The sequence below is a fragment of the Luedemannella flava genome (assembly GCF_039528515.1).
GTDB classification, from domain to species: domain Bacteria; phylum Actinomycetota; class Actinomycetes; order Mycobacteriales; family Micromonosporaceae; genus Luedemannella; species Luedemannella flava.
This window is the reverse complement of the sequence record NZ_BAAALT010000028.1, coordinates 1-96,059: the sequence shown is the minus strand read 5'-3', so window position 1 is coordinate 96,059 and position 96,059 is coordinate 1. Positions and strand designations below refer to the sequence as shown.

92 protein-coding genes and 1 pseudogene are annotated in these 96,059 nt (G+C 71.9%); 58 read left to right on the top strand and 35 right to left on the bottom strand.

The features are described 5' to 3' along the window. The 12 genes from ABD211_RS06095 to ABD211_RS06040 form a co-directional block, all read left to right on the top strand. Positions 1-474: carbohydrate-binding protein (locus ABD211_RS06095; protein WP_344127085.1), on the top strand; the 474-nt coding region annotated here is incomplete at its 5' end. 148 nt (positions 475-622) lie between these two features. Further along, on the top strand, positions 623-3,592 hold the full coding sequence (uvrA, locus tag ABD211_RS06090) for an excinuclease ABC subunit UvrA (protein ID WP_344127083.1): 2,970 nt from the start codon (positions 623-625) through the stop codon (positions 3,590-3,592). A 144-nt stretch (positions 3,593-3,736) separates the two neighbouring features. Then, positions 3,737-4,213: a Rieske (2Fe-2S) protein gene (locus ABD211_RS06085; protein ID WP_344127081.1), complete on the top strand. Its 477-nt coding sequence runs from the start codon at positions 3,737-3,739 to the stop codon at positions 4,211-4,213. Between the two features lie 52 nt (positions 4,214-4,265). Further along, complete coding sequence (gene uvrC / locus ABD211_RS06080) at positions 4,266-6,296, top strand: excinuclease ABC subunit UvrC (protein ID WP_344127079.1); 2,031 nt, start codon at positions 4,266-4,268, stop codon at positions 6,294-6,296. Between the two features lie 52 nt (positions 6,297-6,348). Next, positions 6,349-7,266 (top strand): RNase adapter RapZ, encoded by a 918-nt coding sequence (gene rapZ, locus ABD211_RS06075; protein ID WP_425560361.1) that lies wholly within the window; start codon positions 6,349-6,351, stop codon positions 7,264-7,266. A gap of 61 nt (positions 7,267-7,327) precedes the next feature. Further along, the gene (locus ABD211_RS06070; protein WP_344127077.1) at positions 7,328-8,353 is read left to right on the top strand and encodes a gluconeogenesis factor YvcK family protein; all 1,026 of its coding nucleotides are present in this window, start codon (positions 7,328-7,330) and stop codon (positions 8,351-8,353) included. 7 nt (positions 8,354-8,360) lie between these two features. Further along, entirely contained in the window at positions 8,361-9,341 is a 981-nt protein-coding gene (gene whiA / locus ABD211_RS06065) for a DNA-binding protein WhiA (RefSeq protein ID WP_344082772.1), read from the top strand. Positions 9,342-9,535: 194 nt separating this feature from the next. Continuing rightward, positions 9,536-10,540, top strand: coding sequence for a type I glyceraldehyde-3-phosphate dehydrogenase (gap, locus tag ABD211_RS06060; RefSeq protein ID WP_344127075.1), 1,005 nt, complete (start codon positions 9,536-9,538; stop codon positions 10,538-10,540). A 55-nt stretch (positions 10,541-10,595) separates the two neighbouring features. After that, complete coding sequence (locus ABD211_RS06055) at positions 10,596-11,792, top strand: phosphoglycerate kinase (protein ID WP_344127073.1); 1,197 nt, start codon at positions 10,596-10,598, stop codon at positions 11,790-11,792. Next, positions 11,792-12,583, top strand: a complete 792-nt coding sequence (gene tpiA, locus ABD211_RS06050; RefSeq protein ID WP_344127071.1) for a triose-phosphate isomerase — start codon at positions 11,792-11,794, stop codon at positions 12,581-12,583. Before ABD211_RS06055 ends, tpiA begins: the two co-directional genes overlap by 1 nt. Positions 12,584-12,718: 135 nt before the next feature. Next, the gene (secG, locus tag ABD211_RS06045; protein ID WP_344127069.1) at positions 12,719-12,973 is read left to right on the top strand and encodes a preprotein translocase subunit SecG; all 255 of its coding nucleotides are present in this window, start codon (positions 12,719-12,721) and stop codon (positions 12,971-12,973) included. A 200-nt stretch (positions 12,974-13,173) separates the two neighbouring features. Continuing rightward, positions 13,174-13,527, top strand: coding sequence for an RNA polymerase-binding protein RbpA (locus tag ABD211_RS06040; protein WP_344127067.1), 354 nt, complete (start codon positions 13,174-13,176; stop codon positions 13,525-13,527). 31 nt (positions 13,528-13,558) lie between these two features. Here the strand turns inward: ABD211_RS06040 and pgl are convergent, their stop codons facing one another. The 6 genes from pgl to tkt form a co-directional block, all read right to left on the bottom strand. Next, positions 13,559-14,329 (bottom strand): 6-phosphogluconolactonase, encoded by a 771-nt coding sequence (gene pgl, locus ABD211_RS06035; protein WP_344127065.1) that lies wholly within the window; start codon positions 14,327-14,329, stop codon positions 13,559-13,561. 2 nt (positions 14,330-14,331) lie between these two features. Next, complete coding sequence (locus ABD211_RS06030) at positions 14,332-15,330, bottom strand: glucose-6-phosphate dehydrogenase assembly protein OpcA (RefSeq protein WP_344127063.1); 999 nt, start codon at positions 15,328-15,330, stop codon at positions 14,332-14,334. 28 nt (positions 15,331-15,358) lie between these two features. Then, positions 15,359-16,903, bottom strand: a complete 1,545-nt coding sequence (gene zwf, locus ABD211_RS06025) for a glucose-6-phosphate dehydrogenase (RefSeq protein ID WP_344127061.1) — start codon at positions 16,901-16,903, stop codon at positions 15,359-15,361. 80 nt (positions 16,904-16,983) lie between these two features. Next, positions 16,984-18,624 carry a glucose-6-phosphate isomerase gene (locus ABD211_RS06020; RefSeq protein WP_344127059.1) on the bottom strand — a complete coding sequence of 547 codons (1,641 nt, stop codon included), beginning with the start codon at positions 18,622-18,624 and terminating at the stop codon, positions 16,984-16,986. Then, entirely contained in the window at positions 18,621-19,724 is a 1,104-nt protein-coding gene (tal, locus tag ABD211_RS06015; protein WP_344127057.1) for a transaldolase, read from the bottom strand. Before tal ends, ABD211_RS06020 begins: the two co-directional genes overlap by 4 nt. 15 nt (positions 19,725-19,739) lie before the next feature. Continuing rightward, a complete protein-coding gene (gene tkt, locus ABD211_RS06010) occupies positions 19,740-21,929 on the bottom strand; it encodes a transketolase (RefSeq protein WP_425560360.1) in 2,190 nt (729 codons plus the stop codon). 218 nt (positions 21,930-22,147) lie between these two features. Between tkt and ABD211_RS06005 the strand changes: the two genes are divergently transcribed. The 6 genes and pseudogenes from ABD211_RS06005 (at position 22,148) to ABD211_RS05980 (ending at position 27,184) form a co-directional block, all read left to right on the top strand. After that, positions 22,148-23,122, top strand: coding sequence for a heme o synthase (locus ABD211_RS06005; protein WP_425560359.1), 975 nt, complete (start codon positions 22,148-22,150; stop codon positions 23,120-23,122). 189 nt (positions 23,123-23,311) lie between these two features. Next, the gene (locus ABD211_RS06000; protein WP_344127053.1) at positions 23,312-23,647 is read left to right on the top strand and encodes a hypothetical protein; all 336 of its coding nucleotides are present in this window, start codon (positions 23,312-23,314) and stop codon (positions 23,645-23,647) included. Between the two features lie 122 nt (positions 23,648-23,769). Beyond that, positions 23,770-24,621, top strand: coding sequence for an ATP-grasp domain-containing protein (locus ABD211_RS05995; protein WP_344127097.1), 852 nt, complete (start codon positions 23,770-23,772; stop codon positions 24,619-24,621). A gap of 748 nt (positions 24,622-25,369) precedes the next feature. Continuing rightward, positions 25,370-25,531: pseudogene (locus ABD211_RS05990) on the top strand (sigma factor); the annotation flags it as partial. Between the two features lie 11 nt (positions 25,532-25,542). Continuing rightward, on the top strand, positions 25,543-25,923 hold the full coding sequence (locus ABD211_RS05985) for an RNA polymerase sigma factor (RefSeq protein ID WP_344127051.1): 381 nt from the start codon (positions 25,543-25,545) through the stop codon (positions 25,921-25,923). Continuing rightward, complete coding sequence (locus ABD211_RS05980) at positions 25,916-27,184, top strand: beta propeller repeat protein (RefSeq protein WP_344127049.1); 1,269 nt, start codon at positions 25,916-25,918, stop codon at positions 27,182-27,184. Before ABD211_RS05985 ends, ABD211_RS05980 begins: the two co-directional genes overlap by 8 nt. 48 nt (positions 27,185-27,232) lie before the next feature. On the opposite strand, the gene ABD211_RS05975 is transcribed toward ABD211_RS05980, so the two are convergent. After that, a complete protein-coding gene (locus ABD211_RS05975; protein ID WP_344127047.1) occupies positions 27,233-28,177 on the bottom strand; it encodes a COX15/CtaA family protein in 945 nt (314 codons plus the stop codon). Between the two features lie 100 nt (positions 28,178-28,277). Between ABD211_RS05975 and ABD211_RS05970 the strand changes: the two genes are divergently transcribed. The 10 genes from ABD211_RS05970 to ABD211_RS05925 all read left to right on the top strand — a co-directional run bounded on the left by ABD211_RS05970 (position 28,278) and on the right by ABD211_RS05925 (position 37,046). Continuing rightward, the gene (locus ABD211_RS05970; protein WP_425560358.1) at positions 28,278-29,012 is read left to right on the top strand and encodes a helix-turn-helix transcriptional regulator; all 735 of its coding nucleotides are present in this window, start codon (positions 28,278-28,280) and stop codon (positions 29,010-29,012) included. Next, positions 29,009-30,421, top strand: a complete 1,413-nt coding sequence (gene sufB / locus ABD211_RS05965; protein WP_344127045.1) for a Fe-S cluster assembly protein SufB — start codon at positions 29,009-29,011, stop codon at positions 30,419-30,421. The genes ABD211_RS05970 and sufB overlap by 4 nt, the downstream gene beginning before the upstream one ends. Positions 30,422-30,437: 16 nt before the next feature. After that, complete coding sequence (gene sufD / locus ABD211_RS05960; RefSeq protein ID WP_344127043.1) at positions 30,438-31,637, top strand: Fe-S cluster assembly protein SufD; 1,200 nt, start codon at positions 30,438-30,440, stop codon at positions 31,635-31,637. After that, entirely contained in the window at positions 31,634-31,978 is a 345-nt protein-coding gene (locus ABD211_RS05955) for a non-heme iron oxygenase ferredoxin subunit (protein ID WP_344127041.1), read from the top strand. The genes sufD and ABD211_RS05955 overlap by 4 nt, the downstream gene beginning before the upstream one ends. Then, positions 31,975-32,748: a Fe-S cluster assembly ATPase SufC gene (gene sufC, locus ABD211_RS05950; protein ID WP_344127039.1), complete on the top strand. Its 774-nt coding sequence runs from the start codon at positions 31,975-31,977 to the stop codon at positions 32,746-32,748. Before ABD211_RS05955 ends, sufC begins: the two co-directional genes overlap by 4 nt. A 17-nt stretch (positions 32,749-32,765) precedes the next feature. Continuing rightward, positions 32,766-34,076 carry a cysteine desulfurase gene (locus tag ABD211_RS05945; protein ID WP_344127037.1) on the top strand — a complete coding sequence of 437 codons (1,311 nt, stop codon included), beginning with the start codon at positions 32,766-32,768 and terminating at the stop codon, positions 34,074-34,076. Further along, on the top strand, positions 34,076-34,549 hold the full coding sequence (gene sufU, locus ABD211_RS05940) for a Fe-S cluster assembly sulfur transfer protein SufU (protein ID WP_344127035.1): 474 nt from the start codon (positions 34,076-34,078) through the stop codon (positions 34,547-34,549). The genes ABD211_RS05945 and sufU overlap by 1 nt, the downstream gene beginning before the upstream one ends. Next, positions 34,546-34,902 (top strand): metal-sulfur cluster assembly factor, encoded by a 357-nt coding sequence (locus tag ABD211_RS05935; RefSeq protein ID WP_344127033.1) that lies wholly within the window; start codon positions 34,546-34,548, stop codon positions 34,900-34,902. The genes sufU and ABD211_RS05935 overlap by 4 nt, the downstream gene beginning before the upstream one ends. A 305-nt stretch (positions 34,903-35,207) precedes the next feature. Continuing rightward, positions 35,208-36,908: an NAD-binding protein gene (locus tag ABD211_RS05930; protein ID WP_344127031.1), complete on the top strand. Its 1,701-nt coding sequence runs from the start codon at positions 35,208-35,210 to the stop codon at positions 36,906-36,908. 18 nt (positions 36,909-36,926) lie between these two features. Next, the gene (locus ABD211_RS05925) at positions 36,927-37,046 is read left to right on the top strand and encodes a helix-turn-helix domain-containing protein (protein ID WP_344127029.1); all 120 of its coding nucleotides are present in this window, start codon (positions 36,927-36,929) and stop codon (positions 37,044-37,046) included. Between the two features lie 7 nt (positions 37,047-37,053). Here the strand turns inward: ABD211_RS05925 and ABD211_RS05920 are convergent, their stop codons facing one another. Together ABD211_RS05920 and rnhA are read right to left on the bottom strand one after the other, a co-directional pair. Continuing rightward, positions 37,054-37,242: a hypothetical protein gene (locus ABD211_RS05920; protein WP_344127027.1), complete on the bottom strand. Its 189-nt coding sequence runs from the start codon at positions 37,240-37,242 to the stop codon at positions 37,054-37,056. 16 nt (positions 37,243-37,258) lie between these two features. After that, positions 37,259-37,717: a ribonuclease HI gene (rnhA, locus tag ABD211_RS05915; RefSeq protein WP_344127025.1), complete on the bottom strand. Its 459-nt coding sequence runs from the start codon at positions 37,715-37,717 to the stop codon at positions 37,259-37,261. 64 nt (positions 37,718-37,781) lie between these two features. Between rnhA and ABD211_RS05910 the strand changes: the two genes are divergently transcribed. Together ABD211_RS05910 and ABD211_RS05905 are read left to right on the top strand one after the other, a co-directional pair. Next, positions 37,782-38,606: an HAD family hydrolase gene (locus ABD211_RS05910; RefSeq protein ID WP_344127023.1), complete on the top strand. Its 825-nt coding sequence runs from the start codon at positions 37,782-37,784 to the stop codon at positions 38,604-38,606. A 43-nt stretch (positions 38,607-38,649) separates the two neighbouring features. Continuing rightward, positions 38,650-39,279, top strand: coding sequence for a LysE family transporter (locus ABD211_RS05905; protein WP_344127021.1), 630 nt, complete (start codon positions 38,650-38,652; stop codon positions 39,277-39,279). Between the two features lie 18 nt (positions 39,280-39,297). On the opposite strand, the gene ABD211_RS05900 is transcribed toward ABD211_RS05905, so the two are convergent. Further along, positions 39,298-39,705, bottom strand: a complete 408-nt coding sequence (locus ABD211_RS05900; RefSeq protein ID WP_344127019.1) for a hypothetical protein — start codon at positions 39,703-39,705, stop codon at positions 39,298-39,300. 188 nt (positions 39,706-39,893) lie between these two features. Between ABD211_RS05900 and ABD211_RS05895 the strand changes: the two genes are divergently transcribed. Together ABD211_RS05895 and ABD211_RS05890 are read left to right on the top strand one after the other, a co-directional pair. Continuing rightward, the gene (locus tag ABD211_RS05895; RefSeq protein WP_344127018.1) at positions 39,894-40,577 is read left to right on the top strand and encodes a cysteine hydrolase family protein; all 684 of its coding nucleotides are present in this window, start codon (positions 39,894-39,896) and stop codon (positions 40,575-40,577) included. 15 nt (positions 40,578-40,592) lie between these two features. Further along, the gene (locus ABD211_RS05890) at positions 40,593-42,203 is read left to right on the top strand and encodes a SulP family inorganic anion transporter (RefSeq protein WP_344127016.1); all 1,611 of its coding nucleotides are present in this window, start codon (positions 40,593-40,595) and stop codon (positions 42,201-42,203) included. Positions 42,204-42,245: 42 nt separating this feature from the next. Here the strand turns inward: ABD211_RS05890 and ABD211_RS05885 are convergent, their stop codons facing one another. Continuing rightward, positions 42,246-42,935 (bottom strand): DNA alkylation repair protein, encoded by a 690-nt coding sequence (locus ABD211_RS05885; protein ID WP_344127014.1) that lies wholly within the window; start codon positions 42,933-42,935, stop codon positions 42,246-42,248. 41 nt (positions 42,936-42,976) lie between these two features. Here ABD211_RS05885 and ABD211_RS05880 point away from each other — a divergent pair, with 41 nt between their 5' ends. From ABD211_RS05880 to ABD211_RS05870, 3 genes are all read left to right on the top strand, one after another. Then, the gene (locus tag ABD211_RS05880; protein WP_344127012.1) at positions 42,977-44,011 is read left to right on the top strand and encodes an aminotransferase class V-fold PLP-dependent enzyme; all 1,035 of its coding nucleotides are present in this window, start codon (positions 42,977-42,979) and stop codon (positions 44,009-44,011) included. Then, a complete protein-coding gene (locus ABD211_RS05875; RefSeq protein ID WP_344127010.1) occupies positions 44,008-44,649 on the top strand; it encodes an acVLRF1 family peptidyl-tRNA hydrolase in 642 nt (213 codons plus the stop codon). Before ABD211_RS05880 ends, ABD211_RS05875 begins: the two co-directional genes overlap by 4 nt. An 89-nt stretch (positions 44,650-44,738) precedes the next feature. Continuing rightward, the gene (locus tag ABD211_RS05870) at positions 44,739-45,701 is read left to right on the top strand and encodes a hypothetical protein (RefSeq protein WP_344127007.1); all 963 of its coding nucleotides are present in this window, start codon (positions 44,739-44,741) and stop codon (positions 45,699-45,701) included. A gap of 70 nt (positions 45,702-45,771) precedes the next feature. Here ABD211_RS05870 and ypfJ read toward each other — a convergent pair whose 3' ends face one another. Continuing rightward, on the bottom strand, positions 45,772-46,665 hold the full coding sequence (ypfJ, locus tag ABD211_RS05865; RefSeq protein WP_344127005.1) for a KPN_02809 family neutral zinc metallopeptidase: 894 nt from the start codon (positions 46,663-46,665) through the stop codon (positions 45,772-45,774). Between the two features lie 254 nt (positions 46,666-46,919). Between ypfJ and ABD211_RS05860 the strand changes: the two genes are divergently transcribed. After that, a complete protein-coding gene (locus ABD211_RS05860; RefSeq protein WP_344127003.1) occupies positions 46,920-48,539 on the top strand; it encodes an ABC-F family ATP-binding cassette domain-containing protein in 1,620 nt (539 codons plus the stop codon). Here ABD211_RS05860 and ABD211_RS05855 read toward each other — a convergent pair whose 3' ends face one another. After that, entirely contained in the window at positions 48,540-49,910 is a 1,371-nt protein-coding gene (locus ABD211_RS05855) for a hypothetical protein (RefSeq protein ID WP_344127001.1), read from the bottom strand. Between the two features lie 170 nt (positions 49,911-50,080). Between ABD211_RS05855 and ABD211_RS05850 the strand changes: the two genes are divergently transcribed. The 3 genes from ABD211_RS05850 to ABD211_RS05840 all read left to right on the top strand — a co-directional run bounded on the left by ABD211_RS05850 (position 50,081) and on the right by ABD211_RS05840 (position 53,211). Continuing rightward, the gene (locus ABD211_RS05850; protein ID WP_344082835.1) at positions 50,081-50,311 is read left to right on the top strand and encodes a helix-turn-helix domain-containing protein; all 231 of its coding nucleotides are present in this window, start codon (positions 50,081-50,083) and stop codon (positions 50,309-50,311) included. Between the two features lie 51 nt (positions 50,312-50,362). Then, complete coding sequence (locus ABD211_RS05845) at positions 50,363-51,133, top strand: enoyl-CoA hydratase/isomerase family protein (RefSeq protein ID WP_344126999.1); 771 nt, start codon at positions 50,363-50,365, stop codon at positions 51,131-51,133. Positions 51,134-51,267: 134 nt separating this feature from the next. After that, positions 51,268-53,211 (top strand): ABC transporter ATP-binding protein, encoded by a 1,944-nt coding sequence (locus ABD211_RS05840; RefSeq protein WP_425560362.1) that lies wholly within the window; start codon positions 51,268-51,270, stop codon positions 53,209-53,211. Between the two features lie 82 nt (positions 53,212-53,293). On the opposite strand, the gene ABD211_RS05835 is transcribed toward ABD211_RS05840, so the two are convergent. After that, positions 53,294-53,548 (bottom strand): hypothetical protein, encoded by a 255-nt coding sequence (locus ABD211_RS05835; RefSeq protein ID WP_344126997.1) that lies wholly within the window; start codon positions 53,546-53,548, stop codon positions 53,294-53,296. A gap of 20 nt (positions 53,549-53,568) precedes the next feature. On the opposite strand from ABD211_RS05835, the gene ABD211_RS05830 reads away from it, so the two are divergent. Continuing rightward, entirely contained in the window at positions 53,569-54,888 is a 1,320-nt protein-coding gene (locus tag ABD211_RS05830; RefSeq protein WP_344126995.1) for a trypsin-like serine protease, read from the top strand. A gap of 10 nt (positions 54,889-54,898) precedes the next feature. Further along, entirely contained in the window at positions 54,899-55,480 is a 582-nt protein-coding gene (locus ABD211_RS05825; protein ID WP_344126993.1) for a hypothetical protein, read from the top strand. Here ABD211_RS05825 and ABD211_RS05820 read toward each other — a convergent pair. The 4 genes from ABD211_RS05820 to ABD211_RS05805 form a co-directional block, all read right to left on the bottom strand. Continuing rightward, positions 55,446-55,907 carry an SCO6045 C-terminal-like domain-containing protein gene (locus ABD211_RS05820; RefSeq protein ID WP_344126991.1) on the bottom strand — a complete coding sequence of 154 codons (462 nt, stop codon included), beginning with the start codon at positions 55,905-55,907 and terminating at the stop codon, positions 55,446-55,448. The genes ABD211_RS05825 and ABD211_RS05820 overlap by 35 nt on opposite strands. Positions 55,908-56,055: 148 nt before the next feature. Beyond that, positions 56,056-56,880 carry an MbnB/TglH/ChrH family RiPP precursor modification enzyme gene (locus ABD211_RS05815; protein WP_344127091.1) on the bottom strand — a complete coding sequence of 275 codons (825 nt, stop codon included), beginning with the start codon at positions 56,878-56,880 and terminating at the stop codon, positions 56,056-56,058. Next, on the bottom strand, positions 56,880-57,848 hold the full coding sequence (locus ABD211_RS05810; RefSeq protein ID WP_344126989.1) for a TIGR04222 domain-containing membrane protein: 969 nt from the start codon (positions 57,846-57,848) through the stop codon (positions 56,880-56,882). Before ABD211_RS05810 ends, ABD211_RS05815 begins: the two co-directional genes overlap by 1 nt. A gap of 27 nt (positions 57,849-57,875) precedes the next feature. Then, entirely contained in the window at positions 57,876-58,394 is a 519-nt protein-coding gene (locus ABD211_RS05805; RefSeq protein WP_344126987.1) for a GNAT family N-acetyltransferase, read from the bottom strand. 976 nt (positions 58,395-59,370) lie between these two features. Here ABD211_RS05805 and ABD211_RS05800 point away from each other — a divergent pair. The 5 genes from ABD211_RS05800 to ABD211_RS05780 are packed head-to-tail and all read left to right on the top strand — an operon-like array spanning position 59,371 to position 63,001. Next, on the top strand, positions 59,371-59,907 hold the full coding sequence (locus ABD211_RS05800) for an NUDIX domain-containing protein (RefSeq protein WP_344126985.1): 537 nt from the start codon (positions 59,371-59,373) through the stop codon (positions 59,905-59,907). A gap of 34 nt (positions 59,908-59,941) precedes the next feature. Then, positions 59,942-60,757: an inositol monophosphatase family protein gene (locus ABD211_RS05795; RefSeq protein ID WP_344126983.1), complete on the top strand. Its 816-nt coding sequence runs from the start codon at positions 59,942-59,944 to the stop codon at positions 60,755-60,757. A gap of 15 nt (positions 60,758-60,772) precedes the next feature. Continuing rightward, a complete protein-coding gene (locus ABD211_RS05790) occupies positions 60,773-61,711 on the top strand; it encodes an SDR family NAD(P)-dependent oxidoreductase (RefSeq protein WP_344126981.1) in 939 nt (312 codons plus the stop codon). Then, positions 61,701-62,468 carry an inositol monophosphatase family protein gene (locus tag ABD211_RS05785; RefSeq protein ID WP_425560357.1) on the top strand — a complete coding sequence of 256 codons (768 nt, stop codon included), beginning with the start codon at positions 61,701-61,703 and terminating at the stop codon, positions 62,466-62,468. Before ABD211_RS05790 ends, ABD211_RS05785 begins: the two co-directional genes overlap by 11 nt. 53 nt (positions 62,469-62,521) lie before the next feature. Then, positions 62,522-63,001 carry a hypothetical protein gene (locus ABD211_RS05780; protein WP_344126977.1) on the top strand — a complete coding sequence of 160 codons (480 nt, stop codon included), beginning with the start codon at positions 62,522-62,524 and terminating at the stop codon, positions 62,999-63,001. On the opposite strand, the gene ABD211_RS05775 is transcribed toward ABD211_RS05780, so the two are convergent. Next, positions 62,991-63,731 (bottom strand): GNAT family N-acetyltransferase, encoded by a 741-nt coding sequence (locus tag ABD211_RS05775; RefSeq protein ID WP_344126975.1) that lies wholly within the window; start codon positions 63,729-63,731, stop codon positions 62,991-62,993. The genes ABD211_RS05780 and ABD211_RS05775 overlap by 11 nt on opposite strands. 216 nt (positions 63,732-63,947) lie before the next feature. Here ABD211_RS05775 and ABD211_RS05770 point away from each other — a divergent pair, with 216 nt between their 5' ends. After that, positions 63,948-64,169 (top strand): S1 RNA-binding domain-containing protein, encoded by a 222-nt coding sequence (locus ABD211_RS05770; RefSeq protein ID WP_344126973.1) that lies wholly within the window; start codon positions 63,948-63,950, stop codon positions 64,167-64,169. A gap of 55 nt (positions 64,170-64,224) precedes the next feature. On the opposite strand, the gene ABD211_RS05765 is transcribed toward ABD211_RS05770, so the two are convergent. Genes ABD211_RS05765 through ABD211_RS05750 form a run of 4 tightly spaced genes read right to left on the bottom strand, consistent with a single transcriptional unit; the run spans position 64,225 to position 66,550 of the window. Beyond that, positions 64,225-64,620 carry a type II toxin-antitoxin system VapC family toxin gene (locus ABD211_RS05765; RefSeq protein ID WP_344126971.1) on the bottom strand — a complete coding sequence of 132 codons (396 nt, stop codon included), beginning with the start codon at positions 64,618-64,620 and terminating at the stop codon, positions 64,225-64,227. Next, complete coding sequence (locus ABD211_RS05760; RefSeq protein WP_344126969.1) at positions 64,617-64,889, bottom strand: type II toxin-antitoxin system VapB family antitoxin; 273 nt, start codon at positions 64,887-64,889, stop codon at positions 64,617-64,619. The genes ABD211_RS05765 and ABD211_RS05760 overlap by 4 nt, the downstream gene beginning before the upstream one ends. Before the next feature lie 40 nt (positions 64,890-64,929). Then, the gene (locus ABD211_RS05755; RefSeq protein WP_344126967.1) at positions 64,930-65,499 is read right to left on the bottom strand and encodes a TetR/AcrR family transcriptional regulator; all 570 of its coding nucleotides are present in this window, start codon (positions 65,497-65,499) and stop codon (positions 64,930-64,932) included. A gap of 52 nt (positions 65,500-65,551) precedes the next feature. Continuing rightward, positions 65,552-66,550 carry a SpoIIE family protein phosphatase gene (locus tag ABD211_RS05750; RefSeq protein WP_344126965.1) on the bottom strand — a complete coding sequence of 333 codons (999 nt, stop codon included), beginning with the start codon at positions 66,548-66,550 and terminating at the stop codon, positions 65,552-65,554. 294 nt (positions 66,551-66,844) lie between these two features. Here ABD211_RS05750 and ABD211_RS05745 point away from each other — a divergent pair, with 294 nt between their 5' ends. Then, positions 66,845-67,786, top strand: coding sequence for a serine protein kinase RIO (locus ABD211_RS05745; RefSeq protein WP_344126963.1), 942 nt, complete (start codon positions 66,845-66,847; stop codon positions 67,784-67,786). Positions 67,787-67,926: 140 nt separating this feature from the next. Beyond that, positions 67,927-68,916 (top strand): LacI family DNA-binding transcriptional regulator, encoded by a 990-nt coding sequence (locus ABD211_RS05740; protein ID WP_344126961.1) that lies wholly within the window; start codon positions 67,927-67,929, stop codon positions 68,914-68,916. Here the strand turns inward: ABD211_RS05740 and bglS are convergent. The 7 genes from bglS to ABD211_RS05705 all read right to left on the bottom strand — a co-directional run bounded on the left by bglS (position 68,897) and on the right by ABD211_RS05705 (position 80,028). Beyond that, positions 68,897-69,682, bottom strand: coding sequence for a beta-glucanase (gene bglS, locus ABD211_RS05735; RefSeq protein WP_344126959.1), 786 nt, complete (start codon positions 69,680-69,682; stop codon positions 68,897-68,899). The genes ABD211_RS05740 and bglS overlap by 20 nt on opposite strands. Positions 69,683-70,414: 732 nt before the next feature. Then, positions 70,415-73,150, bottom strand: coding sequence for an aconitate hydratase AcnA (gene acnA, locus ABD211_RS05730; protein ID WP_344126957.1), 2,736 nt, complete (start codon positions 73,148-73,150; stop codon positions 70,415-70,417). Positions 73,151-73,245: 95 nt separating this feature from the next. Continuing rightward, positions 73,246-74,295 carry a glucose 1-dehydrogenase gene (locus tag ABD211_RS05725; protein WP_344126955.1) on the bottom strand — a complete coding sequence of 350 codons (1,050 nt, stop codon included), beginning with the start codon at positions 74,293-74,295 and terminating at the stop codon, positions 73,246-73,248. Between the two features lie 30 nt (positions 74,296-74,325). Further along, complete coding sequence (locus ABD211_RS05720; protein WP_344126953.1) at positions 74,326-76,293, bottom strand: DUF2207 family protein; 1,968 nt, start codon at positions 76,291-76,293, stop codon at positions 74,326-74,328. Between the two features lie 15 nt (positions 76,294-76,308). After that, positions 76,309-76,890 (bottom strand): LemA family protein, encoded by a 582-nt coding sequence (locus ABD211_RS05715; RefSeq protein ID WP_344126951.1) that lies wholly within the window; start codon positions 76,888-76,890, stop codon positions 76,309-76,311. Positions 76,891-76,999: 109 nt separating this feature from the next. Continuing rightward, positions 77,000-78,421, bottom strand: coding sequence for a DUF2207 family protein (locus ABD211_RS05710; protein WP_344126949.1), 1,422 nt, complete (start codon positions 78,419-78,421; stop codon positions 77,000-77,002). A 116-nt stretch (positions 78,422-78,537) separates the two neighbouring features. Beyond that, entirely contained in the window at positions 78,538-80,028 is a 1,491-nt protein-coding gene (locus tag ABD211_RS05705) for an aminopeptidase P family protein (protein ID WP_344126947.1), read from the bottom strand. 55 nt (positions 80,029-80,083) lie between these two features. Here ABD211_RS05705 and asnB point away from each other — a divergent pair, with 55 nt between their 5' ends. From asnB to ABD211_RS05690, 3 genes are all read left to right on the top strand, one after another. After that, entirely contained in the window at positions 80,084-82,030 is a 1,947-nt protein-coding gene (gene asnB / locus ABD211_RS05700) for an asparagine synthase (glutamine-hydrolyzing) (protein ID WP_344126945.1), read from the top strand. Between the two features lie 50 nt (positions 82,031-82,080). Then, a complete protein-coding gene (locus tag ABD211_RS05695) occupies positions 82,081-82,632 on the top strand; it encodes a Uma2 family endonuclease (protein ID WP_344126943.1) in 552 nt (183 codons plus the stop codon). Positions 82,633-83,385: 753 nt separating this feature from the next. After that, positions 83,386-83,919, top strand: coding sequence for a shikimate kinase (locus ABD211_RS05690; protein ID WP_344126941.1), 534 nt, complete (start codon positions 83,386-83,388; stop codon positions 83,917-83,919). Here ABD211_RS05690 and ABD211_RS05685 read toward each other — a convergent pair whose 3' ends face one another. Together ABD211_RS05685 and ABD211_RS05680 are read right to left on the bottom strand one after the other, a co-directional pair. Beyond that, entirely contained in the window at positions 83,920-86,556 is a 2,637-nt protein-coding gene (locus tag ABD211_RS05685; RefSeq protein ID WP_344126940.1) for a bifunctional diguanylate cyclase/phosphodiesterase, read from the bottom strand. Further along, complete coding sequence (locus tag ABD211_RS05680) at positions 86,553-87,752, bottom strand: FIST signal transduction protein (RefSeq protein ID WP_344126937.1); 1,200 nt, start codon at positions 87,750-87,752, stop codon at positions 86,553-86,555. Before ABD211_RS05680 ends, ABD211_RS05685 begins: the two co-directional genes overlap by 4 nt. Positions 87,753-87,902: 150 nt before the next feature. Between ABD211_RS05680 and ABD211_RS05675 the strand changes: the two genes are divergently transcribed. After that, positions 87,903-88,340, top strand: coding sequence for a nitroreductase family deazaflavin-dependent oxidoreductase (locus ABD211_RS05675; RefSeq protein WP_344126935.1), 438 nt, complete (start codon positions 87,903-87,905; stop codon positions 88,338-88,340). Here the strand turns inward: ABD211_RS05675 and ABD211_RS05670 are convergent. The 3 genes from ABD211_RS05670 to ABD211_RS05660 are packed head-to-tail and all read right to left on the bottom strand — an operon-like array spanning position 88,333 to position 89,762. Next, entirely contained in the window at positions 88,333-89,160 is an 828-nt protein-coding gene (locus tag ABD211_RS05670; RefSeq protein ID WP_344126933.1) for an MBL fold metallo-hydrolase, read from the bottom strand. The two genes, ABD211_RS05675 and ABD211_RS05670, sit on opposite strands and share 8 nt — an antisense overlap. A gap of 4 nt (positions 89,161-89,164) precedes the next feature. Next, positions 89,165-89,548, bottom strand: a complete 384-nt coding sequence (locus ABD211_RS05665; RefSeq protein ID WP_344126931.1) for a thioesterase family protein — start codon at positions 89,546-89,548, stop codon at positions 89,165-89,167. Positions 89,549-89,558: 10 nt separating this feature from the next. Beyond that, positions 89,559-89,762, bottom strand: coding sequence for a hypothetical protein (locus tag ABD211_RS05660; protein WP_344126929.1), 204 nt, complete (start codon positions 89,760-89,762; stop codon positions 89,559-89,561). Positions 89,763-90,151: 389 nt separating this feature from the next. Between ABD211_RS05660 and ABD211_RS05655 the strand changes: the two genes are divergently transcribed. The 5 genes from ABD211_RS05655 (at position 90,152) to fabI (ending at position 95,071) form a co-directional block, all read left to right on the top strand. Then, a complete protein-coding gene (locus ABD211_RS05655; RefSeq protein WP_344127089.1) occupies positions 90,152-91,204 on the top strand; it encodes an AAA family ATPase in 1,053 nt (350 codons plus the stop codon). Between the two features lie 5 nt (positions 91,205-91,209). Next, positions 91,210-92,160 carry a DUF58 domain-containing protein gene (locus ABD211_RS05650; RefSeq protein WP_425560356.1) on the top strand — a complete coding sequence of 317 codons (951 nt, stop codon included), beginning with the start codon at positions 91,210-91,212 and terminating at the stop codon, positions 92,158-92,160. Further along, positions 92,157-93,110, top strand: a complete 954-nt coding sequence (locus ABD211_RS05645) for a VWA domain-containing protein (RefSeq protein ID WP_344126925.1) — start codon at positions 92,157-92,159, stop codon at positions 93,108-93,110. The genes ABD211_RS05650 and ABD211_RS05645 overlap by 4 nt, the downstream gene beginning before the upstream one ends. 460 nt (positions 93,111-93,570) lie before the next feature. Further along, entirely contained in the window at positions 93,571-94,275 is a 705-nt protein-coding gene (gene fabG / locus ABD211_RS05640; RefSeq protein WP_344126923.1) for a 3-oxoacyl-ACP reductase FabG, read from the top strand. A gap of 28 nt (positions 94,276-94,303) precedes the next feature. Beyond that, entirely contained in the window at positions 94,304-95,071 is a 768-nt protein-coding gene (gene fabI / locus ABD211_RS05635) for an enoyl-ACP reductase FabI (protein ID WP_344126921.1), read from the top strand. The last annotated feature ends 988 nt before the right edge of the window (positions 95,072-96,059 follow it).

The following is a 96,059-nucleotide window of genomic DNA, read 5'->3' as shown; positions in this document are numbered from 1 at the left end:
GGCGCGGCGGCGCGGCCACCGGTGGTCCGGGCCTCCGCGGAATCGGCCCTGCCGGCCCCGGAGCAGGTGGTCGTGGAGGCCGAGGCGGCCGCGAACATGCTCGGCGGCGGGGCGCAGCGGATGCGCCGGCCGGGCATCTTCAACGGCGGCGGGGTGACCGGCCTGGGTCGCTCGGCGCCCGGGCAGCCCGAGGGTTGGCTGACGTTCACCGGCATCCCCGCGGCGCGACCGGGCCAGTACGCGGTGACGGTGTACTACCTGACGCCCGACGGGCTGGCCGGCTACGACGTGTGGGCGAGCGTGCGGGTGGACGGGCGGCGGGCGATCCCGCTCGGGGTGTTCCCGCCGGCCCGGCAGGTGCGTTCGAAGATCGTGTGGGTGACGCTGCGTCAGGGTTACAACACGCTGCGGTTCGGCAACCCGTACGGGCCGGCGCCCGTGATCGACCGGATCCTGGTCCGCCCGAACGGGTGATGCAGGCCTCTGACGAGGCGACGGAACGGGAATGTCATAGGGCAGGGCTAGAGTTGCCCGCGGCGGCGTCGGTGCCCGCGCGGGTGTGTTTGATCGCAGGTCAGCGACGTCGGGATCCGTTCCTCGTAACTACGAGTGAGGCCTAGACGTGACCGACCGTCTGATTGTCCGTGGCGCGCGCGAGCACAACCTCCGTGACGTGAACCTCGACCTGCCCCGGGACGCGATGATCGTGTTCACCGGGCTCTCCGGGTCGGGCAAGTCGAGCCTCGCGTTCGACACGATCTTCGCGGAGGGGCAGCGGCGGTACGTCGAGTCGCTGTCGTCGTACGCGCGGCAGTTCCTCGGTCAGATGGACAAACCGGACGTCGACTTCATCGAGGGCCTGTCCCCGGCGGTCTCCATCGACCAGAAGGCGACCTCGCGCAACCCGCGCTCGACGGTCGGCACGATCACCGAGGTCTACGACTACCTGCGCCTGCTGTTCGCCCGCGCCGGCGAGCCGCACTGCCCGGTCTGCGGCGCCGCGATCAGCAAGCAGACCCCGCAGCAGATCGTCGACCGGGTGCTCGCCATGCCCGAGGGCACCCGCTTCCAGGTCCTCGCCCCGGTCGTGCGCGGCCGCAAGGGCGAGTACCTCGACCTGTTCGGCGAACTGCAGACCAAGGGCTTCGCCCGGGCGCGCGTCGACGGCGTGGTGCATCCGCTGGCCGAGCCGCCGAAGCTGAAGAAGCAGGAGAAGCACACCATCGAGGTGGTCGTCGACCGCCTCGCGGTGAAGGAGTCCGCCAAGCAGCGCCTCACCGACTCGGTGGAGACGGCGCTCGGCCTGGCCGGCGGCATCGTGATCCTCGACTTCGTCGACCTGCCGGAGGACGACGAGAACCGCGAGCGCAAGTTCAGCGAGCACCTGGCCTGCCCCAACGAGCACCCGCTCGCGATCGAGGACCTGGAGCCCCGGTCGTTCTCCTTCAACGCGCCCTACGGCGCGTGCCCCGAGTGCACCGGCCTCGGCACGAAGAAGGAGGTCGACCCCGACCTGCTCATCCCCGACGACGAGAAGACCCTGCGCGAGGGCGCGATCCAGCCGTGGGCCGGCGGGCACACGCTCGACTACTTCCTGCGCCTGCTGGAGGCGCTCGGCCAGGCCGAGGGCTTCGACCTGGACACCCCGTGGCGCAAGCTGCCCCAGCGGGCCCAGAAGGAGATCCTGCACGGCAGCGACGACCAGGTCCACGTGCGCTACCGCAACAAGTACGGGCGCGAGCGGTCCTACTACACGGGCTTCGAGGGCGTCGTGCAGTGGATCGAGCGCCGGCACTCCGACACGGAGTCGGACTGGTCGCGCGACAAGTACGAGGGGTACATGCGCGACGTGCCGTGCCCGGCCTGCGCCGGCGCCCGGCTCAAGCCCGAGGTGCTCGCGGTGACCCTGGGCGGCCGGAGCATCGCCGACGTGTGCGCGTTGTCCGTGGGGGAGTGCGCCGACTTCGTCGGGCAGCTGGTCCTCAACGACCGGCAGCGGATGATCGCCGAGCGGGTACTCAAGGAGATCAACGCCCGGCTGCGGTTTCTCGTCGACGTCGGCCTGGACTACCTGTCGCTCGACCGGGCCGCCGGCACGCTGTCGGGCGGCGAGGCGCAGCGCATCCGCCTGGCGACCCAGATCGGCTCCGGCCTGGTCGGCGTCCTGTACGTGCTGGACGAGCCCAGCATCGGCCTGCACCAGCGCGACAACCACCGGCTGATCGAGACCCTGGTACGGCTCAAGAGCCTCGGCAACACCCTGATCGTGGTCGAGCACGACGAGGACACCATCCGCACCGCCGACTGGATCGTGGACATCGGCCCGGGCGCGGGCGAGCACGGCGGCCGCATCGTGCACAGCGGCCCGGTGAACGAGATCTACGACAGCAAGGAGTCGATCACCGGCGCGTACCTGTCGGGCCGTAGGGAGATCCCGGTGCCCGGGGCGCGGCGGATCCAGACGCCGGGGCGCGAGCTGGCCGTCATCGGCGCGCGCGAGCACAACCTGCGCAACCTGACGGTCACGTTCCCGTTGGGCCAGCTCATCGCGGTCACCGGCGTGTCCGGGTCGGGCAAGTCCACGCTGGTCAACGACATCCTGCACGCGGTGCTGGCCAACCAGATCAACGGCGCCCGCATGGTCCCCGGCCGGCACACGCGGGTGACCGGTCTGGAGCACCTCGACAAGGTCGTCGGCGTCGACCAGTCGCCGATCGGGCGCACGCCGCGGTCGAACCCCGCGACGTACACCGGGGTGTTCGACAACATCCGCAAGCTGTTCGCGGAGACGACCGAGGCGAAGGTCCGGGGCTACGGTCCGGGGCGGTTCTCGTTCAACGTCAAGGGCGGCCGGTGCGAGAACTGCGCGGGCGACGGCACGATCAAGATCGAGATGAACTTCCTCCCGGACGTGTACGTTCCGTGCGAGGTCTGCAAGGGCGCCCGCTACAACCGCGAGACTCTTGAGGTGCACTACAAGGGCCGCACCATCGCCGAGGTGCTGGACATGCCGATCGAGGAGGCCTCGACCTTCTTCGAGGCGATCCCGGCGATCCACCGCCACCTCAAGACGCTCGTCGACGTGGGCCTGGGCTATGTCCGCCTCGGCCAGCCCGCGCCGACCCTGTCCGGCGGCGAGGCCCAGCGGGTCAAGCTCGCCAGCGAGCTGCAGAAGCGCTCCACCGGCCGCACGGTGTACGTGCTGGACGAGCCCACCACGGGCCTGCACTTCGAGGACATCCGCAAGCTGCTGCTCGTGCTGGACGGCCTGGTCGACAAGGGCAACACGGTGATCGTGATCGAGCACAACCTGGACGTCATCAAGACCGCCGACTGGATCATCGACATGGGCCCGGAGGGCGGCCACAAGGGCGGCACGGTCGTCGCGGTCGGCACCCCGGAGGAGATCGCCGAGACCCCGGAGAGCTACACCGGCCAGTGGCTGCGGCACGTGCTCAAGCTCGACGGCGCCCCGGCCGGCGCGACCAAGGCGGTGAGCCGGGCGGCCAAGGCCAACGGCGCGCCCGCGAAGAAGGCGGCACCTCGGAGATCCGTCAAAGCTGCGGCAAAGTCCGCTGGGAAGTCCGCATAGCGATCGACCTGCATAGATAGAAAGGTGCCGACGAGCAGGGCCCCTCGATCGCGATAGTGTCTGCACGAGACTCGCCCGGACGGTGAACCGGGTGCCGCGCGCGCCCGTTCCTCATCGTCGTAGCGACGTACGAGGGAGGCTCGGATGAACGATCAGGATGGACGGGGCGCCGCCGGCGCGAGTCGGCGGGCGGTGCTCGCCGGAAGTGGGGTCGTCTGCGCCGCGCTGCTGCTCGGCGCGTGCGGCGGCGACGAGGAGACACCGCCCGCCAGCACGGGTAACGGTGGCGGTGGGGGTGACACGCCGACGTCGGCGGCCCCGGGCGCGGGCTCGTCGGGGACGGTCCTGGCCAAGGAGGCCGACGTGCCCAAGGCCGGCGGGATCGTGGTGGGCACGACGCTCGTGGTCAAGCTCGCCGACGGCACCGTCAAGGCGTACGACGCGCACTGCCCGCACATGGGCACGCTCGTCAAGGCGCCGGTCGGCGGCAAGTCGGAGTGCCCGAACCACCACTCGTTCTTCGCGATCAACGATGGCGCGCGGCTGAGCGGCCCCGCCGAGACCGGTCTCCGGGACATCCCGGTGAAGGTCGAGAACGGCAACGTCGTCGCGACCACCTGACAAGGCGTGACGCCCGCCGGTTGTGACATACCGGCGGGCTAGCCTTGCAAGCGTGCGAGGGTCCTCAGCTTCCTACCGGCCGGCGCCGGGGACGATTCCCGAGTCGCCGGGGGTCTACCGGTTCCGCGCCGCCCCGGGTCCCGGCGAGGCCGTCGGCCGGGTGATCTACGTCGGCAAGGCGCGCAGCCTGCGCCAGCGGCTCAACTCGTACTTCGCCGACCCCTGGACGCTGCACCCGCGCACCCAGCAGATGGTGACCACGGCCGCGTCGGTCGACTGGGTCACGGTCGCCACCGAGGTCGAGGCCCTCCAGTTGGAGTACGCCTGGATCAAGGAGTACGACCCGCGGTTCAACGTCCGCTACCGCGACGACAAGTCGTACCCGTTCCTCGCCGTGACGCTCGACGAGGCGTTTCCGCGGCTGCTGGTCATGCGTGGCGCCAAGCGCAAGGGCGTGCGCTACTTCGGGCCGTACTCGCACGCCTGGGCGATCCGGGAAACGCTGGACCTGCTGATGCGGGTGTTCCCCGCGCGCACCTGCTCGGCCGGGGTGTTCAAGCGGCACGGCCAGATCGGGCGGCCCTGCCTGCTCGGCGACATCGGCAAGTGTTCGGCCCCCTGCGTCGGCCGGGTCAGCGCCGAGGAGCACCGGTCGATTGTGGACGACTTCTGCGACTTCATGGCCGGCCGCACCGACCGCATGGAGCGCCACCTGGAGCGCGAGATGCTCGCCGCCTCGGAGGAGCTGGAGTTCGAGCGCGCCGCCCGGCTGCGCGACGACCTGGCCGCCCTGCGCCGGGCGATGGAGAAGCAGTCCGTGGTCTTCGGCGACGGCACGGACGCCGACGTGATGGCGTTCGCCGACGACGAGCTGCAGGCCGCGGTCCAGGTCTTCCACGTGCGTACGGGCCGGGTGCGCGGCCAGCGCGGCTGGGTCGTGGAGAAGACCGAGGACGTGACCCCCGGCGACCTGGTGCACCAGTTCTGCTCCCAGATCTACGGCGCCGAGGACGTCGACATCCCGCGCGAGGTGCTCGTCCCCGAGCTGCCGACCGACGGCGACGCGCTCGCCGACTGGCTGTCCGCCAAGCGCGGCAGCCGCGTGCAGCTGCGGGTGCCGCAGCGCGGCGACAAGAAGGCCCTCATGGAGACGGTGGCGCGCAACGCGGCCGAGGCCCTCGTGCAGCACAAGCTGCGCCGCGCCGGCGACCTGACGGCCCGCAGCCAGGCCCTGGAGGAGCTGGCCGACGCGCTGGAGCTGCCGGCCGCGCCGCTGCGCATCGAGTGCTACGACGTGTCCCAGATCCAGGGCACCGACGTGGTGGCCAGCATGGTCGTCTTCGAGGACGGCCTCGCCCGCAAGAGTGAATACCGGCGCTTCGCGGTCCGCGGCGGGACCGACGACACGGCCGCCATGAACGAGGTGCTGCACCGCCGCTTCGCCCGCTACCTGCAGGCCGCCGAGAACGCGGACCCCGACCGTCCCGGGATCGACCCCACCACCGGTCGCCCGGCCAAGTTCGCGTACCCGCCGCAGCTCGTCGTCGTCGACGGCGGCCAGCCGCAGGTGCAGGCGGCCGCCCGGGCGCTGGACGAGCTCGGCATCGTCGACGTGGCGCTGTGCGGGCTGGCCAAGCGGATGGAGGAGGTATGGCTGCCCGACAACGACTTCCCGGTCATCCTGCCGCGCTCGTCCGAGGCGCTCTACCTGCTGCAGCGCGTCCGCGACGAGGCACACCGGTTCGCCATCACGTTCCACCGTGAGCGGCGCTCCAAGCGCATGACGGCGTCCGCCCTCGACAGCGTGGCCGGCCTGGGCGAGATCCGGCGTAAGGCCCTGTTGCGGCACTTCGGTTCGCTCAAGCGCCTGGCCGCCGCCACAGTGGAGGAGATCACCGAGGTGCCTGGGATCGGCCCGCGTACGGCGGCGGCGGTGCTGGCCATCCTGGCGGGTGACGAGCCGCCGCGCGGCGCGATCGAGGAGCAGGCCGGGTCGACCGGACAGGTTACGGTCGGGGATCCGTCGGCGTCCGTACCGGACAAAACTGACACCGCCCGCGACCAGGACGCCCCCGGGACGTAGATTTGGCCATCGCGGCCCGGCTTCGGGTCGATGGCATCGGGCAGGGGGTTGCGTGACGGAGGGGTCGGCGGGCGCCGAGACCGCGGCGGAGGCCGCGAAGGAGCCGGGCGTCGGGACTGAGCTGGTGATCATCACCGGCGTGTCCGGTGGCGGGCGCAGCACGGTGGCCCGCGCCATGGAGAACGTCGGCTTCTACGTGGTCGACAACCTGCCGCCCGCGCTCATGCTGGACATGGCCACGCTGGCGCAGCGGGCCGGTGGCGTCGTCCGCCGCACGGCCATGGTGCTCGACGTGCGCTCCCGCGCGTTCTCCACCGACATCACGGGCGCGATCCAGGCGCTGCGCGAGCGCGGGTTCGAGCCGCACGTGCTGTTCGTCGACGCCGACGACGAGGTGCTCATCCGCCGGTTCGAGAACGTACGGCGCCCGCACCCCCTGCAGGGCGACGGTCGGCTCTCCGACGGCATCGCGGCCGAGCGCGCGCTGCTCGCCGGTGCCCGCGAGTCCGCCGACGTGATCATCGACACCACCCACCTCAACGTCAACCAGCTGCGCGCCCGCGCCGAGGAGCTGTTCGCGGGCGAGGACTCCCGTCGGCTGCGGGTCACCGTCCTGTCCTTCGGCTTCAAGTACGGCCTGCCGCCCGACGCCGACTTCGTGGTGGACGCCCGGTTCCTACCGAATCCGTACTGGGTGCCCGAGCTGCGCGAGCACACGGGCCGGGAGGCCGAGGTCAGCCGGTACGTGCTCGGCCAGCGCGGCGCCGGCACGTTCGTGGAGACGTTCGTCCGCCTGATCAACGCGACCGCGCCCGGCTTCGAGCGCGAGGGCAAGCGCTACGTGACCGTGGCGGTCGGCTGCACGGGCGGCAAGCACCGCAGCGTGGCGATCTCCGAGGAGCTGGCCCGCCGCCTGCGCGAGACCCGCCTGTCCGCCCACGCCCAGCACCGCGACCTGGGGCGCGAATGAGCGGGCGAATCGTCAGCTCAGTTGACACAGGTCGGCGCTGGAGCGCGGCGGAGGCGTCGACATGACGTCCCCCACGAGGGTCGTTGCGTTCGGTGGCGGCCACGGGCTCGCCTCGATCCTGCGCGGGCTGCGCCTGCTGCGGGACCCGCTGCACCTCGACATCACCGCGGTCGTGACGGTGGGCGACAACGGCGGGTCCAGCGGCCGGCTGCGCGCCGAACGCGGCGGGCTCCCGCCTGGTGACCTGCGCCAGGCGCTCGCCGCGCTCGTCGACCCCGAGGACGAGATCGGTGTGGCGGCGGCCGACATGCTGCAGTACCGGTTCGGCGGGGCGGCCCCGCTGGCCGGGCACGCCATGGGCAACCTGCTGCTGTGCGGGCTCATCGAGCACTACGGCGACCCGGTGGCGGCACTGGACCTGGCGGCGACGCTCATGCGCGCCGGCGGCCGGGTGCTGCCCATGTCGCGTACGCCCGTGGACATCGAGGCCACCGTGCGTGGCGCCGATCCGGGCCGGCCCGCCGACGTGCTGGCGGTGCGCGGCCAGCACGCCGTCGCCGTCACCCCCGGCGAGGTGCTCTCGTTGCGGCTCGCCCCGCAGCGGCCCGAGGCCTGCGCGGAGGCCGTCGCCGCCGTGCACGCGGCCGACTGGCTGTTGTTCGGCCCCGGCTCCTGGTACACGAGCGTGATCCCGCACCTGCTCGTGCCGAAGCTCGCCGACGCGATCCTGTCGAGCCCCGCCCGGCGGTTGGTGACGCTCAATCTCGTGGCCGAGGGGGAGACGTCCGGGCTGTCGCTGCCGGATCATCTTCGGGCGCTCGGCCGTTACCTGCCTGGCCTGCGAGCAGATGTAGTTCTTGCCGACGTTAACGCGATCGGCGATCCCGCCGGACTCCGCGCTGCGGCAGAATCGCTGGGTGCCCGGGTCGTCTCGGCCGCGGTGGCCGTCACCGACGGCGCCCCGCGGCACGATCCGGACGCGCTGGCGCAGGCGCTGCGAGCGGTGCTGGCGACCCATCCGGCTGCGGCCGGGGCCGCGACCGTGCAGGACCAAGGACCCATAGGCCAGAAAGCCCCCGCGAGGTGACGACACTATGGCGATGACCGCTTCGGTCAAGGACGAGCTGAGTCGGGTGGACGTGTCCAAGCCCTGCTGCCGACGCTCGGAGATGGCGGCACTGCTGCGCTTCGCCGGCGGGCTGCACATCGTCTCGGGCCGCGTCGTGGTGGAGGCCGAGCTGGACACCGGCGTCGCCGCGCGGCGCCTGCGGCGCGAGATCGCCGAGGTGTACGGGTACCCGAGCGAGTTTCACGTGCTCGCGTCCGGCGGTCTGCGCCGGGCCAGCCACTACATCGTCCGGGTCGTCAAGGACGGCGAGGCCCTGGCCCGCCAGACCGGCCTGCTCGACGTCCGCGGCCGGCCCGTGCGCGGCCTGCCCCCGCACGTGGTGTCCGCGAGCACCTGCTGCGCCGTGGCGGCCTGGCGCGGCGCCTTCCTGGCGCACGGCTCGCTGACCGAGCCGGGCCGCTCCTGCGCGCTGGAGATCACCTGTCCGGGTCCGGAGTCGGCGCTGGCGCTGGTGGGCGCCGCCCGCCGCATCGGCATCGCCGCCAAGGCGCGCGAGGTCCGCGGCGTGGACCGGGTCGTGGTCAAGGACGGCGACGCGATCGCCGCGCTGCTCACCCGCATCGGCGCACACGCCAGCGTGCTCTCGTGGGAGGAGCGGCGGGTACGCCGGGAGGTGCGGGCCACCGCGAACCGCCTGGCCAACTTCGACGACGCGAACCTGCGAAGGTCGGCTCGCGCGGCCGTGGCGGCCTCCGCACGGGTGACCCGCGCTCTCGACATTCTCGGCGACGACGCGCCCTGGCACCTGACGAGCGCGGGTCGGTTGCGTCTGGAGCACCGGCAGGCCTCCCTGGAGGAGCTCGGCGCGCTCGCCGACCCGCCGCTCACGAAAGACGCGATCGCCGGTCGAATCCGCAGACTTTTGGCGCTGGCCGACAAGCGGGCCCGCGACCTGGGTATTCCTGACACGGAGTCGGTCGTCACGGCCGAGATGCTCGCCAGCTGAGGCGCGCGTCACCCCCTCGGTTTCCACCCCGTTTCCGCGCGCGGTCCGCTGCTCGGATAGTGTCAAGGGGTGCGGCGATGAGGCCGTGGTTCGGTCTCACGCCCGGCCACCATCTTCGACTGCGGCGGGTGGCCGATCGGATCTAATGAGCCGGCCGGAGAGGTCGGCGCACAGTGGCGAGGAGCTGAATCCCTGTGACCATCCGGGTTGGTATCAACGGCTTTGGCCGGATCGGCCGGAACTTCTTCCGTGCGGCGCTTGCGCAGGGCGCGGACATCGAGATCGTTGCCGTCAACGACCTCACCGACAACACGACGCTCGCTCACCTGCTGAAGTACGACAGCATCCTGGGCCGCCTCGACGGCGAGGTGAAGGCCACGGCCGACGACATCACCGTCGGCGGGCACACCTTCAAGGCCCTCGCCGAGCGTGACCCGGCCAAGCTGCCCTGGGGCGACCTGGGCGCGGACGTCGTTATCGAGTCGACCGGCTTCTTCACCGACGGCACCAAGGCCAAGGCCCACCTCGACGGCGGCGCCAAGAAGGTCATCATCTCGGCCCCGGCCAAGAACGAGGACGTCACGGTTGTCTTCGGGGTCAACCACGAGCAGTACGACCCGGCCGCGCACAGCATCATCTCGAACGCGAGCTGCACCACGAACTGCCTCGCGCCGATGGCCAAGGTGCTCAACGACGAGTTCGGCATCGTCAAGGGCCTGATGACCACGATCCACGCGTACACGCAGGACCAGAACCTGCAGGACGGCCCGCACAAGGACCTGCGCCGCGCCCGCGCCGCCGCCCTCAACATCGTGCCCACCTCGACCGGTGCCGCCAAGGCCATCGGCCTGGTGCTGCCCGAGCTCAAGGGCAAGCTCGACGGCTACGCGCTGCGCGTGCCGGTCCCGACCGGCTCGGCCACCGACCTGACCTTCACCGCCGGCCGTGAGACCACGGTCGAGGAGGTCAACGCCGCGATCAAGGCCGCCGCCGAGGGCCCGCTCAAGGGCGTTCTGGTCTACACCGAGGACGACATCGTCTCGACCGACATCGTGACCGACCCGGCGTCGTGCATCTTCGACGCGGGCCTCACCAAGGTCATCGGCGACCAGGTCAAGGTCGTCGGTTGGTACGACAACGAGTGGGGCTACTCGAACCGCCTCGTCGACCTGGTCAAGCTGGTGGGGGCGTCGCTGTGAGTGCGAGGAGCGCAGCGGAGCGGAGCCCCGCAGTCGCGAACGGAAAGCAGGCTCTGTGACGATCAAGACGCTCGACGACCTGTTGAGCGAGGGTGTTGCGGGTCGGCGCGTCCTGGTGCGCGCCGACCTCAACGTCCCGTTCGACAAGGCCGACCCGTCGGTCATCTCCGACGACGGCCGCATCCGCGCGGTGCTGCCGACCATCGTCGCCCTGCGTGACGCGGGCGCCCGGGTGGTCGTCATGTCGCACCTCGGCCGCCCCAAGGGCGCGCCGGACCCGAAGTACACCCTCGCCCCCGTGGCGGTGCGGTTCAGTGAGCTGCTCGGCTCGCCCGTGGTCTTCGCGGACGACACCGTCGGCGCCTCGGCGCGGGACGCGGTCTCCCAGCTGACCGACGGCGGCGTCGTGCTGCTGGAGAACCTGCGCTTCAACGCCGGCGAGACCAGCAAGGACGAGGCCGAGCGGGGCGCGTTCGCCGCCCAGTTGGCGGCCTTCGGCGAGGCGTACGTGGACGACGCGTTCGGTGCCGTGCACCGCAAGCACGCCAGCGTCTACGACGTGCCGGCCCTGCTGCCGCACTACGCGGGCGGCCTGGTGCTGCGCGAGGTCGAGGTGCTCTCGACGCTGACCGGCAACCCCGAGCGGCCCTACGTGGTCGTCCTGGGCGGGTCGAAGGTCTCGGACAAGCTCGCCGTCATCCAGGCGCTGCTGCCCAAGGTCGACACGCTGCTCATCGGCGGCGGCATGTGCTTCACCTTCCTCAAGGCCCTCGGCTACGAGGTCGGCAAGTCGCTGCTGGAGGACGACCAGGTCGACACCTGCCGCGACCTGCTGGCCAGCGGCAAGATCAAGGTGCCGACCGACATCGTGGTGGCGGACAAGTTCGCCGCCGACGCGCAGGTCGACACGGTCGCCGCCGACAAGATCCCGGCCGAGTGGCTGGGCCTCGACATCGGCCCCGACTCCGTGGCCGCGTTCGCCGAGGCACTGGGCACCGCGAAGACCGTCTTCTGGAACGGCCCGATGGGCGTGTTCGAGCTGGCGCCGTTCGCGGCCGGCACGCGGGGCGTCGCCGAGGCCATCACGAAGGTCGACGGCTTCACGGTGGTCGGCGGCGGCGACTCGGCCGCGGCCGTGCGCGCGCTGGGCCTCGACGAGGGCGCCTTCGGTCACATCTCGACCGGTGGCGGCGCCTCCCTGGAATACCTGGAGGGCAAGACCCTCCCCGGCGTGGCCGCCCTGGAGAAGTGATGACCGAGAACACCCGCCGGCCCCTGATGGCCGGCAACTGGAAGATGAACCTCAGCCACCGTGAGGCCAACAAGCTGGTGCAGGACCTCGCCTTCCGCCTCAACGAGAAGCAGCTCGCCGAGGTCGAGGTCGTGGTGCTCCCGGCGTTCACGTCGATCCGGACCGTGCAGTCGGCCATCGACGGGGACAAGTTCCTGATCGGCTTCGGCGCGCAGGACATCTCCCAGCACACCTCCGGCGCGTACACCGGCGAGGTCTCCGGCGCGATGCTGGCCGGCCTGGGCTGCACGTACGCGGTCGTGGGCCACTCCGAGCGGCGGGCCTACCACAACGAGGACGACGCCCTGGTCAACGCCAAGGTGAAGGCCGCGCTGGCCAACGCGATCACGCCGATCCTGTGCGTGGGCGAGGGCCTGGACATCCGCGAGGCCGGCACCCACGTGGCGTACACCCTGGCCCAGCTCGACGGGGGCCTGGCCGGCCTGAACGCCGAGCAGGCGAAGAAGGTCGTCATCGCGTACGAGCCGGTCTGGGCGATCGGCACCGGCAAGACCGCCACCCCCGAGGACGCGCAGGAGGTCATCGGCGCGATCCGGGTCCGCCTGGGCGAGCTCTACGACGCCGAGGTGGCCGGGGCGATCCGGATCCTCTACGGCGGCTCGGTGAAGGCCTCGAACGCGGCCGGGATCATGGCGAAGCCGGACATCGACGGCGCTCTGGTCGGCGGCGCGAGCCTCGACGCCGAGGAGTTCGCGGGGATCTGCCGCTTCAACGAGGTGGCTGTCAGCTGACGCGTGTTCCGGGCCCGGGTGTCGCACCCGGGCCCAGGGGCAGCGGGCTGGCGAGCGCCCGGTATCCTTGACGGGCCGTCGTCCGGCGTCCCATCCGAACGACGACTTCCATGACCCGAGAGGACTTCGACCACCATGGCGTTCGCGTACACCCTGGTCGTGCTGCTCATCATCACGAGTGTGCTGTTGACGCTGCTCATCCTGCTCCACCGTGGTAAGGGTGGCGGTCTCTCCAGCATGTTCGGCGGCGGCGTCTCGTCGAGCCTCGCCGGCTCGTCGGTGGCTGAGAAGAACCTCGACCGCTACACCATCGTGGTGGGCGTGATCTGGTTCGCCTGCATCGTCGGTTTCGGGCTGTGGCTCAAGCTTGCCGAAAGTGGCAGTATCTGAAATCCGCAGTTCGTCCTAGACTCAAGCGCGCGACGTGTAGTCACACGTCGCGCGCTGGTCTATTTCACCCCCAGTAGACCGGCTCCGTCCCAGCGGTCCCGTGGTCCCCATCTTCCCCCACGGGCACTGTTGAAACATGCGCACCACCACGTTATGCGCACCACCAGGTTGTCATCCCCGGGACACCAGGAGCGAAAGTCGTGGCAAGTGGTAACGCCATTCGAGGGACTCGCGTCGGTTCCGGCCCCATGCGGTGGGTCGACGCCAGCCAGGACCGCACAGAAGCGGTCGCCCGGACATCCATCTCCTACTGGTGCGCCAACGGCCACCAGACGACCCCGTCCTTCGCGGCCGACGTGCCGCCGCCCTCGCTGTGGGAGTGCCCGCGCTGTGGCCTCCCCTCGGGCCAGGACGAGCACAACCCGCCCGCGCGCCCGCGCTCGGAGCCGTACAAGACCCATCTGGCGTACGTGAAGGAGCGTCGCTCCGACGCGGACGCCGCCGCGATCCTCGAAGAGGCCATGCGCCGCCTCCACGAGCGCCGCCCGAGGTGACGCGCCGCCACCGCCGGCGCCCTCCGGGGCGCTAGCGGAGGCTGCGCAGGCGCGGCGAGACGTCGCGGGCGGCCTCCCGGTCGAGGAGCCACAGGGTGCGCTCCAGGCCCTGCACGCCCGCGGCAGGCAGCTGGACAGGCCCGCCGCCCGCCATGGCCAGACCCACCGCGCCGGCCTTACCGGCCCCCGCGGCGATCAGCCACACCTCCGTCGCGGTGTTGATGGCGACCTGGGTGAGCGTGATCCGGACCGGAGGCGGCTTCGGGGCGCCCCGCACCGCCGTGACCGTCCGGGTGTCGTACGCCGCCGGGTGCTCCGGGAAGACGGACGCGATGTGCCCGTCCTCGCCGACGCCGAGCAGCACCAGGTCGAACGGGGGCAGCGACGGGCTGCCGGCCCGCCCGGCCAGGGCCAGCTCGTCGGAGTACCGACCCGCGGCCGCCTCCGGGTCGTCGCCGTCCGGGCCGTCGCTGGCCGGCATGGGGTGCACCCGCGCCGGGTCCAGCGGCACCGCGTCCAGCAGCGCCGCGCGCGCCTGGGTCTCGTTGCGCTCCGGGTCGCCGGACGGCAGGAACCGCTCGTCGCCCCACCACAGGTCGACCTTCGACCAGTCGACCGCGTCGCGGGCCGGGCTGTCGCGCACCGCCGCGTAGATCGCCGCCGCGCCGCGCCCGCCCGTGAGCACCACCGAGGCCGTGCCCCGGTGGCTCTGGGCGTCGATCAGGCGCACGATCAGCCGGGCCGCCGTGGCCTGCGCCATGGCGTCGGCGTCCGGGTGGACGACCACACTGGTCTGGGACATGGTCAGGCCGCCTTGCCGTTGGTCTCCTCGGCGCGGGCCGCCAGCGCCGGGTCCTGCCAGATGTGCACCCGGGTGGCGGGCCGGGTGTGCAGCCCGTCGAGCCCGGCCAGGGCGCCGAGCGCGTCCGAGTAGATCTGGTCGGCGTCGAGCCGGCGCAGCTCCTCGGCCAGTTCCTCGCCGAGCGGCCGGCGGGTCAGGGGCAGCGGGTGGTCGGGCTGACCCGACCGGCGGAACACCGCCGCGTCGTTGTCCCGGGTGAGGCTGAGCTCGTCGCCGTTGGCGCAGTTCAGCGTCACGGTCGTCATGCGGGGCGCGGCCGCGTCCGCGACGAACCTCGGCTCGATCTTCAACCGGGACGCGAGCCAGCCGCGCATGAGGGCGGCCGTCGGGTCGCTCTCCGGGGCGGTCACCGAGGCAGCCACGACCGGCGAGTCGACCGTGTCGAACGCGCCCGCCACGAGCGTGCGCCACGGGGTGATCCGGGTCCACGCCAGGTCGGTGTCACCCGGCGCGTAGTCGCGGGCGCGCTGCAGCAGCGTCGCGATGGGGTCGGGGGACTGCTTGGCGTCGGTCACCCGGCGGTCCGCGACCACCCCGAGGAAGTCGTAGGCGATGCGCTCCGGCGGCTCGCCGTGCCACCACGTCACCACCGGGACGTCCGGGGCGAGCAGCGGCATGACGACCGATTCGGCGTGCAGCGCGAGGCGGCCGTACATGCGCATGACCACGGCCTCGCACGGGCCGAGCCGGCCGCCGACGATGATCTCGGCGTCGAGCCGGCTGGTGCTGCGGTCGATGTCGGAGCGCACCACGATCAGCACCCGGCACGGGTGCGCCGACGCCGCGATGGTCGCCGCCGCCTCCGCGTCGCGGACGCTCTTCTCGTTGACCACGGCGACCATGGTCAGGGCCAGGCCACTGGTGACCCCGCCCGCGCTGCGCCGCTCCGCAGCGAGCGCCTTGACCACCTCGCGCCCGGTGGTGTCCCAAAGCCCGATCATGCGATAACTCCCGTAGTCGACATCGTGATCACGCTCGACGCCATGCGCGTCCCTCGCGGGCCAGCATCTCGTCCGCCGCGCGCGGACCCCACTCGCCGGCCCGGTAGGTCTCCGGCTTGACCCCGGCCCATGCCTCCTCCAGCGGGTCGATCACCCGCCAGCCCGCCTCGACCTCGGCGGCGTCCGGGAACAGCGTCCGGTCGCCGATGAGGACGTCGAGGATGAGCCGCTCGTACGCCTCGGGGGAGGAGTCGGTGAACGCCTCGCCGTACTGGAAGTCCATGGTGATGTCGCGGACCTCCATCGCGGTCCCCGGCACCTTGGAGCCGAACTTCAGCGTCACGCCCTCGTCGGGCTGCACCCGGATGACCAGCTGGTTGTTGCCCAGCATCTCCACGTCGGCCGGGTGGAACGGCAGGTGCGGCGCCTTCTTGAACAGGATCGCGACCTCGGTGACCCGGCGCGGCATCCGCTTGCCGGCCCGCAGGTAGAACGGCACCCCGGCCCACCGCCGGTTCTGGATGCCCAGCGTCAGCGCGACCCAGGTCTCCGTGGTGGAGTCGGCGGGGATGTTGTCCTCTTCGAGGTAGCCCTTGGCCCGCTCGCCGGCCACCCAGCCCTGCAGGTACTGGCCGCGCACCGTGTCCCGGGCGATGTCCGCCGGCAGGGTGATCGCGCGCAGCACCTTGAGCTTCTCGGTGCGGATCTCGGCGGCGTCGAAGCTCGTCGGCTCCTCCATGGCGACCATGGCGAGCAGCTGCATCAGGTGGTTCTGCACCACGTCGCGGGCCGTGCCGGTGGCGTCGTAGAACGCGCCCCGGCTGCCGATGCCGACGTCCTCGGCCATGGTGATCTGCACCGAGTCGATGTACCGGCTGTTCCAGACGGGCTCGAACATCGCGTTGGCGAAGCGCAGCGCCAGGATGTTCTGGACCGTCTCCTTGCCGAGGTAGTGGTCGATGCGGAACACGTCCTCGGCCGTGAACACGTCGTCGACCAGGTCGTTGAGCTGCTTGGCCGTCTCCATGTTCTCGCCGAACGGCTTCTCCACGACGACCCGGCGCCAGCCGCCGGAGCGCTCGTTGGAGGCCATGCCGGTGCGGCCCATCTGCTTGAGCACCGTGGGGAACGCGGTCGGGGGGATGGAGAGGTAGAACGCGGCGTTGCCGTGGATGCCGTGACTGTCGCGCATCTCGTCCAGCGTGGCGGCCAGCCGGTCGAACGCGGCGTCGTCGTCGAACGAGCCCGGCACGAACCTGATGTTGCCGGACAGGCGGGCCCACACCTCCTCCCGCCAGGGCGTCCGGGCGTGCTGCTGGGCGGCCTCCTTGGCCAGCTGCTCGAAGACGCCGTGGTCCCAGTCGCGGCGGGCGAAGCCGACCACGACGAAGCTGGGCGGCAGCAGGCCCCGGTTGGCCAGGTCGTAGATGGCCGGGATGAGCTTTTTGCGGGCAAGATCGCCGGTGACGCCGAAGATGACCAGGGCGCACGGGGCGGGGATACGGGGCAGCCGTCGGTCCTGCGGATCGCGTAGCGGGTTGTTCGACTGCGGTTGCGCCGCGGTCTGTGCCATCAGGCCTCCTGGCTCGATGATCCCTTATTCGGACACCGGCGCCGGGGTTACCGGCGCCGGTGGGCTGCGTGTCTTCAGGTTCAGGCGGTGGCGAGTCGCCGCGCGGCGGCGACCAGTTCGGCCACGCCGGCGGCGCGGTCGGTCAGGTGCAGCCGCAGCAGCGGCCGGCCCCGGCCGGCGAGCGCCTGCCGGTCGCCGGCGGGCTGCGCCGCCTGCAGCACGCCGAACGTGTACGGCTGGCCGGGCACGTCGAGGTCGTCGGTGACCGCGCCGGTGACCTGCAGGTACGCCCCGACCTGCGGGCCGCCCTTGTGGTACTGGCCGGTGGAGTGCAGGAACCGCGGCCCCCAGCCGAAGGTGACCGGCCGGCCGCTCGCGCGCGCCAGCTCGGGCCGCACCAGCGCCGCATCCGCGTCGCCGAACCGGTCGAGGTAGGCCATCGCGGCGATGTAGCCGTCCGCCCCGGCGGCCGCGATCAGCGCGGTCAGGGCCTCGGCCAGCGTCTCGGGCGAGCCCAGGTTCTCCGCGTACACCTCGACGGCGCCGTCGGTGAACAGCGGGGTCTCGGCCGGCGCGCCGTTCGTCAGGATCGCCTTGGTGTTGTCCTTGCTCTCGGTCACGTTCGGCTGGTCGAACGGGTTGATCCCGAGCACCCGCCCGGCGAGCGCCGTGGCGACCTCCCAGGCCAGGAACTGCGCGCCCAACGGCCCGTTGACCGCGACGTCCGGCGCGACGCCGCCGCCCGGGAACGTCGCCGGCGCCAGCGCCCCGCCCGTGGTGACGGTGAGCACGTCGTCGCCGGTCGCGCCGGGTGACGTGGGCGTCTCCACGACCACGGGCAGGATGCCCCGGCCGAGCTTGCCCGTGGACTCCGCGATGAGCTGCTCGGCCCAGTCGCCCAGGCCCGTGATGCCGGTGCCGTCGTCGACCAGGGCCACCTTGTCGCGGCCGGCGAGCGCCGCCGCGCCGAGCGCCGCACCCAGCGCCAGGGCCGGGTTGTCGCCGCCGCTGGCGATCGTGCGGGCCAGCTCGTCGGCCTGGTCGAGCAGCTCGGCCACGTCCGCGCCGGCCAGCGCGGTCGGCACCAGGCCGAACGCGGTCAGCGCCGAGTACCGCCCGCCGACCTCCGGGTCGGCCAGGATGAGGTGCGCGCCCATCTCCCGGGCGGTCGCCTCCAGCGGCGAGCCGGGGTCGGTGACGATCACGAAGTGCCGGCCGATCTCGGCCTCGGGCAGCCCGGCGTCGGCGAACGCCTGCCAGTACGCCCGGCGGTGGCTGTCGGTCTCGACGGTCGAGCCGGACTTGCTGGCCACCACGACGACGGTGCGGTCCAGGCGGTCGGCCAGGGCCGTACGCACCTGGTGCGGGTCGGTCGTGTCGAGCACCGTGAGCCGTAGGCCGAGGGTGAGCGCGATGACCTCGGGCGCCAGCGACGAGCCGCCCATGCCGGCGAGCACGACGTGGTCGAGGTCGGACAGCTCCTCGCGGAGCGCGGCCAGCGCCGGCACCAGCTCCCGGCTGCGGGTGGCGGTGTCCACCCAGCCGAGGCGGATCTTCGACTCGGCCTCGGCGTCCTCGCCCCACAGGGTCGGGTCCTTCTGCGCGAGCAGACCGGGGACCCCGTCCTTCACGAGCTGTGCCCGCGTACTCTCCGCGCCTTCCACCAGGCCCGCACCGCGGACGGTGAGCCCGCCCGCGGCCTCAAGATCGTCGGTTGTCACACTGCCTCCAGCTGTGCCTTGACCGCGGCGAGCAGCTCAACCCAGCTCGCCTCGAACTTCTCCACACCCTCGCGCTCCAGCACCGCGACCACGTCGTCGTAGTCGATGCCCAGCGCGGCCAGCTGGTCGAGGACCACCTGCGCCTGCGCGTAGGACGCCTGGGCGATGTTCGGGGTGGTCTCGCCGTGGTCGGCGTACGCGTGGATGGTCGGCTCCGGCATGGTGTTGACCGTGCCGGGCGCGACGAGCTGCTCGACGTACATGACGTCGCGCAGGTCGGGGTTCTTCGTCGACGTCGACGCCCACAGCGGCCGCTGTGGGTGCGCGCCGGCCGCCTTCAGCTCGTCCCACGTCACGGTCGAGAAGACCCGCTCGTAGTGCTGGTAGGCGAGCTGGGCGTTGGCGATCGCGGCCTTCGCCTTGAGCGCCCTGGCCTCGTCCGTGCCGATCTTGTCGAGGCGCTTGTCCACCTCGGTGTCGACCCGGGACACGAAGAACGACGCCACCGAGCCGATCCTGCTCAGGTCATGGCCGTTGGCGCGGGCCAGCTCCAGGCCGGACAGGAACGCGGCCATGACGGCCTCGTACCGCTCCAGGCTGAAGATCAGCGTCACGTTCACGCTGATGCCCTTGCCGAGCACCTCGCTGATGGCCGCGAGGCCGGGCACCGTCGCCGGGATCTTGATGAACAGGTTCTCCCGGTCGACGAGCCGCCACAGCTCCTCGGCCTCGGCGATCGTCTTCTCCGTCTCGAACGCCAGCCGCGGGTCGACCTCGATCGAGACCCGGCCGTCCACGCCGTCCGACGCGTCGTACGCGGGGCGCATGATGTCGCACGCGTCGCGCACGTCCTGCGTCGTGAACGCCCGGACGGCCGCCTCGGCGTCCGCGCCGGCGGCCTTCAGCTCGCGCAGCTGGTCGGCGTAGTCGTCCGCCTCGGCAAGCGCCTTCGCGAAGATCGTGGGGTTGGTGGTCACGCCCACGACGTGCTGGTCGCGGTTGAGCGCGGCCAGCCCACCGGAGGTGATCCGGGCGCGCGAGAGGTCGTCGAGCCACACGGCCACCCCGGCGGCCGAGAGCTCCGCAAGCCTGTCAGTCATTGCCGTCTCCCTTGGTCAGTTGCCGGTGGTGGTGCCCGTGATCTCGCCGACCTTGGCCAGCGAGGCGTGCGCGGCCGCGACCACGTGGTCGGGCGTGAAGCCGAACTGCTCAAAGATCACCTGGTACGGCGCGGAGGCGCCGAAGTGCTCCAGGCTGACCGCCTCGCCACAGTCGCCGATCAGGTCCCGCCAGGACATGGCGATGCCGGCCTCGACGCTGACCCGCGCTTTGACGCCGCGCGGCAGCACGCTCTCGCGGTAGGCCTGGTCCTGCTCGCGGAACCACTCCTGGCAGGGCATCGACACGACCCGGGTCGGGGTGCCGGCCGCCTCCAGCCGCTCGCGGGCGGTCAGGCAGATGGCGACCTCCGAGCCGGTGCCGATGAGGATGACCTGCGGCTGTCCATTGCCCGCGTCGGCCAGGATGTAACCGCCCTTCGCCGTGCCCTCGGCGCCCGCGTACTCCGCACGGTCGATGACCGGCAGGGCCTGGCGGCTCAGCGCGAGCGCGCTCGGGCGGTCGGTGTGCTCCAGCGCCACGCGCCACGCCCACGCCGTCTCGTTCGCGTCGGCCGGGCGGACCACGTCGAGGCCCGGGATCGCGCGCAGCGCGGTCAGGTGCTCGACCGGCTGGTGCGTCGGGCCGTCCTCGCCGAGGCCGACCGAGTCGTGCGTCCAGACGTAGATCACCGGCAGCTTCATCAGGGCGGCCAGGCGCACCGAGGGGCGCATGTAGTCGCTGAAGATGAGGAACGTGCCGCCGTAGGGGCGGGTGCCGCCGTGCAGGGCGATGCCGTTGAGGATCGCGCCCATGCCGTGCTCACGGATGCCGAAGTGCAGCGTGCGCCCGTACTCGTGGCCGGGGAACTCCTTGGTGGCGAACTCGGCCGGGACGAACGACGGCTCGCCCTTCATCGTGGTGTTGTTGGACTCGGCCAGGTCGGCCGAGCCGCCCCACAGCTCCGGCAGCACGCCGGCGAGCGCGTCGAGGGTCTTGCCGGACGCGGCGCGGGTCGCGATGCCCTTGGGGTCCGCGGGGAACTGCGGCAGCGCGTCGGCCCAGCCCTGCGGGAGGGTACGCGTCGACAGCCGGTCGAACAGCGCCTTGCCGTCCGGGTTGCCGGCGGCCCAGGCGTCGAAGCCCTGCTGCCACTCGGCGGCCGCGGCGCGGCCCCGGTCGACGAGCCTGCGGGCGTGCGCGATGACCTCGTCGGCGACCTCGAAGGTCTGCTCCGGGTCGAAGCCGAGCACCCGCTTGGTGGCGGCGACCTCGTCCTTGCCCAGCGCCGAGCCGTGGATCTTGCCGGTGTTCTGCTTGTTCGGCGCGGGGAAGCCGATGATCGTGCGCAGCGCGATGAACGACGGCTTGTCGGTCACGGCCTTGGCGGCCTCGAGCGCGGCGTACAGCGCCTCGATGTCCTCGTGGTAGCCGTCCGGGGTGCGCCAGTCGACCGTCTGCACGTGCCACCCGTACGCCTCGTAGCGGGCGGCGACGTCCTCCGACTTGGCGATGCGGGTGTCGTCCTCGATGGAGATCTCGTTGTCATCCCAGAGGAAGACGAGGTTGCCCAGCTTCTGGTGGCCCGCGAGGGCGCTCACCTCGTGGCTGATGCCCTCCTCGATGTCACCGTCCGAGCAGAAGGCGTAGATGTGGTGGTCGAACGGGCTGGTGCCGGCGGGCGCGTCGGGGTCGAACAGGCCCCGCTCGCGACGGGCGGCCATGGCCATGCCGACGGCGTTGCCCAGGCCCTGGCCGAGCGGTCCGGTGGTCGTCTCGACGCCGGGGGTGTGCCCGTACTCCGGGTGACCGGGGGTGAGCGAGTTCCACTGCCGCAGCGACCTGAGGTCGTCGAGCTCCAGCCCGTAACCCGAAAGGTAGAGCTGGATGTAGAGGGTCAGGCTGCTGTGTCCGCAGGAGAGCACGAAACGGTCACGCCCGGCCCAGGTGGGGTTTGTCGGGTCGTGCCGCATGACCTTCTGGAAGAGCAGGTAGGCCGCGGGCGCGAGGCTCATCGCGGTGCCAGGGTGGCCGTTCCCGGCCTTCTCCACGGCGTCCATCGCCAGGACGCGAACGGTGTCGACCGCCCGGCGGTCGAGCTCAGACCAGTCAAGAGAGCTGGTGGTCACGGCAGTTGTGCTCCTCGCGCGGACAGGCCCGTCGGCGCGGTGAGGATGGTGCCGCGTCGGACAGGGCGTTTCGGCCATCAGCCAAGAGGCTACTCAGGCCACGCGACCGGTCCACGTCGTGGTCGGCACGGTCCGGAACTCGGGACTGGAATTTCCGGTGAACGCCGACGCGGCCGGGGTGCCGCAGCACCCCCGCAGGCCAGGCGTACCCTGTTCTGCGTTCGGAGACCCCATGCGACGCCGGAAGGTGACCAGACCGCAGTGACAGCCCTGGAGCCAGGCCGGCGGGTGCGCGCGTGAGCACGATCGCTAATAGGCCCGTCGAATCCGTGCCAGCTCAGGCTCTGCCTGCCGAACCCCGCGTTGACCAGGCTGTTCCGGTTGTCGTCGCCCGCCCCCGGCTGGCCGTCGTCCGGGCCTACGTCGCGCTCACCAAGCCGCGCATCATCGAGCTGCTGCTGGTCACGACCATCCCGGCGATGCTGCTGGCCGACCGGTCGGTGCCGTCGCTGTGGCTGATGGCGGTCACCCTGGTCGGCGGGGCCCTGGCGGCCGGCGCGGCCAACGCGCTGAACTGCTACATCGACCGCGACATCGACCAGCTCATGAGGCGTACGTCACGTCGTCCGCTGCCGGCGCACACCGTCTCCGACCGGGGCGCGCTGATCTTCGGGTTGGCCCTGGCGGCCGTGTCGACCCTGCTCATGCTGGCGTTCACGAACCTGCTGGCCACGGCCCTGACCGTCGCGGCGATCGTCTACTACGACGTGATCTACACCATGTGGCTCAAGCGCACGACGCCGCAGAACACGGTGTGGGGCGGCGCCTGCGGGTCCGCCCCCGTGCTCATCGGCTGGGCGGCCGTCACCGGGTCGCTGTCGTGGCAGGCCTGGATCATGTTCGCGATCGTGTTCTTCTGGCAGCCGCCGCACTTCTACGCGCTCGCCATCAAGTTCAAGGACGACTACGCGCGCGCCGGCATCCCGATGCTTCCGGTGGTGGCGTCGCTACGCAGAGTGGGCATCGAGTCGGTCCTCTACGGGTGGCTCACCCTGATCGCATCGCTTGCGCTCTTCTTCACCGGAATGACCTATCTGTACGGAGCTGTCGCCGTCGTGACCAGTGCGCTCTTTGTGCTTGAGGCGCACCGCATGCTCGGGCGGATCCGGCGAAACGAGCAGGTCAAGCCGATGCGGCTGTTCCACTGGTCGACCTCGTACCTCACGATCCTGTTCGTGATAATCGCGATCGATGCCCTGATTCAATCCTGAAACGCCCGACTTCCCGTCGGACGTAAATTCCTCCGCACTAACGAACGTCTGTCACAGACAGTTACGGCAGTCTTAGTCGGATATTTCCCCTCGGACACCATCAAACTCGCGAGCGATTTTCGTAACACGGCTCACACCTGTGTCACGGATAGGGCCCGTATCGCCATCCACGTGCCTAGGCTGCGAGGTATGGCAGATGGTTCCGATACGACCTTGACCGTGTCCCCGGCGCCGTCGGCGGGCTCCCTTTCCGGGCTAGTCGCCGGTATCCGGTCCTTCGCCTCCGTCCATGGCGGGGCGACGGCGGTCATTGAGTACGTCGGCAAGCGCGGTGCCCGCATCGTGCTGGTCGGCCAGGACGGCGCTTGGGGCGACCAGTTCGCCGAGGCGACGGACGTGGCACGCTTCGCCTGCGAGAAGGCGGGCGTGACCGTGGAGAACGAGTGGGAGCGGGAGTTGATGGAGCAGATCCGCCCCAGCAACGACCTCTGGCGTTCGATGGGCCGGCGCACGCTGGCCCGCTGAGCACCGCACCCCTCTCCGCCGGGCGTCCATCCGGCGGGAACGTTCTTCTCCTGACCCCCAGTTGACTCGACCGCGAAGAGTCTTCGCAGGTCGGATNCCGGGCGCGAGCCCGGCTCCCTCTCATTACCTGTCAGGACCTGCCCCAGCTCGAGGACGACGACCGCCTCGTCATCGACCCCCTCGCTCGGCGCGGTGTCGACGCGGTCCCGGTCGTCTGGGACGACCCGTCCGTCGACTGGTCGGTCTTCTCGCTGGCCGTGCTCCGGTCGCCCTGGGACTACTCCCGGCGCCGCGACGAGTTCGTCGCCTGGGCCGCGACCGTACCGGCGCTCGCCAACCCGGCAGCGACGGTCGCCTGGAACACCGACAAGCGCTACCTCGCCGAACTGGCGGCGGCCGGCGTGCCGGTCGTGCCCACCACGTGGCTGTCGCCCGGCGACCCCGTCGAGCTGCCGGCCGACGGCGAGTGGGTGATCAAGCCGGCCGTGAGCGCGGGCAGCGTCGACACGGGCCGCTACAACCTGACCGACCCGTCCCACCGCGCGCTGGCGCTGTCCCACGTGGCGCGGCTCGTCGAGGCCGGCCGGGTGACGATGCTCCAGCCGTACCTGCCGGCCGTGGACACCTACGGCGAGACGGCCCTGCTCTACCTCGGCGGCCGGTACTCCCACGCGATCCGCAAGGGACCGATGCTCGACGGCCCGGACCTCGGCGTCGAGGGCCTCTACAAGGAGGAGGCCATCACGCCCCGCACCCCGACCGACGCCGAGCGCGCGGTCGCGGACGCGGTCCTGGCCGCCGTCCCGGGCGGCGCCGACCACCTGCTCTACGCCCGCGTCGACCTGATCCCCGGCCCGGACGGCTCCCCGCTCCTCGTGGAACTGGAGCTGACGGAACCGTCCCTGTTCCTCGGCTACGCCGACGGCGCCGCGGACCGCCTGGCGACCGCCATCACAGGCACCCTGGGCCGCTGACCCAGCCCACCCCAAGATCTTGGGACGAAACGGCCGCGGGGGCGACCGTTCCGTCCCAAGATCGTATGGCGGGGCGTCGCCCCTCGCCACAAGCGACCTCTTGGCGACGCCGACACCCGCCCACCTCGCCAAGGGCGACCCCTTGGCGGCTCGGCATGGCGGGCGGCCTGCCACATGCGTACATCCGGCGGGCTGGGCGGCCGCGCCAATCGCCACATGTGAACCTCTGGCGAGACGCGGGCAGCTTCCCCTCACCAACTGTGCGCATCTGGCGAGCGCGGCAGCTCTGGACCCGCTAGATGTGCACTTCTTGCGACGTGCGCGGAGCCCTGACCCGCCAGAAGCGCACATCTGGCGACGCGCGAGCCCGCCAGGCCCGCCAGAAGTGCACATCTGGCGACGCGCGAGCCCGCCAGCCTCGCCAGAAGTGCACATGTGGCGACGCGCGAGCCCGCCAGCCTCGCCAGAAGCTCACATGTGGTGGCGGCGGCGACGCTCAGCCTCGCCAAAGGCGCACTTCTGGCGGCGTGCGAGCCCGCTAGCCCCGCCAGAAGCGCACTTCTGGCGGCGTGCGAGCCCGCTAGCCCCGCCAAAAGCGCACTTCTGGCGGCGTGACGGCGGTTCTGTGTCGGCACGTGCGCGGCTGGCGGCGTGATGGCTCTCGGGTCCGCGGGTGGCGCGGGGGTGCAACCTGGCGGGGCGGTGGGGCGTCATGGTCACGACGCTCCACTGGGGAGCGGCCTAGGGGGTGTCGGTGACGACGGGGTGGGCAGAGGTCTACGAGACCCGGTACAGGCGGCTGGTGACCCTGGTCGCGGCCATTACCGGGTCGGTGACCGAGGCGGAGGAGGCCGTCCAGGAGGCCTTCGTCCGCGCTCTCGGCCTCACGGGGCGGCGCGCCGTGGTCGAGGACCCGGAAGCGTGGCTGTACCGGGTCGCGGTGAACTACTCGCGCTCGCGGGTGCGCCGGCTGCTGACCGCGCGCCGGTTCGCGCCGAATCTAGCGGCCGGTCCACCGGGGCCCGACGAGCATGGCCGGGCGGACACCCGGGTCGCGCTGCTGGCCGCGCTGCGGACGTTCCGTTCGCGCAACGCGAGGCGCTGGCCCTGCACTACCTGGCCGATCTGCCGATCGAGGAGATCGCCACCCGTACGGGAACCCCGGTCGGCACCGTCAAGGCCCGCCTCTCGCGCGGCCGCGACGCGCTCAGCCGGCTGATGGCCAGCGATAACACCGCGACAACGAACTCCACCCACACGATGACCATGAGTGCCGCCGCGAAGGGAGGCCGTCATGCCTGATCTCGACCTGTCCCGGGACTTCGCCGCCCTCGGTGACCACCTGGCCGGTGCCGTCCGCCAACCGGACTTCAGCGTGGTGCGCGACGCGCGCCGGCGGCGCACCGCCCATGTCGCCGTTGCCGCCGTCGCGGCGCTCGTCCTGCTCGCCTCGGGCGGGGTCGCCGCGGCGGTCGGTGGCCGGCCGACGGCCGCACCCGAGGTGGTGGCCACCGTGCCGTCGGTGACCGCGCCGACGGACGACGCCGAGCCCACGGACGACGCCGAACCCACGGCGGAGGCCGATCCCACGGACGACACCGGGCCGCCCTCGCTGCCGGAGGGCGACAGCATCGAGTCCGTCGACGTGACGCCGGACGGCGTCGTCTACGCGATCCGCGGGCGGTGCTCGGGCGACGACCCGTGCGCCGAGGGCGGTACGACGTACACGATGCTGCGCTACACCGCCGGGGACGGGTGGCGCGATCTCGGCGAGGTGGAGCGGCTGCAGATGGGCATCCAGGTGGTCGCGACGAGCGCCACGTTGGTGTGGACGGTCAGCGGCCCGTTCGTGCGCGGCTCGTCGAACGGCGGGGCGACCTGGCACGACTTCGAGCTGGACACGCAGGCGAACGCGTCGGGCCCCGCGGTGGTGGGCGCGTGGGGCAACGCGGCCTGGTTCGCCTGGGCCGACAAGGTCTACGTCGCGACGAACGGCGGCCAGCCCCGGCCCACCACGGCCCCGCCGAACGCCGACGCGCAGGTGGCGCAGGTGGTGTCCGGCGGGCCGAAGGTCGCGTACCTGCAGCGCGGCGGCGGCGACGCCCTGGTGTGGTACGTGACGACGGACGGCGGCGCGCGCTGGTCGACGCTGCCGGACGTGTGCCCGGTCGGCGGCACCCTCACGTCGCTGACCGTGGGGCCTGATGGCACCCGCTGGGGCATCTGCGACGGTCGGACCGGGCTACTCCTGATGTCGTCCGCGAACGGTACCCAGTGGCGCACGGTGGAGACGCTGGCCGCCGATGGCAGCGGCTACGAGGTCCACCCGACGACCACGGAGGTCTGGGTCGGCGGCGCCGCCGGCCGGATGTACCACAGCTCGGACCGGGAGAACTGGTTCTCGATGGCCGTCCCCGGGGTGGCGAACGGGCTGCGGTCCTGCCTCGGGCTGGGCGCCGGGGACGCGATGTGCCTGGTGTGGCCGAGCGGGTCGGGCAAGGTCGAGGTGCACCTCACGGTGAACACCGGCGCCAGGTGGTCGAAGACCGACCTGGTCGACTGAGGCCCGGTTGATCACGGCGGCCCGTCCCCACCCGGGGGCGGGCCGCCGTCAGCGACCGGCCAAAGCCGGGGCGGGGGAGGCGGGTACGACGTCCGCGGCGGGTGCGGTGACCCGCGCCCGCACCACGTCGTAGACGGCGAAGGTGGCGATCCAGACGAGGCACGAGCCGCCCATGTGCGCGGCGACGAGCGCCGCGGGCAGGTGCGTGAAGTACTGCACGAACCCGATCAGCCCCTGGGCCAGCTCCACGACCAGCAGGATCACGGCCGTCCGGGCGGGGCCTCCGGTTGCCTTCAAAACAAAGACCATGGCGATCGACAGGCCGATCAGCAGCATCACCAGGTCGACGTGCAGCTGGGAGATCATCTCCGGGTCGAGGCCCGTGCGGCGCGCCTTCTCGTCGCCGGCGTGCGGGCCGCTGCCGGTCACCACCACCCCGGCGACCAGGACCAGGGCGCTCACCACGACGAGTACGCCGCCGAGACGGCGTACCGCGGTGGGTGCCTGCCAGGACGGAGCGGGAGCCGCGCCCGTGGCGGCGACCAGCGCCCAGGCCGCGGCGATCACCGCCATGGAGGCCAGGAAGTGCAGGCCCACGACCCACGGGTTGAGGTCGCTGAGCACGGTGAAGCCGCCGATGACCGCCTGCGCGGGGATGCCGGCGAACACGAGCAGGGCCAGCCGGGTCTCGGTCCGGTCCCGGCCGCCGGCACGGCGGCGCGCCTCGGCCAGGACCACGCACAGCACGGCCAGCAGACCGACCACGAAGGTCAGCATGCGGTTGCCGAACTCGATCGCGCCGTGGATGCCCATGGCGGCCGTGGTGACGTAGGAGTCGTCGGTGCACCTGGGCCAGGTGGGGCAGCCGAGGCCGGAGCCGGTCAGCCGGACCACCCCGCCGGTGATCACGATGCCGACGTTGGCGGCCAGCGAGGCGAGCGCGAACCAGTTCAGGATGGTGCGGGAGACCGCCAGGGCGGTGAGACGTGACACCCGGTCATCGTACGGAGCGCGCTGACGTGGGCCGGATCACCATGGTTTCTTAGGTAACCCTGGTTTGCGGGGCACCGGCGAAATACGTAACGTTGACGTTGTGAAAACCCTGGCAAGCTCGAGTGAGGCGCCCGTCGAGGCGCCCGTCTCCGCAGCTCAGGGGGACCGTCGCACCCGCACGCGGGTGGCCGCGCTGCTCCTGGAGCACGGCGGCGCGACCGCCGGGGAGCTCGGCGAGCACCTGGGGCTGAGCCCCGCGGCGATCCGCAAGCACCTCGACGCCATGCTCGCGGACGGCCAGGTGGTCTCCCGCGAGCAGCCCGCGCAGGGGCGCCGGGGCCGGCCCGCCAAGATCTTCTCGCTCACCGACGCCGGGCGGGTGGCGTGTGGCCCGCATCACTACGACGACCTGGCCGGCGCCGCGCTGCGCTACCTGGCCCGTCAGCACGGCGACGCCGAGGTGGCCCGGTTCGCCGCCGCCCTGGTCGGCGCCCTGGAGGAGCGGTGCGAGGCCGCCATGGGGCAGGGGGGTGACGACCCTCTCCTGCGGGCGGAGGCGCTCGCCGACGCCCTCTCCGCCGAGGGCTACGCTGCCAGCGCCACGGTGATCGCGTCGGGCGGGCAGCTGTGCCAGCACCACTGCCCGGTCGCGCACGTCGCCGCCGAGTTCCCGCAGCTGTGCGAGGCCGAGACCCAGGTGATCTCCCGCCTGGTGGGGTCGCACGTGCAGCGACTCGCGACGATCGCCCACGGCGACGGCGTGTGCACCACCTACATCCCGACCCGTCCGTTGCCGCTAGTCACAAGGAAAGCCGAGAAGGTGCAGCAGTCATGACCGAAACCGCAGCTGACCAGCTTGCCGGCCTGGGCAATTACGAGTACGGCTGGGCGGACACCGACGTCGCCGGAGCCAACGCCCGCCGTGGCCTCAACGAGGACGTCGTGCGCGACATCTCGGCCCGCAAGAACGAGCCCGAGTGGATGCTCGACCTGCGGCTGAAGGGCCTGCGGCTGTTCGACCGCAAGCCCATGCCGAACTGGGGCGCCGACCTCACGGGCATCGACTTCGACAACATCAAGTACTTCGTGCGCTCGACGGAGAAGCAGGCCGCGAGCTGGGACGAGCTGCCCGAGGACATCAAGAACACGTACGACCGGCTGGGCATCCCGGAGGCGGAGAAGCAGCGCCTCGTCGCGGGCGTTGCCGCGCAGTACGAGTCCGAGGTGGTCTACCACAAGATCCGTGAGGACCTGGAGCAGCAGGGCGTCATCTTCCTCGACACCGACACCGGTCTCAAGGAGCACGAGGACATCTTCAAGGAGTACTTCGGCACGGTCATCCCGGTGGGCGACAACAAGTTCGCCTCGCTGAACACGGCCGTGTGGTCCGGCGGCAGCTTCATCTACGTGCCGAAGGGCGTGCACGTGGAGATCCCGCTGCAGGCGTACTTCCGGATCAACACCGAGAACATGGGCCAGTTCGAGCGGACGCTGATCATCGTCGACGAGGACGCCTACGTCCACTACGTCGAGGGCTGCACCGCGCCGATCTACTCGTCCGACTCGCTGCACTCCGCGGTCGTCGAGATCATCGTGAAGAAGGGCGCCCGCTGCCGGTACACGACCATCCAGAACTGGTCGAACAACGTCTACAACCTGGTCACCAAGCGCGCCGTGGCGCACGAGGGCGCGACCATGGAGTGGATCGACGGCAACATCGGCTCCAAGGTGACGATGAAGTACCCGGCCGTCTACATGGTCGGCGAGCACGCCAAGGGCGAGGTGCTCTCCGTGGCCATGGCCGGCGAGGGCCAGCACCAGGACGCCGGCGCCAAGATGGTGCACGCCGCGCCGCGCACGTCCAGCACGATCATCTCCAAGTCGATCGCCCGGGGCGGCGGCCGCACGAGCTACCGCGGCCTGGTGCAGGTGCTGGAGGGCTCCAGCGCCAGCAGGTCGACCGTGAAGTGCGACGCGCTGCTGGTGGACACGATCTCCCGCTCCGACACGTACCCCTATGTGGACATCCGCGAGGACGACGTGGCCATGGGCCACGAGGCGACCGTCTCGAAGGTCTCCGAGGACCAGCTCTTCTACCTGATGAGCCGCGGTCTGTCCGAGGACGAGGCGATGGCGATGATCGTCCGTGGCTTCATCGAGCCGATCGCCAAGGAACTGCCCATGGAGTACGCGCTGGAGCTGAACCGGCTCATCGAACTGCAGATGGAAGGGGCTGTGGGCTGACCGGCCCGACCGCACGATGACTCAGACACTCATGCCCCAGCAGGCCGAGGCCGGCAAGCCCGCCAAGACCAAGTCGCAGAGCCTGCGCTCGTACGACGTCGCCGACTTCCCCGCCCTCACCGGGCGCGAGGAGGAGTGGCGGTTCACCCCGCTCAAGCGCCTGCGGGGCCTCGACTCCGCCGACGGCTCGGCGTCCGCGTCGGCCGGCCTCCTGCGGGAGTACGCCGACCTGCCGGCCGGCGTGGCCGTGACCACTGTGGACTCCTCCGACCCGCGCGTCGGCTCCGCGCTGACCCCGTTCGACCGGATCAGCGCCCTCGCGTACGGCCACGCCGCGCAGGCGCAGGTCGTCTCCATCGCGCGCGGTGCGGAGCTGGCCTCGCCGGTCCTGTTGACCGTGAAGGGCACCGGCGTCGAGGGCCTGACGTTCGCGCACTCCGTGATCGAGGTGGGCGCGCTCGCCGAGGCGACCGTGGTGCTGGAGCAGACCGGCTCGACCACGCTGGCCGACAACCTTGAGGTGATCGTCGGCGACGGCGCCCGCCTCACGCTGGTCACGGTCGCCGACTGGGCGCCCGACGCGGTGCAGGCGCAGCACGTGAAGCTCCAGCTGGGCCGCGACGCCAAGGTGAGCCACGTGCAGGTGTCGCTCGGCGGCGACCTGGTCCGGCAGTACACGTCGGTCGACTACACCGGCCGGGGCGGCGACGCCGACCTGTTCGGCCTCTACTTCGCCGACGGGGGCCAGCACCTGGAGCACCGCCTGCTGGTGGACCACTCGGTGCCCGACTGCCGCAGCCACGTCACCTACCGGGGCGCGCTGCAGGGCCAGGGCGCGCACACGGTGTGGGTCGGCGACGTGCTGATCCAGGCCGACGCGACGGGCACCGACACGTACGAGGTGAACCGCAACCTGGTCCTGTCCGACGGCGCCCGCGCCGACTCGGTGCCGAACCTGGAGATCGAGACCGGCGAGGTCGCCGGGGCGGGCCACGCGAGCGCGACCGGCCGATTCGACGACGAGCAGCTGTTCTACCTGATGGCGCGGGGCATCCCGGAGACCGACGCCCGCCGCCTGGTGGTGCGCGGCTTCTTCGCCGAACTGCTCGGCAAGATTCCGGTCGAGTCCCTGCGCGAGCGCCTGGCCGACACGGTCGAGTCCCGACTCACCGAAGGTGAGTCCCAGCAGGACAGCCTCTCGGAGTCCGCTTCATGAGCGAGTTGACCTTCGTCCGCGCGTGCGCGGCGGCCGACGTGGCCGTCGGGCATGCCGTGCCGATCGACCTGGACGGCACCGAGATCGCGGTCGTGCACGCCGAGGACGGCAACTTCTACGCCGTCTACGACGAGTGCTCGCACCAGTCGGTCCCGCTGTCCGAGGGCGAGGTGGACGGCTGCACCCTGGAGTGCTGGCTGCACGGCTCCCGCTTCGACCTGCGCACCGGCGAGCCGTCGGGCCTGCCCGCCACCGAGCCCGTCCCCGTCTATCCCGTCGAGGTCCGCGACGGCGACATCTACGTCAGTCTGACGCCGAGTAATGGAGTTGTAGCACCATGAGCGAACTCGTAATCCGCGACCTGCAGGTGTCGGTCAAGCTGCCCGAGGGCCAGCTCAAGCCGATCCTGCACGGGGTGGACCTCACGGTGAAGGCCGGCGAGACCCACGCCATCATGGGCCCCAACGGCTCGGGCAAGTCCACGCTGGCGTACTCGATCGCGGGCCACCCGAAGTACGAGATCACCGGCGGTTCGGTGACGTTGGACGGCGCCGATGTCCTCGCGATGACGGTCGACGAGCGCGCCCGCGCCGGCCTGTTCCTCGCCATGCAGTACCCGGTCGAGGTCCCCGGCGTGTCCGTGGCCAACTTCCTGCGCACGGCGAAGACCGCCGTCGACGGCGAGGCGCCGAAGCTGCGCACCTGGGGCGGCGAGCTCAAGGGCGCGATGGAGCGCCTCGGCATGGACCCGGCGTTCGCCCAGCGCAACGTCAACGAGGGCTTCTCCGGCGGCGAGAAGAAGCGGCACGAGATCGTGCAGCTGGAGCTGCTCAAGCCGAAGATCGCCATCCTGGACGAGACCGACTCGGGCCTCGACGTGGACGCGCTGCGCGTCGTCAGCGAGGGCGTGAACCGCGTCCGCGACACCGGCGACACCGGCGTCCTGCTGATCACCCACTACACCCGGATCCTGCGGTACGTGAAGCCCGACTTCGTGCACGTTTTCGTCGACGGCCGCATCGTCGAGGAGGGCGGGCCGGAGCTGGCCGAGCGCCTCGAGGACCAGGGCTACGACCGTTACAAGGTCGGCGCGGGGCCGGCCGCCGCCTGAGCGAGGAGCCACTAGACATGACCGCCACGTCGATCGTGATCCCGGACGGGATGCCGCAGTACGAGGACCAGCCGCGTTTCGACCCGGCGTTGATCCGTGCGGACTTCCCGATCCTGGATCGCGAGGTCAACGGGCACCCGCTGGTCTATCTCGACTCCGGCAACACGTCGCAGAAGCCGCGCCAGGTGATCGACGCGATCAACGAGCACCTGGCCCGGCACAACGGCAACGTGTCCCGCTCGGTGCACACGCTGGGCACCGAGGCGACGCTGGCGTACGAGGGCGCCCGGGCCAAGGTGGCGGCGTTCATCAACGCGCCGTCGCCCGACGAGGTGGTCTTCACGAAGAACTCCACCGAGGCGATCAACCTGGTGGCGTACTCGTTCCTCAACGCGTCCCTGTCGCCCAAGGGTGACCCCCGCTTCAAGCTGGGCCCCGGCGACGAGATCGTGATCTCGGAAATGGAGCACCACTCCAACATCGTCCCGTGGCAGCTCCTCGCGGAGCGCACGGGCGCGACGGTGCGCTGGTTCGGCATCACGGACGCGGGCCGGCTCGACGAGTCCGAACTCGACGAGCTGATCAACGAGCGCACGAAGATCGTCTCGATCGTGCACTACTCGAACATCCTCGGCACGATCAACGCGACCAGCCGGATCACCGCGCGGGTGCGCGAGGTCGGCGCGCTGCTCATGCTCGACTGCTCGCAGTCGGTGCCGCACCTGCCGATGGACGTCGTCGACTACGACGTGGACTTCATCGCGTTCACCGGCCACAAGATGCTCGGCCCGACCGGCATCGGCGTGCTGTGGGGCCGCGGCGAGCTGCTCGCCGCGATGCCGCCGTTCCTCGGCGGCGGCTCGATGATCGAGACGGTGACCATGGGCGGGTCGACGTTCGCGCCGCCCCCGATGCGCTTCGAGGCCGGCACGCCGCCGATCGCGGAGGCCGTGGGGCTCGGCGCCGCGGTCGACTACCTGTCCGCCGTGGGCATGAAGGCCATCAGCTGGTACGAGAAGGAGCTCACCGCGTACGCGCTGGACGCACTCCAGACGGTGCCCGGGCTCCGGCTGTTCGGGCCTAAGGTCCCGGTGGGTCGGGGCGGTACGCTCTCCTTCGACCTCGACGGCATCCACCCCCACGACGTGGGGCAGGTCCTCGACGCGGAGGGCGTTCAGGTGCGCGTGGGTCATCACTGCGCCCGCCCGACGTGCGTGCGCTTTGGCGTTCCGGCCATGACCAGGGCATCGTTGTACCTGTACAACACGACCGCCGACATCGACGCCCTGGTCGCGGGCCTGGAGAAGGTTCGAAAGGTGTTCGCGTAATGCAGCTCGACCAGCTGTACCAGGAGATCATCCTCGACCACTACAAGAAGCCACGTGGTCGGGGCCTCCGGGAGCCGTACGACACCGAGGCGCACCACGTCAACCCGACGTGCGGCGACGAGATCACCCTGCGGGTCACGCTCGACGGCGAGCGCATCACGGACGTCTCCTACGACGGCATGGGCTGCTCGATCAGCCAGGCCTCGGCGAGCGTCCTGCACGAACTGCTCGTCGGCAAGCCGGTGCCCGACGCCCTGACCCGGCTGGACGCGTTCACCGAACTGCTCGGCGGCCGTGGTCAGGTGGAACCGGACGAGGCCGTCCTGGAGGACGCGGTCGCGTTCGCCGGCGTGGCGAAGTACCCCGCGCGGGTGAAGTGCGCGCTGCTGTCCTGGATGGCGTTCAAGGACGCGCTGGCGCGCGCGGTCGACTCAAGCGACGACAACAGCGGCGAGATCAAGGTGGGGGCATGAGCGAGACCGTAGAGACACCCGCGACCGGTTCGGCGACCGTGGCCGACGTCGAGGAGGCCATGCGCGACGTCGTCGACCCGGAGCTGGGCATCAACGTCGTCGACCTGGGCCTCGTCTACGGGGTGCACATCGACGGCGAGAACGTGGCCACGATCGACATGACGCTGACGTCGGCCGCCTGCCCGCTCACCGACGTGATCGAGGAGCAGGCCCGCGCCGCCCTGACCGGCGGCCCGGGTGGCGGCATCGTGAGCGACTTCCGCATCAACTGGGTCTGGCTCCCCCCGTGGGGCCCCGACAAGATCACCGACGACGGCCGCGACCAGCTCCGCGCCCTCGGCTTCAACGTCTGACGCCCAGTTCTTCGGTGATGTTGTGGTGATGTCCGAGTTGGTGAACTTGTTGACGGCGTCGCCGAGGTAGGTCGGCTCGGAGCCCTTTGCCACGTCCTTGTACATCGCGCGGGCGTGGATGCTCGACTGGCCCTTGACGACGATCTGGCGCAGGGTCGCGGTGTCGCCCCAGTTGGTGTTGATGCCGGCGATTGTTCAGCAGCACGTTGGTCACGTCGACGTGCCGGGTGTAGCTGTTCGTGCAGTTGCCGCACGCCCGGTAGAGAATGTTTCAGCACCTGACGTGGGGCCCTACCCTCGACGGTGTGGAGAGCGACCAACCCCGATTCGTTGTCTGTGGCCACGACACCCTGACGTACCGGCTCGTGGAGCACCTGGTCGAGCGCTACAACGGCGACGTCACCGTCATCCTGCCGCCCGATGCGCTGGGGCAGAGCAAGGGCATCGCGGCGCTGCCCGGCGTGCGGATCGTCGAGGCGGAACGCCCGACCGCGGCGGCGTTGACCGAGGCCGGGCTGGCCGGCGCCGACGCGCTCGCGCTCGTCGAGCAGAACGACGGCGGCAACGTCGACGCCGCCCTCGTCGCCCGCGAGCTGAACCCCTCGATCCGGATCGTGCTGCGCATCTTCAGCCGCGGCCTCACCGAGGGCGTGCGGCGGCTGCTGCCCGGCTGCGCCGTGCTCTCCTCATCCGCTCTTGCCACGCCCGCGTTCGTGGCGGCCGCGCTGGGGGAGACCGCCCCCGCGTACGTGCGGCTGCCCGACCGGACGCTGTTCGAGGCCCGTCGCGAGGACGTGGACGAACACGACATCCTCTGTGGACTCGCGAGCAACGGCCGGGAGGATCCCGATCTCCTGCCGTCCGACGACGCGGCGGCCGACCTGGTCCTCGCGGTCAACCCGCCGGCGGCCGCCCGCATCGCCGCGCCGCGCCGCCCGCGCCGGCCGTTGCGCGCGCTCTACCGCCTGGTCGGGCGGCGGTTGTCGATCGCGTTCGGGGTGGTGACCGGGCTGGTGGTCGCGAGCGCGGTCGCGCTGGCGCTCATCAAGGACGTCAGCGTGGCGCAGGCCGCGTACCTGACGATCCTCAACACCGTGGGCGGGGCGAACGCCGACCTCGGCGCGCCCGCCGCCGAGAAGGTCGTGCAGACGGTGCTGACGCTGGCCAGCATCGCGCTCCTGCCGCTGCTCACCGCGATCGTGGTCGACTCGATGGCCAAGGCGCGGCTCGCGATCACCACCGGCGTGCTGACCGGACCGCTCGCGGACCACGTCGTGGTCGTCGGGCTCGGCGACGTGGGCGCCCGGGTGATCCGCGCCCTGCACAGCTTCGACATCGACGTGGTGGCGATCGAGCGCTCGCCCGACGCGCGCGGCGTGTCCGTCGCCCGTGAGCTGCGGGTGCCGGTCATCTTCGGTGACGGCGCGCACTCCGAGACCCTGCGGGCCGCGTGGGTGCCGCAGTGTCGGGCGCTGATCGTCCTCACCACCGACGACGTCGCCAACCTGGAGACCGCGCTCGTCGGCCAGACCATGCGGGACGACCTGCGCGTGGTCGTCCGCCTCTTCGACGGCGACATGGCCGACCGGGTCGAGCGGACGTTCCCCAACACGGCCTCGCGCAGCGTCTCGCACCTCGCGGCGCCCGCGTTCGCGGCGGCGATGCTGGGCCGGGAGGTGATCGGCACGATCCCGGTGGGTCGGCGGCTGCTGCTCGTCGCCGAGTTGTCCGTCGGGGCGGGCTCGCGGCTGGAGGCCCGGCCGGCGGGCGAGGTGTCCACGCCCGGGCAGGCCCGGCTGCTCGCGGTGCGGACGGGCCGGGGGACGCAGACGCTCTGGTCGCCGCCCTACGGGCGGGCGCTGGCCCGTACGGACCGGCTCGTGGTCCTGGCGACGCGGACGGGGCTGGCCGACCTGCTGGCCCGCACGGAGCCGTCGACCGACCACCACGTCCCGCTGCTCACCCACGACGCCCCGCTACCGCGGCCCCGGCACCGCGCGGAGTAGCCGTGTCCGCATACGCCCGTGTCCGTCCACGCCATCGCCGCGCGGTGGGGGTTCACCAGCCCGCCACAGTTCACCCGCGCCTTCGTCGCCCGGTACGGCGTGCCGCCCGGCGAGTACCGGCGGGGGACGCGCGGATAGTCGACGACTACCCGCCGCTGCCCCACCGGAGCAGCCAGTTCGTGTCCGGGTCGCCCGCCGCGGGGGGCGTGCTCGGCGGCGGGTCCTCCGGGGCGGACTCGACCATGTCCGACGGATGGACCCGGTCCGGCAGCGCCCGCCACTTGGACGTGGACTCCCGTGGCGCGTCTTCGGAGTGCTGCGGTTCGTCTGCCATAGCTGACCTCATCCGCCTAGTGTGCGCCCCCGCCCCGGGCCTCCGCGACGCCCTTGTTGGCCAGCGCGTCGGCGCGCTCGTTGCCGGGGTCGCCCGCGTGGCCCTTGACCCACAGCCACTCGATCTGGTGGCGGGCGGACGCGGTGGACAGCCGCTGCCACAGGTCGGCGTTCTTCACCGGCTGCTTGCCGGCGGTGCGCCAGCCGTTGCGCTGCCACCCGGCCAGCCACTGGGTGATGCCGGTGCGCACGTAGACGCTGTCGGTGTGCAGGCGCACCACGGCCGGGCGGGTGAGGTGCTCCAGCGCCTCGATGGCGGCCATGAGCTCCATGCGGTTGTTGGTGGTCGGGCCGGGGTCGCCGCCGTGCAGCTCCTTGACGTGCGCGCCGTAGCGCAGCACCGCGCCCCAGCCGCCCGGCCCCGGGTTGCCGCTGCACGCGCCGTCCGTGTAGATCTCGACAACCTTTTCCGCCATGCGGGCACGGTACCGGGTCGCCGCCGATTTGCCGGTTACCCGGTCACCCGCAAGGATCACACCCATGGTGGTACGGCCCGGAGCGCTCCTGTTCGACTTCGGCGGCGTGCTGGCCGACTTCGCCGGCAAGGCGGACTGGATGCCGGCCCTCGTCGACCGGGTCACCGGGCTGACCGGCGGGGCGCTGAGCGCCGCCGAGATCGAGGCGGACATCACGGCTGGCCGGCGGGCGTACTCGCAGTGGCGTGACGCCCTCGCCCGTACCCCCGAGCCGGAGGAGCTGACGCACGAGGCGTTCTGGGCGGACTTCGTGGCGGGGGACTGGCCCGCGGCGGCTCGGGCGGCCGTCGGCGCGCACGCCACCGAGCTGGTCCGCGCCTGGACGCAGCGTCCGTGGGGGGTCCGGCCCGGGGTGCGCGAGTCGCTGGAGGCGGCACGGGCGGCCGGTGTGCCGGCGGCGGTGGTGAGCAACACGCTGTGCGGGGCGCCGATGCGGGAGTTCCTGGCGGCCGAGGGCCTCGCGGAGTACTTCGGGGTGCTGCTCTTCAGCGACGAGGTGGGCATCCGCAAGCCGAACCCGCGCTTCGCCCACCTGGCGCTGGACGCGCTGGGCGTGCCGGCCGACGCGGCGTGGTTCATGGACGACCAGCTCAGCCGGGGCATCCTCTGCGCGCGCCGGGCGGGCGTCGCCACGGCCGTGCACGTCTACGACGGCCCGCCGGCCGCGGCGGCCCCGGAGGGCCCACCGGTGGACAGCGACCGGCCGCCGGCGCGGGCCGGCGAGGAGGCGGCCGCCCTGAGCCGCGCGAACTCCGCCCGTTTCGCACCTGACGTAACCGTCCCGACGATGACCGCCTTCCACGCCCTGCTTGTCGGTTCGCTGAGCTAATCCGGTCGAGGTCAGCGGGCCGCGTCTGGCACAGTTGCCCTCCGTGACCGACGCGTTGATCTCCGGGCTGCTCGCCGGGTACGGCATCGCCGTGCCGGTGGGCGCCATCGCCGTGCTCATCATCAGCCTGACCGCCCGGACGACGTTCGCGGTGGGGGCAGGTGCGGCGCTCGGCGTGGCCACGGCCGACGGGATCTACGCGCTGGCCGCCGTGCTCGGCGGGGCGGCGCTGGCCAACGCGATCGCCCCGGTCGCCACCCCGATGCGGTGGATCGCCGCCGGCGCGCTGCTCGTCATCGCCGTGCGGACGGCCGTATCCGCCGTGCGCCACTACCGCGACCCCGCCCGGGCGGCCTCGACGAGAGGCAAGGGGCTGACCACGCCCGGCCGGGCGTACGTGGCGCTGCTCGGGCTCACGATCCTGAACCCGGCGACGATCATCTACTTCGCGGCCCTCGTGCTGGGCCGGCAGGCGACCGGTGACCGGTCGCCTGCCGCCTCGGTGGTGTTCGTGGTGGCCGCGTTCGTCGCGTCCGCGAGCTGGCAGTTCCTGCTGGCCGCCGGCGGCACCGCGGTGGGCCGGGTCCTCACCGGCCCCCGCGGCCGCCTGATCACCGCCGTCCTGTCCAGCGTGGTGATCGTGATCCTTGCGGGTTGGCTCCTGCTGGGCTAACGCAGTGGCTGTCGGTCGTTAGCGGGCTGGTGGCGTCGCCCAAGGGCTGCCGTTCTCTTCCAGGGCCGCGCGGAACTTGCGGATGGTCGGAGGACCGTCGGAGCCACAGCCGCCGTCGGGGCCGTCCCAGTCGCGGACCTCGTAGACCGCTGAGGTCGGGGTCTCCTGAATGCGTGCGGTGAGCGGCCACCCGTCATCGGCGAGGTCGCAGACGGTCACCACGTAGAAGGTGTGGGTGAAGCCCGGGATCACGCTGACGTAACCGAGATACGTCGTGCCGCTGCCGGTCTGGTAGAGGCGAGCTTCGATCTTTGTCTCAGTCGCCGTATTCGTCACCGTCCACCCGATGGTGCCCGCGGCGTGGGCGGGAGTCGCCGGTAGGACGACGCCAGCGACGAGCAGGGCCAAGCCTGCGATGGATGACATGACGCGTTGTCTCATCACGTTCCCCGTGTGAGTTGGCAGGCGTGATTGCCTGTGGCACGCACGCAATCAGTCCACATCGGATGATCGTGCCCCGTCATCGTTACGTTACAAGACAAGGCCGAGGCGGAAACGAAGCCGCTGACAATCGGTTGTATCCAACTTGGGATCCAACGAATCGAGGGTCCGCAATGTCGGCAACGGTTCCGGCTCTTCCCTATCCGTTCAGCTTCGACCCGGCGACCACGGCGCTCGTCGTCATCGACATGCAGCGCGACTTCCTGGAGCCGGGCGGCTTCGGGGAGAGCCTGGGCAACGACGTCGAGCAGCTGCGTCGCACGATCGCGCCGACCGAGGCGCTGCTCGCCGGGTGCCGCGAGCTCGGCCTTTTCATCATCCACACGAGGGAGGGCCACCTGCCCGACCTCTCCGACTGCCCGCCCGCCAAGCTCCGGCGCGGCAAGCCGAGCATGCGCATCGGTGACCCCGGCCCGCGCGGGCGCATCCTCATCCGCGGCGAGGAGGGCCACGACATCGTCGACGAACTCGCGCCGCAGCCCGGCGAGCCCGTCATCGACAAGCCCGGCAAGGGCGCCTTCTACGCCACCGAACTCGGCGACCTGCTCGCCGAAAAGGGCATCACCAGCCTCGTCGTGGTCGGCGTCACCACCGAGGTGTGCGTGCACACCACCGTGCGGGAGGCCAACGACCGGGGGTACGAGTGCCTGGTCCTGTCCGACTGCGTCGGTTCCTACTTCCCCGAGTTCCAACGCATCGGCCTGGAGATGGTCGCCGCACAGGGCGGCATCTTCGGCTGGGTCGCCACGTCCACCGACTTCATGGCGGCCCTGCGGGAGGCCGAGGTTCCCGTCTGACGCGAGGAGTGCGCCATGGTCAAACTCCCGACCCTCAAACTCGACCCGAATCTGCCCCTCTGGGTGCGCGGCGACACCAACGCGTTCTCCGGACTCGGCATCAACGTCCTGGTCAACGTCCTCACGCTGACCGCGCTGTGCATCGGCGTCGTGCACCTGCCCGCCGGCGACGTGTACGGCACGATCCTGCCGGCGCTCGGCATCGCGCTCGTGGCCGGCAACATCTACTACACCGTCCTGGCGCGGCGGCTCGCGGTCCGGGAGAACCGCGCCGACGTCACGGCGATGCCGTACGGGCCGAGCGTCCCGCACATGTTCATCGTCGTGTTCCTGATCATGCTGCCGATCTACCTGCAGACCAAGGACGCCGTGCGCGCCTGGGAGGCGGGGCTCGCGTGGGCGTTCATCATCGGCGTCATCGTGCTCATCGGGGCGTTCGTCGGGCCGTACATCCGGAAGTTCGCGCCGCGCGCCGCGCTGCTCGGCACGCTTGCCGGCATCTCCGTCACCTTCATCTCGATGCTGCCGGCCGCCCGCATGTGGGCGCTCGCGTGGGTCGCGCTGCCGGTGTTCGCGCTGCTGCTCATCGGCCTGCTCACCGACATCAGGCTGCCCGGCAACATCCCGATCAGCCTGGCCGCCCTGCTCGTCGGCACGGCGATCGCCTGGGTCGGCGGCGTCATGTCCGCGCCGGACGTGTCCGCGGCGGCCAAGGACATCGCGTTCGCGTTCCCCAGCTTCCACTTCGACCTGCTCGGCGCCGGGCTGTCCGACATCGGGCCGCTGCTGGCCACCGCCATCCCGTTGGGCGTCTACAACTTCACCGAGGGCATGTCGAACGTCGAGAGCGCGGCGGCGGCGGGGGACAGCTACAACCTTCGCAGCGTGCTGCTCGCCGACGGCGCGGGCGCGCTCGTCGGCGCCTGCCTCGGCTCGCCGTTCCCGCCGGCCGTGTACATCGGCCACCCCGGCTGGAAGAAGGCGGGCGGACGCAGCGGGTACTCGATGGCCACCGGGGTGGCGATCGCGCTGCTCTGCTTCTTCGGGCTGTTCGGGCTCCTGGGGGCGGTCCTGCCGCTGCCGGCGATCGTGCCGATCCTGCTCTACATCGGCCTGCTCATCGGCGCCCAGGCGTTCCAGCACACGCCGCGCATCCACGCGGCCGCCGTGGTCGCCGCGCTGATACCCAACATCGCCTCGTGGGCGGCCGGCCTGATCGACAACGTGCTCGGCGCGGCCGGCACGAGCGCGGCCGCCGTCGGCGACGAGGCGCTGGCCAACGCCGGCGTCTTCTACGCCGGCCTCAACACGCTCGGCCAGGGCGCCATCCTGGTCGGCTTGCTGCTGGGCGCGATCGTCGCGTTCATCATCGACAAACGTTTCCTCATGGCCGCCATCTTCGCGGCGGTCGCGGCGCTGCTGTCGTTCGTCGGTCTCATCCACGCGCCCGAGGTCGCGTGGAACGCCAACGGGCCGGTGGCGCTGGGCTACCTGTTCCTCGCCCTGGTCTGCGGGCTGTTCGCGCTGACCCGCCCGGCCCCGCGCGAGCCGGACGCCGAGGAACTGGCCCTGGACGCCGAACACGGCGGCGCTCCCGCCAAGGCCCCCGAACCGGCGGCCGTCTGACTTTCCTCGGGTCCCCCACAGGATCTTGGGGCCAAACCGTACCTACCGGTGCGGTTTGGCCCCAAGATTCATATGCTTCATCGCCTCGCGGACCGACAGCGGGGACAAGGGGGTACGGGCGACGAAGGCGCGGACCGCCTCCGGGTCCGTCCGGGCGTACTCCCGCAGCGCCCAGCCGATCGCCTTGCGGATGAAGAAGTCCCTGTGACCCGACTGCTTCACGCAGTAGGCGAAGAGCCGCTCCTCGTTGGTCGCCGCGCCGTAGCGCAGCTGGTGCAGCAGCGCCGTGCGCGCCACCCACAGGTTGTCGTCGGTGATCCACCGGTCCATGACCTCGCCCAGTTCCGGATGGGCGGCGACGAGCGGGCCGACGGTGTGCGCGGCGAGCGCGTCGACGGAGTCCCACCACGACTTCGTGGTGATGAGCGTCCGCGCGGTCGGCAGGAACCCGGCCGGGCACCGCTTGACGAAGCGGCGCAGCACGAAGCAGGCCGCGTACTGGTACTCCCGCTCGGGCAGGTCCCAGCAGGCGAGCGCGAGCGCGCGCAGGTCGTCCCCGGTCGGCGCGCCCAGTCCCGTCAGGGCGGCCCGGACGAGGGTCTTCTGGGCCGGCGCGCCGATGCCCAGGAACGGGAACTGGTCTCGCATGTAGGCCCGCATCGCGACCGCCCGTTCGGGGTCGCGGGCCGCCTCGAACGCCGCGGCCAGCCGGGTGAGGAACGCCTCGTGCACGGGCCCAGAATTTCAGATGCGGCCGGTGGCAGACTGGCGACGTGGACATCGAGTCGGCGCAACACTGGTGGCAGCCCGTCCCGGGCTGGCTGAACACGGCCTCCTACGGCCTGCCGCCCCAGCAGGCCATCGACGAGCTCGCGGTGGCCACCGACGACTGGCGCACCGGCCGGGTGTCCTGGGAGGGGTGGGACACCTCGACCGCCCGCGCCCGGGCGGCGTTCGCCCGCATCGTCGGCGTCGACGCCACCGACGTGGCCGTCGGGTCGCAGGTGTCGCAGCTGCTCGCGCCCGTCGCGGCCGCGATCCCCGACCGCAGCCGGGTGGTCTGCGTCGACATCGACTTCACGTCCAACCTGTTCCCCTGGATGGTGCACGCCGACCGGGGCGTGCGGGTGCGCACGGTGCCGGTGTCCGGGCTGGTCGAGGCGGCCGCCGACGCGGACGTGGTCGCGTTCAGCCTGGTGCAGTCCGCCACCGGCGAGGTCGCCGACTACACCGAGGTGTGCCGGGTGGCCCGCGCCGCCGGCGCGCTGACGGTCGTCGACGCCACCCAGGCGTGCGGCTGGCTGCCGTTCGACGCCGCGCTCGCGGACGTCGTGGTCGTCGGGGCGTACAAGTGGCTCATGTCCCCGCGTGGGACCGGGTTCGCCTATCTCAGCCCGGAGGTCCGCGACCGGTTCCGGCCGATCGCCGCCGGCTGGTACGCCGGCGACGACCCGCACGGCTCCTACTACGGGCTGCCGCTGCGGCTGGCCACCACGGCCCGCCGGTTCGACATCTCGCCGGCCTGGCTCGCCTGGGTCGGCACCGCGCCCGCCCTGGAGGTCGTCGAGCAGCTCGGCGTCGCGGCGATCCACGACCACGACCTGTCGCTCGCCAACCGGTTCCGGGCCGGGCTCGGCCTGCCGCCGGGTGATAGCGCCATCGTGTGCGTCGACGTCCCGGGCGCCGAGGACCGCCTCGCGGCCGCCGGCGTGCGCGCCGCCGTCCGCGCCGGGCGCGTGCGCGCCTCCTTCCACGTCTACAACACGGTCGCCGACGTGGATCTCGCGCTGGCGGCCCTGACCCGGTGAGCGGGCGGCCGGCGGGACCGCGCTGGGTCGAGGTCGACCCGGCCCGGCTGCCGAAGTGGCTGGCCACGTTCTCCGAGCGCCACGGCACGCCCGTCGAAACCATCCGGGGGTACGCCGTGGAGCTCGCGGCGCCCGACGGCTCGACGGCGGTCCTGCACCCGCCGCCCGGGGCGGCCGCGCCGGCGAGCCTCGCGGCGCTGGTCACCGACGCCGCGGTGGTGCGGCGGGTGGGCCTGCTGCTCGCCCGCAAGGGCGCCGTCGCGGTCGGGGTGGCGCTCGGCGAGTCCCTGGAGGCGTCCAAGGTCGACAGCCACTACGTGCAGGGCCGCACCGCCGCGGGCGGCTGGTCCCAGCAGCGCTTCGCCCGCCGCCGCGACAACCAGGCCAAGGCGGCCGCCGGGGACGCCGCAGACCTGGTCGTCCGCCTGCTCGTCCCCGTCGTCGGAAACCTGGCGGCCGTCGTGACGGGCGGCGACCGGCGCGCGGTGGACGCGGTGCTCGCCGACCCCCGGTTGGCGGCCGTCGCGGCACTGCGCGCCCCACGCCTGCTCGACGTGCCGGAGCCGCGCCTGGTCGTCCTGCAGGAGGCGGCCCGCCGCGCCCGCGCGGTCCCGATCCTCATCGACGACCGCGCGTAGGGGGCGTGGCGAATAGGGGGTCGCTATCCGGTCCGAATTCGCCACACCTGCGGGATGGGACGTTGGCGTGAGGTCAGTATCGTTCGGGCATGCCCGGCATTGACCTTCCCGTCCGGTCGTACCGGCTGCCCCGGGCGTGGGCCGTCGTCGCCACGGTCGTGACGCTGTGCGCCGTCGGCAGCGACCTGCCCGACCGGATGTGCGGGACCGGGTTCTCCTGCGGCGCCTCGGTGGCCTTCGCGATCGGCGTCGGCGTGGTGCTCGCACTGCCCGTCGTCGTGTTCCTCAACCGGGTGGTCGCCGCCGTCCTGAGCGTGGCGGTGGCGGTCGGCTGGTGTGCCCTCGACGGTTGGATGGGTTACCCGGTGCACTGGCGGGCATCCGTCGCCGTCGTGCTCTACGCGCTCGTCGCCGTGTACGCGGCGACGTCGCGGCCGGCCACCGAGGAGGTCGCGTGGCTGGTCCGCGCTCCCGAGACGGCGGTCCCGCCGAGGCCCCGGCGGGTGTCCTGGCCGGACGCGTGGCGCTGGTGGTTCGTCGCCGGGGCGGCCGCCGTGGCGGCGATGTTCGGGTGGTTCGCCCGCCACGCCCAGGACGCGGCCGACCTGCTCGCCGCGGACGGGGCACCGCCCGAGGACCTGAGCGCCTGGTACGTCGTGACCGGCGGCGCGGGCGCGCTCGCCGTGGGCGCCGTGGGCTGGATCGTGGCCGACCACTGGGCCGTCCGCCGGTTCTTCCGCATGCCCCAACCGGCGCGTGAGGTCGGTGTGGCCGACGTCTACAACGGCGTCCTGGTCGTCGGCCCGCTGGCCGACCCGTACTGGGCGGTCGAGATCCCGGTGCGCCCGAAGGAGCTGGCCCGCCACGACCTCGGCAACGTCGCGACCCTCTACGGCGAACCGGTGGTCGGCACCTGGTGCGTCGTGGTCTCCTCCGCCGGCGACGTGGTCATCCCGACGGCCGAAGCGAGAAAACCCGCCCTCTCCCTGGCCGAAGCCGACCCGGACGACGACCCCCGACCTCCCGCCGACAACCTGGCTATGGCGCCATAGCGCTGGAATCGGGGGTCGCATTCCAGGTCTATGGCGCCATAGCGCGGGACCGCGCGGCGGTGGGTGAGCGTCAGGCGAAGGTGTTGCAGGACTTGGGGTCGCCGGACTGGTAGCCGGTCGTGAACCACTGCTTGCGCTGCGCCGACGAGCCGTGGGTGAACTTGGACTCGTCGACCGAGCCGCCCATCTTCTTCTGGATCGCGTCGTCGCCGATCGCCGCCGCCGCGTCCAGGGCCTGGTCGATGTCGGCCTGGGTGATCGATTTGAAGATCGGCTTGCCGCTCCTGCTGGTCGTCTCCGTCGCGTGCTTGGCCCAGACGCCCGCGTAGCAGTCGGCCTGCAGCTCCAGCTTCACCGACAGCGCGTTCTGGTTGCCCGGGTCGCGCTCCATCTGGCGGCGCACGTCGGCCTCCGTGCCGAGCAGGTCCTGGACGTGGTGGCCGTACTCGTGGGCGAGGACGTAGGGCTGGGCGAACTCGCCGTCGGCACCGAACCGGTTCGCCAGCTCGTTGTAGAAGGTCAGGTCGATGTACACCTGGTCGTCCTGGGGGCAGTAGAACGGCCCGACGCCGCTGTCGGCGTTGCCGCAGCCGGTGCTCACCGCCTGGGAGAAGAAGTTGGTGTCCGCCTGCTGGTACTGCTCGCCGAACGACTCGGGGAGCGCCTTCTCCCAGTAGGCCTGGATCGAGTTGACGTAGAGCAGGTTGCGGCAGTCGGCGTTCTTGAGCCGGTCGGGGTTGGCGGTGGAGCACGACTCCTCGATGTTGCCGTTGTCGCCCTCGCCGCCGAAGAGTGTGTTGCCGCCCACAAAGCCGCCGATCACCAGCAGGGCCAGCACGACCAGGCCGCCGATGCCGCCGCCCAGGCCGCCGATCGGGATGGGGATCCCGCCGAGCCCGCCGCCGCTCCCGCGCCGGTCGGTGACCTGACTGGTGTCGGCTTCGGCGTTCTCGTTCAGCTCCATGTCGTCACTCCAGGGGGGTGTGGGGTGTCTCACAACAATCGTCAGCTTGTGCGTACGGCGACGCTGTCAGCCAGTACCCGATGATCTTGGTTTGGTAACCGCTCGTGATCATGACTGGTCGGCCGGCTACACTTAACCCGTGCTGCGCTGCGAAGACTGACCGCTCCCGCACCGACCGGCGAATCACCACAGCCGGGCGGTGCTTCCGTCTGTCCGTAGTCGGTCGTCACGCACTCGAGAGCGAGCCCCCTGAGATGATCACTGCCACCGGCCTGGAACTGCGCGCGGGCGCGCGCATCCTCCTCGGCGAGACGAACCTGCGCGTGCAGCCCGGCGACCGCATCGGTCTGGTCGGGCGCAACGGCGCGGGCAAGACCACCACGCTGAAGGTGCTCGCCGGCGAGGGCACCCCGCACGCCGGCGCCGTGGAGAGCCGCGGCCCCGTGGGCTACCTGCCGCAGGACCCGCGCACCGGCGACCTGAACGTGACCGCCCGCGACCGGGTGCTGTCCGCGCGCGGCCTCGACGTGCTGCTCGCCGAGATGAAGCAGCTCGAGGCCAAGCTGGCCGACGACCCGACCGACAAGCTGGTGCGCCGCTACGGCGCGCTGGAGGACCAGTTCGCCGGGCTCGGCGGCTACGCGGCCGAGGCCGAGGCCGCCCGCATCTGCGCCAACCTGGGCCTGCCCGACCGGGTGCTCGCCCAGACGATCGGCACGCTGTCGGGCGGCCAGCGCCGGCGCATCGAGCTGGCCCGCATCCTGTTCCGCGACGCGGCGGCCACCGGCGGCGGCATCCTGCTGCTCGACGAGCCGACCAACCACCTCGACGGCGACTCGATCACCTGGCTGCGCGGCTTCCTGTCCGGCCACAAGGGCGGCCTCATCGTCATCTCCCACGACGTCGACCTGCTCGACGCCGTGGTCAACAAGGTGTGGTACCTCGACGCGAACCGCAGCGTCGTCGACGTCTACAACGTCGGCTGGAAGACGTACCTGGAGCAGCGCGAGACCGACGAGCGCCGCCGGCGCCGCGAGCGCGCCAACGCGGAGAAGAAGGCCGGCGCGCTCATGGCGCAGGCCGACAAGATGCGCGCCAAGGCCACCAAGACCGTCGCCGCGCAGAACATGGCCCGCCGCGCCGAGCGCCTGCTGACCGGTCTGGAGGAGGAGCGCACCAGCGACCGCGTGGTCAAGGTGCGGTTCCCGACGCCCGCCCCGTGCGGCAAGACCCCGCTCACCGCGAAGGGCCTGTCCAAGTCGTACGGCAGCCTGGAGATCTTCTGCGACGTGGACGTGGCCGTCGACCGCGGGTCGCGGGTGGCCATCCTCGGCCTCAACGGTGCCGGCAAGACCACCCTGCTGCGCATGCTCGCCGGCATCCTGGAGGCCGACACCGGCGAGGTGATCCCGGGGCACGGGCTGCGCCTGGGCTACTACGCCCAGGAGCACGAGACCCTCGACGTCGACCGCACGATCCTGGAACACATGCGCTCCGCCGCGTCGAACGCCGGCGCGGACGCCATGACGGACACGGACCTGCGCAAGATCCTCGGCGCCTTCCTGTTCACCGGCGACGATGTCGACAAGCCCGCCGGCGTGCTCTCCGGCGGCGAGAAGACCCGGCTCGCGCTGTCGCAGCTGGTCTGCTCGGGCGCGAACGTGCTGCTCCTCGACGAGCCGACGAACAACCTCGACCCGATCAGCCGCGAGCAGGTCCTCGACGCGATCGCCCGCTACCCGGGCGCGATCGTCCTGGTCACCCACGACGCGGGCGCGGTGCAGGCCCTCAAGCCCGACCGGGCGATCCTGCTGCCCGACGGCGACGAGGACGCCTGGAGCGACGACCTGCTTGAACTGGTGGAACTCGCGTAATCACCAGGGGGTCGCCAGGACCGCCTCGATGATGACGGCGGTCAGGGCGCCGACCGCGACCAGCAGCAACGGGGTCGGTTCCGACCCCGGGCCCTGGCGGTGCGGGGCGATCGCCGCCACGGTCAGCCACGGGAAGAACGGCAGCCAGGCGGCCTCCACGCCGCCGCGGGCCAGGCCCGCGGCGAGCGAGACGACCACCGCGGCGCCCGCGCCCACCAGAAAAGGCCACCCGGGCGTACGCCGTATCTTGCGCGCGCTGGCGATGAGCGCCGGCCCGCAGGCGACCACGAGCGCGACCAGGCTCAGCGCGCTCCACCACAGCACCGACCGGTGCGGCTCCACCCGCGTCGCGTAGTCGGTGCGCGCCGCGAGCAGCCCGCCGAACCAGGAGAACCCGGCGGCCCGGGCCGCGAGGACCGGCACGAGCGCGCCCAGCCCGGTCGCCACGTTGAGGAACGCGCGCCGGCGGGCGAAGTACAGGCACACGGCCGACAGGCCGAGCCACGGCGCGGCGTACGAGAACAGGGCGGCCAGGCCGAGCAGCAGCCCCGACCCGAGCGCCCAGCCGGCGGCGCGCAGCCCCGACCGGTGCGCGTCGCTTGCCCGCACGGCGGCGAGCACCGCCACGGCGCCCAGCACGGCCACGACCACCTCGGCGCTGACCGCCACCCACACCGCGTACGGGGCGAGGATGAGCACCGGCGCGTACCGGCGGGCGGCCAGGTCGCCGCAGACGCCCCGCACGGCGGCGAGCACGACCGGCACGAGCACCGCCCCGACGGCGGTCAACGCGACGCCCAGGGCGAGCCGGTCGGTGAGGCCCAGCCGCTCGAACCACCACAGGAGCAGCACCGGGCCCGGCGGGTGACCCCGCGCGGCGACCGAATGCCCGGCGGCATCCGCCACGAACGTGCGCAGGTACGCGCCCGGGTCGTCGCCGACGGCGGGCACGTCAGTCAGATAGTTGCTCGCGGACCGTAGCGACCGTGTGAATCCCGCGGCTCCATCGACGAGCGCGAGTGTCGCGCACCAGAGAAAAGACGCGCCGTAGCTGAGCGTGAGAACGCGCCCGAACGGTGCGCGTTCGAACCAGGTGGCGCCGTTGTGGCCCACGCGCAAGGCACCAAATAGCACCACGCCCGCCACGATCGGGGCGAGGATCGTAGCCAGACCGAGTGACAATCCGTACCGACCGAGAAATGGCGCGCTCGCCGTCCCGAGGTGCGCGCCGGTGCGTACGGCGATGGCGGTCAGGCCGAGCCCCGCCAACGCGATGGCCACCCAAACGAGCAGGTCACGGCGTTGCGAGGCGGTCCCGGCCAGGCCGGCGAGCGCCGCCTTCGGAGGGTCTTCGGCGCGGCTGCGGGTCACGTCCGACCACGGTATCGGGTACCTGACACATCCGTGCGTGTCGGTTGGCATCGAAACGATGTCTAGCGCATGATCGTCAAAGACGGTCTAATAGGTGAGACCGGGAACATCACTCAACAGGCAGTGGTGTTTCGTAAATTCCGCTCACTGTAGGACGTGAGGAATTCGAGATGGCAGCCACCGGCACCACCACCAGCACCGAGAAAGGCCGCCGAATTGTCGGGGCCGAGCGCACCACGCTCGCCAAGGACCTGGTAAAGCGGTACACGGCGGGCGAGAGCATCCGGGCCCTGGCGGCTTCGACCGGCCGCTCGTACGGCTTCGTCCACCGGGTCCTGACCGAGTCGGGTGTTCAGCTGCGGCAGCGGGGCGGCGCGCGCCGGCGCAAGAAGGCGGCGTGAGGCATCGGGCGACATGACGCCCATGCACAGCACAACCCCCCGGAGTCCCCGGTGACTGATCCAGGGGTTCGCGTGGACCGTGACGGGCCGGTTGCGACGGTGACGTTGTGCCGGCCCCACGTTCTCAACGCCCAGACTCCCGCGACCTGGGAGCGGCTCCGCGAGATCGGCCGGGAACTGTCCGGCGACGTCCGTCTCGTCGTCGTGCGTGGCGAGGGCCGCGCGTTCTCGGCCGGCCTCGACCTGGCCGCCGTGAGCGGTGACGCCGGCGGCGGGCAGCCGACCTTCCAGCGCATCGCCACCGCGGACACCGCCGTGGCCGAGCAGATCATCGCCGGCTACCAGGAGGCGTTCGGCTGGCTGCGCCGGCCCGACCTCGTCACGATCGCGGCCGTGCAGGGCCATGCCATCGGCGCCGGCTTCCAGCTCGCCCTTGCCTGTGACCTGCGGATCCTGGCCGACGACGCCCAGCTCACGATGGCCGAGGTCTCGCTGGGCCTGGTCCCCGACCTCGGCGGCACCAAGCGCCTCGTGGAGCTCGTCGGCTACGCCCGGGCGCTGGACATCTGCGTGACCGGGCGCCGGGTGCCGGCCGCTGAGGCGGCCTCGATGGGTCTGGCCAACCGGGTCGTGCCCGGCGCCGAGCTGGACGCCGCGGTGAGCGACCTGGTCGCCCGCGTGCAGGCCGCCCCGCGCGACGCGGTGATCGAGGTGAAGGCCCTGCTGGCCGCCGCGAGCGGCCGCAGCTACCCGGCCCAGGAGGCGGCCGAGCGGGCCGCCCAGGTCCGCCGCATCCGCGATCTTGCGGGGCTCGGCGAGTAACCCCTGTTGCGCCCAGGGCGAACACTGCCCGACCCGGAAACATCCGGGTTCCCCGAAGAGTTGTCGGCGGCGGGGCCTAGGGTCGAACGGCCAGGCCCGGCACGGGGAGACGGAGGTGGCTCGTGGGGCATCCGATGGGCTCCGCCTGGGGCATGCTGCGGTCCTACCGGCGGGAGAAGGAGCTCGGCGACCGGCGCGTCGACCGGCAGACGGCCCTGCGCGTGCTGCGCTTCGCCCGGCCGTACCGGACCGCGATCACGATCTTCCTGGTCACCGTCGTGTTCTCCTCGGGCATCGCCGTTCTCACCCCGCTGGTGGCCGGCTGGGTGATCAACGCGATCTCGGCGGGCGGCCCGGGCGCCGGCGCCGAGGTGGTCCGGCTGGCGCTGCTCATCGCGGGGCTGGCGGTCGTCGACACGGCGCTCACCCTGGTGCAGCGGTTCTACTCCTCGCGCATCGGCGAGGGCATCATCTTCGCGCTGCGCACCCAGGTGTACGACCACGTCCAGCGCATGCCGCTGCAGTTCTTCACGCGTACGCAGACGGGCGCGCTGGTCAGCCGGCTCAACAACGACGTGCTCGGCGCGCAGCAGGCGTTCACCTCGACCCTGTCCGGCACCGTCGGCAACATCATCTCGCTGGTGCTCACGGCCGGCGTCATGTTCACCCTGTCCTGGCAGGTGACGCTGCTGTCGCTGCTGCTCGTGCCGGTGTTCCTGCTGCCGGCGCGCACCGTGGGCCGCCGGCTGGCCGACATCACCCGCGAGTCCTACCAGCTCGACGCCAAGATGAACGCCACCATGACCGAGCGGTTCGGGGTGGCCGGCGCGCTGCTGGTGAAGCTGTTCGGCCGCCCCGGCGCGGAGGCCGACCGGTTCGCCGCGCGGGCCGCCCGGGTCCGCGACATCGGTGTCCAGCAGGCGATGTACAGCACGACGTTCTTCGCCGCGATGATGCTTATCGCGTCCCTGGCCACGGCCCTCACGTACGGGCTGGGCGGCTGGCTGGCCGTGCAGGGCGCCGTCACGCCGGGCACGGTCGTCACGCTGGCCCTGCTGCTGGCCCGCCTCTACGGCCCGATCACGGCGCTGTCGAACGTGCGGGTCAACATCCTGTCCGCGCTGGTGAGCTTCCAGCGGGTCTTCGAGGTGCTCGACCTGCCCCCGGGGATCTCCGAGAAGGCCGACCCGACGACCATCCCGCCGGGCAGCTCGAAGGTCGAGTTCCGGGGCGTGTCGTTCCGCTACCCGTCGGCGGCCGAGGTGTCCCTGGCGTCCCTGGAGGACGTGGCCGCCCTCGACCGCACAGTGTCGGAGCCGGTGCTGCGCGGGGTCTCGTTCACCGTCGAGCCGGGGCAGATGGTCGCGCTCGTCGGCCCGTCCGGTGCCGGCAAGTCCACCACCGCGATGCTGCTGCCCCGGGTGTACGACGTGACCGAGGGCGCCGTGCTCGTGGGCGACGTCGACGTGCGCGACGCGTCGCTCGCCTCGCTGCGCGACACCATCGGCGTCGTCACCCAGGACTCGCACCTGTTCCACGAGACGATCGCCGAGAACCTGCGCTACGCCAAGCCGGACGCCACCGACGACGAGATCTGGACGGCGCTGGACCGCGCCCAGGTCGGCCCGCTCGTGCGCAGCCTGCCCGACGGCCTGGAGACGGTCGTGGGGGAGCGGGGCTACCGCTTCTCCGGCGGCGAGAAGCAGCGCATCGCGATCGCCCGGCTGCTGCTCAAGGGCCCCAGCATCGTCATCCTGGACGAGGCCACCGCGCACCTGGACTCCGAGTCGGAGGCGGCCGTGCAGCGCGCGCTGACCGAGGCGCTCACCGGCCGCACCGCGCTGGTCATCGCGCACCGGCTGTCCACCGTCCGCGACGCCGACCTGCTGCTGGTGCTCGACAACGGGCGCATCGTGGAGCGCGGCACGCACGACGAGCTGGTCGCCGCCGGCGGCCTGTACTCGGAGCTGTACCACACGCAGTTCGCGGTCGCCGACTCGCCGCGGCCGTTCGCCGACAGCGCGGACGACGCCGAGCCGGTGGTGCTGGTCGCGCCCGAGCGCGACTACGCGGACTGATCCGCTGCTCAGCGTAGGCCGCCCATAACCGACATTGCGGCACCATCGACATATGGCTATGCTTCTCGCCGTTCCCCGGTCCCTAACGGGAGGAGCGCCAGGTGTCATCGGCGTCGCGGTCGTTGTCCCTCCCGAGACGGGTGCGTACGGGGCCGGTGGCGCTGACCCTGTCCACAGTGGTCGTCACGCTCGTGGCCGCCGCCGTGGTCCTGCTGCCCGACACGCCCGGCTCCGCGGGCGACTGCGGCACCCCGGTCGCCGAGGCAACCCCCACCCCCACCCCCACCCCCACAGCCGCCGAGCCGACGGCCGCGGCGGCGCCGACCGACGAGCCCACGACGGAGCCGANCGACGGCGATGGCTGCGCCGATCGACGAGCCCACGACGGCGCCCGCCGCCGGCACGGACCCGACGGACGCGCCGACGCAGCCGGCGGAGCCGACGGCCGCCGGCGACACGACCAGCGTCGGGTGGATCGCCGACCCCGGGCCGCAGGCCGCCGTGAACGAGCTGAACGCCGGGGCGGCGGAGATCTTCGGCGCCGACGGCAAGTCCGACCCCGACGCGACGCTGCGCCGCGGCCTGCTCGGCGCCACGGTCGACCACCGTACGCACCGGGTCGTCTACGTCGTCGACTCCCGCCGGGTCAACCTCAACCGGGTCCGCACCGAGCTGGACGACCGGGCCCGCGACGCGCACGAGCGCGGCACCACCGTGCTGCGCCCCACCCGCCGGGTCGACGAGTCGACGTCCAACCTGAGCGGGGCGGCGCTCACCGAGGCGCAGAGCGAGGCGCAGCAGGAGGTGCCGATCGAGGTGCCGCTGCTCGACGTCGAGGTCGTCGCGGCCTGCCACACGGCCGGGGACCTGCTGGAGGTCACCGAGGCGCTGCGCGCCCGGGACTGGTCCGACGGCGCGGCCGAGGCCAGCTTCTCGTTCGCCGTGGACGCGGCGACCGCCACCGTCGACGTGACGTTCGACGCCGGCTCACGGGAGGCCGGCGACGCGCTGACCGAGCGTTTCGGCGACCGGGTCCGCGTCGACTACGGGCCCGTGGCGCGCACCTCGCGCACCACCGACGGCGAACCGCACTACGGCGCGGCCGCGATCGGCGCGAAGAGCGACCGGTTCTGCACGTCCGGCTTCACGGTCCTGCGGGGCGGCGTGTACGGCCAGGTCACGGCCGACCACTGCTTCGCCAACGGGGCCAGCGTCTACTCCGGCACGGAGTATGTCGGGAAGGCGGCCGGCTCCTCGGGCTATCCGACGTACGACATGATGCGCATCGAGTCCGCGACGGAGAAGTTCGACTCGCGCATCTACACCGATCCGCGCTCGACCAGCCGGTACATCACCGGGGCGGCGAACCCGGCCGTCAACTCCTACATCTGCGCCAGCGGCTACGTCACGCGCGCGGTGTGCGGGATCCGCGTCACGTCGACGACGGCGACGCTGTGCGATACGGACGGCTGCACGCCGGGCGTCATCCGGGCCGAGAAGCCCGGCTCCACGATCGTCAGCAAGGGCGACTCGGGCGGCCCGCTCTACGTGGAGTCGGGCACCACCGCGGCCAGCATCCGCGGCATGATCATCGGGATGCAGGGTTCGAGCGTCCTGTACGGGGAGCTCGTGTCGTCCATCCAGTCGCATCTGGGCGTCACCGTCGGCAAGTACTAGGGAGGGTCGGATGAGCGGGGTGAGAGTGGTTCTCGCGGCGGGCGCGTGTGCCATGGCCGTCGCGCTGACCGGCTGCGGCCGACCGGCCCCCGCCGACAGCACGTCCGAGGCGGCGGTCTCCGACCTGATGTCCGGGCCGCGCGCGGCGCGGCCGCCCGACGCGGCCGCCAAGGTGCCCGAACCCGTCGTGGACGTGGGCCGGCCCACCGACCTGGCCGACCTCGTGGCCAGCCGCCCCGATGTCTTCGTGGGCCTGGGCGTGGAGAAACGCGGCGTGATCATCGTGGCGCTCAACCCGGGCGTCGACCCGGCTGCCTGGCGTCCGGTCGTCGACCGCTACGCCGCCGGGAAGTCGCACCTGGTCACGATCTGCACCCACTCGCTGGCGGAGCTGACCGGCATCGCCGACGAGCTGGTCGCCCGCAGGTGGAGCCCGCGCGCCACGCGGATCGCGTTCGCCGTGGTCACCGACCCGGTGACGTGCTCGGTGCAGCTCAGCACCGACCAGCTCACTACGGACGAGGAGAACGCCCTCGTCGAGCGCTACGGCGACGCGATCACGATCGTCCGCGCGCCGGTCGGGCGCGCCTGACCCGCACCCGCCCGAGCACCTGCACCACCGTCACGCCGCGCAACCGGCGCACCGCCGGCAGACGCCGCCGCCTCGCCTCGCCGCCGGGCCGGTAGCGCCACCGGACCTCGCGGACCGCCAGCTCCTCCAGCCCGGCCAGGCTCAGCGCGCCGCCGGCCCGCAGCTGACGGGCCAGATCCCAGCCGTCGCGCAACGAGCCGCGCGTCGGCCGGGTGGCGGCCCAGCGCCCGAACGTCACCGTCCACCGGGATCCGAAAGACGCGGCGAGTACGGGCCACGCGCCGGCCACCTCGCCGGCACGTTTGCGGAGCAGGGCCGCTGCCGCTGCGCGTACTCCGGTGGGGTCGAACCCCGGCGGCGGCGCAGCCCCCGCGACCAGCGCGGCCACCAACGCGGCCTGGGCCCGTGCCAGGTCCTCGCGGCTCATGCCGTCACCTCCGCTGCGCTCCGGCGCCGGCATGAGCGAATCCCGAGCTGATGATTCGCTCGCTTCGCTCGCTCATGCCGTCACCTCCGCTGCGCTCCGGCGCCGGCATGAGTGAATCCCGAGCTGATGATTCGCTCGCTTCGCTCGCTCATGCCGTGACCAGCGGCCGGCCGGCCGCGTGCGCGATCGCGTCGAGTTCGGCGCGCAGCGCGTCGGCGGGCGGGTAGTGGCCGTCGCGCTCCAGCATCAGCGCCGGTGGGCGGCACCGCCCGCACAACTGGGTGATCAGTTCGAGGACCTCGGCGGGGACCGGGTCGGTGTGGGTGTCGTGGTAGCGGCCGTCGTGCTCGGCGCCGCCCGCCACGTGCACGTAGGCGACCTGCTCCAACGGCAGCCGGTCGAGCAGGTGCAGCGGGTCCTCGCCCCGGTTGCGCGCGTTGGCGTAGACGTTGGCGATGTCGAGCAGGAGCAGCGCGCCGGTGCGGTCGAGCAGCTCGGTGAGGAAGTCGGCCTCGTCCAGCTCGGCGCCCGGCCAGTCGAACAGCGCCGCGACCGGTTCGAGGGCCAGCGGGACGGGCAGCTCGGCCTGCGTGCGGCGGACGTTGTCCACCGTGGCGTCCAGGCTGTCGCGGGTGCGCGGCACGGGCAGCAGGTGCCCTACCTCGACCCCGCCGGCCCGGACGAACGCGACGTGCTCGCTGACCATCGGGGAGCCGAGCGCGGTCGCGCACTCGGCCAGGTGGCGCACCCGGGCCGGGTCGACCGGCTCGGCGCCGCCGAGGCTCAGCCGCACCCCGTGCGGCACGACGGCCACGTCCCGGGCCCGCAGGTCACGCAGGCCGTCGGGGATGCTCCGGGCGGGGGCGTGCAGCGACTCGGCGACGACCTCGACGAAGCGCAGCCCCGGCAGGTCGGCGACGAACCCCGCGATCTCGGGGCGCCACCCGATCCCGACGCCGTAGTCCCCGGGGATCATCCGCCGCACCCGCCGCCGCCGCAGCCACCACCCCCGCAGCTGCTGCCGCCACTGCAGCTGCTGCTGGAGCCGCCGCCGCAACTCGTGCCGCTGCCGGAGCCGCCGCCGCTGCCCGACGCGCCCAGCTGGCGCTGGATCTCGGCCTGCTCGGCGAAGGCCGGGTCGGCGGACCACAGGGCGGCGGCGCCGAAGACGGCCACGCCCATCGCCGCGCCGGTGAGCCCGTACGTGGACCAGGCCGGGGCGTTGGTGGGGGCCAGGTGGCGACTGGTGCGCATCGCCTCCGCGATGGCGCGGCTGCCGGCCCGGCTGCGCTCCTTGACGATGAGCAGCAGCGCCCCGGCGATGACGACGCCGATGGTGAGCAGCACCAGGTAGCCCACGGGCCGGTCGTTGCTGATGCCCGCGACGATCCGGGCGACGCCCAGTGCGGCGAGCAGCAGGACGAGGAACCCGGCCAGGCGCAGCCGCGCCCGCTCGGCCGGCGTGCGCAGCCAGCCGGCCGCGAACAGGGCGTCGCGCAGCTCGGTCAGGGCGGACGCGACCCCGGGGTCGGCGAGCAGGTCGCGTTGGCGCACCTGGCGCGAGGCCGCGTCGTAGACGGCCCAGTCGAGCCGGCTGGCGCCCGACGGGTACGGCCCGGCGGTGGCGAGGACGCCCTTCTCCGGCGCGGCGAGCGCGCCTGCGGCCCGCAGCCCGGCGATCGAGGAGGTGACGGCGAGTGCCGCGCCGCCGCGCAGGTACGCCACCCGGCCCGGGGTGATGCCCTGGTTGGCTTGTCCGTCGCCGCCGCCCGAGGCCGCCCGGAAGATCAGGGCGCCGACGACGAGGACCGCGGCGGTGATGGCGTAGAACTTCAGGAAGTCGGGGCCCGCGATGCCCCAGGTGTCGCCCGGGGCGGCGATGACGGAAACGGCGTGGATGGTGGGCACGGCCGGGATTCCTTCCTGCAGGGGTGCGTTCATTGTCGGCGACCGCCGCAAGACCTGTGACTACAGGTGATTGAACGGTTCCGCGTAGGCGAACGCGCCGCGCAGGTCCGGGGTGTAGGTGGTCAGTGTCCGCGCCTGGAAGTGCGGTGCCCATTCCGGCACGGGCGGCTCGATGCCGTACTCCGCGGCGAGCCGGAACCCGAACCGCGAGTAGTAGACGGGGCTGCCGAGCAGGACCACGATCGGCTCGTCGAGCGCGTCCGCCGCGCCGAGCACCGCGTGCACGAGCGCCGACCCGACGCCGCGGCGCTGGTGATCGGGGTGCACGCTCAACGGCCCGAGCCCGAGCGCCGGCGCGCCGCCGAGGGTCGACCGGGTGCACACCACGTGCCCCACCACCGCGTCGCCGTCCATCGCCACGAGCGACAACGCCGGCAGCCACCCGACATCGGCGCGCAGCTCGTCGACCAGCGCCGCCTCGGCCACAGGCGCTCCCGGCGCATCCGGCCGCGCGAACGCGGCCGCCGTGACGGCCCGCACCTGACCGGCCTGGGCCGCCGTCTCCCGTTGAATGATCACGGCCGTAGCTTGTCAGCCCTCCGGGGCCGGGGCAAACACCTGTGGTACGAATCGGTGCCCCGCACGCCCGTGGATAACCTCCACCGTCCACACGACCGTGTCGAGGCGGTGACGGCGCTCCTCGTACGCGGTGTGCGCGTTGCCGAGCCCGGGGTGGCTTGTGTGAACGAGTTCCCACACCTCCACCTCGGCGGCCAGGGCGTCCACGCCTCGCCCGCACACGCCGCACCGGTAGCGCCGGGTTCCCGTCCGAGTGACGCACCACATCGGCGAGCCGCAGCAGCTGAGAAGCCCGGAGAGGTAGAAGGGACCGCTCACGACCGGCCGACTATCGCGGTCACGCGGAGCGGCACTCCCGACCGTCGGACAACAGGCGCGTGCCATGGACCGTCACCCATTCGAGGTTCGGGTGTGCTGGCACCGGCACGTCCACACGCAGCCGGATGGCACCAGCGCGTAGAGGTAGTCGCGCTCGGGACACCATCGCGTGGATCGGTTGAGCGTGATCATGCCCGCGAACCAACCGACAACAGCGACCGCTACATACGCCAATATGCTGAGCAACGGCATGGATTCCCCCTTCGGGAGCAAGTTCGACACGACCACACGTAGCGTTGCTGAGGCAGCACGAGGTGTGGAAGCGTTGACGCGATGAGCCTGCGCGAACTCGCTCGGCTCGTCACCGAGACGAGCCAACTGGCGGGGCGGAAGGCGATGCGTTCCCAGCGGATAGCGGGCGATCATTCTGTGCTTCGATCGAGCAGGATCTCGCCGCGATGTGGTCACTCCGCGCTGCCGACAGTCGCTTCGGCGGAGGATTCCTCTACGCGAGCGTTACCAGCTACATGAGCAAGGCGCTCGCGCCGAGGATTCTGGATCCGACCGGTCCAGCGGGCGATGCGGAGTTACGTGGCCGGACCTGGCTCTCGTCGTGGCTGCCGGCCAACGGCCTTCAGCCAAGGGACGAGAAGGCGCCATGAGTGCGGACGCCCCGCTGTTCGAACGGGATCCGGAGGCTTATCGCGCGTACCTGGCGGAGGGGAACCGTACCCAGGCCCGAAAGCGAGTCGGTGCCGACGTGCTGTTCCGAGATGGCCAAGGCCGAATTCTGCTGGTCAATCCCCGATATAAGCCGGACTGGGACCTGCCCGGGGGCATGGCCGAGGCAAACGAGCCTCCGCTCGAGGCGGCGAAACGGGAAATCCTCGAGGAACTCGGCCTCGACTGGCGCGGTGGGCGGATGCTGGTCGTCGACTGGGTCGCGCCACATGGGCCGTGGGATGACAGTCTTATGTTCGTCTTCGACGGCGGCGTCCTATCCGAGGGAGAACGGACATCGCTCCGCCTCGACGAGAACGAACCGGACGGATACGAGTTCGTCGACAGCGGTGTGATCGAGGGACGCCTGCGGCCTCACGTCCTGCTGCGGGTACAGAACGCACTCGTCGCCCAGCGTGACGGTGGCACCGCGTACCTCCACGGGGGGAGCAGCGCTCCTGACATCCGGCGTTAACCCGTAGGTCCTGCCTGTGCCGTAGAACGGGTCCGTGACCTCGCATGATGAGTTGTTGGCCGTGGCCTGTGCGGCGGTCGACGTCGCCCGCGACATCTTCCTGAGCCGGTCGCCGACGCGGTTGACCGCCAAGGGCGCCCGGGACATGGCCAGCGACGTTGACTACGCCATCGAGCGTGAGCTCACCGTCATGCTCCGGCGGCGGACCCCGGACATCGGGTTCCTCGGCGAGGAGGACGGCCGCAGCGGGCCGTCGGGTGAACTCATCTGGACCCTCGACCCGATCGACGGCACGGTCAACTTCGTCCACGGCAGCCCGCTGTGCGGCATCTCGCTCGCGCTGCTGCGCGACGGGACGCCGATCGTCGGGGTGGTGGACCTGCCCAAGCTCGGCCTGCGGTACACGGCCGCGAGCGGGCTCGGCGCCTACCGCGACGGGCGGCGGCTCGCCGCCAGCGGCGTGTCGCGGCTGTCCGAGGCCGTGGTCGCGATCGGCGACTACGCCGTGGGCAAGGGAGCCGAGCGGAAGAACGACGTCCGGCTGGCGGTGACGCGGCGGCTCGCGGCGCGGGCGCAGCGCGTCCGCATGCACGGGTCGGCCGCCATCGACCTGGTCTGGCTTGCCGAGGGCCGCGTCGACGCGGTGGTGATGATGGCCAACCAGCCGTGGGACACGGCCGCCGGCGTCGTCATCGCGCGGGAGGCGGGCGCGGTCGTCGTGGACAGCGACGGGTCGGACCATGACAGCACGTCGTGCGCGACGATCGGTGGGGACGCCGCTCTGGTGCCGAGCCTGCTGGCTATTGTCAGCGGGTCCGTGGCGGAGGCCGACCGGCGAGTTCCGGTATGACGAAGGTGCTGATACATGCGCGTACTGGTCAGTGGCGGGCGTGGCTTTCTCGGGCGGGTGCTGGCGCGGCACCTCACTGAGCAGGGGCACGAGGTCATCGTGCTCGTCCGGGACCGGGCGGACCCGGGCGTGCCGGCGGGCGTCACGGTGGTCGAGGCTGACCTCACCGACCGGCAGGCGGTCGACGCGGCCGTCACGCCGCTGCACGTCGACGCGCTGTGCCACATCGCGGCCCGGACGAACGTGCGCGAGTCGTTCGAGGATCCGATCGGGTACTACGACGTCAACGTCGGCGGGACCCAGAACCTCCTGCGCGCGGTGACCGCGGGGGGCGCGCGTCCCCGCGTGGTGTTCGTCTCGACGTGCGCGGTCTACGGCTCAGGGCATGCCGGCGCGCTCAGCGAGGACCTGCCCGCCATCCCGGAGAGCCCCTACGCCGCCTCGAAGCTCGCCGCGGAGCAGCTCGTCGCGTTCCTCGGGGACGCGGGGGCGATCGTGGGGGTGACACTGCGCTGCTTCAACATCGCCGGGGCGTACTCCGGGATTGTTGATCCCAACCCGACGCGGATCATCTCCGCGGCGTTGCGCGCGGCGGCTGGCGAGATCCCGCACGTGAGCGTGAACGGCGACGGGAGCGCGGTGCGGGAGTTCACGCACGTCCTGGACGTGGCCCGCGCGGTCGGGCTCGCGCTCGGCATCGCCCGGGTCGGCGGTCCCAGGCTGCTCAACGTCGGCACCGGGGTCGGGGTGTCCATGATGGACGTGATCCGGGCAGCGGAGAAGGTGACCGGCCGGCACATCGAGGTGGTCCACCGACCGCGGGTCAACGAGCCGGCCGCCCTGGTGGCCGACGTCAGCCGGATCCGGTCGGCGCTCGGCTGGTCGCCGACCGGCTCGGCGCTGGAGGATGTCCTGCGGGCGACCTGGGAGGCGGGGTACGGGCGTGGCGCCTGACGACGTCGAGGTCGCGGTCGCCGCGGCCCGGGCCGGCGCGGACGTGGTGCGCGGCATGTTCGGCCAGCGGCTCGACCGCATCGACAAGGGCGCGGGGGACTTCGCCACCGCCGCCGACGTGGCCGCCGAGGAGGCGATCCTCGCGGTCATCCGCGCCGCCCGGCCCGACGACGCGGTGCTCGGCGAGGAGGGCGGCCAGCGCGGCCCGGCCGACGCCGCCCGCCAGTGGCTGGTGGACCCGCTGTGCGGCACGCTGAACTACGCCGCCGGCATGATGGTCGTCGCCGTGAACGTGGCCCTGCGCGACGGCGCCGCGGCGGTGGCCGACCCGTTCAGCGGCGAGGTCTTCTTCACCGACGCAAACACCGCGGGGGTACGCCGCGACGGCGTCGATGAGCGCCTGACACCGACCCCGGCGAGCGGGCTGGTGGACGCGAACCTGGACTGGACGCACGCCGGCTTCCAGGCCGTCGACCTGTTGACCCACCCGGCGTTCGGCGAGCGGTTCCGGCCCCGGGTCGTGTCCTCGAGCCTGGCGCTGGTGTGGGTCGCGGCCGGCAGGCGGGCCGGCTACGTCACCGGCGGCACCGACCTGGGGGCCAGCGTGCACTTCGCCGCCGGCATCGCGGTGTGCCGGGCCGCCGGGTGCGTGGTCACCGGGACCGACGGCGCCCCGCTCGGACCGGGCAGTCGCGGGCTCGTGGCGGCGGCCGACGCCGGGACGCACGAGTTACTACTATCGATGATCCGGAGCTAGTTTCCGACATTCACGGGGGACGAATGACGGGCACCGCGACGAGGCGCGCGATCGTGACGATCGGCATCACGCTGCTGCTGGCCGCGGGAGGCTGCGGCCGCCCGGTGCCGGTCGGGTCGGGACCACCCACGGCGTACCCGAGCCGTTCCCTCCCGCCGGGCGACCAGGCGGCCAACAACGCCGACAACAACGGGTGGAAGCAGCGGCACGAGCTGTCGCCGCAGGAGCGGGCCGCCGGCCGGACCATCAAGGACCGCGTCGTGCCCGCGCTGGAGAAGCTGCGCCGCGGCGGCGACATCGGCCCGGACGCGGTCGCCCGGACGCTGCACGGCCTGGGCTTCGCGACCGACGACGTGCAGGTCACGGCCATGCGGGCGCTGGGCGCCGACCCGACGCCCCCGCCCGGCGCCGCGTTCGGGATCCACTTCCCGGACCGCGGCTGCGTGGTCGGCGACGTGCGCCCGGAACGCGTGCGGGCCGAGGTGACCGGGTCGGCCGCCGAGTTCGGCTGCCTCGAACCGTTCAGCCACTGACCGCCGCAACGCGCACCCGGTAGTGGTAGCGGCACAGCTCGGCGAAGCCCGCGCGGGCGTACAGGCGGTCGGCGGCGGCGTTGTCCGGGTCCACCTGCAGGTACAGGTGGTGCGCGCGCCGCGCGGCGGCCCAGTGGGCGAGCGCGGCGAGCACGCGCCGCCCGGCGCCCCGGCCGCGCGCGTGCGGGAGCGTCGCCATGGCGAAGATGCCCGCCCACCCGGCGTCGGCCACCACGCGGCCGACCGCGACGACCTCGCCGTCCGCGACGACGGAGGCGTACGCGGTGGGCCGCGTCACCCGGGCGAGCATGTCGCGGTCCCGATCGGGCTCCGGACCACCGTGGACGGACCGCCAGACGGCGAACCACGCGTCGGTCGGTTTCTCGCTGACGGTGGCGTCGTCCGCGCGCAGCCGACCGGTGACGGTCGCGGTGGGCGCGGTCCCCAGCGACATGGGGGACTCGATCCGGTAGCCGCGCGCGGCCAGGGCGGCGTCGAGGCCGGGCGGGCAGGCCCCAGGGCTGACCTGGAACCGGGCCGGGGTGTTGAGGGCGGCGTAGAACGCCTCGGCGTCGGCGATCCGGTCGCCGAGGTCGGCGCTGTGCGGCAGCACCGAACCGGCCCACCAGGCGCTGCCGTCGGCGTGCCGCAGCCACCAGCCGTCGCGGTGCTCGACGCGCAGCGGCGGGAACGCCAACGCCGCGCGTTCCTGAAGTTCGCGTACCAGCACGACGTCAGTCTCGTGCTAACGTCGCTGACATGACTGCCGGGTTGGCCTCGTGCCACGCACAGATCGGTGACCCGGCCATCGCTTGACCGCCCCACCGGCGCCGCGCACCCGCGGCCTCCGGGAGCGGCACCCCTTCCCACCACGTAACCGTGGGCCTCCGTGCGTCCGAACCGTTGTCACTTGTTCGTGGACGCACACCGGGAAGGAGGTGATCACATGTCCTCGATCAGTTGGGCGGACTTCCAGGCCCGCCACCATGTCGGCGACGTCGTGCAGGGCACGGTGACCAAGGTTGTCCCGTTCGGCGCGTTCGTCGAGGTCGACGGCTTCGACGGACTGCTCGTCGACCGGGACTCCCCGGCGGAGGGCACCGTCGTGTCGGCCCGCATCCTCGGCATCGACCCCGACCAGACCCGCTTCAGCCTGACGGCCGCGTAAGGCGCTGACAACAGCCGGTCGCGGCGCTACGGACGCGGCGCCGCGACCGGCCACATCAGACCGTGGCGATGGTGAGGTCGGTCCGAGGGAAGTCGTCGCCCACGCACAGCAGCGGCTCACCGGCGAGGTAGGCGACCGCGTAGGTCAGGCAGTCGCCGAAGTTCAGCGCGGCTGGATGGCGGCCCTTACCGAAACGCAGGTACGCGTCGGTGGCCACCGGCCAGTGCTCGGCGGTGAACGGGACCTCCCGTATCCCGCTCTCCTGCGTGAACCGGGCGAGCAGCGTCTTGCCCTGCGGGCCGACGCGCGCGGCCAGCACGATGCCGGTCTCCGTGAGGGTCGGCGCGCCCGCCCCCACCGGACCGTTGGCCATGACGAGGCACTCGAGCAGTGGCTCCCAGCCGGGCTCCCGGAGCAGGATCGCGCACAGGGCGGAACTGTCGACGATCACACGCCCTCCGGGCCGTATCCAAGGATCTGCTCTCTCTCGGGCTTGATGAGGCTTGTGCCCAGGAGGTCAGGCGGGATCTGCGGCCAGGCCTCGTTGTTGAGAAAGCGCAGCAGGCGCTGGCGGCGCTCGCGCGCGGTGCGTTCGACGAGCAGGCGCGCCTTGCGCTCGCGCAGGGCCACGTTGATCGCCCGGGTCTTGTTCTCACCAGTCAGGGCAGCCACGTCGGCGGCCAGGGCTTCGGTCTCGGCATCCTTGATGTTGAGAGCCATGGTGTAAGAATACCTTGGATGGTGTAATTACACCATCGGTTCAGCGGCGGACGGCGGCCTCGACGACGTCCAGGACGCGGTGCAGGTCCGCGACCGGGCGGCCGTCGGCCAGGTGCAGCACCAGGCCGTCGTAGGCCAGCTCCAGGAACTGGGCCAGCACCCCGACGGGTACGTCGTCGCGCAGGGCGCCCGCGTCGTGCTGGCGCTGCAGGCGCTCGCGCGTGGCTGAGGCGATGGCGGCGGAGCGGGCCGCCCAGCGCGTGGCGAACTCGGCGTCCGTGCGCAGCCGGCGGGACACCTCCAGCTGGGTGCCGAGCCAGCCGGCCACGTCGGTCTCGCCGGCCCGGTCGAGCAGGTCGCGCATCACCTGGACCAGGCCGTTGCGGGCCACGGTCTCGACCATCGTGGCGACGTCGTCCTCGGCCACGGCGAGGAACAGCGAGTCCTTGTCGCGGAAGTGGTGGAAGATGGCTCCCCGGGAGAGGCCGATCTCCTCCTCCAGCCGGCGGACCGTCGCGCCCTCGTAGCCGTAGCGGGCGAAGCAGGCGCGGGCGCCGGAGAGGATCTCCTGACGACGAGCGTCGAGCTGGTCCTGACTCACCCTTGGCACAAGTCGATCGTGACAGGCGCGCCGGATTTGCGCAATCCGTACGTACGGCTTGCTAGATGTTGGGATGCGCGACCACGACGCACGCGTCGTCGCGGCCGGTCCGGGCGTCGCGCAGCAGGGTGGCGGCCACCACGAGCGGCGAATGGGCCAGCAGGCCCGGGTAGCGCGCCAGGTCCCAGGTGTCGTCGAGGCCGTCCGAGTGCATGACCACGGTCGTCTCGGGGGTCAGCGGGTACTCGAACTCGCGGATGTCGCGGCGCTGGTGGCCCACGATCCCGGGCACCGACACCATGCCGTGGCGGGACTCGGGGTCGACCACCCAGCCGGCGATGTTGCCGATGCCGGAGTAGCGCACCAGGCCGCGGCGCGGGTTCAGTTCGGCGACCGCGACGACGCCGCCGCGCGTACTCGCCAAGGATTTGTGAATGTGATCCACGGCGGCGCGCGGGCCCGACACGGGGGCGACCAGGAACGCGTCGATGGCGGCGCGGCTGGCCGCGGCGGCGGCCGACCCGTGGCCGAGTCCGTCGCAGAGCATCACCTGGCGGCGGCCGTCCAGCTCGCGCACCGCCCAGCGGTCGCCGCTGACCTCCTCGCCGGGGATCGGCGAGGTCAGGCCGTCCGCCCAGGGGGCCGGTGCCTCGATCGCCCACACCGACGCGGTCACCACGGCCCCGACGCCCGGCCAGGCGTACGCGTCGACGGCGGAGGCTCCCGGCAGGTCCACCCCGACGTCGTGGCCAGGCTGGCCGATCGCGGGCGGGTCCCCGGCGGATTCCAGCCCCACCAGCCCCACGCCCCATTCCAGCCCGGACCGCAGGGTGCGGATGAGCACCCAGCCCGAGGATGTGCGGCGCAGGAGCAGCGCGGACAGCGCGGCGGCGGTCTCGGCCACCGCGGCGACCTTCGCCTCCGGCATCCGCAGCGCGCTGGCCACCGAGGCCGCGGCCTGGCCGATCGCGGCCACCCCGGCCGGGTCGGCGACCGGCAGCCACCACTGGTCCTCGCCCACGTGGCCAGCGGCGTCGGGGGAGTGGGAGACCGCGGGCACGGCTCCATGATGCGTGATTGACGTCTCCCGCGGTGGGCAAGCCCGGGTCTGAAAACCGGTTGCGCCGTTCCGGTAGGTCAGCAATGATGGCCGCTGACCGCACCGTCGGTGTCCGTTCGGACATCCGGTGCCCGTTCAGGGAAGGGAGGCTGACCTCGATGTACGCGCCTGTCGCGCGGCCGATGCCCGCTGCCCTGACCCCGATCGCCTGACCTTCTCCTGACGCGGACGCGCGAAGCGTCGCTTTCCAAGGTCGGATCGGGAACTTCCTTCCCTGACCTAGGAGATCCCACCGTGCGGATGCACGATTACGACGCGCCGACCCGCCGTGGCAAGCGCGGCCGTTTTGACGACGACGACTACGCGCCGGCATCGCCGGCATTTGATGAGGACGCCGAACTGTTCGAGGGTCGCGGGCACCGCCGGCGGCTCGCCGACGAGGACGACACGCCCGGCGAGGGCGACCGCTGGTCGACCTGGGACCAGTCGACCGCGGGGGAGCGCGGCCCGCGCCCGCACCCCGACTGGCTCGTCACCGAGCTCGCCGCCGTCGACATCGAGCGCGGCGTGCTCAAGACGGGCAAGGAGGCCGACGTCTGGCTGGTCGAGCGTGGTGTGCCGGGCACCGACCGGCGCTGCCTGCTGGCGGCCAAGCGGTACCGCGGCTCGGAGCACCGCATGTTCCACCGCGACTCCGGTTACCTGGAGGGGCGCCGGGTGCGCGAGTCCCGCGTCAACCGGGCCATGGCGTCGCGGAGCTCATTCGGTCGCGAGGCCATCGCCGGGCAGTGGGCGGGGGCCGAGTTCGGCGCCCTGTGCGACCTGTACACGCTCGGCGTACCGGTGCCGTACCCGGTGCAGATCCTCGGCACCGAGGTGCTGCTGGAGTTCATCGGCGACGCGGACGGGACGGCCGCGCCGCGGTTGGCGCAGGTCCGCCGCGATGCTGTTGATCTTGAAGACCTCTGGCGGCAACTGGTCGACGCGCTCATGACGCTCGCCCGCACCGGGCGGGCCCATGGCGACCTGTCGGCGTACAACCTGCTGGTCCACGAGGGGCGGCTGGTGATGATCGACTTGCCGCAGGTCGTGGACGTGATCGCCAATCCGCGCGGGCGCGAGTTCCTGCACCGCGACGCGATGAACGTGGCGGGGTGGTTCACCTCCCACGGGCTCGATTCCGCCGACGGCGAGGCCCTGACGGCCGAGCTCGCCCACATGGCGGGCCTGCGCTGAGTCCCTCACGGCGGGACGCCTCCGGGCGTCCCGCCGGGGGGCACCGGCTCTACGATGAGGGCGCGCTGACGCTCCGCGACGAAAGGCCCTCACCGCCCATGGACACCGCGCCGTCACACCGGCTACCGACTCTCGACGAGGTGGCCGAACGGGCGGGGGTGTCGCGATCGGTGGCGTCCCGGGCGATCAACAACGAGATCAATGTCAGCCCGGCCAAGCGTGACGCGGTCCAACGCGCGGTCGAGGAGCTCGGCTACGTGCCCAACCGGTCCGCGCGGGCGCTCGCCACCAACCGCGTCGGTGCGGTCGTGCTGGCGGTGTCCACCAGCCATCCGGGGGCCTTCGCCGACGCCTTCTTCGCGCAGATCATCTACGGCATCAGCAGCGCGTTGGAACGCACCGACTTCACCCTCACCCTGGTCCTGGCGGGCAGCCCGGAAGGGTCGGCCAAGCTGAAGAGGATCGTCCGCTCCCGCCGCGCCGACGGGATCATGCTCATGAACCTGCACGGCGGCGACCCGCTCGCCAAGCTCGCCGAGCAGACGGCGATGCCGGTCGTGTTCGGCGGCCGTCCGCTGGGCGGCGAACCCCGGTGGTATGTCGATGTCGACAACCGGGGCGGCGCCCGGCTCGCCACCGAGCATCTGGTCGACGGCGGCTACCGGCGCATCGCCACCATCACGGGGCCGCTCAGCCTGGACGTCGCCGAGGCGCGCTACTGCGGCTTCCGCGACGCGATGGCGGTGGCCGGGCTGTCACCGGACCGGGTCGAACACGCCGACTTCACCGAGGCCGGCGGCGCGGCGGCCATGACCCGGCTGCTGCGGGCGCATCCAGATCTCGACGCCGTCTTCGCCGCCTCCGACAACATGGCGGCCGGGGCGCTCGGCGTCCTGCGGGCGCACGGCCGGGCGGTGCCCGACGATGTCGGTGTCGTCGGGTTCGACGACCTCAGGATCGCCCAGCTCACCTATCCCCAGCTCACCACGATCCATCAGCCCGTCCAGGCCCTGGGCGAGGAGATGACCAGAATGCTGCTCGCCATTGTGGACGGAGCGCGGCCCACGCCGCTCCTGCTGCCGACCCGCCTCGTCGTCCGCGGCCGAGTGATCAGTACCTGGTGTACCTGATCCAGTCGTAACGGGCGGTCAGCGGCGTTCCGGGGTAGACGAACGGGCCGAGCCAACTGTCGACGCCGATGCCCGGCCAGAAGTTCGCCATGATGCGTTGCGGGCGGGTGGGCAGCGGGCCGCGCGAGCCGTTCTCCTGGTGGACGAGGCGGCCGTCGACGAACCAGTTGATGGTGCCTCTGTTCCACCATTCGATGGCGTAGGTGTGGTAGCCGGCGGCGGCGTCGAATCCGAGATTGATGATCTTCTCGTGCCCGCCGACCCCGTTGGTGAAGTAGTTGGTCTGCATCTGGGTGGTGTTCTTGCCGAGGATCTCGATGTCGATCTCGTCCCAGGGCTGGCCGTCACTCGGCCCGGTGTAGGTGAAGAACGACGTCACCGTGCCGGGGCGCTTGACGGCCATCATCCGCGTCTCGAAACGGCCGTAGGAGAACAGGTCGTTGGTGCGGTACTCGCCGGAGGCGTAGGGCTTACCGGAGCAGCCGCCGGGGCAGGTGGCGGTGTCCAGGTTGATGCCCATGACGCCGCCGTTGAACCAGACGTGGTCGGCGCGCCAGCCGACGTTGAACATGGCGCCGTTGCTCCAGCCGTCGGCCTTGTGCCAGCGGCCGGTGTCGAAGGAGTTGAGGTTGTCCACGAAGCTGCCGCCGATGGCGGCGTTGGCGGCGGGGGTCAGCGCCAAGCCGGACACCAGGGACAGAGCGACGAGTGGGGCCAGGAGCCACCGGCGGAACTGGGTCCGGTGACGTGTCGTGGGCGATCGCATGACGGCCTCCTTGTGGCGCGATCGCGGCGTGCGAGCGTCCGGGCCCGCACCGTGCTGTCCGGAGTCGACAGCTGCTCGACGACCGGCATGACGATGCTTACGGGTTGGATGCTCGTGCCGTGGGGGACGGCTGGGGGAGTCGGAGCGGAGCCGGCTCGGCGCCAGCGGTTGTTGGCGGGGACACCGGCGGGTGGACGGATATGGTCAAAAACTGGAAGCGCTTCCAGTCCCGATGGTATCGATTCACTATCATCGACACAAGAAACGCGCGTTATTGGAGGAGGAGCCGGATCGAGTTCGCTGGAAGCGCTTCCAGTGCGGCACATACGTGCGGCTGAGATTGCCCGCCAGAACGCTGAGCGGTGCGGCCAGGTGCGTGTCGCATCTCCGAACCGAACTCATGACAGGTGGTCGGCAAGCCGGGGGTCGCGTCCGGCCGCCTATGAGTACCAAGATCTGGGTTTCCTGTACAGGAGCGTGGCTGGGCTGCGGTCTCGTACAGAAAACGCCGATCATCGTGACAAGCGAGGGGTGATTTGTCGGTTAAACGGGTGTCGGGACTTCATGCTCGTACCGCATTCGGCGATCGTGGAGCGACGCGTGCCAACGACCGGCGATTGGACTGCACGTCCGCACCGGAGATGGCGATCTTCACGCCGGCGCGGACCGCCTGAACCGAAACAATCTGGGGGGTATCCGCACCGCGGATACCCCCCAGGATCTGACGTGGACTCAGCTCTCCAGCATCTTGCGCAGCACGTACTGCAGGATGCCGCCGTGGCGGTAGTAGTCCGCCTCGCCGGGCGTGTCGATGCGGACGACCGCGTCGAACGTGATGCCCGTGTCGGTGCTGACCGTCACGGTGCGCGGCGTGGTGCCGTCGTTGAGGGCGGTCACCCCGCTGATCGTGAACGTCTCCTCGCCGGTGAGCCCCAGCGACGTCGCCGTCGCGCCCGCCGGGAACTGCAGCGGCAGGACGCCCATGCCGATGAGGTTCGAGCGGTGGATGCGCTCGTACGACTCGGCGATCACCGCGCGTACGCCCAGCAGCGCCGTGCCCTTGGCGGCCCAGTCGCGCGACGAGCCCGAGCCGTACTCCTTGCCGGCGAGGATCACCAGCGCGGTGCCCGCGGCGGCGTAGTTCTGCGCGGCGTCGTAGATCGTCGCGACGGGTCCACCGGCGACCGTGAAGTCGCGGGTGAAGCCGCCCTCCGTACCGGGCGCGATCTGGTTGCGCAGGCGGATGTTGGCGAACGTGCCCCGGATCATCACCTCGTGGTTGCCGCGCCGTGACCCGTACGAGTTGAAGTCCTTGCGCTCCACGCCGTGCGCGGACAGGTAGAGGCCCGCCGGCGAGTCCGGCTTGATGGAGCCGGCCGGCGAGATGTGGTCGGTGGTGACCGAGTCGCCGAGCTTGGCGAGCACCCGGGCGCCCGCGATGTCCGCGACCGGCGCCGGCGCGGCCGCCATGCCCTCGAAGTACGGGGGCTTGCGGACGTACGTCGAGTCGGCGGCCCACTCGAACGTGTCGCCGGCCGGGGTGGGCAGCGAGCGCCAGCGGTCGTCGCCGGCGAACACGTCGGCGTAGTCCTTGGCGAACATCTCCGCGGACACGGCCGAGTCGATGACCTCCTGGACCTCCTGCGGGGAGGGCCAGATGTCGCCGAGGTAGACCGGGTTGCCGGCCGGGTCCACGCCCAGCGGGTCGCGGGCCAGGTCGATGTCCATGCTGCCGGCGATCGCGTACGCCACGACGAGCGGCGGCGAGGCCAGGTAGTTCATCTTCACGTCCGGGTTGATCCGGCCCTCGAAGTTGCGGTTGCCGGACAGCACGCTGACCACGGCGAGGTCCTCGGCCTGCACGGCCGCCGAGATCTGCTCGGGCAGCGGCCCGGAGTTGCCGATGCAGGTGACGCAGCCGTAGCCGACCAGGTGGAAGCCGAGCTTCTCCAGGTAGGGCAGCAGGCCGGCCTTCTCGTAGTAGTCCATGACGACCTTGGAGCCGGGCGCCAGGGTGGTCTTCACCCACGGCTTGGCGGCCAGGCCGCGCTCGACGGCCTTGCGGGCGAGCAGCGCCGCGCCGACCATCACCTGCGGGTTGGACGTGTTGGTGCACGACGTGATCGACGCGATCACCACGGCGCCGTGGTCGATCTCGAAGCTCGTGCCGTCGGCCAGCGTGACGGGCGTCGGGTTGTGCGGCCGCCCGGCCGCGTTGGCGTTGGACGCCGGCGGGTCGGAGGCGGGGAAGCTCTCGGCGCTCTCCTCGTCCACCCCGTCGTCGGCGACGTAGTCGGGCAGCGCCGAGCGGAACGCGGTCTTCGCGTCGGTCAGCGCGACCCGGTCCTGCGGGCGCTTGGGGCCGGCGATGCTCGGCACGACGGTCGAAAGATCAAGTTCAAGATATTCCGAGTACGCCGGCTCCGGCGCGGCCGGGTCGTGCCAGAGCGACTGCTTGCGCGCGTATGCCTCGACGAGCGCGAGCTGCTCCGCGGAGCGGCCGGTCAGCTTGAGGTAGCGTACGGTCTCCGCGTCGATCGGGAAGATGGCGCAGGTGGAGCCGAACTCGGGGCTCATGTTGCCGATGGTGGCCCGGTTGGCGAGCGGCACGGCGGTCACGCCGGAGCCGTAGAACTCGACGAACTTGCCGACCACGCCGTGCTTGCGCAGTATCTGGGTGATCGTGAGCACGAGGTCGGTGGCGGTGGCGCCGTCGGGCAGGCTGCCGTTGAGCTTGAAGCCGACGACCCGCGGGATGAGCATGCTCACCGGCTGGCCCAGCATGGCGGCCTCGGCCTCGATGCCGCCGACGCCCCAGCCGAGCACGCCCAGCCCGTTGACCATCGTGGTGTGCGAGTCGGTGCCGACGAGCGTGTCGGGGTAGGCCACGCCGCCCCGCGGCATGACGACGCGGGCCAGGTGCTCGATGTTGACCTGGTGCACGATGCCGGTGCCCGGCGGGACGACCTTGAACTCGTTGAACGCGGTCTGGCCCCAGCGCAGGAACTGGTAGCGCTCGCGGTTGCGCCCGTACTCGATCTCGACGTTGCGCTCGAACGCGTCGGGGCGGCCGAACACGTCGGCGATGACGGAGTGGTCGATGACGAGCTCGGCGGGGGCGAGCGGGTTGACCTTGGACGGGTCGCCGCCGAGGTCGCGCACCGCCTCGCGCATGGTGGCCAGGTCGACGACGCAGGGCACGCCGGTGAAGTCCTGCATGAGGACGCGGGCCGGGGTGAACTGGATCTCGACGCTCGGCTCGGCGTTCGGGTCCCACGAGCCCAGCGCCGTGATGTGCTCGGTGGTGATGTTGGCGCCGTCCTCGGTGCGGAGCAGGTTCTCCAGCAGGATCTTGAGGCTGAAGGGGAGCCGCTCGTACCCGGGGACCTTGGTGATGTCGTAGATCTCGTAGCTCGCGCCCCCGACGCTGAGCTGAGTCTTCGCACCGAAGCTGTCGAGGCTCGCCACGTCGTACTCCTTATGAATCGCGGGAAGTCGTGCGGCGGCCGCACCGCCGCCCCAACAAACCGTACGTCCGTCTTGTTAAGTCGTCAAGCCGGGTCTCACTGCTGCAGGTCGAGGACGACCTTCACATCGTCGACCATAGGCTCCAACGCCTTGGGGAAGTCCGACAGGGCCACCCGACGCGTGACCAACGAGCGCAGCCAGCCGATGTCGGCCGCCGCGACGGCCGTGGCGGCCAGCTTCCAGTGGCGCCGGTTGGCGTTCACCGACCCGATCACCGCGTTGTTCTCCAGCACGATGTTCCGGTTGATCTGGCCCACGTCGAAGGTGATGTTGTGCCCACCGGAGGACATACCGGCCAGCACGACGACGCCGCCCGGGGCGATGAGATCGAGCGCGTCCACGATCACCGGTGCGGCGCCGGTGCATTCGAGGATGATGTCCGGGGCCAGGTGCGTGTCCATGACGGACTCGGGGTGGTACGTGGCGCCCAGCGCGCGCACCAGCTCGGGCTTGATCCCGTCCGTGGCGCGGTCCAGGACGTGCACGTCCAGCCCTCGCTGCACGCCCAACAGGGCCGCCAGCAGGCCGACCGGGCCGGCCCCCGTGACGAGCGCCGTGCGTGGCCGCCAGAACGAGCGCATGCCCACCTTCTCGACCTGGTCCCAGGCCTTCGCGACCACGCTGGCCGGCTCCATCAGGGTGCCGACCTCGATGAGCGTCGGGTCGAGCGGGATGACGAAGTCGCTCTCCACCCGCCAGTGCTCCCGGGCGAAGCCGTGCCGCTGCTTGATGCCGCATTCGACGAACTGCCCGTTGCGGCACATGTCCCACTCGCCGACCGCGCAGCTGGCGCACGGCACCGGATCGGGGCGGCGCACGACGGCGGTGACCAGGTCGCCGGGGGAGAGCCGGCCGGAGTCGTCGGAGATGACCCGGCCGAGCGCCTCGTGGCCCAGCACCAGGCGGTTGGGCGAGCGCGGCGGGGCCTGCCCGTAGTGCCCGGCGATGATCTCCCGATCGGTGCCGCACACGCCCACGAGCAGGCCCTCGACGAGCACCTCGCCCTCGGCGCCGGGCGGCTCGGGCAGGTCGCCGTCCACCCGGGCGCTGCCCGCCTTGCCTGGTGTGACCACAAGTCCGCGCATCGGCACCTCCGTCCGATTCGGGTTACCCCGTCACGTGTCAGTCAACACGGCGCCGGGCGGCCCCGTCGCCTGTTTGCCGGGGAGACGGCCGACGACCTGAGCGAGGAGCCAGTGGAGGTTGCGTGGATCGGTGTCCTTCGCCGGCCCGGCGAAGCTGAGACTGACCACGATGTCGCCCTTGAAGGCCGTGGCCGCGTGCCTGATCGCGAACGCCGAGTCGCCGATGCCGGGCAGCGGCGTGCCGTGGCTGCCGCTCGCCTTCGCGACGGCGTGGGCCAGCGCCGCCGACCCGAGGAGGACCTGCAGGACCGTCCTGCCGTCCGGCCCGCTGAACTCGGCGTGCCAGATGGGCATCGGTACGGGTGGCATCGCCCGGTACGTGCACGGCGCGCCGACCGCGCGGCTCACCTCGTTGACGGGGACCAGCGCTTCGATCGGCGGCAGGTCCGCGAGCGGCCCGGCGCCGGACATCATGGCACCGAGGAGCGTGCCCGGCAGACCGCCGGCCGCTGCCGGCGCGCGCTGGGCAGGGACGCCCATCGCCTGCGCGATGAGCGCCTCGGTGTTGTCGTCGGCGGGCGCCACGTGCGTCTGCGGGGCGTGGCCGCGCTCGAGGACGGTGATCTCGCCGATGCGCCGGCACCAGGGCCGGACCACGATCTTCACCGTGTCGCCGGGGTCCACCTGGTTGACGAACTCCGTCGGCAGGGCCCAGGCCCGCGTGGTGTCGCCCTTGCCGTCGTCGACGGCCAGGTAGCTCAGCCAGGGCCGGGGCGGGCTGTTCTCGCCGCCCGGATGCTGCTTCCACAGCCGGATCCAGAGCGCCTCACCCGTGATCGTCACGGGCGCGGCCAGATCGATGATCGCGCGTACCAGCATGTAGGCGCCGTAGGTGACGCCGCCGATGCCGAGTACCAGCATGATCTTGGAAGCCAGGCCGAAGGCGGTCGCGATCGTGCCCGTCTCCTCCGTGCTGATCTGGGCCGCGATCCCGCGCACCTTCCACAGCAGCGCGAACCCGATCCCGCCGACGATCAGCGCCCGGATGATGATCTGCGGCGCGGTTCGCCCGTAGCGCCACCACGTGCTCGGGTAGCGGATGCGTACCCGGTGCCACACGCCTCCGAAGTGCGACCAGGCGAGCTTGTGGTCGCCCATGCCCATCTCGATCGCCGCGCTGGTGGCGCGGGTCGCGCCGACGGCCGCGCCGTACGCCAGGTAGCGGTCCCACACCGCGACCGAGGCCGGCGGCAGGTCGGCGAACGACTCGTGGCCGCGCAGCCACGCCTTCACGCCCAGCCAACGGGAGGCCGCCTGCCAGCCGGCGGGCGTGTCCCGCTCGCCGTGGTTGCGCCCCGCGACGGCGGACAGCAGGCCGCCGAGGACGATGACGGCGCCGATGACGGCGCCGACGGGGTTGTCGTCGGCGTTCGGTTCGGCGTGCCGGTAGATCGCGAACCCGGTGGGCGCCGCGGCGACGAACCCCAGGATGTTGAGCCCGGTCACGACGGGCGCGGACAGTCGGCGCCGCGAGATCCCGCGGCTGCGCGCGTCCGCGATGATCTCCGCGCGGAGCCGCTTCCACCACGACCCGGCCTGGCTCTCGTCGCGGAACGTGAGGGCGGTCAGGGGCACCATGCCGCCCTTGGCGAGCCCGGCGACCCGGTCGAAGACCATCCGTTCGTACGCCGTGAGCCCGGCGGGCCGCGGGTCACGAACGTGGATGGTGGTCTGCATGATGTCGTTGCCCGGCTGGCGAAACTCGATGATCTTCCGGGCGCCCAGGTCCAGCAGGGTCGCCTCGGCCGCGTCCTCGGTCAGTTCCCAGCGGTTGGCCAGCAGGCTCGCCAGCGCCGGCGGCTCCGGCGGCAGGTCCTGGGTGGCCGGCGCCGGGGTGACCGACGCCGGCCGGGTGACTCCGAGCGCGACCGCGTACACCGCGAACCAGGCGGCGACCGCGCCGACCGCGACCGCGATGTCGAGGTAGTGGAGGTCCATCGCGGCGGCGGGCGGTTAGAAGCGGACCTGGACGGGGCCGCGCTCACCCTCGGCGGCCTCGAAGAAGTCCATCTGCTTGAAGTTGCCGACCCCGGCGATGATGTTCGTCGGGATCGTCTGGATGCTCGTGTTGAAGGTCTGCACGGCGCTGTTGTAGAACTGGCGCGCGTACGCGATCTTGTCTTCGGTGCTGGCCAGCTCGCTCTGCAGGGCCGCGAAGTTCTCGTTGGCCTTCAGGTTCGGGTACGCCTCGGCGAGCGCGAACAGCCGGCCCAGCGTCTGGGTCAGGGCGTTCTCGGCCTCGGCCCGACCGGCGGGGCCCTGGCTGCCCGCGGCGGAGATCGCCGTGTTGCGGGCCTGGATGACGGCCTCGAGGGTGCCCTTCTCGTGGGCGGCGTACCCCTTGACCGTCTCCACCAGGTTGGGGATCAGGTCGACGCGGCGCTTGAGCTGCACGTCGATCTGCGCCCAGGACGCCTGGACCTGGTTGCGCTGGCGGACCAGCTTGTTGTACGTCGCCAGCGCCCAGATGACCAGGACGACGAGGACGAGACAGACGAGGCCGCCGACGATGGCGGCGACGGTGGAACCGGTCATGCGACGGCCCTTCCCGAGTCGGAGATCACGGCGATCATTCTGCCGCTCGGGTTGAGCTTCACGGGCACCGCCCGGCCCGCGCTCGCATATGTCGCCGATTTGACCTCGGCTACCGCGTCACGCGCGCCGCACGGCGTTGGCGGGGAACGTCCGTGGCAGCGCGCGCCGCGCGGCCCCGGCCGGCGGGGGCCACCGTGAGGACGCGCCGACTCCACGGCCGGACGTGGATCGTCACCAGGTCGCCCGGTCGCACCCGGTTGACCAGCCCGTCGGGCAGACCCCAGGCCCGGGTGACCCCGCTCCCGCCGTCGTCCACGGCCAGGTAGTGCAGCCACGGCCGGTGGTCCTTGAGTCGCAACCGTGAGTGTTGCCTCCACAGGCGGATGTAGATCGCCTCGCCGGTGATCTCGACGGGCGCGGCCCGGTCGATCAGGGCCCGCACGAGCAGGTACGCGCCGTAGACCACCCCGGTCGCGGCGAGCGCAAGCATGATCTTCGAGCCGGTACCGGGCCGGTCGGCTCCGGTCGGGCGCAGCGCCCACAACAGCGCGAGCCCGACGGCCGCGCTGACGAGGGCCCGGATGACGAGCTGCCGGGTGGTGCGGCCGTAGCGCCACCGGGCGTGCGGGTAGCGGACCCGCACCCGGTGCCACACGCCGCCGAAGTGCGACCAGACCAGCCTACGGTCGCCCGTACCCAGGTCGACCGCGTCGTTCGTGGCCCGGGCCGCCCCGACGGCGGAGCCGTAGCTCAGGTACCGGTCCCACACCGTGACCGACGTGGGCGGCAGCTCGGCGAACGCCTCGTGCGCCTGCAGCCACGCCTTCACGCCCAGCCACCGGGCGGCCGCCTGCCGGCCGGCGCCGGTGTCGCGCTCCCCGTGGTCGCGGCTCGCCAGAGCCACCAGCACGCCGCACACGGCCACGGCAACCAGCACGGACAACCGGATGGAATGGCTGGTATCCGGCCCGGTGTGGTGGTAGATCGTGAGCCCGGTCAGCAGCGCGACGCCGAGCGCCGCCAGGTTGAAGACGGTCACCACCACGGCCGTGAGCCGTTGCCGGGAGATCCCGCGGCTGCGCGCGTCGTCGATGATCGCCGCGCGGAGCCGCTTCCACCACGACCCGGCCTGCTTCTCGTCCCGGAACGTGAGGGCGGTCAGCGGCACCATGCCGCCGTCGGCGAGCCCGGCGACCCGGTCGAAGACCATCCGCTCGTACGCCGTGAGCCCGTCGGGCCGCGGGCCGCGGACATGGATGGTGGTCCGCATGATGTCGTCGCCGGGCTGGCGGAACTCCAGGATCCCGCGGGCGCCGAGGTCGAGCAGGGTCGCCCTGGCGGCGTCCCCGGTCAGCTGCCAACGGTTGGCCAGCAGGCTGGCCAGCGCCGGCGGCTCCGGCGGCAGATCGGGCGTCGCCGGCGCCGCGGTGACCGACGCCGGCCTGGTGACCACGCGCGCGACGGCGTACGCGGTCAGCCACGCGGCGACGGCGCCGAGCGTCACCACGACGTCGAGGTGGTAGAGGTCCATCGAGGCGGCGGGTCGCCCTTCACGAGTCGGAGATCATGGTGCTGCCATCGATGATCACCGCGGACCGTGGCCGCCTGCCGTTATGTGTCGTCGACCCGACGCCGGGCGACCCGGTGTCAGCCGGGCAGCCGGGGCCCCGCCTCGCGCTGCTCCGCCAGCCACGACTCCACGTCGTCGGCCGTGCGCGGCAGGCCGTCGGACAGGTTGCGCGACCCGGTGGCGGTCACCAGGATGTCGTCCTCGATGCGCACGCCGATGCCGCGCAGCTCCGCCGGGACCAGCTCGTCCTCGGCCTGGAAGTACAGCCCCGGCTCGACCGTCAGCACGTAGCCCTCGGCGAGGCTGCCGTCGCGGTAGTTCTCCTTGCGGGCGTTCGCGCAGTCGTGCACGTCGAGGCCCAGCATGTGACCGAAGCCGTGCAGGGTCCACCGCTTGTAGACGTGGCTGTCCTTCGACAGCGCCTCGTCAACGGAGCAGGGCAGCAGGCCCAGATCGTGGAGGCCCTCGGCGAGGACCTTGTTGCAGGCGTCCGCGACCGCCTCGTACTTCACGCCGGGGCCGACCGCGTCGATGCCGGCCTGCTGGGAGCGGTGGACGATGTCGTACACGTCGCGCTGGACCTGGCTGAACCGGCCGTTGACCGGCACGGTGCGGGTGACGTCGGCCGTGTAGAGGTTGCGGTTCTCCACGCCCATGTCCATGAGCAGCAGCTCGCCCGGCGTCGTGTGCCCGGTGTTGCGGATCCAGTGCAGGATCGTGGCGTGCGCGCCCCCGCCGACGATCGACGAGTAGCCCAGCTCGTTGCCGTCGTGGCGGGCGCGGGTGTAGAAGACGCCGTCGATGAGCCGCTCGCTGATCGACCGGTCGGCCGGCAGGATGCGGGCCACGTCCTCGAAGCCGCGGACCGTCGCGTCGATCGCGTCCTGCAGCTGGGCGATCTCCCACTCGTCCTTGACCAGCCGCAGCTCGGACAGGACCGTGGCCAGCTCGTTGTCGCGGGTCCTGGCCTTCTCCGTGTCGTACGGCGCGACGGCCTTGTCGACCGCGGGGTCGATGCCGCGCAGCACCCGGGTCCGGCCGGGGGCGCAGTCGGCCAGCGCGGCCCGCAGGCCGGCGAAGTCGGCCGTCTCGATGCCCAGCTCGGTGGTCTTCTCCGCGAGCGTGTGCCGGCGGCCGATCCACAGCTCGCCGTAGGCGGCGTTGCGGAAGAATTCGTCGGTGTCGCGGGGCGAGCGCGGGCGCACGTACAGGACCGCGTCGTGGCCGGCGCCGTTCGGCCGCATGATCAGGACCGCGTCGGGGTCGTGCTCGCCGGTGAGGTAGACGAAGTCGGTGCCCGGCCGGAACTGGAACGTCGTGTCGTTGGCCCGGGTGTGCTCGCGGCCGGTCGGGATGACCAGCGTCTCGCCGGGGAAGGCCGCGGAGAGGGCCGCGCGACGCTTGGCGTGGTTGGGCACCTGGGGGCGCGGCGTCACGTCGAGGGGGGAGTCGGCCCAACCGGAACGCATGAAGTCGAGATACTTCTGCGGCAGGTCCGCGTCGTACGACCGGATGCCCCGCTCGCCGTCCGCTGTGACCTGGATCTCAGGCTTCTTTTCGTCGTTCATGCTGTGGCCCTCCTCCGTGACGTCATCGAGGCTACCCCGTGAAAGGATGCACGCCATGTGCGGACTGATTACCTTCGTCAGCAGCAACCGTGGCGCGAACAGCCAGCGGGATGTGATCGCACAGGCGCTGGAGACGATGCACCACCGCGGTCCGGACGAAACGGGCGTCGAGGTGGTCGGCTCGGACGTCGTCTTCGCGCACAAGCGGCTGTCGATCATCGACGTCGCGTCCAGCCATGAGCCCCTCCCGTACGCCGAGGGCCGCTACCTGCTCATCTTCAACGGTGAGATCTACAACTACATTGAACTGCGCAAACAGCTGATCCAGGAGTACGGCGCGCGGTTCGACACCTCCGGCGACGGCGAGGTGATCGTCGCGGGCTACCACCACATGGGCCCGGCGATCCTCGACCGGCTGCGGGGCATGTTCGCGTTCGTGATCTGGGACGCGCAGGAGCGCGTGGCGTTCGCTGCCCGCGATCCGTTCGGCATCAAGCCACTGCACTATCTGCGTACCAATGACGGGGTGTATTTCTCGTCCGAGAAGAAGGCGCTGCTGCCGTTCGCGCCGGCGGCCCACTCGGGCGACGAGGGGCTGGACACCGCGAACCTGTCGCACTACCTGACCCTGCAGTACGTGCCGGAGCCCGGCACGCTGCACCGGGGCGTGGCGCGGCTCGGCTCGGGGGAGTGGGTCTCGTTCCGGCCCGACACGCGTGAGGTCGACGGGGGCCGCTACTACCGGCCCGTCTTCGCGCCGCGGCCCGTGCCGCAGCCCGAGGTGCTCTACCGGCGCATCCGGGAGACGCTGCGCGAGTCGGTGCGCATGCACATGCGGGCGGACGTGCCGGTCGGCGCGTTCCTGTCCAGCGGCATCGACTCCACCGCCGTGGTGGCCCTGGCCCGCGAGTTCAACCCCAACATCCTCACGTTCACGGTCGGCTTCGACGTCCCGGGGTACTCGGAGATCGACGTGGCGCAGGAGTCCGCGCGGCACCTCGGCGTCACCACGATCCCGACCAAGATCGGGCCGCAGGACATGATGGACGCGCTGCCCAAGATCGTCTGGCACCTGGACGACCCGGTGGCCGACCCGGCGCTGGTCCCGCTCTACTACGTGGCCAAGAAGGCCGCCGAGCACGTCACCGTGGTCCTGTCCGGCGAGGGCGCCGACGAGTTCTTCGGCGGGTACACGATCTACCGCGAGCCGCTGTCGCTGTCGGCGCTGACCGGCCTGCCGGACGTGGCGCAGAAGGGTCTGCGCAACATCGCCCGCGTGATTCCGGAGGGCGTCAAGGGGCGCAGCTTCCTGGAGCGCGGCACCACCCGGCTGGAGGACCGCTACTACGGCAACGCGCGCATGTTCACCGAGGAGGAGAAGCAGCACCTCCTGCGGCGGTACGACCCGTCGGTGCGCTACACCGACGTGACGTACCCGATCTACGCCGAGGCCATGGAGCTCGACGACGTCACGAAGATGCAGTACATCGACCTGTATACCTGGCTGCGCGGCGACATCCTCGTCAAGGCCGACCGCATGTCGATGGCGCACTCGCTGGAGCTGCGGGTGCCGTTCCTCGACCGCGAGGTCTTCGACGTGGCCGCGACCATCCCGACGGAGCTCAAGCTGCCGCCGCGCTCGGCGGAGACCAAGTTCGCCATGCGCCGGGCGCTGGAGGGCGTCGTCCCGCCCGCGATCGTCAACCGCAAGAAGCTCGGCTTCCCCACCCCGACCCGGGTGTGGCTGCGCGGCGAGATGTACGACTGGGCGCACGACATCATGGCCCGCTCCGGGGCCGGGGAGCTGCTCGACCTCAACTACGCCCGGCAGCTGCTCGACGCCCACAAGCGCGAGGAGGCCGATCACTCCCGCAAGGTGTGGACTGTCCTTATTTTCTGCATCTGGCACGCCATTTTCGTCGCCCGTACGTTGGACCCTGGCGTGCAGCGTGCGCAATCCGCGCTCCTGACGAAACCAGTCGTCGGTTCGATGGTCTCGTAATCCCGAGATTGGGCACTACCATCGGTGGAGTGCCCTGAGGAGGAGCGGCCATGTTACCGACGCTGAGCGACGTGTTGACGCAACCCTTCACGCTGGAGTACGTCGCTGAGCTGTCGGCGGCCGATCCGGAGCACAGATATGAGCTCAACAGGGGAACACTAACGATCATGCCGCCGGCCGACGACGACCACAACGCGATCGTCACCGAGCTGATCGTGTGGCTCATGACGGGCCGCTTCACGGCGCGTGAAGTCCTCGCGAACTCGGGCATCCGGACGAGCCGCGACGATGGCGGCATAGGGCGCAGCCCGGACGTCATGGTGCGAATCCCCCCGATCGAGGGCGCCCGACGCACGGTCTGGCTCGACCCCGACGACGTTCTGCTGGTGGTCGAGGTCGTTTCGGCGGGCTCCGAGGATCTCGACCGCATCATCAAACCCCGCGAGTACGCCGAGGCGGGCGTCCCCTGGTTCTGGCGCGTGGAGCGCGACGGCGAGCCGACGGTGCTGGTCCACCGTCTCAACGGCGACACCTACGACCTGGTCGACATCGTCCCGCTCGACGAGCTCGTCCTCCGCCCCGCCCCCCGCCTGGACGTCTGACCCACGCCCACCCGCCCCGGGCCGCGCCCCTCGACGGGCGCCCGCGACCCGCGCCGCGCACTTGCGCCGCCAAGAGATCGCAGTGGCGGGATGGTGACGGCCAGACCTCGCTTAGGGGTCGCATCCTTTGGCGGGATGGTGACGGCCGGGCCTCGCTTAGGGGTCGCAGTGGCGGGGTCGTGGCGGCGCCAAGAGGGCGCCATTGGCGGGCGGCGTGCCGGTGCGCGTTTCACCCCTCGGGGTGCTGCCATTCGTCAAGAGGCACATGTGCACATCTGGCGAAGTCGATGACGCTTGCCCCCGCCAGATGCGCACATCTGGCGGGCCCACCGACGGTCACCTTCGCCACATGTGAACATCTGGCGGGTCAGGTACCGCCCAACGCCGCCACATGTGAACATCTGGCGGGGCGGAGGCGGCGAACCTCGCCACATGTGAACATCTGGCGGGACGCAGACATGGACGCTCGCCGGATGTGCGCATCTGGCGAGCTCCAAATGCCCGCGGGCCGCCAGATGCGCACGATTGGCGAGGCCCCAGCCTCCCGACCCCACCAGAAGTGAGCATCTGGCGGGCGGCGCCGGCCGCGCGCCCACCAGATGTGCACATGTGGCGAGACGCGGGCGCCGCGGATGTTCGCCGGCGGCGGGCGGTAGCGCGAGTCCAGCCCCCGGGGGCGGGCGGCAGTGCGGGGTCCTGGGGCGCGGCGGGGAAGGGGAGGTGGGCGCGGACGGGCGTCGATACAGTGCCGGGGTGCGGCGGGTCGTGGTGGTGGGGAACGCGGGGTCGGGGAAGACGACGCTCGGCCGGCGGCTCGGCGAGGCGCTCGGCGTGCCGTTCGTCGAGCTGGACTCGATCTTTCATCAGGAGGGCTGGCGGCCCTTGCCGGAGGACCTGTTCCGCGCCCGGGTCCTCGACATCGTCGCCGCAGACGCCTGGGTGATCGACGGGAACTACCGCGTCGTCCGCGACCTGGTGTGGGCGCGAGCGGACACGGTCGTCTGGTTCGATCTGCCCCGCCGAACGGTGATGCGGCAGGTCGTGCTGCGTACGTTGCGTCGGATGGCGACGCGGCAGGTGCTGTGGAACGGCAACCGGGAGCCGGTGTCGGGCCTGTTCCGCCTCGACCCGGAGCATTCGATCATCCGGCTGGCGTGGCTCAAGCACGCCACGTACCACGAGCGGTTCGCCGCGGCGGCCGCCGATCCCCGGTTCGCGCACCTCAGGTTTGTGCGGATCGGCTCCCGCGCGGATGCCACCACCCTGGTCGCCACCGCCGACGGGTGATCAGGCGGACTGGCGGAGCAGCAGGGTCGCCTCGTCCGGCGGCAACGGGCGGGCCAGCAGGTAGCCCTGGCCGTAGCGGCAGCCCAGCTCCAGTAACGCCGCGCGGTGCGCCTCGGTCTCGATGCCCTCGGCGACCACGTCCAGGCCGGAGGAGTCGGCGATGGCGAGGATCGCGCGGACGATGCCGCGGTCGATGTCCCGGTCGATCATGCCCGCGACGAACGACCGGTCGATCTTCAGGCGCTCGGCGGGGAAGCGCTGCAGGTAGGACAGGATCGAGTAGGACATGCCGAAGTCGTCGAGCGCGAAGTGCACCCCGGCCTCGCGCAGCGCGACGGCGCGCAGGGCCAGGTCCTCCCGGGCGTACCCGTGCTCGGTGACCTCCAGCCAGACGTCGGCGGGCGACACCCCGGCACCCTTGATGGTCTCCAGGGTGTGCGCGGCGAGGTTCTCCTGGCGCAGCTGGGCCACGGAGAGGTTCACGCTCATGTGGATGCCCGGCCACTCGTGCTGCCAGGTTGCCAGCTGCTGGCACGCCTCGGCGAGCACCCAGCTGCCGATCGGCACGATGGCCCCGGTCTCCTCGGCGAGGGGGATGAACACCTCGGGTGGGATCGGCCCGCGGGTCGGGTGCACCCAGCGCAGCAGCGCCTCGAAGCTGACCACCTCGCCCGTGTCCAGGGCGAACACCGGCTGGTAGACCAGGCGCAGCTGCCCGTCGTCGAGCGCGCGCGTGAGGTCGTTGCGCAGGTCGAGCCGGTCCAGGGAGCGGTGCGAGGCGGCCTCGTCGAAGACCTCGACCTCGCCGAGGCCCTTGGCCTTGGCCGCGTACATGGCGGCGTCGGCGTCGCGCAGCATGGCGCTCGCCGTCGTGGTGCCCCGCACGCCGTGCACGCCGCCGACGCTCGCGGACACCTGCACCTGCTCGCCCCGCAGCGTGAACGGTTGCTTCAGCGCGACCTGCACGCGCCGGCCCACCTCGGCGATGTCGGCCAGGCCGCCGACCCCGTCGAGGACGAACACGAACTCGTCGCCACCGAAGCGGGCGAGCAGGTCGGTGGGGCGTACGCAGCGGGTCAGCCGGGCGGCGACCTGCTGCAGCAGCTCGTCGCCGGCCTCGTGGCCGAGCCGGTCGTTGACCGCCTTGAACTTGTCGAGGTCGCAGAAGAGCACGCCCACCGCGGTGCCCGCGCCATGCCCGAGCGCCTCGTGCAGGCGTTGGCCGGCGAGGGTGCGGTTGGCCAGCCCGGTCAGCGGGTCGTGGGTGGCCCGCAGGCGCAGCTCCTCCTCGAGGCGCTTGCGCTCGTCGATGACCCGGGACGACAGGACGATCGAGGCGGCGTCGGCGGGGGCGGGCCGCAGCACGCTCTCCACCCAGACCCAGGTGTCGGGGCCGGCGCGTAGCCGGTACTCAATTCTGGGTTCCTGCGCGGCCTGGACCAGCGCGGTGGCGAGCGGACCGCGGTCGCCGGGGTGGGCGAGGTCGGTCAGCGACCGGCCGACCAGCGCGGACGGCTCCTGGCCGAGTTCGTGGCGGTGCGACGGGGACGCGTAGACGAAGGTGCCGCGCCGGTCGACCACGGCGATCATGTCGCTGATCGCGTCGGTGATGAGGCGCAGCCATGACTCGTTCTGCGCCAGGGCGCGGTAGAGCTCGGCGTTGGCCATCGCGGCGCCCAGGTGGCTCGCGAAGATCGTGATGACCTCGATGGCGTCCTGCCGGAACAGCCGGGGCCGGTCGCTGGCGGTGCCGAGCAGCGCGACCACCGCCCCGTCACGGATGACGGGGACGCACAGCACCTGGTCGGCGGTGCCGGCGCCGCCGCAGTACGGCGTGCCGGACAGGGCGGCGCCCCACGCCGGGAGCGCGGCGACCGGTCGGGGCCACCCGGTCACCTCGGCGGCGGAGAGCCCGTGCTGGGCGCGCAGGGCCGCCTCCGCGCCGGCGATCGTCACGATCCAGGCCCGGTCGGTCTGCGCCAGGTCCGTCAGCAGGTCCACGGCCTCGGCCAGCAGCGGCCGCAGGTCGAGGTGGCGGGCCAGCCGGTGGCCGGACTGGGCGAGCCGTTCCAGCGCGACGCCGCGCTCGCTGGCCGCGACCGCCGAGGCCATCCGGTAGCCCACGGAGGTGAGCACCTGCAGCTCGGCGTCGCTGAACGGGGCGCCGCTGCGGCGGTAGAGCAGCAGCAGCTCCGCGCGCGGCTCCGGCTCGGCCGACAGCGGCAGCCACACGGCCGAGCGCAGGCCGATGCCGGCGAGCGAGGGCGGCACGTCCGCAGCGGCCAGCGGCTCGCGGACGACGGGTTCGCCGCGGGCGATCGCCTCGGCGGCGGCGGACCCGAGCGTCCACTCGCCGCGGAACGCCGGGTCGTCCTCGGGCAGGCCGCACGAGCTGGTCACGAGCAGCCGGTCGCCGGCCACCTCGGCGACCGCCGTGACGTCCGCGGAGAAGACCTCGGACAGGGCGGTGAGGGCCCGGTCGATGAGGTCCTCGGGTGAGGAGGGGGTGCCGATGACGGTGAGCAGCCGGATGAGCCGGGTGGTGTCGCGGTAGGCGTCGCGGACGGCGAGGCTGGCGGCGGCGAGCTGTTCCTGCGGGTCGGCCTCCTCCTCCGGCCCGGAGATCGCGAACTTCACAGGATCACGGCCGCGATCGTGGCGTTGTGGTAGCCCACCACGCTCGTGGTCCGGGCGAACTCGCCGTACGTGTAGAAGCCGAACGTGGGCACCGTGCCGGCGACCGCCTGCAGCCGGCGGGCCTCCTCGGCGCCGCGCCCGGCCAGGATGTCGAGCCGCGCCACGCAGCTGAACACGAGCGCGACGCTGGCGTCCGGGCGGTCGAGGGCGGCGGCGAGCGTGGCGTCGCCGACGTCGAGCAGGTCGTCGGGGCCGCACGAGACGACCTGCACCGCCGCGTACGGCGGCAGGGGGGCGAACGTGCGCAGCTGACCGTCGTCGTCGACGAACGCGCCCCGGATGAGCAGCGAGCCGTCGGGTTGGATCAGGCCGAACGCGTGCGCCGAGTGGTAGCCGCCGCCGCGGTCGCTGTCGATCTCGTCGGCGGCGTCGTCGTACCGGAAGTGCTCCCGGTAGACCTCCAGGGCGGGGCGCCCGCTGATCTCGCGCACCACCGGCCCGTCGACGCCGGTGACGAGCAGGGGCAGGCCGGTGGGCTGCCAGCCGTGGCCGGAGACGACGGTGAGCGGGCGCGGCGAGCCGATCCACACAGCCACCGCCGCGTCGGTGAGCACCCGGTCGTCGCGCAGCACGAACGTCCGGGCCAGGCGCCGGTCGTCGCCGGCCGCCCCGACGACGACGGGCACCGCGACGCCGGTGACCCGGTGGATGCCGTTGAGCAGCTCCTGCTGGTCGCCGGTGAGACCGTCGGAGAGGACGAGCAGCGCCTCGTGCGGCATGCGGTCGGCCCCGGCGGCCGCGCGGGCGGCCCGGGCCAGGTCGCGGCCGGCGTGGAACGAGTCCGCCCCGACGCCGGTCACCGACGCCACGCCGAACCGGTGCCCGTCGCCCGCGAGTGCCAGCACGGCGAGCCCCTGGTCGGGCGGGGTGAGGGTGCCCGCGTGCAGGTGGCCGCTGCTGCTCGCGCCGGCGAGCGGGGCGCCGCCGGTGACGGCGTTGACGCCGGCGAGGACGGCCGCCAGGTCGTAGCGCACGGAGGCGAAGACGAGGACGAGGTCGGGTCGACGACCGTCGAGGGCGGCGCACGCGGCCCGCGCGTCGTCGGCGCCGGCCTGGCGCGCGGCCGCGACCTCGCTCGCGCCGATGCCGGCCCGCAGCCGGTCGGCGACGGCCACCGGCGCCCGTTCGTCACCCATCGCGATGAGACTACTACCGCCGCGTTGTCGACACAGGGGCCAAATCCGGCGCTCTGCGGCGGTCAGAGCTGCTGTGATAAGGATGTACCTGATCGCGCCCGCATTGAGCTTCAAGAATTTCGCCGATTTTCGCACTATGTGAGGCTTTGGATGACTGATCTGCGCCAACCGACCGACCCGTCACCGGGTTGGCAGCTCGACCACCTCAAGGAGTACGTCGAGTCCGACGGCGAGCATGGCCACATCTGGATGGGTGTGCCGTGCCTCCTGCTCACCACGAAGGGCCGCCGCTCGGGCATCGCCCGCCGGACCCCGCTGATCTACGGCGAGGACGCCGGCCGCTACCTGCTCGTGGCCAGCAAGGGCGGCAGCCCCGACCACCCGGCGTGGTACCTCAACCTCGACGCCGACCCGCGCGTGCTCGTGCAGGTCAAGGACGAGGTGTTCGAGGCCGACGCGCACACCGCCACGGGCGCGGAGCGGGCCCGGCTGTGGCGGGAGATGACGAAGATCTGGCCGGACTACGACACGTACCAGACCAAGACCGACCGGGAGATCCCCGTCGTGGTGCTGACCCGGGTCAGCTGAGCCCGGCCAGCTCCGCGTAGCCCCGGCGCACCGCGATGAGCGACTGCGTCGGGCCGAACGTGGCCCTCGCGGCCACCGCCTCCATCGGCGCCCCGTCGAGGTGCCCGTCGCGGATGAGCCACGCCAGCTCGGTCAGCTCGGCGTGCTGCGCCCGGACGAACCCGGCGTCGGTGACGGCGCCGTGCCCGGGGACGAACACCGTGCCGGGGCCGGTGTCCGCGATCAGCGCGGCCAGCGTCTCGGGCCAGTCCAGGGGGTACGCGTCGTCGAAGCACGGCGGGGCGCCCACCTCGACGAGGTCACCGGCGACGACCACGTCGACGTCGTCAACCCGGGCCACGAGGTCGCCCTCGGTGTGGCCGCGGCCCAGGTGGCGCAGCGTCACCGTGCGGCCGCCGATGTCGAGCACGGTCAGGGAGTGCACGAGCCGGTCGGGCGGCACCACGGTGACCGCGAGGACCTCCTCGGCGAGCTCCGGGTGAGCGGCGAGGCACTCGTCGTAGGCCTCCCGGCGCAGCCGCTCGGGGTGTTCGCGCAGCTCGGTGACGACGGCCTCGTGGGCCCAGATCGCGGTGCCCGGCGAGGCGGCGGCGAGGGTGGCGTTGCCGAAGGTGTGGTCGAAGTGGTGGTGCGTGTTGACCAGCACGAGCGGCAGCGGGCTGACCCGCCGCGTGGCGGCCAGCAGCTCCTCGGCCTGGCCCACGGTGGACAGCGTGTCGACGACCACGACGGCCTCGCCGCCGACGACGACCGTGGCGTTCACGTCGAAGTGCGGCTGGCGCAGCACGTGCACCCCGGCGGCGATCTCGGTGAACGTCATGGCGTCACGCCCCGGTCGCCCGCTGGACGAACGTCTGCCGGTCGACGATGACCCGCTCGACCCGGCCGCGGGCGGCCACCGTGTCTCCGTCGTGGACGGTCACCTCGAAGACGAGCCGGCGACCCTCCGCCTCGAGCAGCGTGGCGACGGCGCGCACGGTGCGCCCGACCGGGGTGGGCGCGAGGTGTTCCAGCTCCACCCGGGTGCCGACGGTCGTCAGGCCGGGCTCCAGCGTGCCGGCGGTCGCGGCCACCGTGGCGGCCTCCGCCAGGGCCAGCGCGCGCGGCGTGCCGAGCACCGGGACGTCGCCCGAGCCCAGCTCCTGCGCGGTGTCGGCCTCGCCCACCGTCAGCTCCACCCCGGCGCGGGCGCCCACCCTCACTCCCATAGCTGGCAGCCTACGGCGTCGCGGGCAGTCGGGTGACGTCGCGCAGGAAGCCCCGGGCGGACAGGAAGTCGCCGAGGTGCTCGCGGTGGGCGTCGCAGGCGAGCCAGACCTTGCGCCGGTCGGGGGTGTGCAGCTTCGGGTTGTTCCAGGCCAGCGACCACGAGGCGGTCGCACGGCAGCCCTTGGCGGAACAGAGGAGTTCGTCGGCATCCATCACCGCGAGTGTCGCACTCGAGCGGTTGGACGAATAGGACGCCGGGCGGCCACGGGGGAAGCCGCCCGGCGTCGTTCGAAATGTTATCCCGCGCGCGGGGTGCGTGCTAGGGGTAGCCGATGACCGTTTGGCTTGTTGCTGGCGCCGGAATGGGGGGTCTGGTGCCGGCGTGGACACGCTGCTGTATCCCAGTCACTATGGGCGATATGCGCTAAGTTGATCTTAGTCGTTCCGTGAGGGACCGGCAGCGCGGTGTGGCAACGCCTACGCCCGCTGGTTCCCGCGTGAAAGGCTGTGCACGTCCGTAGCTGTCACCGTGAAGCCGTGGGGGACCCGTGAGCGAGATCGAGAAGCCCGAGCCGCAACCCGAGCCGACGGCGCCGCCCGGGATGACCCCGGCGCAGGCCGCCACCGTGCTGGAGCGGGTGCTGTTCGAGGTCAAGCGGGTGATCGTCGGCCAGGACCGGATGATCGAGCGGATGCTCGTGGCGATCCTCGCGCGCGGGCACTGCCTGCTGGAGGGCGTGCCCGGCGTGGCCAAGACCCTCGCGGTCGAGACCCTCGCCACGGTGGTCGGCGGCAGCTTCGCGCGCATCCAGTTCACCCCCGACCTGGTGCCCGCCGACATCATCGGCACCCGCATCTACCGGCAGTCCAGCGAGAAGTTCGACGTCGAGCTGGGCCCGGTGTTCGTGAACTTCCTACTCGCCGACGAGATCAACCGGGCCCCCGCCAAGGTGCAGTCGGCGCTGCTGGAGGTCATGGCCGAGCAGCACGTCTCCATCGGCGGACAGCGCTTCGACGTGCCGCTGCCGTTTCTCGTCATGGCCACCCAGAACCCGATCGAGCAGGAGGGCGTCTACCCCCTGCCGGAGGCCCAGCGCGACCGGTTCCTGCTCAAGATCGTTGTGGGGTACCCGAGCGACGTCGAGGAACGCGAGATCGTCTACCGGATGGGCGTGCGCGCGCCGCTCCCCGAGAAGATCCTCACCGGCGACCAGCTCATCAGCCTGCAGGAACTCGCCGACCGGGTGTTCGTGCACAACGCGCTCGTCGACTACGCGGTGCGCCTCGTCTTCGCCACCCGGGAGCCCGCCGCGCACAACCTGCCCGACGTGGCCCAGCTCATCCAGTACGGCGCGAGCCCGCGCGCCTCGCTCGGCATCGTCCGCGCGGCCCGGGCGCTGGCGCTGATGCGCGGGCGCGACTACGCCCTGCCGCAGGACATCGTCGACGTGGCGCCCGACATCCTGCGCCACCGCCTGGTGCTCAGCTACGACGCCCTCGCCGACGACGTCTCCGCCGACCACATCGTCGGCCGGGTGCTCGCCGCCGTGCCCGAGCCGGTCGTCGCTCCCCGGCAGAGCGCGTCCCCGGCGGCGACCGCCGGTGTGGGCGGCCCGCCGCCCGCCCTGCCCCAGCTGCAGTGGCCGGGTCAGTGAGTCCGGTGCGCCGACCACCGACCCAGCGGGGCGCGCCGCCCGGCGCGGGCCTCCCGCTGGGCGCGGACCGCGCGCGGGCCACCCTCAACCGGCTGCAGCTGCTGGTCACCCGCCGCCTCGACGGCCTGTTGCAGGGCGACTACCTGGGCCTGCTGCCCGGTCCGGGCAGCGAGCCGGGCGAGTCCCGGGAGTACCGGCCCGGCGACGACGTGCGCCGGATGGACTGGCCGGTGACCGCCCGCACCACCGTGCCGCACGTGCGGCAGACCATCGCCGACCGTGAACTGGAGACCTGGCTCGCCGTCGACCTGTCCGCGAGCCTCGACTTCGGCACCGCCCGCAGCCTCAAGCGCGACCTCGTGATCGCCGCCGCCGCGGCCGTCGCCCACCTCACGGTCCGCGGCGGCAACCGGATCGGGGCGGTCGTCGGCACCCACGGTCAGTTGCGCCGGCTGCCGGCGCGGCCGGGTCGTAAGGAGGCGCAGGGCCTGCTCAAGGCGCTCGCCGACACGCAGCCGCGGCCCGGGCGGGCCGACCTCGGCGAGCTGATCGACGCGCTCAACCGGCCGCCCCGCCGGCGCGGGCAGGCCGTGGTGGTCTCCGACTTCCTCGCCGACCCCGCGACCTGGGGGCGGCAGCTGCGCAAGCTCGCCGTTCGGCACGACGTACTCGCGATCGAGGTTCTTGATCCGCGGGAGCTGGAGCTGACCAACGTCGGGGTGCTCATGGTGGCCGACCCGGAGACGGGGGCCGTGCACGAGGTGCAGACGGCCGACCCCAGGGTGCGGGCCGCGTACGCGGCGGGCGCCGCCGCGCAGCGCACCGCTATCGCGTCCGCGATCCGCGCGGCCGGCGCCGCCCACCTGCGCCTGCGGACGGACTCCGACTGGCTGCTGGATATCGTCAAGTTCGTGGCCGCCGCCCGACACGCCCGCACCAGGGGGACCACCCGATGATCCGATTCCTGTCACCGTGGTGGCTCCTCGCGGTCCTGCCGGTCGTCGCGCTCGCCGGCGTGTACGTGTGGCGTCAGCGCAACCGGCGGGCGTACGCGGTGCGGTTCTCCAACGTGGACCTGCTGCGCACCGTGGCGCCCAGGGGCATCGGCCCGGTGCGCCGGCACGCGCCCGCCGTGGCGTTCCTGCTGGCGCTGCTCGTGATGGCGGTGTCGCTGGCCCGGCCGTCGATCGACCGCAAGGAGCCGCTGGAGCGCGCCACGATCATGCTGGCGATCGACGTGTCGCTGTCCATGCAGGCCACCGACGTGCGGCCGAGCCGCATCGTGGCCGCGCAGGAGGCCGCCAAGCAGTTCGTGGAGCAGCTGCCCGAGGCGTTCAACGTCGGCGTGGTGGCGTTCGCGAAGTCGGCAAACGTCGTGGTGTCCCCGACGAAGGACCGCGACTCGGTGACCCAGGCGATCGGCAACCTGCAGCTCGCCGAGGCCACCGCCACCGGCGAGGCCGTGTTCACCTGCCTCGAGGCGATCTCCGGCGTGCCGGCGGACGGCGCGCAGGGCGCCCCGCCGGCGCGGATCGTGCTGCTCTCCGACGGCTACCGCACGTACGGGCGCTCCATCGAGGAGGCGGCGAGCGCGGCGTCGACGGCGAACGTGCCGGTGTCGACGATCGCGTTCGGCACCGACGAGGGCGTCGTCGAGATCAACGGGCAGGCGCAGCGGGTGCCCGTCGACCGGGTGTCGCTGCAGCAGTTGGCCGAGACGACGAAGGGTCAGTTCTACGAGGCGGCGTCGAAGGAGGCCCTGCGGCGCGTGTACGCCGACATGGGCAGCTCGATCGGCTACCGCACGAAGCCGCAGGAGATCGCGCAGTGGTTCATCGGCGTCGCGCTGCTGTTCGCGTTCGCGGCGGCGGGGATGACGCTGCTGTGGACCTCGCGACTGTTGTGACGCTCAGTGGGTGCTGACCATCACGAAGACGGCGAGGACCCAGATCGCGGCGAGGGTGAACCCCAGCGGGGCGGTGTAACGGCGCATGGACGCACTCCCGGGCTCGAGGCGTCGCGTGGTGGGGCGACGCCGCGTGTGCAATGGCGTGGGGGAGTGTCGTGGCGCGGGCGCTCGACGCGGAGCCGGTCGGCTCAGCGGAGGACGGAGTCGGCCCGGCCACGACTGGGAGGATCGCTATCTCGCACAGCGATCACCTCCGAAGGTCGGGCGCGAGTACAGGCCGGATCGCCGATATCGTACATGTTCCATGGCAGGGCGATGATCGCCCGTTGGCGTCGGATGTCCTCATCCGTTCGGCGACACGCGGGCGACGTTCGACCATCGGGACCCTTGTTATCGCTTACTTGGCGGTAACACCTAGTCTCCACCAGGAGATTCGATGACGCGCAAGGAGGCAGCGGTGGCACGCACCGTTCTGGTGACCGGTGGCAACCGGGGGATCGGCCTGGCCATCGCGGAGGCCTTCGCCAAGCAGGGCGACCGCGTCGCCATCACCCACCGCGGCTCCGGCGCGCCGGCGGGCATGTTCGGCGTGACCTGCGACGTCACCGATCCCGCGGCGGTCGACGCGGCGTTTGCGGCCGTCGAGGCGGAGCTCGGCCCGGTCGAGGTGCTCGTCGCCAACGCCGGCATCACCGACGACACGCTGCTCATGCGCATGAGCGAGGAGCAGTTCGACCGCGTCCTCGACACGAACCTCACCGGCTCGTGGCGGTTCGCCAAGCGCGCCGCCACCAAGATGATGCGCGCCCGCTGGGGCCGCATGATCTTCATCTCGTCCGTGGTCGGCCTGTCCGGCGGCGCGGGCCAGGTCAACTACGCGGCCAGCAAGGCCGGTCTGGTGGGCGTCGCCCGCTCGATCGCCCGCGAGCTGGGCAGCCGCAACGTCACCGCGAACGTCGTCGCGCCCGGCTTCATCGCCACCGACATGACGGCCGCGCTCCCCGAGGCGCGCCGCGAGGAGATCCTCAAGAGCATCCCGGCCGGCCGGCTCGCCGACCCCGAGGAGGTCGCGGCCGTCGTGACCTGGCTCGCCAGCGACTCGGCGGGCTACGTCACCGGCGCGGTCATCCCGGTCGACGGCGGCCTGGGCATGGGCCACTGATCAACGAGTACGACTAAAGGAGCTTCACGTGTCAGGACTGCTCGCCGGCAAGCGGCTGCTGATCACCGGGATCATCACCGACCAGTCGATCGCCTTCTCGGCCGCGAAGATCGCCCAGGACGAGGGCGCCGAGGTCGTGCTGACCGGCTTCGGCCGGCTGTCCCTCGTGGAGCGGATCGCCAAGCGGCTGCCCAAGGAGGCGCCGGTCATCGAGTTGGACGTGAGCAACAAGGAGCACCTGGACGGGCTGGCCGACAAGGTGCGCGAGCACGTCGACGGCCTGGACGGCGTGCTGCACTCGATCGGCTTCGCGCCGCAGTCGTGCCTCGGCGGGGGGTTCCTCGACGCGCCGTGGGAGGACGTGGCCACCGCGCTGCAGATCTCGACGTACTCGTACAAGTCGCTCGCGATGGCGTGCCTGCCGCTCATGCGGCGGGGCGGGTCGATCGTCGGCCTGACGTTCGACGCCACCAAGGCGTGGCCGGTCTACGACTGGATGGGCGTGGCCAAGGCCGGGCTGGAGTCGGCGAACCGCTACCTGGCGCTGCACCTGGGCAAGCAGGGCATCCGGTCCAACCTCGTGTCGGCCGGCCCGCTGCGCACCATGGCTGCCAAGTCCATCCCCGGCTTCGAGCAGTTCGAGGAGTCGTGGCAGCAGCGCGCGCCGCTCGGCTGGGATCTCACCGACCAGGAGCCGACCGCCCGGGCGATCCTCGCGCTGCTGTCCGACTGGTTCCCCGCGACGACCGGCGAGGTCATCCACGTCGACGGGGGATATCACGCTCTAGGTGCCTAAATCTCCATAATTTTAGATGCCGGCCGGGCGCCAATGCCCGACCGGCATCTTTATGCCCTTTTAGATGGGTGCTCCAGCTTTTGTCCGATATGGTGGCAAATGACCTATCGGACGACCTGGAGCACCCATGGGCAAGTCGCGATCGCTGCGCCGTTCAGCGCAGGCGCGCGTCGCCTCAAGCCTCAGCTCGGTGCTCCTGGCTGCCGTGTTCGCGCCGCCCGCGGTGGCGGCCGCGCCGCCCCCGGATTCCCGTACCGCGTGGGCTGCCGAGAGGTCGCCGGTCGGCCCCCAGGGCTACCAGCTGCCTGCGAGCGACAGCGGCTCCGTATACCTGGGCCCCCAGCACTGGCACCTGGATACGGCCGGCGGCCTCGACAGGCTTGGTCCGCAAGGTCCGCAGGGCGTCCCCGGACCCCGGGGCGCACAAGGCCCGCAGGGTCCACCCGGGTACGGAGCATGCACGCCGGACGGTAAGGGTGCGTGTGCGCCCGGCGCCGGCGTCCAAGGCCCGCAGGGCGCCCCGGGCCCGGCCGGTCCTCAGGGCAGGCCGGGCGAAGTTCCGTTACCAGTGGAGGCGCCTCCGGAGCCAGGTCCGTCGGGGCCCCAAGGTCCACCCGGTCCGTCTGGGCCTCCCGGTCCGTCTGGGCCTCCCGGTCCGTCCGGCTCCGGGTTCGGTGGCTCGCAAGGGCCCCAAGGCCCCCGAGGTGCGGTAGGCCCCCAGGGTGCTTCCGGCGAGATCGGTCCGCAGGGCGCAACCGGTCCTCAGGGTGCGCAGGGCACAGTTGGTCCGCAGGGCTTCCAGGGCGACGCCGGTCCGCAGGGCGCGACGGGTGCGCAGGGTGCGACCGGTTCGCAGGGTCCGCAGGGTTTCCAAGGCGACGGTGGTCCGCAGGGTGCGACGGGCGCCCAGGGCGCAACCGGTCCTCAGGGTGCGCAGGGCACAGTTGGTCCGCAGGGCTTCCAGGGCGACGCCGGTCCGCAGGGCGCG

What these genes read in the sequence shown, in the direction of transcription:
- ABD211_RS05770 (WP_344126973.1), top strand. Translation starts at nt 63,948, where the DNA reads ATGTCCTCGATCAGTTGGGCGGACTTCCAGGCCCGCCACCATGTCGGC.
- ABD211_RS05890 (WP_344127016.1), top strand. Translation starts at nt 40,593, where the DNA reads ATGGTCAAACTCCCGACCCTCAAACTCGACCCGAATCTGCCCCTCTGG.
- ABD211_RS05935 (WP_344127033.1), top strand. Translation starts at nt 34,546, where the DNA reads ATGAGCGAGACCGTAGAGACACCCGCGACCGGTTCGGCGACCGTGGCC.
- tal (WP_344127057.1), bottom strand. Translation starts at nt 19,724, where the DNA reads ATGACTGACAGGCTTGCGGAGCTCTCGGCCGCCGGGGTGGCCGTGTGG.
- ABD211_RS06030 (WP_344127063.1), bottom strand. Translation starts at nt 15,330, where the DNA reads ATGATCGGGCTTTGGGACACCACCGGGCGCGAGGTGGTCAAGGCGCTC.
- ABD211_RS05790 (WP_344126981.1), top strand. Translation starts at nt 60,773, where the DNA reads ATGCGCGTACTGGTCAGTGGCGGGCGTGGCTTTCTCGGGCGGGTGCTG.
- ABD211_RS05715 (WP_344126951.1), bottom strand. Translation starts at nt 76,890, where the DNA reads ATGACCGGTTCCACCGTCGCCGCCATCGTCGGCGGCCTCGTCTGTCTC.
- ABD211_RS05800 (WP_344126985.1), top strand. Translation starts at nt 59,371, where the DNA reads ATGAGTGCGGACGCCCCGCTGTTCGAACGGGATCCGGAGGCTTATCGC.
- ABD211_RS05660 (WP_344126929.1), bottom strand. Translation starts at nt 89,762, where the DNA reads ATGGATGCCGACGAACTCCTCTGTTCCGCCAAGGGCTGCCGTGCGACC.
- sufD (WP_344127043.1), top strand. Translation starts at nt 30,438, where the DNA reads ATGACTCAGACACTCATGCCCCAGCAGGCCGAGGCCGGCAAGCCCGCC.
- ABD211_RS05695 (WP_344126943.1), top strand. Translation starts at nt 82,081, where the DNA reads ATGTTACCGACGCTGAGCGACGTGTTGACGCAACCCTTCACGCTGGAG.
- ABD211_RS05830 (WP_344126995.1), top strand. Translation starts at nt 53,569, where the DNA reads ATGGCTGCGCCGATCGACGAGCCCACGACGGCGCCCGCCGCCGGCACG.
- ABD211_RS05850 (WP_344082835.1), top strand. Translation starts at nt 50,081, where the DNA reads ATGGCAGCCACCGGCACCACCACCAGCACCGAGAAAGGCCGCCGAATT.
- ABD211_RS05675 (WP_344126935.1), top strand. Translation starts at nt 87,903, where the DNA reads ATGACTGATCTGCGCCAACCGACCGACCCGTCACCGGGTTGGCAGCTC.
- sufB (WP_344127045.1), top strand. Translation starts at nt 29,009, where the DNA reads ATGACCGAAACCGCAGCTGACCAGCTTGCCGGCCTGGGCAATTACGAG.
- rnhA (WP_344127025.1), bottom strand. Translation starts at nt 37,717, where the DNA reads ATGGCGGAAAAGGTTGTCGAGATCTACACGGACGGCGCGTGCAGCGGC.
- ABD211_RS06070 (WP_344127077.1), top strand. Translation starts at nt 7,328, where the DNA reads ATGACGTCCCCCACGAGGGTCGTTGCGTTCGGTGGCGGCCACGGGCTC.
- ABD211_RS05645 (WP_344126925.1), top strand. Translation starts at nt 92,157, where the DNA reads ATGATCCGATTCCTGTCACCGTGGTGGCTCCTCGCGGTCCTGCCGGTC.
- bglS (WP_344126959.1), bottom strand. Translation starts at nt 69,682, where the DNA reads ATGCGATCGCCCACGACACGTCACCGGACCCAGTTCCGCCGGTGGCTC.
- ABD211_RS06085 (WP_344127081.1), top strand. Translation starts at nt 3,737, where the DNA reads ATGAACGATCAGGATGGACGGGGCGCCGCCGGCGCGAGTCGGCGGGCG.
- ABD211_RS05820 (WP_344126991.1), bottom strand. Translation starts at nt 55,907, where the DNA reads ATGAGCCGCGAGGACCTGGCACGGGCCCAGGCCGCGTTGGTGGCCGCG.
- tpiA (WP_344127071.1), top strand. Translation starts at nt 11,792, where the DNA reads ATGACCGAGAACACCCGCCGGCCCCTGATGGCCGGCAACTGGAAGATG.
- ABD211_RS05920 (WP_344127027.1), bottom strand. Translation starts at nt 37,242, where the DNA reads ATGGCAGACGAACCGCAGCACTCCGAAGACGCGCCACGGGAGTCCACG.
- ABD211_RS05895 (WP_344127018.1), top strand. Translation starts at nt 39,894, where the DNA reads ATGTCGGCAACGGTTCCGGCTCTTCCCTATCCGTTCAGCTTCGACCCG.
- ABD211_RS05825 (WP_344126993.1), top strand. Translation starts at nt 54,899, where the DNA reads ATGAGCGGGGTGAGAGTGGTTCTCGCGGCGGGCGCGTGTGCCATGGCC.
- pgl (WP_344127065.1), bottom strand. Translation starts at nt 14,329, where the DNA reads ATGTCCCAGACCAGTGTGGTCGTCCACCCGGACGCCGACGCCATGGCG.
- ABD211_RS05840 (WP_425560362.1), top strand. Translation starts at nt 51,268, where the DNA reads ATGGGCTCCGCCTGGGGCATGCTGCGGTCCTACCGGCGGGAGAAGGAG.
- ABD211_RS05725 (WP_344126955.1), bottom strand. Translation starts at nt 74,295, where the DNA reads ATGCGCGGACTTGTGGTCACACCAGGCAAGGCGGGCAGCGCCCGGGTG.
- ABD211_RS05900 (WP_344127019.1), bottom strand. Translation starts at nt 39,705, where the DNA reads ATGTCATCCATCGCAGGCTTGGCCCTGCTCGTCGCTGGCGTCGTCCTA.
- ypfJ (WP_344127005.1), bottom strand. Translation starts at nt 46,665, where the DNA reads ATGGAGCTGAACGAGAACGCCGAAGCCGACACCAGTCAGGTCACCGAC.
- ABD211_RS05980 (WP_344127049.1), top strand. Translation starts at nt 25,916, where the DNA reads ATGCCTGATCTCGACCTGTCCCGGGACTTCGCCGCCCTCGGTGACCAC.
- tkt (WP_425560360.1), bottom strand. Translation starts at nt 21,929, where the DNA reads ATGGCCGAAACGCCCTGTCCGACGCGGCACCATCCTCACCGCGCCGAC.
- ABD211_RS05870 (WP_344127007.1), top strand. Translation starts at nt 44,739, where the DNA reads ATGCCCGGCATTGACCTTCCCGTCCGGTCGTACCGGCTGCCCCGGGCG.
- sufC (WP_344127039.1), top strand. Translation starts at nt 31,975, where the DNA reads ATGAGCGAACTCGTAATCCGCGACCTGCAGGTGTCGGTCAAGCTGCCC.
- ABD211_RS05810 (WP_344126989.1), bottom strand. Translation starts at nt 57,848, where the DNA reads ATGAACGCACCCCTGCAGGAAGGAATCCCGGCCGTGCCCACCATCCAC.
- ABD211_RS05670 (WP_344126933.1), bottom strand. Translation starts at nt 89,160, where the DNA reads ATGACGTTCACCGAGATCGCCGCCGGGGTGCACGTGCTGCGCCAGCCG.
- ABD211_RS05955 (WP_344127041.1), top strand. Translation starts at nt 31,634, where the DNA reads ATGAGCGAGTTGACCTTCGTCCGCGCGTGCGCGGCGGCCGACGTGGCC.
- ABD211_RS05655 (WP_344127089.1), top strand. Translation starts at nt 90,152, where the DNA reads ATGACCCCGGCGCAGGCCGCCACCGTGCTGGAGCGGGTGCTGTTCGAG.
- zwf (WP_344127061.1), bottom strand. Translation starts at nt 16,903, where the DNA reads ATGGCACAGACCGCGGCGCAACCGCAGTCGAACAACCCGCTACGCGAT.
- ABD211_RS05665 (WP_344126931.1), bottom strand. Translation starts at nt 89,548, where the DNA reads ATGGGAGTGAGGGTGGGCGCCCGCGCCGGGGTGGAGCTGACGGTGGGC.
- ABD211_RS06000 (WP_344127053.1), top strand. Translation starts at nt 23,312, where the DNA reads ATGGCAGATGGTTCCGATACGACCTTGACCGTGTCCCCGGCGCCGTCG.
- sufU (WP_344127035.1), top strand. Translation starts at nt 34,076, where the DNA reads ATGCAGCTCGACCAGCTGTACCAGGAGATCATCCTCGACCACTACAAG.
- ABD211_RS05705 (WP_344126947.1), bottom strand. Translation starts at nt 80,028, where the DNA reads ATGAACGACGAAAAGAAGCCTGAGATCCAGGTCACAGCGGACGGCGAG.
- ABD211_RS05680 (WP_344126937.1), bottom strand. Translation starts at nt 87,752, where the DNA reads ATGGGTGACGAACGGGCGCCGGTGGCCGTCGCCGACCGGCTGCGGGCC.
- ABD211_RS05760 (WP_344126969.1), bottom strand. Translation starts at nt 64,889, where the DNA reads ATGGCTCTCAACATCAAGGATGCCGAGACCGAAGCCCTGGCCGCCGAC.
- ABD211_RS05860 (WP_344127003.1), top strand. Translation starts at nt 46,920, where the DNA reads ATGATCACTGCCACCGGCCTGGAACTGCGCGCGGGCGCGCGCATCCTC.
- ABD211_RS05710 (WP_344126949.1), bottom strand. Translation starts at nt 78,421, where the DNA reads ATGGACCTCTACCACCTCGACGTCGTGGTGACGCTCGGCGCCGTCGCC.
- whiA (WP_344082772.1), top strand. Translation starts at nt 8,361, where the DNA reads ATGGCGATGACCGCTTCGGTCAAGGACGAGCTGAGTCGGGTGGACGTG.
- asnB (WP_344126945.1), top strand. Translation starts at nt 80,084, where the DNA reads ATGTGCGGACTGATTACCTTCGTCAGCAGCAACCGTGGCGCGAACAGC.
- secG (WP_344127069.1), top strand. Translation starts at nt 12,719, where the DNA reads ATGGCGTTCGCGTACACCCTGGTCGTGCTGCTCATCATCACGAGTGTG.
- ABD211_RS05910 (WP_344127023.1), top strand. Translation starts at nt 37,782, where the DNA reads ATGGTGGTACGGCCCGGAGCGCTCCTGTTCGACTTCGGCGGCGTGCTG.
- ABD211_RS05945 (WP_344127037.1), top strand. Translation starts at nt 32,766, where the DNA reads ATGACCGCCACGTCGATCGTGATCCCGGACGGGATGCCGCAGTACGAG.
- ABD211_RS05720 (WP_344126953.1), bottom strand. Translation starts at nt 76,293, where the DNA reads ATGGACCTCCACTACCTCGACATCGCGGTCGCGGTCGGCGCGGTCGCC.